56 protein-coding genes and 1 pseudogene are annotated in these 81,614 nt (G+C 71.4%); 18 read left to right on the top strand and 39 right to left on the bottom strand.

From position 1 onward, the window contains the following. Positions 1–266: 266 nt before the first annotated feature. The 3 genes from BKI49_RS27915 to thyX all read right to left on the bottom strand — a co-directional run bounded on the left by BKI49_RS27915 (position 267) and on the right by thyX (position 3,941). Complete coding sequence (locus BKI49_RS27915) at positions 267–1,952, bottom strand: ribonuclease J (protein ID WP_095937027.1); 1,686 nt, start codon at positions 1,950–1,952, stop codon at positions 267–269. 137 nt (positions 1,953–2,089) lie between these two features. Continuing rightward, a complete protein-coding gene (gene dapA / locus BKI49_RS27910) occupies positions 2,090–2,989 on the bottom strand; it encodes a 4-hydroxy-tetrahydrodipicolinate synthase (RefSeq protein ID WP_095937026.1) in 900 nt (299 codons plus the stop codon). Positions 2,990–3,200: 211 nt separating this feature from the next. After that, on the bottom strand, positions 3,201–3,941 hold the full coding sequence (gene thyX, locus BKI49_RS27905; protein ID WP_028802550.1) for an FAD-dependent thymidylate synthase: 741 nt from the start codon (positions 3,939–3,941) through the stop codon (positions 3,201–3,203). 224 nt (positions 3,942–4,165) lie between these two features. On the opposite strand from thyX, the gene BKI49_RS27900 reads away from it, so the two are divergent. Then, complete coding sequence (locus tag BKI49_RS27900; RefSeq protein ID WP_095937025.1) at positions 4,166–4,405, top strand: hypothetical protein; 240 nt, start codon at positions 4,166–4,168, stop codon at positions 4,403–4,405. Between the two features lie 90 nt (positions 4,406–4,495). Then, the gene (locus BKI49_RS27895; RefSeq protein WP_095937024.1) at positions 4,496–5,053 is read left to right on the top strand and encodes a hypothetical protein; all 558 of its coding nucleotides are present in this window, start codon (positions 4,496–4,498) and stop codon (positions 5,051–5,053) included. A gap of 170 nt (positions 5,054–5,223) precedes the next feature. On the opposite strand, the gene BKI49_RS27890 is transcribed toward BKI49_RS27895, so the two are convergent. From BKI49_RS27890 to rpsO, 5 genes are all read right to left on the bottom strand, one after another. Then, positions 5,224–5,676 carry a tetratricopeptide repeat protein gene (locus BKI49_RS27890; protein WP_095937023.1) on the bottom strand — a complete coding sequence of 151 codons (453 nt, stop codon included), beginning with the start codon at positions 5,674–5,676 and terminating at the stop codon, positions 5,224–5,226. 31 nt (positions 5,677–5,707) lie between these two features. Beyond that, positions 5,708–6,460, bottom strand: coding sequence for a 4-hydroxy-tetrahydrodipicolinate reductase (dapB, locus tag BKI49_RS27885; protein ID WP_095937022.1), 753 nt, complete (start codon positions 6,458–6,460; stop codon positions 5,708–5,710). Between the two features lie 26 nt (positions 6,461–6,486). Next, entirely contained in the window at positions 6,487–7,866 is a 1,380-nt protein-coding gene (locus BKI49_RS27880) for a M16 family metallopeptidase (protein ID WP_095937021.1), read from the bottom strand. Then, positions 7,863–10,079 (bottom strand): polyribonucleotide nucleotidyltransferase, encoded by a 2,217-nt coding sequence (locus BKI49_RS27875; RefSeq protein ID WP_095937020.1) that lies wholly within the window; start codon positions 10,077–10,079, stop codon positions 7,863–7,865. The genes BKI49_RS27880 and BKI49_RS27875 overlap by 4 nt, the downstream gene beginning before the upstream one ends. Before the next feature lie 364 nt (positions 10,080–10,443). After that, positions 10,444–10,731 (bottom strand): 30S ribosomal protein S15, encoded by a 288-nt coding sequence (gene rpsO, locus BKI49_RS27870; protein WP_028802543.1) that lies wholly within the window; start codon positions 10,729–10,731, stop codon positions 10,444–10,446. 265 nt (positions 10,732–10,996) lie between these two features. Between rpsO and BKI49_RS27865 the strand changes: the two genes are divergently transcribed. After that, positions 10,997–11,293 carry a DUF397 domain-containing protein gene (locus tag BKI49_RS27865; protein ID WP_095937019.1) on the top strand — a complete coding sequence of 99 codons (297 nt, stop codon included), beginning with the start codon at positions 10,997–10,999 and terminating at the stop codon, positions 11,291–11,293. Positions 11,294–11,492: 199 nt separating this feature from the next. Here the strand turns inward: BKI49_RS27865 and BKI49_RS27860 are convergent, their stop codons facing one another. Continuing rightward, positions 11,493–12,974: an outer membrane protein assembly factor BamB family protein gene (locus tag BKI49_RS27860; RefSeq protein ID WP_095937018.1), complete on the bottom strand. Its 1,482-nt coding sequence runs from the start codon at positions 12,972–12,974 to the stop codon at positions 11,493–11,495. 412 nt (positions 12,975–13,386) lie between these two features. On the opposite strand from BKI49_RS27860, the pseudogene BKI49_RS36425 reads away from it, so the two are divergent. The 7 genes and pseudogenes from BKI49_RS36425 to BKI49_RS27830 all read left to right on the top strand — a co-directional run. After that, positions 13,387–13,515, top strand: a pseudogene (locus tag BKI49_RS36425) (SCO5717 family growth-regulating ATPase); the annotation flags it as partial. A gap of 1,023 nt (positions 13,516–14,538) precedes the next feature. Next, complete coding sequence (locus tag BKI49_RS27855) at positions 14,539–17,184, top strand: MinD/ParA family ATP-binding protein (protein ID WP_441350893.1); 2,646 nt, start codon at positions 14,539–14,541, stop codon at positions 17,182–17,184. A 309-nt stretch (positions 17,185–17,493) separates the two neighbouring features. Next, on the top strand, positions 17,494–19,338 hold the full coding sequence (locus BKI49_RS27850) for an ABC transporter substrate-binding protein (protein WP_095937016.1): 1,845 nt from the start codon (positions 17,494–17,496) through the stop codon (positions 19,336–19,338). Positions 19,339–19,414: 76 nt separating this feature from the next. After that, on the top strand, positions 19,415–20,482 hold the full coding sequence (locus tag BKI49_RS27845) for an ABC transporter permease (RefSeq protein ID WP_179332604.1): 1,068 nt from the start codon (positions 19,415–19,417) through the stop codon (positions 20,480–20,482). Positions 20,483–20,505: 23 nt separating this feature from the next. Then, on the top strand, positions 20,506–21,444 hold the full coding sequence (locus tag BKI49_RS27840; RefSeq protein ID WP_095937094.1) for an ABC transporter permease: 939 nt from the start codon (positions 20,506–20,508) through the stop codon (positions 21,442–21,444). Further along, the gene (locus BKI49_RS27835) at positions 21,441–22,442 is read left to right on the top strand and encodes an ABC transporter ATP-binding protein (protein ID WP_095937015.1); all 1,002 of its coding nucleotides are present in this window, start codon (positions 21,441–21,443) and stop codon (positions 22,440–22,442) included. The genes BKI49_RS27840 and BKI49_RS27835 overlap by 4 nt, the downstream gene beginning before the upstream one ends. After that, entirely contained in the window at positions 22,439–23,443 is a 1,005-nt protein-coding gene (locus BKI49_RS27830) for an ABC transporter ATP-binding protein (RefSeq protein WP_095937014.1), read from the top strand. Before BKI49_RS27835 ends, BKI49_RS27830 begins: the two co-directional genes overlap by 4 nt. Before the next feature lie 73 nt (positions 23,444–23,516). Here the strand turns inward: BKI49_RS27830 and BKI49_RS27825 are convergent, their stop codons facing one another. The 9 genes from BKI49_RS27825 to rimP form a co-directional block, all read right to left on the bottom strand. Continuing rightward, a complete protein-coding gene (locus BKI49_RS27825) occupies positions 23,517–24,485 on the bottom strand; it encodes a bifunctional riboflavin kinase/FAD synthetase (RefSeq protein WP_095937013.1) in 969 nt (322 codons plus the stop codon). A gap of 144 nt (positions 24,486–24,629) precedes the next feature. Next, positions 24,630–28,532 carry a trypsin-like peptidase domain-containing protein gene (locus tag BKI49_RS27820; RefSeq protein ID WP_095937012.1) on the bottom strand — a complete coding sequence of 1,301 codons (3,903 nt, stop codon included), beginning with the start codon at positions 28,530–28,532 and terminating at the stop codon, positions 24,630–24,632. Positions 28,533–28,808: 276 nt separating this feature from the next. Next, on the bottom strand, positions 28,809–29,717 hold the full coding sequence (truB, locus tag BKI49_RS27815) for a tRNA pseudouridine(55) synthase TruB (RefSeq protein ID WP_095937011.1): 909 nt from the start codon (positions 29,715–29,717) through the stop codon (positions 28,809–28,811). Beyond that, entirely contained in the window at positions 29,714–30,160 is a 447-nt protein-coding gene (gene rbfA / locus BKI49_RS27810) for a 30S ribosome-binding factor RbfA (RefSeq protein ID WP_095937010.1), read from the bottom strand. The genes truB and rbfA overlap by 4 nt, the downstream gene beginning before the upstream one ends. A gap of 47 nt (positions 30,161–30,207) precedes the next feature. Next, complete coding sequence (locus BKI49_RS27805) at positions 30,208–30,504, bottom strand: DUF503 domain-containing protein (RefSeq protein ID WP_028802531.1); 297 nt, start codon at positions 30,502–30,504, stop codon at positions 30,208–30,210. A gap of 151 nt (positions 30,505–30,655) precedes the next feature. After that, positions 30,656–33,760, bottom strand: a complete 3,105-nt coding sequence (infB, locus tag BKI49_RS27800; RefSeq protein ID WP_095937009.1) for a translation initiation factor IF-2 — start codon at positions 33,758–33,760, stop codon at positions 30,656–30,658. Between the two features lie 147 nt (positions 33,761–33,907). After that, a complete protein-coding gene (locus tag BKI49_RS27795; protein ID WP_095937008.1) occupies positions 33,908–34,186 on the bottom strand; it encodes a YlxR family protein in 279 nt (92 codons plus the stop codon). 102 nt (positions 34,187–34,288) lie between these two features. Next, the gene (gene nusA, locus BKI49_RS27790) at positions 34,289–35,287 is read right to left on the bottom strand and encodes a transcription termination factor NusA (RefSeq protein WP_095937007.1); all 999 of its coding nucleotides are present in this window, start codon (positions 35,285–35,287) and stop codon (positions 34,289–34,291) included. A 2-nt stretch (positions 35,288–35,289) separates the two neighbouring features. Then, complete coding sequence (gene rimP / locus BKI49_RS27785; RefSeq protein ID WP_095937006.1) at positions 35,290–35,787, bottom strand: ribosome maturation factor RimP; 498 nt, start codon at positions 35,785–35,787, stop codon at positions 35,290–35,292. A 275-nt stretch (positions 35,788–36,062) separates the two neighbouring features. On the opposite strand from rimP, the gene BKI49_RS27780 reads away from it, so the two are divergent. The 3 genes from BKI49_RS27780 to BKI49_RS27770 are packed head-to-tail and all read left to right on the top strand — an operon-like array spanning position 36,063 to position 38,059. Beyond that, complete coding sequence (locus BKI49_RS27780; protein ID WP_095937005.1) at positions 36,063–36,614, top strand: hypothetical protein; 552 nt, start codon at positions 36,063–36,065, stop codon at positions 36,612–36,614. Continuing rightward, positions 36,611–37,111, top strand: a complete 501-nt coding sequence (locus BKI49_RS27775) for a ferritin-like domain-containing protein (protein WP_095937004.1) — start codon at positions 36,611–36,613, stop codon at positions 37,109–37,111. The genes BKI49_RS27780 and BKI49_RS27775 overlap by 4 nt, the downstream gene beginning before the upstream one ends. A 27-nt stretch (positions 37,112–37,138) precedes the next feature. Beyond that, positions 37,139–38,059 carry an aminoglycoside phosphotransferase family protein gene (locus BKI49_RS27770; RefSeq protein ID WP_095937003.1) on the top strand — a complete coding sequence of 307 codons (921 nt, stop codon included), beginning with the start codon at positions 37,139–37,141 and terminating at the stop codon, positions 38,057–38,059. A gap of 342 nt (positions 38,060–38,401) precedes the next feature. On the opposite strand, the gene BKI49_RS27765 is transcribed toward BKI49_RS27770, so the two are convergent. The 9 genes from BKI49_RS27765 to BKI49_RS27725 form a co-directional block, all read right to left on the bottom strand. Further along, positions 38,402–40,093: a proline--tRNA ligase gene (locus BKI49_RS27765; protein WP_095937002.1), complete on the bottom strand. Its 1,692-nt coding sequence runs from the start codon at positions 40,091–40,093 to the stop codon at positions 38,402–38,404. A gap of 71 nt (positions 40,094–40,164) precedes the next feature. Further along, entirely contained in the window at positions 40,165–40,734 is a 570-nt protein-coding gene (locus BKI49_RS27760) for a GNAT family N-acetyltransferase (RefSeq protein ID WP_095937001.1), read from the bottom strand. A 62-nt stretch (positions 40,735–40,796) separates the two neighbouring features. Continuing rightward, on the bottom strand, positions 40,797–41,645 hold the full coding sequence (locus tag BKI49_RS27755; protein ID WP_095937000.1) for a GNAT family N-acetyltransferase: 849 nt from the start codon (positions 41,643–41,645) through the stop codon (positions 40,797–40,799). Between the two features lie 248 nt (positions 41,646–41,893). Further along, positions 41,894–43,051 carry a flavodoxin-dependent (E)-4-hydroxy-3-methylbut-2-enyl-diphosphate synthase gene (gene ispG / locus BKI49_RS27750; protein ID WP_095936999.1) on the bottom strand — a complete coding sequence of 386 codons (1,158 nt, stop codon included), beginning with the start codon at positions 43,049–43,051 and terminating at the stop codon, positions 41,894–41,896. Positions 43,052–43,214: 163 nt separating this feature from the next. After that, entirely contained in the window at positions 43,215–44,519 is a 1,305-nt protein-coding gene (locus BKI49_RS27745) for a M50 family metallopeptidase (RefSeq protein ID WP_095936998.1), read from the bottom strand. Continuing rightward, positions 44,516–45,772, bottom strand: a complete 1,257-nt coding sequence (dxr, locus tag BKI49_RS27740) for a 1-deoxy-D-xylulose-5-phosphate reductoisomerase (protein ID WP_095936997.1) — start codon at positions 45,770–45,772, stop codon at positions 44,516–44,518. Before dxr ends, BKI49_RS27745 begins: the two co-directional genes overlap by 4 nt. Positions 45,773–45,889: 117 nt before the next feature. Next, positions 45,890–48,688: a preprotein translocase subunit SecA gene (secA, locus tag BKI49_RS27735; protein ID WP_095936996.1), complete on the bottom strand. Its 2,799-nt coding sequence runs from the start codon at positions 48,686–48,688 to the stop codon at positions 45,890–45,892. A gap of 16 nt (positions 48,689–48,704) precedes the next feature. Next, on the bottom strand, positions 48,705–49,190 hold the full coding sequence (locus BKI49_RS27730; protein WP_143658535.1) for a hypothetical protein: 486 nt from the start codon (positions 49,188–49,190) through the stop codon (positions 48,705–48,707). Between the two features lie 103 nt (positions 49,191–49,293). After that, positions 49,294–51,225 carry an acyl-CoA dehydrogenase family protein gene (locus tag BKI49_RS27725; protein ID WP_095936994.1) on the bottom strand — a complete coding sequence of 644 codons (1,932 nt, stop codon included), beginning with the start codon at positions 51,223–51,225 and terminating at the stop codon, positions 49,294–49,296. 607 nt (positions 51,226–51,832) lie between these two features. Here BKI49_RS27725 and BKI49_RS27720 point away from each other — a divergent pair. Continuing rightward, a complete protein-coding gene (locus BKI49_RS27720) occupies positions 51,833–52,846 on the top strand; it encodes a LacI family DNA-binding transcriptional regulator (protein ID WP_095936993.1) in 1,014 nt (337 codons plus the stop codon). Between the two features lie 597 nt (positions 52,847–53,443). Next, the gene (locus BKI49_RS27715; RefSeq protein WP_095936992.1) at positions 53,444–55,495 is read left to right on the top strand and encodes a glycoside hydrolase family 31 protein; all 2,052 of its coding nucleotides are present in this window, start codon (positions 53,444–53,446) and stop codon (positions 55,493–55,495) included. Positions 55,496–55,552: 57 nt separating this feature from the next. On the opposite strand, the gene BKI49_RS27710 is transcribed toward BKI49_RS27715, so the two are convergent. From BKI49_RS27710 to BKI49_RS27675, 7 genes are all read right to left on the bottom strand, one after another. Then, positions 55,553–56,269, bottom strand: a complete 717-nt coding sequence (locus BKI49_RS27710; RefSeq protein WP_095936991.1) for a glycoside hydrolase family 12 protein — start codon at positions 56,267–56,269, stop codon at positions 55,553–55,555. A 42-nt stretch (positions 56,270–56,311) separates the two neighbouring features. Then, positions 56,312–58,822 carry a glycoside hydrolase family 95 protein gene (locus BKI49_RS36035; RefSeq protein WP_257004979.1) on the bottom strand — a complete coding sequence of 837 codons (2,511 nt, stop codon included), beginning with the start codon at positions 58,820–58,822 and terminating at the stop codon, positions 56,312–56,314. Next, positions 58,819–60,804, bottom strand: a complete 1,986-nt coding sequence (locus tag BKI49_RS27695) for a beta-galactosidase (RefSeq protein WP_095936990.1) — start codon at positions 60,802–60,804, stop codon at positions 58,819–58,821. Before BKI49_RS27695 ends, BKI49_RS36035 begins: the two co-directional genes overlap by 4 nt. After that, positions 60,804–63,035, bottom strand: coding sequence for a beta propeller repeat protein (locus BKI49_RS27690; protein WP_095936989.1), 2,232 nt, complete (start codon positions 63,033–63,035; stop codon positions 60,804–60,806). Before BKI49_RS27690 ends, BKI49_RS27695 begins: the two co-directional genes overlap by 1 nt. A 197-nt stretch (positions 63,036–63,232) precedes the next feature. Further along, positions 63,233–64,180, bottom strand: coding sequence for a carbohydrate ABC transporter permease (locus BKI49_RS27685; RefSeq protein ID WP_095936988.1), 948 nt, complete (start codon positions 64,178–64,180; stop codon positions 63,233–63,235). Beyond that, positions 64,177–65,241: an ABC transporter permease gene (locus BKI49_RS27680; protein WP_095936987.1), complete on the bottom strand. Its 1,065-nt coding sequence runs from the start codon at positions 65,239–65,241 to the stop codon at positions 64,177–64,179. Before BKI49_RS27680 ends, BKI49_RS27685 begins: the two co-directional genes overlap by 4 nt. A 26-nt stretch (positions 65,242–65,267) precedes the next feature. Further along, the gene (locus BKI49_RS27675; RefSeq protein ID WP_095936986.1) at positions 65,268–66,944 is read right to left on the bottom strand and encodes an extracellular solute-binding protein; all 1,677 of its coding nucleotides are present in this window, start codon (positions 66,942–66,944) and stop codon (positions 65,268–65,270) included. Between the two features lie 361 nt (positions 66,945–67,305). On the opposite strand from BKI49_RS27675, the gene BKI49_RS27665 reads away from it, so the two are divergent. Next, positions 67,306–70,149, top strand: coding sequence for a glycoside hydrolase family 3 C-terminal domain-containing protein (locus BKI49_RS27665; protein ID WP_095936985.1), 2,844 nt, complete (start codon positions 67,306–67,308; stop codon positions 70,147–70,149). Between the two features lie 305 nt (positions 70,150–70,454). Here BKI49_RS27665 and BKI49_RS27660 read toward each other — a convergent pair whose 3' ends face one another. The 4 genes from BKI49_RS27660 to BKI49_RS27645 all read right to left on the bottom strand — a co-directional run bounded on the left by BKI49_RS27660 (position 70,455) and on the right by BKI49_RS27645 (position 76,973). Next, the gene (locus BKI49_RS27660) at positions 70,455–70,901 is read right to left on the bottom strand and encodes an SRPBCC family protein (RefSeq protein WP_095936984.1); all 447 of its coding nucleotides are present in this window, start codon (positions 70,899–70,901) and stop codon (positions 70,455–70,457) included. A gap of 220 nt (positions 70,902–71,121) precedes the next feature. Beyond that, entirely contained in the window at positions 71,122–72,567 is a 1,446-nt protein-coding gene (locus BKI49_RS27655) for an aldehyde dehydrogenase family protein (RefSeq protein WP_095936983.1), read from the bottom strand. Positions 72,568–73,072: 505 nt separating this feature from the next. Then, positions 73,073–74,731: a PucR family transcriptional regulator gene (locus BKI49_RS27650; RefSeq protein WP_095936982.1), complete on the bottom strand. Its 1,659-nt coding sequence runs from the start codon at positions 74,729–74,731 to the stop codon at positions 73,073–73,075. A 115-nt stretch (positions 74,732–74,846) separates the two neighbouring features. After that, positions 74,847–76,973: an ATP-binding protein gene (locus tag BKI49_RS27645; protein WP_095936981.1), complete on the bottom strand. Its 2,127-nt coding sequence runs from the start codon at positions 76,971–76,973 to the stop codon at positions 74,847–74,849. Positions 76,974–77,226: 253 nt separating this feature from the next. Between BKI49_RS27645 and gabT the strand changes: the two genes are divergently transcribed. Together gabT and BKI49_RS27635 are read left to right on the top strand one after the other, a co-directional pair. After that, positions 77,227–78,561, top strand: a complete 1,335-nt coding sequence (gabT, locus tag BKI49_RS27640; protein ID WP_095936980.1) for a 4-aminobutyrate--2-oxoglutarate transaminase — start codon at positions 77,227–77,229, stop codon at positions 78,559–78,561. A gap of 170 nt (positions 78,562–78,731) precedes the next feature. Beyond that, complete coding sequence (locus BKI49_RS27635; protein ID WP_095936979.1) at positions 78,732–79,586, top strand: phosphatase PAP2 family protein; 855 nt, start codon at positions 78,732–78,734, stop codon at positions 79,584–79,586. On the opposite strand, the gene BKI49_RS27630 is transcribed toward BKI49_RS27635, so the two are convergent. Next, positions 79,525–81,345, bottom strand: a complete 1,821-nt coding sequence (locus BKI49_RS27630; RefSeq protein WP_095936978.1) for a chitinase — start codon at positions 81,343–81,345, stop codon at positions 79,525–79,527. The genes BKI49_RS27635 and BKI49_RS27630 overlap by 62 nt on opposite strands. Positions 81,346–81,614: the final 269 nt, after the last annotated feature.

The raw sequence follows: 81,614 nt of genomic DNA, 5'->3' as shown, positions 1-81,614 counted from the left end.
AGTTTCCCTTCGGTCTTGCGTTTCCGACTCTATCAGATCTTTCCGATCCGATTTCCTCGGTGCTTTCCAGGTTCTCGCTTTCGCGTTTCCCTTTCCGGCGGTTCCGACTTTATCAGAGATTCTGAGTCGGAATTTCCGCCCTGCTCGGGTGGTTCCGGGCACGCAGTTGTGCCGGGTTCCCGTTCAGGCGGAGCCGTAAACGTACTGGAGCGGGGCGCCCCGATGCAAATCGAGGCGCCCCGCTCCTGGTTGGCGCGTCTGTGAGGTCAGACCTCGACGACGACCGGGAGGATCATCGGGCGTCGGCGGTAGGTGTCGGAGACCCACTTGCCCAGCGTGCGGCGGATGAGTTGCTGCAGCTGGTGGGGCTCGACCACGCCGTCCTGGGCGGAGCGTTCCAGGACCTCGGTGATCTTCGGGACGACGTCTGCGAAGGCGGAGTCGTCGATACCGGAGCCCCGTGCCTGGACGTGCGGACCACCGGTGATCTTTCCGGTGCTGGAGTCCATCACCACGAAGACCGAGATGATGCCCTCGTCACCGAGGATCTTGCGGTCCTTGAGCGCGGGCTCGCCGACGTCACCGACCGAGAGGCCGTCGACGTACACGTATCCGGCCTGGACCTTGCCGGAGATCTTGGCCTTGCCCTCGACGAGGTCGACCACGACGCCGTCCTCGGCGATCACGATGCGGTCGTGCGGGACGCCGGTGAGAGCGCCGAGTTCGGCGTTGGCGCGCAGGTGACGCCATTCGCCGTGGACGGGCATCAGGTTCCGCGGCTTGCAGATGTTGTAGAAGTACAGCAGCTCACCGGCGGAGGCGTGGCCGGAGACGTGCACCTTGGCGTTGCCCTTGTGGACGACGTTCGCGCCCCAGCGGGAAAGGCCGTTGATGACGCGGTAGACCGCGTTCTCGTTGCCCGGGATCAGGGACGACGCCAGGATGACCGTGTCGCCCTGGACGATGCGGATCTGGTGATCCCGGTTCGCCATCCTCGACAGGGCGGCCATCGGCTCGCCCTGGGAACCCGTGCAGACGAGCACGACCTCGTTGTCCGGCAGGTCGTCCAGTGTCTTGACGTCGACCACCAGGCCCGGCGGGACCTTGAGGTATCCGAGGTCGCGCGCGATGCCCATGTTGCGGACCATCGAGCGGCCGACGAAGGCGACCCGGCGGCCGTACTCGTGGGCGGCGTCGAGGATCTGCTGGATGCGGTGGACGTGGCTGGCGAAGCTCGCGACGATGATCCGCTTGTGGGCGCCGGCGAACACCTGGCGCAGCACGTTGGAGATGTCGCGCTCGGGCGGGACGAATCCCGGGACCTCGGCGTTGGTGGAGTCCGCGAGCAGGAGGTCGATGCCCTCCTCGCTCAGCCGTGCGAACGCGTGCAGGTCCGTGAGACGGCGGTCCAGCGGAAGCTGGTCCATCTTGAAGTCGCCGGTGTGGACGGCCATGCCCGCAGGGGTGCGGATGGCGACCGCGAGGGCGTCCGGGATGGAGTGGTTGACGGCGATGAACTCGCAGTCGAAGGGGCCGATGCGCTCGCGCTGGCCCTCGGCCACTTCGAGCGTGTACGGGCGGATGCGGTGCTCCTGAAGCTTCGCCTCGATGAGGGCGAGGGTCAGCTTGGAGCCGATGAGCGGGATGTCCGGCTTCTCGCGCAGGAGGAAGGGGACACCGCCGATGTGGTCCTCGTGGCCGTGCGTGAGGACGATGCCCTCGATGTCGTCGAGGCGGTCCCTGATGGACGTGAAGTCCGGCAGGATCAGGTCGATTCCGGGCTGCTCCTCCTCGGGGAAGAGCACTCCGCAGTCGACGATCAGCAGGCGGCCTCCGTATTCGAAGACCGTCATGTTCCGGCCGATTTCGCCGAGGCCGCCGAGCGGGGTGACCCTGAGGCCGCCCTCGGGGAGCTTGGGCGGCGGACCGAGTTCAGGATGCGGATGACTCAAAAGACTCTCCTCACCACGCGCGCCACGTACCTGGTAGGGCACGTGGCGCGCGTGACGTTCGTGCAGTAGCAGTTGTCTGTGTGGGGTGCAGGCCGGTGGCCTGCGGGATCATGCGTATTCAGTTGTGAAGTCTGTGATTAGAGCTGTACCCCGCCGGCGGCAAGATCGATCTTGAGCTGAGCGGTCTCCTCGGGCGACAGCTCGACCATGGGGGCGCGCAGCGGCCCGGCGGGCAGACCCTGGAGGGTGAGCGCGGCCTTGGTGGTCATGACGCCCTGGGTGCGGAACATGCCGGTGAAGACCGGGAGCAGCTTCTGGTGGATCTCGGTGGCCTTCTGGACGTCGCCCGAGAGGTAGGCGTCGAGCATGGCGCGCAGGTCCGGGGTGACGACGTGGCCGACGACGGAGACGAAGCCGACCGCGCCCACGGAGAGCAGGGGCAGGTTCAGCATGTCGTCGCCGGAGTACCAGGCGAGGCCGGAGCGGGCGATGGCCCAGCTGGCTCGGCCGAGGTCTCCCTTGGCGTCCTTGTTGGCGACGATGCGCGGGTGCGCGGCGAGGCGCACGATCGTCTCCGTGTTGATCGGCACGCCGCTGCGGCCCGGGATGTCGTAGAGCATCACCGGCAGCTCGGTCGCGTCGGCGATGGCCGAGAAGTGCCGGTAGAGGCCCTCCTGAGGGGGCTTGTTGTAGTACGGCGTGACGGTCAGCAGGCCGTGCGCGCCGACCTTCTCGGCGGCGCGTGCCAGCTCGATGCTGTGGTGGGTGTCGTTCGTGCCGACACCGGCGACGATGTGGGCACGGTCGCCGACCGCCTCCAGCACGACTCGTACGAGGTCCGCTTTCTCCGCGTCGCTGGTGGTCGGGGACTCGCCGGTGGTGCCGTTGATGATCAGGCCGTCGTTGCCTGCGTCCACCAGGTGGGCGGCGAGCCGCTGTGCGCCGTCGAGGTCGAGTGCGCCGTCCGCCGTGAAGGGCGTGACCATGGCGGTGAGGACCCTCCCGAAGGGGGTCTGCGGAGTGGAGGTCGGAGCCATGGGTAACACGCTACTCGCTGCTCAACGCGTGGTCTGCCCTCGGGGGACACGACAAAACATGACAAATGCGGAGCCCGGCACTGCCTGCTCGGGGGTTCAAGCAGTGCCGGGTCCGTTTGATCAGGCTAGATGAACTTCTCGAAATGCCGCAATACGGACACTTCACTCGGCTGATCCGTACATCTGTACCGCGCGGCGCGCGGGGCGCGCGCTACGGCGCCACACGACCGTTCGCATTGAAGGCCGCGTAGGTGAGCGGCATGAGCCCGGCCCACTCCGCCTCCATCCGCTCGCCGACCATCTCGATCTCCCGCTGCGGGAAGGACGGCACCTTCGCCAGCTCGTGCTGGGTGCGCAGGCCGAGGAAGTGCATCAGCGAGCGCGCGTTGCACGTGGCGTACATCGAGGAGAAGAGGCCGACCGGGAGGACCGCGCGAGCCACCTCCCGGGCCACACCGGCGGCGAGCATCTCCTGGTAGGCCTCGTACGCCTGGCGGTACGAGTCCTCCATCACACGGCCCGTGAGCTCCTGCTGCGCCTGCGTGCCCTCGACGAAGACGTACTTGCCGGGGCGGCCCTCCTGGACCAGCTTGCGGGACTCGTCCGGGACGTAGAAGACGGGCTGGAGCTCCCTGTACCGGCCCGATTCCTCGTTGTACGACCAGCCCACGCGGTGCCGCATGAACTCGCGGAACACGAAGATCGGGGCGCTGATGAAGAAGGTCATCGAATTGTGCTCGAAGGGGCTGCCGTGACGGTCCCGCATGAGGTAGTTGATCAGGCCCTTCGAGCGCTCCGGGTCCTTCTGCAGCTCGTCCAGGGACTGCTCCCCCGCGGTGGAGACACGGGCGGCGAACAGCACGTCGGCGTCGGACGCGGTGTGCTTGATCAGCTCGACGGTGACATCACTGCGGAAGCTGGGCTTGAGGTCGTCGGCGGGAGTGTCGGTCACGGTGCGGAGGGTCCTTCCCATCACAGGCTCGGGCGGCGCCCACTCTACGGGCCGCCACTGACAACGGGGCGTTCGGTACCGTGCCGCGACATTCGGCGGCGAACTTCTGCGAATTCGGTGATTCTGGGCACCTCTTGAGACAATCGCTCGTCTGTATGGGTGACGGTGACTGCGTTCGAGTCACCGCCGCCCGCACACCCACGAGTCTCAGAGGAAGCCGCCCCATGTTCCGTCGGCGCGAGCCCGTCCCGTTCGCCTTCATCGCCGAAGCCGACAAGTTCCGCAGCAACGTCACTCCCCCGCCCCGCGAGCGGGCCTCCGCCGGACAGATAGCCGGCCGGTGGCTCATAGGGCTCACCGTGGTCGCCGGACTCGCCGGTTCCCTCATCCTCGGGATGCCCGCTCTCTCGCAGGACCAGTCACCTGCCACGACGCAGCACTCCGAGGCGTCGGACGGCCGCTGACTCTTCCGGACCCCCAAGGGTGGTGAGCGGGCATGGGGCTCGATAGCCTCACCGGGCACAGCCCATGCGTGGATCGAGTGAGGATCAGTCGTGCCCCTGCCCTTCCTGACGGCGGACCGTGCCTTTGACGAGGCGGCGGACGACCTCGCGCTGCCCTTCGACGACCTCGACCGCTGGCGGCGCCCCTACCGGCCCGGACCATGGCGGGTGGGCGCGGCCGCGCTCGTCCTGCTGCTCGCTTCGTACGTGCTCGTCGCCGCGGTGATCATCGCCGTGGCCGGGACCCTCGCCGCGGCGGTGGCCTGTCTGGCCGGCGCCCTGGTAGCGATACTGGCCGCGCTCCGGCTGCTGCGCATGGGCGTCTGGGTCAGTGCGCGCGGGCTGCGCAGAGTGGGCTTCTTCGTCACGAGCACGGCGCCGTGGCAGCAGGTCGTCGCGGTGCGGACCGTGCAGCAGCCGGTGCGCTGGCTGGGTCTGCCGCGCACCGTCCAGGGTCAGGCCCTGGTCCTCGTACGCCGGGATCGCTCCCCCGAGGACCTGCCGCCGCTGCTGACCACGCACAACGCCGACTTCCTGGCGCGTTCGGAGGCCTTCGAGCGGGCCGCGGACACCATCGAGGTGTGGGCGGACGAGTACCGGCCCGGCTGACAGGCACGCCTGCGCGGCGCGACGACGGCTACGCCGCACATGCCTCACGACATGACGAAAGGGCCGGTCCGCGGTGGCGGACCGGCCCTTTCGCGTCGCTCGATCCAGGAACGCGGCGGCCCCGGAGCACTCGCGCCTCCCGCGCGACAGCGGTCGGGCCGGTCCTGGGGCTACGCCTCCAGGGTTCTGCCCTCGCGCAGGGCGATGGCACGTTGCATCGCCTTGCGGGCGCGCGGGGTGTCGCGGGCGTCGTGGTAGGCGACGGCCAGACGGAACCAGCTGCGCCAGTCGTCCGGGGCGTCCTCGGTCTCGGCCTTGCGCTTGGCGAACACCTCGTCGGCCGAGTCGCGGTCGATGCGGCCGCCCGCGGTGCGCTTCAGCTCGTCGACGGGCAGTCCGCCCTCGGCGTCGAGCTCGGCGGCCAGCCGGTTGGCCTTACGGACGAACTGGGTGTTCTTCCACAGGAACCAGATACCGATGACCGGCAGGATCAGCACCGCGACACCGAAGGTGACGGTGATCAGGGTGCCGTTCTGGATGAGCAGCACGCCCCGGCTGCCGACCAGGACGAAGTAGACGACCAGGACGGCGGCCGTGACGGCATAGGTGATCTTCGCGCGCATGTCTGCCAGCTATCTGTGTCCGTCCCCCGGCTCAGCCGAGGTCCAGGAAGTTTTCCAGGCCGAAGGTGAGGCCGGGCGTGGTCACCACGCGGCGGACACCGAGCAGGATGCCCGGCATGAAGCTGCTGTGGTGCAGGGAGTCGTGGCGGATCGTGAGCGTCTCGCCCTCCCCGCCGAGCAGGACCTCCTGGTGGGCCAGCAGGCCGCGCAGGCGGACCGCGTGCACCGGGACGCCGTCGACGTCCGCGCCGCGGGCGCCGTCCAGGGCGGTGACCGTGGCGTCGGGCTGCGGGGCGCTGCCGGCGCGCTCGCGAGCGGCGGCGATGAGCTGAGCGGTGCGCGTGGCGGTGCCGCTGGGAGCGTCCACCTTGTTCGGGTGGTGCAGCTCGACGACCTCGACGGACTCGAAGTACGGCGCGGCGACCTCGGCGAACTTCATGGTCAGGACTGCGCCGATGGAGAAGTTGGGCGCGATGAGCACGCCCGTCTCCGGGGACGCGGCCAGCGAGGTGTTGAGCTGCGCGAGACGCTCGTCGGTCCAGCCGGTCGTACCGACCACGGCGTGGATGCCGTGCCGGACGCAGAAGTCGAGGTTGCCCATCACCGAGCCCGGCGTGGTCAGCTCGACCACGACCTCCGCGCCCGCCTCGACCAGCGACTCCAGCTTGTCGCCGCGGCCCAGCGCGCCCACCAGCTCCATGTCGTCGGCGGCCTCGACGGCTCGTACCGCCTCGGATCCGATCCGGCCCTTGGCACCGAGGACCGCCACGCGCAGCTTGCTCATTGCTTCGTTCCTTACAGAGACGGGATTTACGCGACCGCTTCGTGCAGACGGGATGCCTGCTTGTCCTTGAGCGGGCCGATGACCGACAGCGAGGGACGCTGGCCCAGGATGTCGCGGGCGACCGACCGGACCTCGTCCGGGGTGACCGCCGCTATCCGGGCCAGCATGTCGTCGACGGACATCTGCTCGCCCCAGCACAGCTCACTCTTGCCGATACGGTTCATCAGCGCACCGGTGTCCTCCAGACCGAGGACGGTGGAGCCCTGGAGCTGGCCGACGGCGCGGCCGATCTCGTCGTCCGAGAGGCCGTGCTCGGCGACCTGGTCGAGCTCGTCGCGGCAGAGCTTGAGCACGTCGTGGACCTGGCTCGGGCGGCAGCCCGCGTACACGCCGAAGAGGCCGCAGTCGGCGAAGCCCGAGGTGTACGAGTACACGCTGTAGGCCAGGCCGCGCTTCTCACGGACCTCCTGGAAGAGGCGGGAGGACATGCCGCCGCCCAGGGCGGTGTTCAGCACGCCGAGGGCCCAGCGGCGGTCGTCCGTGCGGGCCAGGCCGGGCATGCCGAGGACGACGTGGGCCTGCTCGGTCTTGCGGCCGAGGAGTTCGACGCGGCCCGTGGTGCGGATGGACCGGCGGCCGTCGCGCGGGGCGATGGGGGCCGCGGCGGGGCTCCGGAACGCGCCGGCCTTCTCGAAGGCGGCGCGGACCTGGCGGACGACCTTGTTGTGGTCGACGTTGCCCGCGCAGGCCACGACCAGGTGCGTCGGGTCGTAGTGCTTCTTGTAGAAGCGGCGGATGCGGTCCGCGGTGAGCGCGTTGACGGTGTCGACCGTGCCGAGGACCGGGCGGCCGAGGGGGTTGTCGCCGAACATCGTGTGCGCGAACAGGTCGTGCACGCAGTCGCCCGGGTCGTCCTCGGTCATCGCGATCTCTTCGAGGATGGCGCCGCGCTCCACGTTCACGTCGTCCTCGAGGATGAGTGAGCCGGTGAGCATGTCGCAGACCACGTCGATGGCGAGCGGGAGGTCGGTGTCGAGCACGCGCGCGTAGTAGCACGTGTACTCCTTCGCCGTGAACGCGTTCATCTCGCCGCCGACCGCGTCGAGGGCGGCGGAGATGTCCAGGGCGGACCGGCGGGCGGTTCCCTTGAAGAGCAGGTGCTCCAGGTAGTGCGTGGCGCCGTTCAGCGACGGAGTCTCGTCGCGCGAGCCCACGTGCGCCCAGATGCCGAAGGTGGCGGAGCGGACCGAGGGCAGGGTCTCGGTGACGATGCGCAGGCCACCGGGGAGGGTGGTCTTGCGGACCGTGCCGATGCCGTTCTCGCCCTTGATCAGGGTTTGGGTACGGGCGACGGCCCGCGCCTCCGAGGAGGTGCGGGCCGTCGTCGTGGAGCTACTCGACGTCACTTGTCGGTGTCGTCCTTCTTCTCATCGTCGCCTTCGCCCTCGATCACGGGGATCAGGGAGAGCTTGCCGCGGGAGTCGATCTCGGCGATCTCGACCTGGACCTTCTGGCCCACACCGAGGACGTCCTCGACGTTCTCCACGCGCTTGCCGCCGGCGAGCTTGCGGATCTGCGAGATGTGCAGCAGACCGTCCTTGCCCGGGAGCAGCGACACGAACGCACCGAAGGTCGTCGTCTTCACGACGGTGCCCAGGTAGCGCTCGCCGACCTCCGGCATGGTCGGGTTGGCGATGCCGTTGATCGTGGCGCGGGCGGCCTCGGCGGCCGGGCCGTCGGCGGCACCGATGTAGATGGTGCCGTCGTCCTCGATCGTGATCTCGGCGCCGGTGTCCTCCTGGATCTGGTTGATCATCTTGCCCTTGGGGCCGATGACCTCACCGATCTTGTCCACGGGGATCTTGACGGTGATGATCCGCGGGGCGTTCGGGGACATCTCGTCCGGCGTGTCGATCGCTTCCATCATCACGTCGAGGATGTGGAGGCGGGCGTCGCGGGCCTGCTTGAGCGCGGCGGCCAGGACCGACGCGGGGATGCCGTCGAGCTTCGTGTCCAGCTGGAGGGCCGTGACGAAGTCCTTCGTGCCGGCGACCTTGAAGTCCATGTCACCGAACGCGTCCTCGGCACCGAGGATGTCGGTGAGGGCGACGTAGTGCGTCTGGCCGTCGATCTCCTGGGAGATCAGACCCATGGCGATACCGGCGACGGGGGCCTTGAGGGGCACACCGGCGTTCAGCAGCGACATGGTGGAGGCGCAGACCGAGCCCATGGACGTCGAGCCGTTGGAGCCGAGGGCCTCGGACACCTGACGGATCGCGTAGGGGAACTCCTCGCGGGTCGGCAGGACCGGCACGAGCGCCCGCTCGGCGAGCGCGCCGTGGCCGATCTCGCGACGCTTCGGGGAGCCCACGCGGCCCGTCTCACCGACGGAGTAGGGCGGGAAGTTGTAGTTGTGCATGTAGCGCTTGCGGGTCACCGGGGAAAGGGTGTCCAGCTGCTGCTCCATGCGGAGCATGTTGAGGGTGGTGACGCCCAGGATCTGGGTCTCGCCACGCTCGAACAGCGCCGAACCGTGCACCCGCGGGATGGCCTCGACCTCGGCGGCGAGCGTACGGATGTCCGTGACGCCGCGGCCGTCGATGCGGATCTTGTCCTTGATGACGCGCTCGCGGACCAGCTTCTTGGTCAGCGCGCGGTACGCGGCGGAGATCTCCTTCTCGCGGCCCTCGAACTGCGGGAGCAGCTTCTCGGCGGCGATCTCCTTGACGCGGTCCAGCTCGGCCTCGCGGTCCTGCTTGCCGGCGATGGTGAGCGCCTGGGCGAGCTCGCTCTTGACCGCGGCGGTCAGGGCCTCGAGGACGTCGTCCTCGTAGTCCAGGAAGATCGGGAACTCGGCGGTCGGCTTGGCGGCCTTCGCGGCGAGGTCCGACTGCGCCTTGCACAGGACCTTGATGAAGGGCTTCGCGGCGTCGAGGCCGGCGGCCACGACCTCCTCGGTCGGCGCCTCGGCGCCACCCTTGACCAGCTGGATCGTCTTGTCGGTGGCCTCGGCCTCGACCATCATGATCGCGACGTCGCCGTCCTCCAGGACGCGACCGGCGACGACCATGTCGAAGACGGCGTCCTCGAGCTCGGTGTGCGTCGGGAACGCGACCCACTGGCCGTTGATCAGCGCGACGCGGACGCCGCCGACCGGGCCGGAGAAGGGCAGACCGGCCAGCTGCGTGGACGCGGAGGCGGCGTTGATCGCCACGACGTCGTACAGGTGGTCGGGGTTGAGCGCCATGATCGTGGCGACGACCTGGATCTCGTTGCGAAGGCCCTTCTTGAAGGACGGACGCAGCGGACGGTCGATGAGACGGCAGGTGAGGACCGCGTCCTCGGAGGGACGGCCCTCACGGCGGAAGAAGCTGCCGGGGATCTTGCCGGCGGCGTACATCCGCTCCTCGACGTCCACCGTGAGGGGGAAGAAGTCGAGCTGGTCCTTGGGCCTCTTGGAAGCGCTGGTGGCCGACAGCACCATGGTGTCGTCGTCCAGGTACGCGACGGCGGAGCCGGCGGCCTGCTTGGCCAGGCGGCCCGTCTCGAAGCGGATGGTGCGGGTGCCGAAGGAGCCGTTGTCGATGACGGCCTCGGCGTAGTGGGTCTCGTTCTCCACTAGCGTTTTCTCCTCGTCTTCGTCCTGTCCTGCCCGTGTGGCAGGGGGACGGTGGCGGAGAGACGCGCCTTCTGGTGCGGGCCGGTCTTCGATCGAAGCACCCGGGGCTCGCTTCCCCCCGGGGGCCACTACCGAGGACCGGCGGCGGCGAGGTGCGCTTCTCCTCGTTCGTGTCGTGACGGGCCCTACCCGGCGGGCACGGCCCCATCACGCTGTGTCGTACGTGCTGTGTCCTGCGTATTGCGTTGTGCTACCACACTACAAAGCGTCAGTGACACTCCGCACGTACAGAGACGTACAGCAGCACGTACAGCAAAAGGAGCGGTCCCCAAAAAGATGTGGGAACCGCTCCCTTCACGGCGTCTTACTTGGCGCCCGCCGCACCGCGGCGGATGCCCAGGCGGTCGACCAGCGTACGGAAGCGCTGGATGTCCTTCTTGGCCAGGTACTGCAGCAGGCGGCGACGCTGACCGACCAGGATCAGCAGACCACGGCGGGAGTGGTGGTCGTGCTTGTGGGTCTTGAGGTGCTCGGTCAGGTCCGAGATGCGGCGCGAGAGCATGGCGACCTGGACCTCGGGGGAGCCGGTGTCGCCCTCCTTCTGACCGAACTCGCTGATGATCTGCTTCTTCGTAGCGGCGTCGAGCGACACGCGTACTCCTCGTAGTCTCTGAGTGGCCACCGAGTGCCCCTGGTCCACTTCTCAGGGGAGCTTCCGTTACTCGGGAGGCGGGGATCCGCTGGGCGCGGCCTCCAGAGCGCGAGGCTCCGGGGGTGCGTACACAAACGGCCGTCACACAGGGTACCAGCCCGGCGGGACCCGTCCGTCCGCCTCCCCGAACCCGGCCGACCGCGCGGACCTGGCCACTACTGTGACGGCACAGGGCATTCGCACGTGGGGAAGGGGCCGCCGGAACATGGCCGAGGAAGCGGACAAGGACGTGAAGGCGCGCAAGGAGCGGGAGAAGAACGAGCTCTACGCCCTCGACATCTCGGGCGTCGAATGGCACAGCGCGCCGGGTACGGAGGAGCACGAGGAGCGGGTCGAGATCGCGTATCTGCCCGAGGGCGCGGTGGCCATGCGGTCCTCCCTCGACCCGGACACGGTCCTTCGGTACACGGAGGCGGAGTGGCGGGCCTTCGTGCTCGGCGCCCGGGACGGGGAGTTCGACCTGGAACCCGCGCCGCACAACGGCGGTCCTGCGACGCTCTAGCGGTCCGGAGGCACCGCGGGTGCGCGGGGCCGCCGTGGACGAGCGAGGGCCGGCGCGGGACGGAGTCTCCGCGCCGGCCCTCGTCCGTGTGACGGGTCGACCTCCTGCGTCGTGACGGGTTGACCTGCGTCGTGACGGGTCGGCCTTCGCCGTGACGGGTCAGCCTTCGCCGTGACGGGTCAGCGCACGTCGTGGCGGATCAGCGCACGTTTCCTATGCCGACCGCGGCCGCCACCGGGTCGTCGGGGTGCGCGGCGGACGCCGAGAGCTGGCGGGGCGAGAAGAACGCCCTGCCGTGCTCGAAGAGGATGTCGGACCACTCGGGGGTCTCCATGCGAGTGGTGCCCTCCGGCAGGTTGAAGAAGAGGAACGGCGTCTGCTTCCCGGTGGCGGGATCGATGCTCACGATGGCCGCCGGTCCGACGGTGTCGGCACTCGGCCGGTAGGCCAGGAGCTGGTCCCCGTTCGCCTTCACGGGCCACAGCGGCTGGAGCGGCCGCCCGTCGAACTTCCGCAGGCTCTTGCCCGTGTGCACGTCGTAGGCCACGATCCAGTTCGCCGGCTGGTCGATCTCGCCGTCGTCCTTGCTCGCGACGAACAACGCGTCCTTGCCCACGACCAGCGCGTAGCAGTTCTCCATGGCTCCGAAGTACTGCGTCCCGTCGAAGGAGCTGCCGCACATCGGGTCGAAACGGCCGCCCTTCATGGAGATGGTGGCGCTGTGGCGGCCCTGTTCGTCCAGGGTGATCAGGTCGGTCACCGTGTAGTCGCCCGCGCCGACCGCGATGACCGGTGGATCGGAGGACGGGAGGTAGACCTCCGAGATGTTCTTCGTCATCTTGTAGGTCCACTGCGGCTTCCCGGTGCGCGGGTCGATCTTCTGCACCCGGTACGCGTGCTCGGACTCGTCTCCGCAGCGCAGCAGGACCAGCAGGCTGCGGCCGCCCGCGAACCCCTTGTCCTCGCACGTGGTGACACCGGTGCTCTTCCACAGCTGCTTGCCGTCGGCCATGCCGAAGGCGACGGAGCCGTTGCCCCACGCCACCGCGACCGTGCCGCGCGCCATGGTGAGGTTGGTGTTGGTGACGTACGCGCTCTTCGCGTCGGGCATCGTCGCCGTCCACAGCTTCTTGCCGGTGTCGAGGTCGACGAAGACGACCTCGTCGCAGACACCGGCGTCCTTGGTGCCCTTGCGCTTGGCCGGCTGGACGACGACGGCGGTACGCCCGTCCGCGGTGACGTGCTTCGTCGTCGCGCAGATGTGCCCGTCCAGCTCGATGGTCCAGGCCTTCTTGTCCCACTCGCCGAACTTGAAGCCCATGAGCTGGTTCTTGATGCCCTTGGCGAAGATCTTGTCGGTCGCCCAGGTGCCGGGGGCGTACCGCGTCTCGTCGTCCTTGAACTTCTCCTCGTCGTAGTCGACGACGAGTTCACCCTCCGGCGTGCGCGGGACCCGCTCGACCGTCTCCCTGATCTCGTCGGGGGCCTGCGGGACGGCCACCGCCTTGTTCGACGGACCGTCGTCACCGTTCGCGTGCATGAGGAGCCAGCCGCCCGCGCACAGCGCCACGACGAGTACGGCGGCCACGATGCCGAACAGCCTTGTGCGGCGCCGTCTTCGCTCGTTGTCCGCCGTCAACGCGGACTGGGTGTACGGGGAGGGAGGCGGGCCGAAGCTCACGCGGAGAAGTCCTTTCGGAGGGAACCGTTCGGTGGCGGGGGAACCCCCTACTATGCATGCCGCTTGATCGTGTACATACAGCGGGCAGCGGGTCTGCCGCGATGGCTTCGTTTGTCCGCATTGAAGGTCAATAGTGAGCGTGCGCAAGCCACTTCTGGGCAGGGTGTGACGTAGCGGGCGGTCGCGGTGGGGTGGACGGGCCTGCCCTTGTGACAGTCATGGTGATTAGGCTGGGACAGGGCGCGACGCCAGAACCCGTGGAGGGGCCGCTCGCGTCTCAGGGGGAGCCGGGTCAATTCGGACGACCTCGTACGACTTCGGACGACCAAAAGCGTCAACGGACGCCGGCGGACGACAAGAAATCGGTCGCCCCGGCACGGCTTGAGGGTGCTCGACCACACCAGGAGGAATTGTGAACAGCGATCGGGACGGGATCCGCGGGGGCTGGGCCACACCCGGCGATGACCAGTCCGACGCGGAGTCCGCCGTCGAGACGACGGGCGAGTTCACCATCGACTACGCGCCGCCCGCCTGGTACACGCAGAACGCGTCGGGGACTCCGGCCAACTCCGGCGGTACGGAGGAGGAAGCGGAGGCGGCCCCGGCTCCCTCGACCGCTGCGGACCCCTCGGATCCGTCAACTCCCCCGGTGTCCGGGGCCCCTTCGGGCCCCGCGGCGCCTGAGGCGCTTTCAGCGGCGCCGGAGACGGCGGAGGCACCTGCCTCGCAGGCTCCGGGTGCGGCGCCCGTCGCGGACGCCGGCAGTCCGACGGCGCTGCCGAACATTCCGGTGGGCGGATACCAGAGCCAGTGGGCGCCGCCTCCGGCCGCTCCGGTGGCCCCGGTTCCTCCGGTGGCACCCGTCGCTCCCATGGGCGCCGCCGACGAGATCGAGCCCGGCAATGGGGACCTGGAGAGCGGCACCACCATGCGGATCTCCCCTGTCGCGCTGAAGCGGGAGTTCGCGGAACGTGCCGCCGCCGCGGGCCAGGAGCAGCCCGAGACCGAGAACGCGGGCGAGTCCGGGCCCGGTTCCGAGCCGGACCCGGATGCCCCGGCCGCGGCCGACGTCACGTCCGCACCCGGCTCCGCCGCGTCGGACGCCGACTCCGTCGCGGACGCTTCCGAGGCTCCCGAGGCGGCGGAGGCCCACGTCCGTGACGACGTGCGGCACGTGGCCGACGCGCAGGAGGACGCACCGGAGACGGTGAGCGAGGCGGACGCCGCTGCCGACACCGAGGACGTCGTGGACGGCGGTTCCGACGTGGGTGCCGAGGACGCCGCGGCGGACGAGCCGGCGTCGGAGGCTGCGGGGGCCGTGGACGCCGCGGCCGGCACGGCCGACTCCGTCGACGCCTCCGACTTCGCCGACGCGTCTGATGTCACCGATGCCTCTGATGTCACCGATGCCTCTGACACCTCCGCCGCCTCGGACGGTTCGGAGGCTCCCGGAGAGCCTGATGTCGTCGCGGACGTCGTGGCGCAGGTGTCCGCCGACGCGGGCGACGGAACCGGCGAGGTCGCCGACGCCGTACCGCACGACACGGTCCCCGCCGCCGGCGCCGTGAGCGACGCCGTCCATGACGACGTACGCGACGAGGCCCGTGACGACGTGAGCGACGCGGTGCCGCAGGACAGAGCGGCCGACGCGGAGCCCGAGGACGCCCGGCCGCTGGACGAGCCCCAGGACGCCGTGCCCGTCGACCGACCCGGCGCGCCCGAGGGCGTGCAGGACGCGCCTCCCGCCTGGGCTCCCCCGCCGCTGCCGCAGGGCGGGCTGCCGCCCCTGCCTCCCGCGTATCAGCCCGCCGCTCCCGCTCCCGCGTACCAGTGGCCGGCGTCCGACGAGCCCGCGAAGCCCGAGCCCGCGCAGGCACAGACGCCGCCGCAGATCCAGCCGTCGGCACCCGCCCCGGGCCGGCCGTTCCAGCCGCCCGCCCCGGCTCCCGGGCAGCCCTTCCAGCCGCCCGCGCCCGCCCCGGCTCCCGGCCAGGCCTTCCAGCCGCCCGCGCCCGCTCCGGCTCCCGGCCAGCCGTTCCAGCCGCCGGCCCCGCAGCCCGCGCCTCCCGCGTGGCCCTCCCCCGGCGGGCCCGCGTCGACGCCGCCGGCGCAGGGACCCGTGTCGGTGACGCCGCCCGCCCACGACAACCCCGTTCCGGTTCCGCCGCAGAGTCACGCACCGGCGCCGGGCGCCCCTGCCCCCGAAGCACCCGCCGCGGCCTCCGCTCCGGTCCCGCCGCAGGGCAGCTACGGCTTCCCCCAGCCGAGCACTCCGGCCCCGAGCCCCACCCCGCAGGGCAGCTACGGCTTCCCGCAGCGGGGCGCTCCAGCCCCCGCGCCGACGCCGGCCGCCACCCCTGGACCACCGGCCCCCGCTGCCGCCAACCCGCCCGCTCCGGGCTCCGGTTACGGCTTCCCGCAGCAGAGCGCCCCGGCCCAGGACGCGCCGGTGCCCAACCCGCCCGCCCCGGCGCCCGGTTACGGCTTCCCGCAGCCGACCACGCCCCCGGCGGCACCGCAGGCTCAGGGTGCGCAGCAGGGCTACGGATTCCCGCAGGCCCCCGCCGCCCCGGTCGCGCAGCCCGGCTACGACCTCCCCCGGCCGGCCGCCGCGCCCACGCAGTCGGAGGCGCCCGGCGCGGCACAGCCGCCGCTCCCGTCGGCGCAGGTGGCTCCTCCCCACCCGGCCCAGCCGGGACCGGCGCAGCAGCAGCCACAGCCCGCCGCCCCGCACGTGCCGCAGCAGCCCGCGGGTCCCACGGGCGCCGCTCCCGTCGACCCCCGTACGGGGACGGCCTGGCCGCAGCCCGTGCAGCACGACCAGCGCCAGCCCACCAACCCGGGCGCGGCCCCGCTCGGCTACACCGCCGCGGTGGAGCTCTCCTCCGACCGACTGCTCAACAACAAGAAGCAGAAGCCCAAGAGCGGTCGTCCCGCCGCCGCGTCGTCGCGGTTCAAGCTGGGCGGCAAGAAGGAGGAGGCCGAGCGGCAGCGGAAGCTGGAGCTGATCCGTACGCCGGTGCTGTCGTGCTACCGCATCGCCGTGATCAGCCTCAAGGGCGGTGTCGGCAAGACGACCACGACCACCGCGCTCGGTGCGACGCTCGCCAGCGAGCGTCAGGACAAGATCCTCGCGATCGACGCCAACCCGGACGCCGGTACGCTCGGCCGCCGTGTACGCCGCGAGACCGGCGCCACGATCCGTGACCTCGTCCAGGCGATCCCGTACATCAACTCGTACATGGACATCCGGCGGTTCACCTCCCAGGCCCCCTCCGGGCTGGAGATCATCGCCAATGACGTCGACCCGGCCGTGTCCACGACCTTCAACGACGAGGACTACCGGCGCACGATCGACGTACTGGGCAAGCAGTACCCGATCATCCTGACCGACTCGGGTACCGGTCTGCTGTACAGCGCCATGCGCGGGGTGCTCGACCTCGCCGACCAGCTCATCATCATCTCGACACCGTCCGTCGACGGTGCGAGCAGTGCCAGTACGACGCTGGACTGGCTGTCCGCGCACGGGTACGCGGACCTCGTGTCCCGGTCCATCACGGTGATCTCCGGAGTGCGCGAGACCGGCAAGATGATCAAGGTCGACGACATCGTCAGCCACTTCGAGACGCGCTGCCGCGGTGTCGTGGTCGTGCCGTTCGACGAGCACCTGTCCGCGGGTGCCGAGGTGGACCTCGACATGATGCGGCCCAAGGTGCGGGAGGCCTACTTCAACCTCTCGGCGATGGTGGCCGAGGACTTCGCGCGGCACCAGCAGTCGCACGGGTTGTGGACGAACGACGGCAACCCGCCGCCGGTGGCCGCCCCGCCGATGCCGGGCCAGTACGTGCCCGGGCAGCCGGTTCCCGGACAACCCGTACCGGGTCAGCCGGCTCCGGGGCAGCACAACCCCGGACAGGTTCCGCAGCCGGGCGGTCCACAGCCCGGACAGCCGTACGGCCAGCCCGGCCACCCCTACCCGCAGCCGGGACAGCCCTATCCGCCGCAGCCCGGTCAGGCGTACCCGCAGCCGGGCCCGCCGCCGCAGGCCCCCCAGGGCCAGGCCCCGCAGGGCCAGGCCCCGCAGCCGCAGCCGCAGCCGGGACAGCCTTACGCGCAGCCCGGGCAGCCGTACCAGCCCGCGCAGCCGGCACCGGGGCAGCCGTACCAGGCGAACCAGGGCCAGACGCCGCCCCCGCCGCCTCAGCAGTAACCCGATCGGCCCCTTCCGGGGGGCCGATTCACGCTCGGGCCCGCACCGTCCACGGACGGTGCGGGCCCTTCGTGTGTCCAGGGACGTCTTGAGCCGTCAGGCCGTCACCAGGGCGGCTTCACCGGTCTGAACCAATGAGCGAAAAATCCGCGCCAACTCGTTATTTCCGCAGGCCACATGGGGTTCATGTGCCGTTGACTCGCGTCGACCGCCGCTGATAGACACACACATCAACCCCGCCGGCGCCATCCCGATCAAGTCGTTCAACCAGCCATCTCTGCGCAAGCGATGACGTGAGGTCACCGACCCATGAACACACAGGATCAGCACCACAGAGGGCTCCTGCGTCCGCGGCTCGTCGCCGCCGCAGGTGCCGCAGCGCTCACCCTCACCGCCGGTCTGGCGACCCCGCTCAACCCGGCACCGCATCAGGCCCAGGCCAAGGAGAACAAGAAGGTCCTCACCGTCGCGGTCGCGCAGAGCGTCGACTCGCTGAGTCCGTTCCTGGCGTCACGGCTGGTCAGCACGAGCATCCACCGGCTCATGTACGAGTACCTGACCAACTACGATCCGGCGGACAACCACGCGATCCCCGGCCTCGCCACCAAGTGGGAGCCGTCCGCCGACAAGCTCACCTGGACCTACACGATCCGGTCGAACTCGAAGTGGTCGGACGGTCAGCAGGCCACCGCCGAGGACGCGGCCTGGACGTTCAACAAGATGATGACCGACGAGGGCGCGGCCACCGCGAACGGCAGCTTCGTCGGCAACTTCAAGAAGGTCACGGCCCCCAGCGCCACCAAGCTCGTCATCGAGCTGAAGAAGCCGCAGGCCACGATGGCCGCGCTCGACGTGCCGATCGTGCCCAAGCACGTCTGGGAGAAGGTCGGGGACTTCACGAAGTTCAACAACGACAAGCAGTTCCCGATCGTCGGCAACGGGCCGTTCATCCTGACGGACTACAAGCCGGACAGCTACGTACGCCTGAAGCCCAACAAGAGCTTCTGGCGGGGTGCCCCCAAGTTCGACGAGCTGGTCTTCAAGTACTACAAGGACGGCGACGCGGCCGTCGCCGCCCTCCAGAAGGGCGAGGTGTCCTTCGTCTCCGGCCTCACGCCGGCCCAGTCGACGGCACTCAAGAGCCAGCAGAACATCAAGGTGAACGACGCCCCCGGCCGCCGCTTCTACGCCCTCGCCACCAACCCCGGCGCCCAGGCGAAGAACGGCAAGAAGTTCGGTGACGGCGCCGAGTCCCTGCTCGACCAGAAGGTGCGTCAGGCGCTCTTCCTCGCGATCGACCGGAAGACCCTCATCGACAAGGTCTTCCAGGGCCATGCCGTGGAGGGCGAGGGCTACATCCCGCCGCGCTTCTCGACGTACTTCTGGAAGCCGGAGGCGAGCCAGCAGCTGACGTACGACCCGGCCAGGGCCGCGAAGCTCCTCGACGAGGCGGGCTACAAGAAGAACGGTGACGGCAAGCGCGTCGAGAAGAACGGCAAGCCGATCAACTACCGGGTCCTCTGCCACGCCACCGACCCGAACGACAAGGCGGTCGGACAGTACCTGAAGGAGTGGTACGGCAAGCTGGGCATCGGTGTCACCCTCAACTGCCTGGACAACGTGACCGACCCCTGGCTGGCGGGCACCTACGACCTGGCGTTCGACGGCTGGTCGGTCAACCCCGACCCCGACTTCGTCCTGTCGATCCACACCTGCGGGGCGCTGCCCGCCACCCCCAAGGACACCGGGGCCACGGACAACTTCATCTGCGACAAGAAGTACGACGAGCTGTACGACCAGCAGCTCGCCGAGTACGACACCGCCAAGCGGGCGGACATCGTCAAGCAGATGGAGTCGCGGCTGTACGACACCGGGTACATGAACGTCATGGCGTACCCGAACGCGGTCGAGGCCTACCGCACCGACCAGATCAAGTCGATCGAGACGATGCCGAAGGCTGCGGGCAACATCTACGGCCAGGACGGTTACTGGAGCTGGTGGTCGGCGGTCCCGGCGGGCTCCTCCGGTGAGTCCTCCGACAGTTCGAGCTCGACGGGCGTCATCATCGGCATCGTCGCGGGCGTCCTCGTCCTCGCGGGCATCGGGGCGTTCTTCGCGATGCGGAGGCGCTCGACGGCCGAGGACCGTGAGTAGGACCCGCACCGCCCCCGAGGGAACCCCCGCGAACGCATGCGGGGTCCCCATGAACGCACGAGCGAATGAGTAGTTCATGACCGCTGAGGCAACACCCTCGCTGGTCGAGGCGACCGACGGTCCGGCGCAGGCCGGGCCGTCGGTCCGCGGGCCCAGGGCGCGTACCAGAACCGCGTATCTGCGGTATGTGGCGGGCAAGTTGGGCGGCGCGGCCGTCTCGCTGCTGGCCGTCCTCGTCACCAGCTTCTTCCTGTTCCGGCTCATCCCCGGCGACCCGGTCAAGTACATGACGGGCGGCCGCCAGGTGTCTGCCGAGCAACTGGCCAACTACCGCAAGGAGTTCGGGCTCGACCTGCCGATGTGGGAGCAGTTCACGGACTACTGCGGCAAGGCGCTCACCGGCGATCTCGGCACCTCGTACCAGTTCCGGGCCCCCGTCATCGACAAGATCACGGAGGCGCTGCCGAACACCCTGCTGCTCACCGGCACGGCGTTCGTGCTCTACACCGCGCTCGGCATCTTCATCGGCACGCGCTCCGCGTGGCGCAACGGCGGGCTGAGCGACCGGGTCAACACCGGCCTGGCGCTGACCCTCTACTCCATTCCGTCCTTCTGGCTGGGTCTGCTCCTCATCATCGTGTTCTCGGTGGGCATGGGCCCCATCCCCGGTCTCTTCCCCACCGGGGGCATGGAGTCGGGGGGCAACGAGGGCTTCGCGTACGTCATGGACGTGGCCCACCATCTGATCCTCCCGGTGGTGACGCTGGTCGCGGTCGAGTACGGGCAGACCCTGCTCGTCACGCGGTCGGCCCTGCTGGACGAGATGGGCAGCGACTATCTGACGACCGCCCGGGCGAAGGGGCTGCGGGACGACCTCGTACGCCGTCGGCACGCCGTGCCCAACGCGCTGCTGCCGACCGTGACACTGATCTTCATCAACCTCGGCCGGACGGTCGCGGGAGTGATCCTCGTCGAGACCGTCTTCTCCTGGCCGGGCCTCGGCGGGCTCTTCTACCAGGCGCTGAGCGTGCCGGACCTGCCCTTGGTGCAGGGGCTGTTCTTCGTCTTCGCGGCAGCCGTGATCGTGATGAACACGCTCGCCGACCTGATCTATCCGCTGCTGGACCCACGGGTGGGCCGATGACCACGACCGAGTCGGACGGGCCGATGACGACCGAATCCACGGCGGCTTCGAAAGGCGGCCCTGCGACGGCGAGGAGCCCCCGTGCCCTCGCCTGGCAGCGCCGCCGTCATTCCGCCGCCCGTTTCTGGAAGCAGTACCGCACCCACCACGCCGGCGTCTTCGGACTCGCCGCCCTCGGACTCTGCGCGCTCATCGCGCTGACCGCGCCGCTGACCGTCGGCTCCGACGTGCAGAGCGTGACCGACGCGCCGGGCGATCCCATGGAGAGCCCGAGCACCGAATTCCCCCTGGGAACGGACCAGTTCGGGCGCAATCTGCTCGGGCTCGTGGTGTGGGGCGCCCGGGTCTCGCTGCTCGTGGGACTGCTCGCCGCCGTACTCTCGGTCGCGATCGGCGCGCTCATCGGCATCACCGCCGGACACTTCAAGGGCTGGTACGCGACCGTGATGATGCGGATCACGGACTGGTTCCTGGTGATGCCCACACTGGTCCTCGCGATCGCGCTGGCCACCGTCATGAGCCGGTCGCTCGGCACGATCATCCTGGCGATCGGCGTGACGACCTGGCCGACGACGGCGCGTCTGGTGCGCGCGCAGACCCTCGCGGTGGAGTCGCGGCCGTACATCGAACGGGCCAAGGCGCTCGGCGGCGGACACTGGCACATCATGACCCGGCACGTCCTGCCCAATGTGATGCCGCTGGTACTGGCGCAGACGACCCTGATCATCTCCTCCGCGATCCTCGCCGAGGCGACCCTCGCCTTCCTCGGGCTCGGTGATCCCACGGTGGTGTCCTGGGGCGGGCTGCTCCAGGACGCGCGGGAGGCCGGCGCGGTCAGCGCCGGGAAATGGTGGTACCTGGTACCGCCCGGTGTCGCGATCGCGGTGGTCGCGCTGGCGTTCACGCTGTGCGGGCGCGCCGTCGAGTCCGTCCTCAACCCCAAGCTGGGAGTGGCACGTTGACCCTGCTGGAGGTCAGGAACCTCGAAGTGACCTACGCGGGCGGCGCGGCCGCCGTGCGCGGCGTGGACCTGTCGCTCGACGCGGGGCAGAAGCTCGGTGTCGCGGGCGAGTCCGGCTGCGGCAAGTCCACGCTGGCGCTCGCGCTGCTGCGGCTGCTCCCCGCGGGGACGCGCACGAGCGGGGAGATCCTGCTCGACGGCGAGGACGTCCTGAAGATGAAGTGGGGGCAGGTGCGGGCGGTCCGCTGGGCGGGCGCCTCGATCGTCTTCCAGGGCGCCATGCACTCGCTGAACGCGGTCCACCGCATCGGCGACCAGATCGCCGAGCCGATCCTGCTGCACAAGAAGGCGACGCCCGCGGGGGCCCGGAAGAAGACCGGAGAACTGCTCGAACACGTCGGCCTGCCCGCCGCCCGCGCGAGCGCCTATCCGCACGAGCTGTCCGGCGGTCAGCGCCAGCGCGTCATGATCGCCATGGCGCTGGCCTGCGACCCGCGGCTGGTCATCGCCGACGAACCGACCACGGCGCTCGACGTGATGATCCAGGCGCAGATCCTCCGCCTGATCGAGCAGCTGGTCAGCGAGCAGGACCTGGGCCTCGTCATGATCAGCCACGACCTCGCGGTGCTGGCCGACACCTGCGACCGCCTCGCCGTGATGTACGCGGGCCGAGTCGTCGAGGAGGGCCCGGCCCGGCAGGTGTACGAGGACGCCCGGCACCCGTACGGCAAGGCCCTGTCGGCCGCCTTCCCCCGTATCGGCGACACGGCGTCGCGGTTCGCGCCGCGCGGCCTGCCGGGCGATCCGCCGGACCCGTCCGCGCTGCCGTCCGGATGCACGTTCCACCCGCGGTGCCCGGTGGCCCTGGACTCCTGCATCACCGAGGACCAGGAGCTCCGCGACGCGGGCACAGCGAGGTGGGCGGCCTGTGTGCACGCGGGCGCGTCGGTCCCCCAGCCGGGCAGCCCGGCCGAAGAAGCCAGGAGCAGCACGCCATGACCACTGACACCGCCGCGCCGGCCGCTCCGCTGCTGCGCGCAGAGGACCTGCACGTCTCGTTCGCCGGACGCAACGGCGCCGCCCGCGCGCGGGCGGTCGACGGCGTCGACCTCGACATCCGGCGCGGCGAGATCGTCGCCCTGGTCGGCGAGTCGGGCTGCGGCAAGACGACACTCGCGCGCTCGCTCCTCGGTCTCGTCCCGCCGACCGGCGGGCACGTCACCTTCGACGGCAAGCCGCTCGACTACTCCTCGCGCGCCCTGAAGGCGTATCGCAAGCGCGTCCAGCTCGTCCTCCAGGACCCGAGCGGCTCGCTCAACCCCCGGCACACCGTGTACGACGCGGTGGCGGAGGGGCTGCGCATCCACAGGTACGGCGGGGACGAGCAGGCGGCCGTCGCGGAGGCCCTCTCCCGGGCCGGACTGCGCCCGCCGGAACGCTTCTTCCTCCGGTACCCGCACGAGCTGTCCGGCGGTCAGCGCCAGCGCGTGGTGATCGCCGGAGCTCTCGTCCTGGAGCCCGAACTCATCGTCGCGGACGAGCCGGTTGCCTCGCTGGACGCGTCGGTGCGCGGCGAGATCCTCGCCCTGCTGCTGCGTCTGCGCACCGAACTCGGCCTGTCCGCCCTGGTGGTGACGCACGACCTGGGTCTGGCGTGGAACATCGCCGACCGGGTCGCGGTGATGTACCTCGGCCGCATCGTCGAGACGGGCGAGGTCGAGCAGGTCCTGACGGCACCCCGGCACCCCTACACCCAGGCACTGCTCTCCGTGCTGCCGGAGGCCCCGGGCGATCCGGTCGTGCTGACGGGCGAGCCCCCGGACCCGTCCCGCATCCCGGCGGGCTGCCGCTTCCACGCCCGCTGCCAGATCCTCGCGAGCGGCGAGGCCGAGCGGGCCGGTGTGGCGGACGCCTGCCGCGGCCGGGACCTGGAGGTGCTCGACGGTGCCGGCGGGACGCAGGTGGCCTGCCACTGGGCCCGGGCGACGGTCGCCGGCTGACCGCGACGACGGGGGCGGCCGGTGCTTCGGAGCACCGGCCGCCCCCGTCGTCGTACCGAAGAGGACTGGGCGACTACGCCGGAGGGGCGGAGTCGGCCTCGTAGGCCTCGATGAGCTCGCGCGACCGCTTCACGTCGTCCCCGATGGCTTCCAGCAGCGCCTCGATCGAGTCGAACCTGGCCTGGCCGCGGACGTAGGCGAGGAAGTCGACGGCGACGTGGAGGCCGTAGAGGTCGAGGCCGACGCGGTCGATGGCGTAGGCCTCGACCGTGCGCTCGGTGCCGTCGAACTGCGGGTTCGTGCCGACGGAGATCGCTGCGGGCATCGCCTCGTCCGCGACGTGCAGCCAGCCGGCGTACACGCCGTCCGCGGGGATGGCCGTGTGCGGGAGGGTCTCGACATTGGCCGTCGGGAAGCCGAGCTCCCGGCCGCGCTGGGCGCCGCGGACGACGACGCCCTCGACGCGGTGCGGGCGGCCGAGGATCTCGCGGGCGCCCTCGACGTCGCCCTCGGCGACGAGCCGCCGGGTCAAGGTCGAGGAGAACGGCTCTCCGCCGCCCGCCTCACCCGTGACGTACAGGTCGACGACCTCGACCTCGAAGTCGTACGTCTCGCCCTGCTCGCGCAGGAAGTCGACGTTGCCCGCGGCCTTGTGGCCGAAGCGGAAGTTCGGGCCCTCGACGACGGCCTTCGCGTGGAGCTTGTCGACCAGGACCTTCACGACGAAGTCGGCGGGCGACAACTTCGAGAACTCGCTGGTGAAGGGGAGGATGAGCAGGGCGTCCACGCCCAGCTCGGCCATCAGCTCCGCGCGACGGTGGTGCGGGGCCAGCAGCGGGGGGTGGCTGCCGGGGCGCACGACCTCGCTCGGGTGCGGGTCGAACGTCACGACGACGGACGGCACGCCCAGCTCTCGGGCGCGGTCCACGGCATGCTTGATGATCAGCTGGTGCCCGCGGTGGACTCCGTCGTAGGAGCCGATGGTGACGACGCTGCGCCCCCAGTCCTGGGGGATGTCCTCCAAGCCACGCCAGCGCTGCACTGTGACCGCTCCTTGTCGAACCCGTGTCCGTGATTGCCTCATTCGCAGCTCTAAGGGTGCCATGCCGTGTGCGCTCGGCTTGCATCGGCATCGAGCTGTGACGAGGAGCACGGACACGGAGCGGGCGGTCGGCGGGGCTCGGGGTCACGCGGGAACCCGGACTCCGGCCAGGTTCTCGATCATGCGGCGGGTGCTCGGTCCCACGACCGCGGCCCATTCCTCGGGGGAACCGGTCAGCCAGCGGGCCAGCAGGACGGCGAATCCCGGGACGTGCCGGGCCAGGTCGACGAGGCCGCGGTCGAAGCCGGTGGCTCCGGCCGGGGTGCGCACGAGGAGGAGGCCCGCCCGGTGCACCAGCTCCCTGGTGGGCTCCTCGCCCCGTCGGTCCGCTCCCTCCGCGGCGGCCTTGAGCAGGCTGCCGAGGACGGCCGGGTCGTGTTCCCGCGCGAGGAGCAGGTCCAGCAGCTCGCGGCGCAGGGGGCGCGACGTGCGGCTGCCGGGCGCCGCGAGGACCTCGGCGAGCGCCGCGCGCACCGGGGTGGGGCAGCCGTCCAGCAGACCGCCGACCAGCGGCAGCAGCACGGCGCGTACCGCAGGCCCCTGTTCCAGCCGCCGGTCCACGTACGCGGCGACGTGGGCGGCGGCGTCGGGGCGCAGCTCCACGGCTTCCCGCACCAGTGCGGCGACGCGGCGGGCGAGGGCGGGCGTGGTGACGTCGGCGAGGGCGCGCAGTGTCTCGCCGGTGCCGGGGCCCGGGCCGCGCAGCCGGTTCCGGATCGCGTCGAGCACGGGGTCCGGGTGGGTGGTGAGCGCCGCGACCAGCGCGCCCGGGGGGAGGCCCGGGTCGCCGGCGGTGAAGCGGTCCAGTGCCTGCGGGAGGTACCGGGCGCGGGTGCGCGGGTCCCGGACGAGGAGGCCGAGCGCGCCGCCGTGCAGGGTGCAGTCAGCAGGACGGGACAGCAGGGCGAGCGCCGCGTAGCGCAGGAGTTCGCGGTCGGCCACGGTCCGCACGAAGGGCGCGGCCCGCAGCCCGTACGTCACCGCCGCCACGCGCCGTGCGGGCCGCTCGTCGTGCGCCCAGCGGTCCACGGCCCGGCACACGGCCGACGGCTCCTCCTCCGCCAGCACGGCGAGCAGTTCGTCGCCTCGTCGGTGCGCGCTGTCGACCAGCGCCTCGGCCAGGTCGTCCAGTGCCCGTCCCCGGTGCGCGTACAGCAGGGCCTGTGCGGCGGTCGCCACGGTCGCGTGCGGGGCCGCGGGGAGGGGCCGCTCGTCGTCGAACCAGCCCGTCAGGTGTCGCTGTACGGCGGTGGGGTCGGCGGCGAGCAGTCGGGCGACGGCGTCCAGGCAGCGCGGGGCCGTCGAGGCGGCGCGGAACCCGCTCTCGCGCGCGCCGCGCGTGGGAGCGTCACCGACATCGCCGGTGCCCCCGAGATCCGTGGTGCTCCCGACGCCCCTGGTGCCCTCGGCGTCCGTGATCCCCGGGAAGCCGTCCTGCGGTGCCGTCGGACGCGCAGTCGGCCGGGCTGTCTCGTCGAGGTCTCCGGAGGCCCCGGGGTGGCGTGGTTCCTCCGTGCCCCCGGCAGCTCCCGGACGGCGCACCTCGTCCGCGACCACCAGTCGCCTCAGCAGGTCGAACCGCTCGGTGTCGGGGACGGGCAGCGCCTCCCAGAAGCCGGGCCCGAACTCCGCGGGTACGCCCCGCCCGGTCTCCCGCCAGGTCACGATCCGCTCGGCGAGCCGTCGCAGGACGCCGATGTACGGCATCGCGTCGGGCACCCTCAGCAGGACCTCGGCGCAGAGACGGGTCGCCCACCAGGCGGGGTCGCCGAGCGGTCCGGGGGTCTTCGGCAGCAGGTCGTCCACGGCGTCGGCCAGGTCGTCCAGCCGGCGGGCCAGTTCGGCGGCCCCCTGCTGCCGGGCCAGGAGGAGCAGTGTCTCCACGACGGGGCCGATGCGGTGACGGGGTACGGGGACCGTGCGGGCGTCGGCGGTCCTGGAGGACCTGGGGCGGCGCGAGGGTGCCGTTCGCTGGGCGGGCACCTGCGGCGACGCCGGTGGGCGCCTGCGGTGCACGAGGGCGTGCAGAGCTGCCCCCAGGTCGAGGTGGGTGCCCTGGATCCAGTCGGCGAGCTCCTCGTCGGCGAACCGGTAGCCGTCGCCCGCGGGGACGAGGAGGCCCTCGGTGAGGACGGCGGAGGCCCAGCCGCAGGTCTCGGCGAGGCGTCCTCCGGGAACCGGCCCCCAAGGGAAGACGGTCTCGAAGGACGCACGGTCCAGCTCGCCCTGCCCCGGGCCCAGACAGCGCCGCGCGGCCTCGTGGACCTGGCCGGAGACGAGGGCGGCGAGCCTGCGCACCGCGGTGCCGCGCAGGCCGTTCGCCGCCGCGAGGCGCACCGCGACGCGCAGGCACATCAGGTCGAGGTAGGCGGAGAACACCTCGTCCCGGTCGGGACGCCCGGCCGGATGGCCGGGCAGCGCGGCCCGCACCTCGGAGAACAGCCGCAGGACGAGCGGGTGGCGTGCGTCGGCGCCTGCGAGCGCGCCTTCGGCGATGCCGGCGCGGGCCCGGGCGAGCCGTGCCTCGTCCTCGGTCAGATCCCCCAGGCGTACGCAGGCGGGCAGCCGCCCTTCCGGGGAAGCGGTCCCCGGGGCCGCGCCGTGCAGCAGGTCGTCGGGGAAGCCGGCGCCCGCCTGCTCCCAGTACTCGGCCCGGCATCCGACGACGAGCCGTGCCCCGGTCTCGCGCAGCCAGTCGGCGGTCCCGGCGGTCCACTCGGGCAGCCGGTGGGCGAGGTCGGGGGGCATCTCCTCGGGGCCGTCGAGGAGGAGCAGCAGGGGCCGCCCCGTCTCGCGCGCCAGCCGGGCCAGCCGCTCGGGCCCGATGTCGCCCAGTTCTCCCTCGTACCTGCCGGGGGGCAGGAGACCGGCATCGGGCGGGATCCCTTGGACCGTCGCCGGATCAGCGGCCGGCTGGTCGTCGGCCAGGTCTCGCAGGGACGGTCCCCCGGCGGCTTCTCGTTCCTCCCCCGGCGCCGCCACGATGCGGCCCGCCCTCTCCAGGGCCCGCGTCGCCGCGTCGGCCACCGAGGTGTCGGTGCCGAGCAGGTCGGCGCCGCGCAGCCACAGCGTGGGGGCCGGTTCGGCGCCCGAGGTGCGGCGTGCGGCGAGGGCCGCCAGTTCCGTCGTACGGCCGCTGCCGGGCCGCCCGACGAGCCCGAGGACGGCGGCCGGGCCGTCCTCGAAAGCGGTGAACTCCCTGACGACGTCGGCCCGTTCGACAGGACCGCGTCCGGTGCCGGCGGAGCCGAGGGTGGTCGCCGCGCCCGGCCCGTCCGAACCCACCGAGGTCACGGTGAGTTCCAGGGCGCCCGCCAGATTCAGGTCCGCGCCGTAGGCCGGTACGGAGGCCGCGTTCCGGGCGAGCAGCGCGGCCAGGCCCGGCACGCCGCGCAGCGGGACCGCGAAGCCGGCGGCCCGGCGCCCGGTGTGCAGGGCGGTACCGAGCACCGCGACGACCGCGCCGGTCGTGGCGTCGAGGACCGGTCCCCCGGCCGCTCCCCCGCCCAGCCGGAGCGCGTCCGCGCCCGCCGTGCCGATGGCCAGCTCCTGGACGTCGCCGAGGAGGTGGAAACGGTCCGTGGCCGTGTACGTGGCGGGGGAGGTGCCGAGCAGGCGCGCCTCGCGCCAGCCGCCGGCGGCGATCCGGACGTACGTACCGGTCGCGATCCTGTCCCGCACGGTGACGGGGAGCGGGTCGAGGCCGAGACCTTCGGTGCGTACGAGTGCCAGATCGGCGTCGGGGAGCGGGGTCACGGCGTCGGAGGTGACGACGCAGGTGCGGTCGCCGGGGGCGTGCAGGACGAGGCGGGCCAGCCCGTCGACGGCCTCGTGGCTGGTGATCACCGTGCCGTGGTGGTCGGCGGCGAAACCCGTGCCGCGGGGGCGGCCCGCCAGGTCGCAGATGCGCACCAGGGCCGTGTCCCGTGCATCGCCGCGGTCGTCCGCCGGTTGCCGGCCCACGGTCCGCGGGCCCCGTCCCGCCATGCTCGAACCTCCCCGCCGTGCTCCTTCTTCCGAAGGTAGGCGCGAGGTGATCAGCGGGACAGATCGCGCGGCGAACGCGCCCCCTTCCACACCCTCGGTTCACTCCGAGCGCCCGCCCGAAGGGGTGAACAGGCGGGGGTGGGTGGATACACCCTTGGGTGGGGGAACCGAGGGGGGACCGTGGAGCGGCGGACACGAGACCCCGTGACCGCCGCTCCTCGGGCAGCACTCCCCCGCACCACGCCCCCGACCGGTTCCCGCCCGGCGCCGGACGAGTCAGGCGCCGAACACCGCCAGACTCTTCGCCTTGCCCCGCTGTTCCTCGACGAGGGCCAGGAAGACTCCGTCGCGGTCGAAGACCGCCACGGCGCCCTTGCCCGCGTACTCCTCGGGCATCTCCAGCCGCACACCGTTCAGCAGCAGCCGCGCCCGCTTGGCGTCCACGTCCCAGCGCGGGAACGCGGCCGCGGCGGCCTCGGCGATCGGCATCACGCTCAGCTCCTCCTGGAGCTGGTCGAGCGTGCGCGCCGAGTCGAGCTTGTACGGGCCGACGCGGGTGCGGCGCAGGGCGGTCAGGTGACCGCCGACGCCGAGATCCGCGCCCAGGTCGCGGGCGAGCGCCCGGATGTAGGTGCCGGACGAGCAGACGACCGAGACGACCAGGTCGAGCACGGGCGTGCCGTCCTCGGCGACGGCGTCACGGACGTCGTACACGGCGAACGACGAGATCGTCACCGGCCGGGCCGGGATCTCGAATTCCTCGCCCTCGCGTGCCCGCTTGTACGAGCGCACGCCGTCGATCTTGATGGCGCTGACCTTGGACGGCACCTGCATGATGTCGCCGGTCAGCTTGGCGATCCCGGCGTCGACGGCGTCACGCTTCACGCCGGAGGCGTCGGTGGACGACGTGATCTCGCCCTCCGCGTCGTCCGTCAGCGTGTTCTGGCCGAGCCTGATCGTGCCGAGGTACTCCTTCTCGGTCAGCGCGAGGTGCCCGAGGAGCTTGGTCGCCTTCTCGACGCCGAGGACGAGCACGCCCGTCGCCATGGGGTCGAGGGTTCCGGCGTGTCCGACGCGGCGGGTCCTGGCGATCCCGCGCATCTTGGCGACCACGTCGTGCGAAGTGAAGCCCGACGGCTTGTCCACGATGACAAGCCCGTCGGGCGTCCGGTGCTTCTGGGTCATTCGGCGGCGTCGTCCTCGTCCTCGCCCGGCTTCTTGTACGGGTCGGCGTCACCGGCGAAGGTGGCGCCCGCCGACACCTCGCGCACCTTCGCGTCCGAGGCGCGCGCCTTGTCCAGCAGGTCCTCGATGGTCCGGGCGGTGTCGGGCAGGGCGTCCGCGACGAACGTCAGGGTCGGCGTGAACTTCACGCCGGCCGCGGCACCGACCGCGGAGCGGAGGACGCCCTTGGCGCTCTCCAGACCCGCGGCGGCCGCCGCGCGCTCCTCGTCGTCCCCGTACACCGTGTAGAAGACGGTCGCCTCCCGGAGGTCCCCGGTGACCCGGGTGTCCGTGATGGTGACGTGCGTACCGAGCCGCGGGTCCTTGATCCCGCGCTGCAGCTTCTGGGCCACCACCTCTCGGATGAGGTCCGCCAGCCTCTTAGCCCGCGCGTTGTCGGCCACTGGTCCGTCTCCCTCGTTCTTCCTGTTCTGCGTTTCAAGCTTGTGTGTCACTCGTCGTCGTCGCCGTGGAAGCGCCGCCTCACGGACAGCAGTTCCACCTCGGGACGTCCGGCGACCAGTCGTTCGCACCGGTCCAGCACGTCGGTCAGATGGCCGGCGTCCCCGGACACCACCGCGAGGCCGATGCCGGCCCTGCGATGCAGGTCCATGTGGTCGACCTCCGCCGCACTCACCGCGTACTTGCGCTGGAGCTCGGCCACGATCGGACGGACGACGGAGCGCTTCTCCTTCAGCGACCGTACGTCGCCGAGCAGGAGGTCGAAGGACAGAGTCCCCACGTACATATGTGTATCCGGATGTCCCGCCGGTACGGGGTAGATGGCCCGGCCAGATGCTTGCCCGGGACATCAAGAACCGTACAACGAACGGCCGGGGCCGATCGACGGCATTTACTGCCGCCGACCGGCCCCGGGTCGCACCAAGAGGTACCTGCTGCTACGAGCGCGGCTTCTCCCGCATCTCGTACGTCGCGATGACGTCGTCGACCTTGATGTCGTTGAAGTTTCCGAGGTTGATACCACCCTCGAAGCCTTCGCGGATCTCGGTGACGTCGTCCTTGAAGCGACGCAGACCGGAGATGGTGAGGTTCTCCGCGATGACCTTGCCGTCGCGGACGAGGCGCGCCTTCGTGTTGCGCTTGACCTCGCCCGAGCGGACCAGGACACCGGCGATGTTGCCCAGCTTGGACGACTTGAAGACCTCGCGGATCTCCGCCGTGCCGAGCTCGACCTCCTCGTACTCCGGCTTGAGCATGCCCTTGAGGGCCGCCTCGATCTCCTCGATGGCCTGGTAGATCACCGAGTAGTACCGGACGTCGACGCCCTCGCGCTCCGCCATCTGCGCCGCGCGGCCCGCAGCGCGGACGTTGAAGCCGATGACGATGGCGTCGGAGCCGGTCGCCAGGTCGATGTCCGACTCGGTGACCGCACCCACACCGCGGTGCAGGACGCGGATGTCGACCTCTTCGCCGACGTCGAGCTGGAGCAGCGAGGACTCGAGAGCCTCCACCGAACCGGACGCGTCGCCCTTGATGATGAGGTTGAGTTCCTGCACCAGACCGGCCTTGAGGGCCTCGTCCAGGTTCTCCAGGGAGAACCGGACACCCCGGCGGGCGAAGTTGGCGTTGCGCTCACGCGCCGCGCGCTTCTCGGCGATCTGACGTGCCGTGCGGTCCTCGTCGACAACCAGGAAGTTGTCGCCGGCACCCGGGACGTTGGTGAGACCGAGGACGAGGACGGGGGTCGAGGGACCCGCTTCCTCGACGTTGTTGCCGTTGTCGTCGAGCATCGCGCGGACACGGCCGTACGCGTCGCCGACGACCATCGTGTCACCGATGCGCAGCGTGCCGCGCTGGACGAGGACGGTCGACACGGCACCGCGGCCACGGTCGAGGTGCGACTCGATCGCGATGCCCTGCGCGTCCTGCTCCGGGTTGGCCCGCAGGTCGAGCGAGGCGTCCGCGGTCAGGACCACGGCCTCGAGCAGCTGGTCGATGTTCAGACCCTGCTTGGCGGAGATGTCGACGAACATCGTGTCGCCGCCGTACTCCTCGGCCACCAGACCGAACTCGGTGAGCTGACCGCGCACCTTCGTCGGGTCGGCGCCCTCGACGTCGATCTTGTTGACCGCGACCACGATCGGCACGTCGGCCGCCTTGGCGTGGTTCAGCGCCTCGATCGTCTGGGGCATCACACCGTCGTTGGCCGCCACCACGAGGATCGCGATGTCGGTCGACTTCGCACCACGGGCACGCATGGCGGTGAACGCCTCGTGACCCGGGGTGTCGATGAAGGTGATCCTGCGCTCTTCGTCGTTGACCTCGGTGGCGACCTGGTACGCACCGATGTGCTGCGTGATACCGCCGGCCTCGCCCGCGACGACGTTCGTCTTGCGGATGGTGTCCAGCAGTCGGGTCTTACCGTGGTCGACGTGACCCATGACGGTCACGACCGGCGGACGCGGCATGAGGAATTCCTCGCCGCCCTCGTCCTCGCCGAACTCGATGTCGAAGGACTCGAGCAGCTCGCGGTCCTCCTCCTCCGGGCTGACGATCTCGACGACGTAGTTCATCTCGCCGGCGAGCAGCTGGAGGGTCTCGTCGGAGACGGACTGCGTGGCAGTGACCATCTCGCCGAGGTTCATCATCACGGCGACGAGCGACGCCGGGTTGGCGTTGATCTTCTCCGCGAAGTCGGTGAGGGACGCACCGCGCGACAGGCGGACGGTCTGTCCGTTGCCGCGAGGCAGCATCACGCCGCCGACGGACGGGGCCTGCATGGCCTCGTACTCCTGGCGCCTCTGCCTCTTCGACTTGCGGCCACGACGCGCCGGACCGCCGGGACGGCCGAAGGCACCCTGCGTGCCACCACGGCCACCGGGACCACCCGGACGACCGCCGAAGCCGGGACGGCCACCGCCGCCACCGGGACCACCGGGACGACCGGCGAAGCCACCGCCACCGCCACCGGGACCACCGGGACGACCGGCGAAGCCGCCGCCACCGCCGCCACCGGGACGACCGGCGAAGCCGCCGCCGCCCGGACGACCGCCGCCACCGGCACCGGGACGACCGCCGCCGCCGGGACCGCGGCCACCGGGGCCGCCACCGGGACGCGGGCCGGCAGCCGGACGCTGCGGCATCATGCCGGGGTTCGGACGGTTGCCGCCGGGGCCGCCGCCGGGACGCGGGGCCTGCGGACGGGGCATGCCGCCCGGGGTCGGACGGGCGCCGCCCGGACCGCCCTGCGGACGCGGAGCGCCGCCGGGACCGCCCTGCGGACGGGGACCACCCTGACCGGCGCCCTGCGGACGCGGGCCACCCGGGGCGCCTGCGCCACCGGGACCGCCGGGACCGGGACGCCCGCCACCCGGACGGGGCGCCTGCGGGCGCGCCATGCCGGTGGAGCCGCCGGAGGTGAAGGGGTTGTTGCCCGGACGCGGGCCGGCCGGACGAGCACCGGGACGCGGGGCCTGGCCGCCGGGACGCGGGGCGCCCTGACGGTCGCCGCGCTCGGGACGGTCACCGCGGGACTGGCCGCCCTGGCCGGGACCGGCCGGACGGGCGCCGGGCTTCGGCCCACCGGGGCGGGCACCCGGACGGGGGCCTGCGGCCGGAGCCGGGGAGGCCGCCGGGGGCGCGGTGAACTCGGGCGCCGCCGGAGCCGGGGTCGCCGGAGCGGGCCGCGGCGCGGGCTTGGGGCCCGGCGTCGGGCGCGGACCCGGGGCCGCCGGCGTGACCGGGGCAGCCGCGGGGCGCTCGGCCGTGGGCGGCTTGGGAGCCGGCGGGCGCGGGGCAGCCGGACGGGCCGCCTGCGCGGGAGAGGGGGCTGCCGGCTTGGCCGGGGCAGCCTTGCGGGCGGGGGCGGGCTTGCCGCCTCCGCTGCCCTGCTGGAGGGCGTCAGTCAGTTTGCGGACAACGGGCGCCTCGATCGTCGAGGACGCCGAACGGACGAATTCACCGAGCTCTTGGAGCTTGGCCATGACGACCTTGCTCTCAACCCCGAACTCCTTGGCGAGTTCGTATACCCGGACCTTAGCCACTTCGCTCCTTTTAGGTCCGGGTTGCGTCCGGACCGTCGCTACTTCATGGGCGTACTCATCGCGTGCTCATCGAGTGCTCATCGCAATCTCGACCTACTTCCAACTCGCGGGGTACCAGGGCCGCACGGGGGTTCCGTACGACACGTCTTACGGTGTTGCCTGCTCGACGGAGAGGCGCAACGCCGCGGTGTCGAGCGGTCCCGGGACGCGCAGCGCCCGCGGGAACGCCCGGCGGCGGACCGCCAGGTCGAGACAGACCAGGGCGGGGTGCACATATGCACCCCGGCCGGGCAGCGTACCGCGATGATCGGGGACACATTCGCCCTCGATCGCCACGATGCGCAGCAAGTCCTTCTTGGCCGCTCGCTCCCGGCACCCCACACAGGTGCGCTCAGGGCATGCGCGGGCTCGCGTCCGGCCAGACACTCTTAAGTCTACCTCCCCGTAGCGACCTCACCCCTTTGGGGCAAGAATCGAACAGTTGCATCGACGGGAACTGTCGTGATCTGAGCCACCCGCGGCTTGGATCTATTCCCCGTCCTGCTCGGGCTGCTGTTCGGTGTCCGGACGGATGTCGATCCGCCAGCCGGTGAGCCGGGCGGCGAGCCGGGCGTTCTGCCCTTCCTTGCCGATGGCCAGCGACAGCTGGTAGTCGGGGACGGTCACGCGTGCGGAGCGGGCGGCGAGGTCGACGACCTCGACCTTCGAGACGCGGGCCGGGGAGAGGGCGTTCGCCACCATCTCGGCCGGGTCGTCCGACCAGTCGACGATGTCGATCTTCTCGCCGTTCAGTTCCGCCATGACGTTGCGCACGCGGCCGCCCATGGGGCCGATGCAGGCGCCCTTGGCGTTCAGGCCGCTGCGGGTGGACCGGACGGCGATCTTCGTACGGTGGCCGGCCTCACGGGCGATGTGGGCGATCTCGACGGAGCCGTCGGCGATCTCCGGCACCTCGAGCGCGAAGAGCTTCTTCACCAGATTGGGGTGCGTGCGCGAAAGGGTGACGGACGGACCGCGCACACCCTTCGCCACCCGGACGACGTACGAGCGCAGGCGCAGGCCGTGCTCGTAGTTCTCGCCGGGGACCTGCTCCTGCACCGGCAGGATGGCCTCCAGCTTGCCGATGTCGACGAGCACGTTCTTCGGGTCGCGGCCCTGCTGGACCACACCGGTGACGATGTCGCCCTCGCGTCCGGCGTACTCGCCGAGCGTCGCGTCGTCCTCGGCGTCCCGCAGGCGCTGCAGGATGACCTGCTTGGCGGTGGTCGCCGCGATCCGCCCGAACCCCGACGGGGTGTCGTCGAACTCGCGCGCCTCCTGCCCCTCCTCCAGGTCCTCGGCGTCCTCCTTCGCCCACACGGTCACATGGCCGGTTTCCCGGTTCAGCTCCACGCGCGCGTGGCGGCGGCTTCCCTCGGTGCGGTGGTAGGCGATGAGGAGGGCCGACTCGATCGCCTCGACCAGCAGGTCGAAGGAGATCTCCTTCTCCCGTACCAAGCCCCGCAGGGCACTCATGTCGATGTCCACGGCTACGCCTCCTCTTCGTTCTTGTTCTTGCGGTTGAACTCGACCTGGACACGCGCCTTGGCGACGTCCTCGAAGGCGAGGTGCCGGGCGGTGGGCTTGCGGCCCTTCACACCCGGGACTTCGACGTCGAGGCCGTCGTCGTCGATCTTCAGGATCCGGGCGACCAGCTCGCCGCCCTCCGTCAGCTGGAACTTCACCAGGCGGTCGGTCGCGCGCACGTAATGACGGTGCTCCGTGAGCTCACGCTCGGCACCGGGGGTTCCGACCTCGAGGGTGTACTCGCCCTCGCCCATCGCGTCCGTCTCGTCGAGCTTCGCCGAGAGCGCGCGGCTCACATCGGCGATCTGGTCCAGGTCGGCACCGGAGTCCGAGTCGACGACGACACGCAGCACACGCTTGCGGCCTACCGAGTCCACTGCGATCTCTTCGAGATCGAGTCCCTGAGAGCCTACGAGCGGTTCCAGAAGTTCTCGCAGCCTCTCGCTCTGGGTGGTGCTCATCCGGGTGACTCCTCGGCCGCGTGTGCTGTTGTGGTTAGGTCGTGTGTCAGGTCAAAGGGTATCCGGTCGCGGGGGGTGTTGCCGTCCACCGGGACCCGGCCGGGTGCGGCCCTGGGCCGCCCGGCGCCTACCCGGTGCCCTGCGCGGAAGGGCGGAAACCACCCGCCGGGACCGGCTCGGGAGAGCCGCTGGCACGGGTTCGGCCGGGGCGCGGGTACCGTGATCACGGGCGCCTCGCCCTCTCCTTCCGTACGAGCCCTCCAAGGACGACTGCCGTGCCGTTCACCCTGCCGTCGCGCGCCCCGTCGGGTCCGCGCCGAAGGACCCTGCTCGCCTCGGCCGCGGGCGCCTTCGCGCTCGCGGGCTGTTCCGCTTCCGAACCGTCCACCGACACGGCCGGCGGCAGCCCCTCGGCCGCGGACCGGGCCCGCGCGCGTGCCGCGCGCGACAGCGAGGAGCTCGCCGACCACTACGCCGCCGTGATCGCCGCGCACCCGGCGCTGGCGAAGCGACTGACCCCGCTGCGGGCCGAGGTCGTCCGGCACGCGAAGGCCTTCGGGGACGGGGCGCACGCCACCGCCTCGCCCTCCGCGACCGTCTCCGCCACGGCGGCCGGCGCGCCGGCGTCCGCGTCCGCGAGCGCCTCCCCCACCGTGCCGGCCGAGCCGAAGGACGCGGTCGGCGAACTCGCCGCGGCCGAACGCACCCTGGCGGACGCACGCACTAAGGCCCTGGTCGAGATGCCGGGTGAACTGGCCAGGCTGCTGGCCTCGGTGGCGGCGGCCGGCGCCGCCCACGCGTACCTGCTGTCGGAAGGGGCGAAGTGAGCGACACCTCCCGCACCACGGGCTCGGGCCGTACCGAACGGGCCGAGAAGGCCGAACTCGGCGCCCTGCAGGCCGCGTTGGGCGCCGAACACGCCGCTGTCTACGGATACGGCGTCGTCGGCGGCAAGATCGACAAGGGGCGGCGCGACGAGGCGCGGGCCGCCTACGACGCGCACCGGGCGCGACGGGACGAGTTGGCGCGGGCCGTACGGGACCTGGACGGCACACCCCAGGCCGCCTCCGCCGCGTACGCGCTGCCGTTCGCGGTCAAGGACTCGGCCGCGGCGGTCCGGCTCGCCGCGGAGCTGGAGGAGCGTGTGGCGGGCGTCTACTCGGACCTCGTGCGGGCCGCCACCGGCGACCGGCGACGGGCCGCCGCCGAGGCGCTGCGCGAGGCGGCGGTGCGGGCGGTGCGCTGGAGCGGCGAGAGCGTAGCCTTCCCTGGGCTCGCGGAGCGGGCGGCCACCGCCTCCGCGTCCGCGTCCCCGCAGACGTGACGCGACCTGGAAGGGAACAACTCGGGCATGGCTTTCGAACCGCCGCAGCGTCTCGTCCGGGCGCTCGGCGAGATCCAGCGGGGCGGCGCCGAGGGCGCCGACGGGACCGATGAATGGCTCGCCAAGCTGCCCGAGCTGGTGCAACAGACCGCAGACGTACGCGAGTTGACCGTGGAGCGGGTGCAGGCGCCGGGCGGCAGGAGCAGCCTGGTCCTGCTGGTACGGCAGGCCGACGGAACGCCCGCCGTGCTGAAGCTCGCGCCCCAGCGGGCCCGCCCGGAGAGCGAGCGCGCCGCCCTGGCCCACTGGGACGGACGCGGCGCGGTGCGGCTCCTCAACCCCGGCGACACCCATGGCGTGCTGCTGCTGGAGCGGCTGCACCCGGAGATGTCGGTACGGTCGCTGCCCGAGGCGAAGGCTCTGCTGGAGGCGGCGGGCACGCTGCGGCGGCTGTGGGTCGAGCCGCCCGCGGCGCACGTCTTCGAGACGGTCGCCGAGCGGACGGGCCGGCAGGCGGAGGCGATGCGGGCGTCCGCGTCCGCCGACGAGGAGGTCGCGCCGCTGGTCGACGCGGCGCTCACGGCCCGCGAGGAACTGCTCGCCGCGCCGCCGGAGGAACGGCTGCTGCACGGCACGTTCCGGCAGAGCAAGGTTCTCGCCGGGGAGCGCATGCCGTGGCTGGCCGTGGGCCCCGACCCGGTGGTCGGCGAGTGCGCCTTCGATCTGGCCCGGCTGGTCCGCGACCGCGTCGAGGACCTGATCGCCTCCCCGTCGGGGTCGTCGATCACCCGGCGCCGGGTGAAGCGGCTCGCCGAGTCCCTCGACGTGGACCAGGAACGGCTGCGCGGCTGGACCCTGTTCCGAGCGGTCGAGTCGGGCGTCCGAGCCCGCCGCGTCGGCCGCCCCCAGGACGCAGAACTCCTCCTCGAATTCGCCGGCTGGCTCTGACACCAACACCGGACAACGCCCAGAAGGGGCGCGAGGAACTGCGCGCCCAGCCACGACCCAGCCGCAGAGACACAGACCAGCAGCCCCGGGCAACCAAACAACGCCGCGCACCCAAGCGCCCCACAAGGGGCGCGAGAAACGGCGCGCCCAGCCACAGCGCACCCGCAGAGACACACAGACCGGCAGCCCCGGGCTACCGAACAACACCGCGCACCCAAGCGCCCCACAAGGGACGCGAGGAACGGCGCGCCCAACCACGACGCACCGGCGGAGGACCGCAGACCGAAAGCCGCCAAGGGCCCGCGCGGCAGCTCACCGCCGCACGGGCCCACGGGACACCGACTAGGCCGTGAGACGGGCGATCGCCTCGTCCACGGTCAGCTCCTCGCGCTCACCGGTCCGCCGGTCCTTGAGCTCGACGACACCCTCGGCGGAGCGACGGCCGGCGACCAGGATCTTCGGCACGCCGATGAGCTCCGCGTCGGTGAACTTCACACCCGGCGAGACCCCGGCGCGGTCGTCCACCAGGACACGCACCCCCGCGGCGTTCAGCTTCTCGGACACGTCGAGCGCCAGCTCGGTCTGCAGGGCCTTGCCCGCCGCGACCACGTGGACGTCGGCGGGAGCGATCTCCTCGGGCCAGCACAGACCCTGGTCGTCCGCCGACTGCTCGGCCAGCGCGGCCACCGCACGGGAGACACCGATGCCGTACGAGCCCATGGTCACGCGCACGGGCTTGCCCTGCTGCCCGAGGACGTCGAGCTGGAAGGTGTCGGCGTACTTGCGGCCGAGCTGGAAGATGTGGCCGATCTCGATGGCGCGGTCCAGCTTCAGGCCGGTGCCGCACGCGGGGCACGGGTCGCCCTCCTCGACCACGACGACGTCGAGGTAGTCGTCGACCTCGAAGTCACGGCCCGCGACGACGTTCTTCGCGTGCGTGTCGGCCTTGTTGGCGCCGGTGATCCAGGCGGTGCCGGGCGCCACCCGCGGGTCGGCGATGTAGCGGACCTTCTCCAGGCCCTGCGGGCCCACGTAGCCACGGACGAGGTCGCCGCGGCCCTCGAAGTCCTCGGCGGTGACGAGCTCGACGACGGCCGGGGCGAGGTGCTCGCCCAGCTTGCCGAGGTCGACCTCGCGGTCGCCCGGGACGCCCACCGCGACGATCTCGCCGTCGACCTTGACCAGGAGGTTCTTCAGGGTCGCGGAGGCGGGGACGCCGAGGTGCTCGGCGAGCGACTCGATGGTCGGGGTGTCGGGGGTGTCCAGCTCCTCGACCGGGCCGTGCTCCTCGGACACCGGCGTGAGCTTGAAGGTCACCGCCTCGGTGTTGGCCGCGTAGTCGCAGGACGGGCAGTCCACGAACGTGTCCTCGCCGGCCGCGGCCGGGGCGAGGAACTCCTCCGAGGCCGAGCCGCCCATCGCGCCGGAGACGGCCGAGACGATGCGGTAGTCGAGACCGAGACGCGCGAAGATCTTCTGGTACGCCTCGCGGTGCAGCCGGTAGGACTCGGCGAGCCCCTCGTCGGTCGTGTCGAAGGAGTACGAGTCCTTCATCTGGAACTCGCGGCCGCGCAGCACGCCGGACCGCGGGCGGGCCTCGTCCCGGTACTTCGTCTGGATCTGGTACAGCATGACCGGCAGGTCCTTGTACGAGGCCACCTGGTCCTTCACCACCAGGGTGAAGATCTCCTCGTGGGTCGGACCGAGCAGGTACTCCGCGCCCTTGCGGTCCTTGAGGCGGAACAGCAGGTCGCCGTACTCCTCCCAGCGCGCCGACGCCTCGTACGGCTCCTTGGGGAGCAGCGCGGGAAGCAGGACTTCCTGGGCACCGATCGCGTCCATCTCCTCGCGGACCACGCGAGAGATGTTGTCGAGGACCTTCTTGCCCAGGGGCAGCCAGGTCCAGATGCCCGCGGAGTTGCGGCGCACGTAACCGGCGCGGACGAGCAGCTTGTGGCTGAGCGTCTCGGCATCCGCCGGGTCGTCACGCAGTGTCTTGACCATCAAACGGGACATGCGCTGGACCTGGGCCATGATTCTCGACTCCTGCTGCGTAAGGGTGATGGCAGGAGGTTAGCCGGGCGGGACGTGACGGTGGAAATCGGTTAACGCCTGCGCAGCGGCAGAAGGGCGCCCATCACGGCGTACGGCTTGGGTGCGCTGGGGAACAGGACCTGGCGCGCGAGGTCCTCGTAGCCCAGTGAGTGGTAGAGGCCCCGGGCCGGACTGTCCGTGTCGATCGCGGACAGGATCGAGCGGGGTTCGGCGGCGGTGTCCGTGATCCGGGTGATCAGAGAGCGGCCGATGCCTCGGCCCTGGTAGCGCGGGTGCACATGCAGTTCGGTGATCACGAAGGAGTCGTCGAGCCAGCCGTCGCGGCCCTGGGCGCGCAGATACGGTTCGACGACGGTGGACCACCAGTGCGCGCGGTCGTTGGGCATGCCGTAGACGAAGCCGACGAGGCGTCCGTCGGCGGTGGTGGCACCCAGCGCGCGGGCTCCCGGACAGGTGAGGTGGCGCAGCACGATCTGGCGGCGTACGGCGACCTCGTCGGCGCCGAGTCCGAAGGCGAGGGCCTGCACGGCGAGCGCCTCGTCCACACGCGCGGCGAGATCCAGCGGGCCGATGACCACGTCGTCGGGGTTGCGGAAGCCCTGACCGGGAATGCGCAGCATGCCGGGGAGACTACCTGGCGAAGGGTGGGGCGTGTGAGGTGCCGTAAGGCCCCTGCGGGGCGTCAGAACAGGACACTCATGAACGCGCCGACCTCCTGGAAGCCCACGCGACGGTAGGTGGCGCGGGCCGCCGTGTTGAAGTCGTTCACGTAGAGACTGACGACGGGAGCCACGTCCGCGAGGGCGTAGCGCAGGACGGCCGCCATGCCGGGGGCGGCGATGCCCTGGCCGCGGTACTCGGGGGCGACCCAGACGCCCTGGATCTGGCAGGCCTGGGTGGTCGCGGCGCCGATCTCGGCCTTGAAGACGACCTTGCCGTGCTGGTCGAGGCGGGCGAACGACCTTCCGGAACCGACGAGTTCGGCCACCCGTGCCTGGTAGAGCAGGCCACCGTCCCCGGCGAGCGGCGAGACGCCGACCTCCTCGGTGAACATCGCCACGCACGCCGGCATGATCGTCTCCATCTCGTCCTTGCGGATGCGGCGGACGTACGGATCGGGTGCGACGGTGTCGGGGAGCCGGTCGGTGACCATCAGCGGCTGGTGGGCGCGGAGCTCCCGGGCGGGGCCCCAGCTCGGTTCGAGCAGCCGCCACAGCTGGGCGGTGGGCTCGGCGGGGCCGACGATCGAGGAGCAGCGGCGGCCGGCTCGGCGGGCCCGGTCGGCGAAGCCGCGCACGGCCCTCGGGGTGGCGCAGATCGGGACCAGGTTGGCGCCCGCGTAGCACAGGGACCGCAGCATGCCGTCCTCGTACCAGCCCCACATCTCGCCGCCGAGACGCCATGGGTCGAGGCCGGCGATCTGTACCCGGGAGGCGACGAACGCGTTCGCGACCGGCTCGCGGTCGAGGACGGCGAGCGCGGCGTCCAGGTCGCTCGGTTCGAGGACCCTGGTGGTGGTCTGGGTCAACAACGAGGCGGCTCCATCACTCCTTGCGGGCAACGACAGCGCGTCGCGCACACTGTTCGCGTCGCCGTGTGCTCACTCGTGAGCACCGGTCGGGGCTGGCCGTCGCATCACTGCGAGAAGCCCCCCTCAGGGCGGAGTCACACGGTCTGCTGATCTCCGTACTTTAACCGGATATGCCGAGCAGCACCGCACGCACGGGACCCGGGCGCCACCTCCGGAGGGGCACCCGGGTCCCTTGCGCCACAAGGCGGTCAGCCGGCGACCGACACGGAAGGCTCGCCGGAGGCGATTCCGTCGGCCTCCATCTGCTCGGCGATCTTCATGGCCTCCTCGATGAGGGTCTCCACGATCTTCGACTCGGGAACGGTCTTGATGACCTCGCCCTTGACGAAGATCTGGCCCTTGCCGTTGCCGGAGGCGACGCCGAGGTCGGCCTCGCGGGCCTCGCCGGGGCCGTTCACGACGCAGCCCATCACGGCGACGCGGAGCGGGACCTCCATCCCCTCCAGACCGGCCGTGACCTCCTCGGCCAGCTTGTACACGTCGACCTGGGCGCGGCCGCAGGACGGGCAGGAGACGATCTCCAGGCCGCGCTGCTTGAGGTTGAGGGACTCCAGGATCTGGAGGCCGACCTTGACCTCCTCCGCCGGCGGGGCGGAGAGGGAGACGCGGATGGTGTCGCCGATGCCCTCGGACAGGAGGGCGCCGAAGGCCACGGCCGACTTGATGGTGCCCTGGAAGGCGGGGCCGGCCTCGGTCACGCCGAGGTGGAGGGGGTAGTCGCACGCGGCGGCGAGCTGCCGGTAGGCGTTGACCATGACCACCGGGTCGTTGTGCTTCACGGAGATCTTGATGTCGCGGAAGTCGTGCTCCTCGAAGAGGGATGCCTCCCACAGCGCCGACTCGACGAGCGCCTCGGGGGTGGCCTTGCCGTACTTCTGGAGCAGTCGCTTGTCGAGGGAGCCGGCGTTGACGCCGATGCGGATCGGGGTGCCGGTGTCCTTGGCGGCCCGCGCGATCTCCTTGACCTGGTCGTCGAACTGCTTGATGTTGCCGGGGTTGACGCGGACGGCGGCGCAGCCCGCGTTGATCGCGGCGAAGACGTACTTCGGCTGGAAATGGATGTCCGCGATGACCGGGATCTGCGACTTGCGTGCGATCGTCGCGAGCGCGTCCGCGTCGTCCTGGGTGGGGCACGCCACGCGCACGATCTGGCAGCCGGACGCGGTCAGTTCGGCGATCTGCTGGAGCGTGGCACCGATGTCCGACGTACGCGTCGTCGTCATCGACTGCACCGACACCGGTGCGTCTCCGCCCACGGCGACCGTTCCGACCTGGATCTGCCGGCTCTTGCGGCGCTCGGCCAGCTTGGTCGGAACGGACGGCATGCCGAGAGAAATCGCAGTCATCTGCTGTGCAACCCCAAGTTGTGGATCAAGGTCCCGGAATCGTGGGCTCCAGGCTTCGAGATTACGGCACCGGCGCGCGGCCGAGCACATCACGCCCCCAAACCCACTCAATGGAAGGTGGCCGGACACGACGTGTGTCCGGCCACCCGAAATTCGCGTGCCGCTAGGAGATTCTCACCGGGTTGACGACGTCCGCGATGAGCACCAGGAGCGTGAAGCAGACGAAGATCCCGGCCACCACGTAGGCGACGGGCATGAGCTTCGCGACGTCGAACGGACCCGGGTCGGGGCGCCGGAGCACCTTCGCCGTGTTCCGCCGCAGCGACTCCCAGACGGCGCCCGCGATGTGCCCACCGTCGAGCGGGAGCAGCGGGAGCATGTTGAAGAGGAACAGGGAGAGGTTGAAGCCGGCGACCAGCAGCAGCATCATCGCGACCTGCTGCGAGGCGGGGATGTCCAGGGTGAAGACGTCGCCGCCGATGCGGGCCGCGCCGACCACGCCCATCGGGGAGTCCGCCTTGCGCGGTCCGTCACCGAAGGCGGCGTCCCACAGGTCGGGGACCTTTCCGGGGAGCGCGACCAGCGACTCGACGCCGTTCTGCATCATGTCGCCCATGCGGTCCACGGACTGCGAGAAGGACTGCTGGACGATGCCGGAGGCCGGTGTGAAGCCGAGGAACCCGGCGTACACGTACTTGCCCTCGACGTAGCCGCCGTTGCCGTCGGTCTTGCTCACCTGGTTCTTGATCAGGTGGGCGGTCAGGTCGACCTTCTCGCCCTTGCGCTCGACGGTGATCGTGACGTCCTTGCCGGGGTTGGCGCGGATGTCGGACTGGAGGACGGACCAGTCCTCGACGGCCTTGCCGTCGAACGCGACGATCTTGTCGCCGCCCTTCAGCCCGGCGGCCTTGGCGGGCGCCGCCTGGTCCCCGGACTCGCACTTCGAGCGGTTCTCGCTCTGCTGGATGACGCAGTCCGAGACCTTGCCGACCGTGGTGGTCTGGGTCTGGATGCCGAACGTCATCATCACGCCGAGGAAGATCACGACGGCGAGGATCAGGTTCATGAAGGGGCCCGCGAACATCACGATCACGCGCTTCCACGGCTTGCGCGTGTAGAAGAGGCGGGTGTCGTCGCCGGGCTTGAGCTCCTCGAAGGCCGCCGACCTGGCGTCCTCGATCATGCCGCGGAACGGTGACGTCGAACGGGCCTCGATACGGCCGTCCGGGCCGGGCGGGAACATCCCGATCATGCGGATGTAGCCGCCGAGCGGAACCGCCTTGATCCCGTACTCCGTCTCGCCCTTCTTGCGCGACCAGATGGTCGGACCGAAGCCGACCATGTACTGCGGCACGCGGATGCCGAAGAGCTTGGCCGTCGACAGATGCCCCAGCTCGTGCCACGCGATCGAGATGAGCAGGCCGACCACGAAGACGACTATGCCGAGGATCATCATCAGGGTCGTCATGCACGAGCCTCCGCGATTGTCGTCCGGGCGGTCAGTTCCCGGGCCCGGGCGCGCGCCCAGGTCTCCGCTTCGAGGACGTCCGCGACGGTCAGGGAAGTTCCCGTGGCCGGGGTGCCGTGTTCCTCGACCACCCGTGTGACGGTCTCCATGATCCCGTTGAACGGCAGTGTGCCGTTCAGGAACGCGTCGACGCACTCCTCGTTGGCGGCATTGAACACCGCCGGGGCCGTGCCCGCGAGCTGCCCCACGTGCCGGGCGAGCCCGACGGACGGGAACGCGTCGTTGTCGAGCGGGAAGAACTCCCAGCTCGACGCCTTTGTCCAGTCGAAGGCCGGCGCGGCGTCCGGGACGCGTTCGGGCCAGCCGAGGCCGATGGCGATCGGCCCCCGCATGTCGGGGGGCGTCGCCTGGGCGATCGTCGATCCGTCCGTGAATTCCACCATCGAGTGGACATACGACTGCGGATGCACGACGACCTCAATACGGTCGAAGGGAATGTCGTAGAGGAGGTGTGCCTCGATGACTTCCAGCCCCTTGTTGACCAGGGTCGCGGAGTTGACCGTGATGACCGGTCCCATGGCCCAGGTGGGGTGCGCGAGGGCGTCGGTGGGGGTGACGTCGGCCAGCTCCGCCTTCGTACGGCCGCGGAAGGGGCCGCCGGAGGCGGTCACGACCAGCTTGCGCACGTCGGCGCGGGTGCCGGAGGCCAGCGCCTGGAACAGCGCCGCGTGCTCGGAGTCGACGGGGATGATCTGTCCCGGCTTGGCCAGCGCCTTCACCAGCGGGCCGCCGACGATGAGCGATTCCTTGTTGGCGAGCGCGAGGGTGCGGCCCGCCTCCAGGGCGGCGAGGGTGGGCGCGAGGCCGATCGAACCGGTGATGCCGTTGAGCACGGTGTGGCAGTCGGAGGAGGCGAGCCGGGTGGCGGCGTCCGGCCCGGCGAGGATCTCGGGAAGGGCCTCTCCGGGGGCGTACTGCGCCGCGAGGGCCTCGCGCAGCGCGGGGACGACGTCCTCGCGGGCGACGGCGACCGCCCGGACCCGGAGCCGGTGGGCCTGCTCGGCCAGCAGTCCGACCCTGCCGCCGGCGGCGGACAGCGCGGTGACCCGGAACCGGTCGGGGTTGCGCAGCACGAGGTCGATGGCCTGGGTGCCGATCGAGCCGGTGGAGCCGAGGATCACGACATCCCTGACTCCGTCCACGGGGTCGAAGACAAGGTGCGGATCAGCGAGGGGGGCTGGACTGTCGCTCATCCCCCCATTGTGGCCGCAACGCGTCCCCGGCAGGACAGGGCTCCCCCACTTCGCGCCGTGCTGCCGCCCCTGGGGTCCGGACGGGGCGGCATCGTCCCTCGTGGTCGTGGACGTCCCCTAGCGCCTGCGCCTGCGCTGCTTGCGGTTCCCGGTGCGGGCGCGGGACCGCGGGGAGGCCTCGCGCGACGCCGGGCCGGGGTCGTCGGGTGCGGGCGCCGTCCCGGGCGCGTCGGCGGGGGCCGCGCCTGCCGGCGCGGCGTCGGCGGGGGCGAAGGCGCCCTCGACCACGCCGTCCGCCGTGTCGAGCGTCGGCGCGGTGAAGTGCAGGCCGTCGGTTCGGTCCCGGCGGTCGAGGGTCTCGGCGCCGGGGCCCGCCGCGTCGAGGTTGAAGACGTAGCCGACGGACTCCTCCTTGATGGCGTCGGTCATGGCTATGTACATGTCGAAGCCCTCGCGCTCGTACTCGACGATCGGTTCGCGGCCGAGCGTCCAGCGCAGTCCGATGCCGTCGCGGAGGTAATCCATCTCATAGAGGTGCTCGCGCCATTTGCGGTCCAGGACGGAGAGCACGACCAGGCGTTCCAGGTCGCGCAGGGCCGCGGCGCCGAGCTCGGCCTCGCGCTCCTCGTACCGCGCGTGGACGTCCTCGGTGATCGTGTCGGTCACCCCCTCGGTGGTGAGGGCGTCGCGGCCGCCCGCGGCGTCCTCCAGTTCCTCGACGGAGACGCCCACCGGGTACAGCTGCCTCAGCGCGCTCCACAGCCGTTCCAGGTCCCATTCCTCCGGGAAGCCCTCGCCGGTCTCGACCTCGACGTACGCGCGGACGGTGTCGTCCATGAAGTGGACGATCTGCTCGCGCAGGTCCTCGCCCGCCAGGACGCGGCGGCGTTCGGCGTAGATGAGGGTGCGCTGGCGGTTGAGGACCTCGTCGAACTTCAGGACGTCCTTGCGGGACTCGAAGTGCTGCTGCTCCAGCTGTGCCTGTGCGGAGGCGATGGCGCGGGTGACCATCTTGTTCTCGATGGGGATGTCGTCGGGCACGTTCGCCATGGCCATGACCCGGTCGACCACATTGGCGCGGAACAGCCGCATCAGGTCGTCCTGGAGCGAGAGGTAGAACCGGGAGGCGCCGGGGTCGCCCTGGCGGCCGGAGCGGCCGCGCAGCTGGTTGTCGATGCGCCGGGACTCGTGGCGTTCGGTGCCGAGGACGTAGAGGCCGCCCAGTTCCTTGACCTCGTCGTGTTCGGCCGCGACCGCGGCGGTGATCCGGTCGAGGACCTGCCGCCGCTCCTCGGGGTCCGCTTCGTCCCCGGTCTCCGCGAGTGCCATCGCCTCGGGGTTGCCGCCGAGCATGATGTCGGTGCCGCGTCCCGCCATGTTCGTGGCCACGGTCACGGCGCCCTTGCGTCCGGCCTGGGCGACGATCTGTGCCTCGCGCTGGTGGTTCTTGGCGTTGAGCACCTCGTGCCGGATGCCCTGCTTCCTCAGCCGCGCCGACAGCACCTCGGACTTCTCCACGGAGGTGGTGCCCACCAGGATCGGCTGGCCCTGTTCGTGCTTCTCGGCGATGTCCGCGAGGATCGCGGCGTACTTCGCCTCCTCGGTGCGGTAGATCTGGTCGGGGTCGTCGCGGCGGACCATGGGCCGGTTGGTCGGGATCGGGACGACGTGCAGCTTGTAGATCTGGTGGAACTCGGCGGCCTCGGTCATGGCGGTGCCGGTCATCCCGGCGAGCTTCGTGTACAGGCGGAAGAAGTTCTGCAGGGTGATCGTGGCGAGCGTCTGGTTCTCGTCCTTGATCGTCACGCCTTCCTTGGCCTCGATCGCCTGGTGCAGGCCCTCGTTGTAGCGGCGTCCGGCGAGAATGCGGCCGGTGTGCTCGTCGACGATGAGGACCTCGCCGTCGACCACCACGTAGTCCTTGTCGCGCTTGAAGTGCTCCTTGGCCTTGAGGGCGTTGTTCAGGTGGCCGATGAGCGGGGTGTGGTCGGACTCGTAGAGGCTGTCGATGCCGAGCTGGTCCTGGAGGTACTCGACGCCCCGGTCCAGGATCGCCACGGTGCGCTTCTTCGGGTCGTACTCGTAGTCGTACCGGGTGCGCAGTTCGGCGAGGCGGTCCTTGTCCGTCTGGGTGGTGTACTGCTCCTCCTGGACCTGTACGCCCTTCATCCGCTGCGCGAAGCCGGCGAAGGCCTCGTACCAGTGGGTGGGCTGGTCGGCGGGGCCGGAGATGATCAGCGGGGTGCGTGCCTCGTCGATGAGGATCGAGTCGGCCTCGTCGACGATCGCGAAGTGGTGGCCGCGCTGGACCAGTTCGTCCTGCGACCACGCCATGTTGTCGCGCAGGTAGTCGAAGCCGAACTCCGTGTTGGTTCCGTACGTGATGTCGCAGGCGTACTGCGCGCGCCGCTCCGCAGGGGTCGACCCGGTCTTGATCACGCCGACGGTCAGCCCCATGAACCGGTAGGCCCGGCCCATCCAGTCGGCGTCCCGCTCGGCCAGGTAGTCGTTGACCGTGACCAGGTGTACTCCCTTGCCGGTCAGGGCGTTCAGGTAGACGGGCAGTGTGCCGACGAGCGTCTTGCCCTCTCCCGTGTGCATCTCGGCGATGTTGCCGAGGTGGAGCGCCGCGCCGCCCATGACCTGCACGTCGAAGTGGCGCATGCCGAGGGTGCGCCGGGCCGCCTCGCGCATCGCGGCGAAGGCCTCGGGCAGCAGGTCGTCCAGGCTCTCGCCGTCGGCGTGCCGCGTCTTGAACTCCGGTGTGAGCGCCTGGAGTTCCTCGTCGGTGAGGGCCTTGAACTCCTCCTCCAGTGAACCCACCTGGGCGGCTGTGCGCTCCAGCCGCCGCAGCATCCTGCCCTCACCCGCCCGCATGATTTTTCCGGTCAGGGCGTCGAGACCTTTACCTGACATGGGAATTCCCCCGCAACTAAACGGCGTCCGCGAGCATCCGGATCCAGCGATTGGCACGCTGGAGAATATGGACGCCCTGTTGATTCGCGGTGATCACTTCGCGCAGCACGGGGTCGTCGACGACGTCGAGTGCGGCGCGGAAGAGCTGCTGGATCACGGGCCGTTCGCCCGGCCGTCCGGCGTCGAGCAGAGCGTCGACGTCACGGAGGTCGATCCTCCGGATGCGCACCGCGTCGAAGGAGGCCACGGGCGGCCGTGGCTCCACGTCGACCACGGCCAGCGCGCAGTCGTTGAGCAGGACCGCGAGCGCGTCGCGGTGTGCCTCGAAGGTCTCCGGCGCTCCTTCGCGCAGTTTCTGCGCCAGCGGCTGCACTTCGTCGCGCACCGTCCGCAGCGCCCGTACGAGATCCATCTCGTCGAGCTGACGCCACGCCTCCCCGCGGGCGCGCGTCAGCTGTACGGAAATACCGTGGCTGTATTCTTCCCCGACTCCTTGGCGCATCTGCCGTCCCCGTTCGCCATTCCGTTCATTGTCGGCGCACACGTTCGGTGCGGCAAGCAGCGGAATGGCGAACGGGACCCCAGTGAATTCCTGGGGAAAATGGTCAGCGAATGGGCCGGCGGACGTTTTCCTTCCGGGACGGTCCGGGTGTGGCATCGGCGATCCAGGGGCCCTCGCCGGACGGGTCGACGACGCCCTCCTCCAGCCAGGTGTAGGTGCCGGACAGGACTCCCTCGACCACCTTGCGGTCGAGGTCGTCGGTGTTGGACCACAGGCGGCCGAAGAGTTCCTCGACGCGGATGCGGGACTGACGGCAGAACGCGTCGGCGAGCTGGTAGGCCTCGCGGCCGTGCTCGCCCGTGGCGCGCAGGTGCTCGGCGCGGACGCAGGCCGCGCTCATCGCGAAGAGCTCGGCGCCGATGTCGACGATCCGGCCCAGGAAGCCCTGCTTGGTCTCCATGCGGCCCTGCCAGCGGGACATGGCGTAGAAGGTGGAGCGGGCGAGCTTGCGCGCGCTGCGCTCGACATACCGCAGATGCGGCGACAGGTCCACCTGCTGGTTGAACTCGTGGTACGACCGCGGGAGTTGACCCGGTCCCGCCACCAGCTTCGGCAGCCACTTGGCGTAGAAGACGCCGGCGTTCGCGCCCGCCTTCGCCTTGTCCGAGAGGGACTTGTCGGGGTCGATGAGGTCGCCGGCCACCGAGAGGTGGGCGTCCACGGCCTCGCGGGCGATCAGCAGGTGCATGATCTCCGTCGAGCCCTCGAAGATCCGGTTGATGCGCAGGTCGCGCAGGATCTGCTCGGCGGGCACGGCGCGTTCGCCGCGGGCGGCGAGCGAGGCGGCCGTCTCGAAGCCGCGGCCACCGCGGATCTGGACGAGCTCGTCCGCCATCAGGCAGCCCATCTCGGAGCCGTACAGCTTGGCGAGGGCCGCCTCGATCCGGATGTCGTTGCGGTCCTCGTCGGCCATCTGCGAGGACAGGTCGACGACGGCCTCCAGCGCGAAGGTGGTCGCCGCGATGAAGGAGATCTTGGCACCGACGGCCTCGTGGAGGGCGACCGGCTTGCCCCACTGTTCGCGGGCCGCCGACCATTCGCGGGCGATCTTCAGGCACCACTTGCCCGCGCCGACGCACATCGCGGGCAGGGAGAGCCGGCCGGTGTTGAGGGTGGTCAGGGCGATCTTGAGGCCGGCGCCCTCGGCGCCGATCCGGTTCGCGGCGGGCACCCGGACCTGATGGAAGCGGGTGACGCCGTTCTCCAGGCCGCGCAGGCCCATGAAGGCGTTGCGGTTCTCGACGGTGATGCCCTCGGAGCCCGCCTCGACCACGAAGGCCGTGATGCCGCCCTTGTGGCCCTCGGACTTCGGCACCCGCGCCATGACGACGAGCAGATCGGCGACGACGCCGTTGGTCGTCCACAGCTTCACGCCGTCGAGGACGTAGTCGTCGCCGTCCGGCACGGCGGCCGTGGCGAGCCGCGCCGGGTCGGAGCCCACGTCGGGCTCGGTCAGCAGGAACGCCGAGATGTCGGTGCGGGCGCAGCGCGGCAGGAAGACGTCCTTCTGCTCCTGGGTGCCGAAGATCTTCAGCGGCTGCGGGACGCCGATCGACTGGTGCGCGGAGAGCAGCGCGCCGATCGCCGGGTTCGCCGAACCGACCAGGGCCAGCGCCTTGTTGTAGTACACCTGCGTCAGCCCGAGGCCGCCGTACTTGGTGTCGATCTTCATACCGAGGGCGCCGAGCTCCTTGAGCCCGTCGATCGTCTCGTCCGGGATTTGCGCCTCACGCTCGATGCGGGCGGAGTCGATCTTCGTCTCGCAGAAGTCGCGCAGTTTGGCGAGGAACTCCTCGCCGCGCTGCGAGGCCTCGTCGGACGGCATCGGGTGCGGATGGATCAGGTCGAGCCGGAAGCGCCCGAGGAACAGCTCCTTGGCGAAGCTCGGCTTGCGCCAGTCCTGTTCACGCGCGGCCTCGGCGACCTGTCGGGCCTCACGCTCCGTGACCGTGGGCTTGTGGGGTGTTGCGGACATGAGGCTCACCTCGCCGCGAATAGGGATCTTGGGGCCGTTCATCGCTGATCAGCATCGATCATTACCGACCGGTGCTACTCGATCGTATGTACCCGATCCGGGGTGACCCCACCAGTCCTCGCGCGGCGTTCGGCCGGTACGCGCCCCCGGGTTCGGGGCCGGTGCGCCCTGTGCGGGACGCCCTGGACGGGTGCTGTCCGCGATGTTGCGTCAGGGGGCCATTCGGGGGAACGTCTGCACAGGCCACCGAGCGGCCGCCGGATCCTTCCCTGGGCACCGGGGAGCCTCCCGGGACTCCTTGGCGAAGGCCGCCGGAGAGCTCGCGGGACGGCAGGCCTCCGGACCGCCGGGAGCGTTCGGGAACGCGCCCCGCCGGCCGCCGGGTAGCGTCCGGGATAGCGCCCCGCGAGGAGTCGGGGAGCGCCCGGGTACGCGTCCCGCGGCTTGCCGGGGAGCACCGGGGATTCCCGTCGTCGGAATTTCGCTGTCGAAGCGCTTCGACAACCTATGGACACACCATCTCCACCGGGCTACTGTCGAGCCACCCTCACTCCCCTGTCCGCAACACGCGCACTGTCGAAGCGCTTCACAAAGCTTGGAGAGCTGGATGGTCACCCTCGCCGAGGTCGCCCAGCACGCCGGAGTCTCGGCGAGCACGGTGAGCTATGTCCTCAGCGGCAAGCGGTCCATCTCCGCGAACACCCGGCAGCGGGTCGAGCAGAGCATCCAGGAGCTCGGCTACCACCCGAACGCCGGCGCCCGTGCCCTGGCGAGCAGCCGGTCCAACATCATCGCGCTGATGGTTCCGCTCCGCACCGACATGTACGTACCCGTGATGATGGAGATCGCCATCGCGGTGGCGACCACCGCCCGCATCCACGGGTACGACGTCCTGCTGCTCACCGGTGAGGAGGGCCCCGACGCGGTCCGCCGGGTCACCGGCAGCGGGCTCGCCGACGCGATGATCCTGATGGACGTCGAACTCGACGACGAGCGGCTGCCGCTGCTGCGCGAGACCGACCAGCCGTCCGTACTCATCGGTCTGCCCGCCGACACCTCGGGGCTGACCTGCGTCGATCTCGACTTCGGTGCCACCGGCGCGCTGTGCGCCGAGCATCTGGCGATGCTGGGGCACCGTGACATCGCTGTCATCGGCGAGGCGCCCGCCGTCTACGAACGGCACACCGGCTTCGCCGAACGCACCCTCGACGGGCTCCGGTCCCGGTCGCGGGAGCTGGGCCTGCGCGTGCTGCACCGCCCCTGCGAGGGCGGGTACGACGCGATGGCCGTGACACTCGCCCGGATCCTCGACGAGCGCCCGGCCACCACGGGATTCGTCGTGCAGAACGAGTCCGCGGTGGAACCGCTGCTCGCCCTGCTGCGCCAGCAGGGCCGGGCCGTGCCCGAGGACGTGTCGGTGATCGCGATCTGCCCGGACCAGGTCGCGACGCAGGCCTCGGTGCGGCTGACCTCGGTCGCCATCCCCGCACAGGAGATGGGCCGGCACGCCGTCGAGCAGCTGATCGCCAAGCTCGACGGACACGGTGAGGACGAAGTCGTCCTGATCGCACCGGAGTTGACGGTACGGGCGAGTACGGGTCCGGCGCCGTCCACTTCCTGACCCCGCCCGGGACGGCATCCGGGCATCTGCGGGGGCTCCCCGGCACGGGGTCCCCTCCCCCGCACAAGGGGGCCCGGCGTTGGACCCCGGACGGTTCCCCGGCTCGGGCGCAGCACCGGGCCGCTCCCCGGCCGAGGGAGTGGCGCCGAACGACTCCCGCACTCGGGCCCGGGATCCGGTCCGGGACCGGGCTCCCGGACCGAGACCGAGACCCGGAAGCCCCCGCCCCGGGCCGGGCCAGTCGCCGGCTCCCGTCACGGAGCGTGTCCGTCCGTCCCCCGGAGACGGACGGACAGGCACCGGCGGCGCGGCCGGAGCGGCCGCGTGGGCAACCGGCCCGCGCCTGACCGGCGGGCCCGAGGCGCCACGCACCGACCACGCCCGTCAGGGCACGGGACCGGCTCCGGCCGCGTCCCCGAAGAACGGGACCGGCAGCAGCCGGTTCCCGAAGGCACCGGACGGCTCCGGCCGCTCCCCGAGTCCACGTACCGCGCAACCGCCCTGGTCCGTATGGGCGTTGCGGTAGCCCCGTCTGCCCCGGCGGCCGTCACGGCCGCGCCGGGTCCGCTGTCACTCCTTCCTTCAGGAGCACTCTCCGTGAATCAGCCTGCCGAAAACCAGACCCAGTCGAGCTCGGTCAGCCTCGCGCAGTCCTCCCCGACCGTCGGCACGTTCCGCGAGCGGGACGGCGCGCTGGAGTGGAGCGGACGCCAGGAGACCGTCCGCATCGAACCATGGGGGCCGGACGCGGTCCGGGTCCGTGCGCGCCTCGGCGGACCGCTCCTCGAAGACCTCCCCGGCGCGCTGCTCGACGAGCCGCCGGCCACCGAGAGCACCGTGAAGATCCTCGACGGCGAGGGCCGGCTGACGGTGGGCGCGCTGACCGTCGAGGTCGACGCCGAGGGCCTGATCCGCTTCGTGCGCACCGCGGACGGGGGCGAGCTGCTCGCCGAGGAACGCGCCCACTTCTGGTGGCCCGGCTCCCGCCTGTACACCCCGACCGGGAACGGCCACCACCGCCTGGAGCAGCGGTTCGCCGCGTACGAGGGCGAGAAGCTGTACGGCCTCGGACAGCACCAGCACGGGCTGCTGGACCAGAAGGGCGCGGTCCTGGACCTCGTCCAGCGCAACGCCGAGGTCACGATCCCCGTGCTCACCTCCAGCCGCGGCTACACCCTGCTGTGGAACAGTCCGGCGATCGGCCGTGTGGAGCTCGCGGGCAACGGCACCCGATGGGTGGCCGACTCGGCCCGTCAGATCGACTACTGGATCACGGCGGGCGCCCCGGCCGACGCCCAGCGCCGCTACAGCGCCGCCACCGGCCGCACACCGATGCTGCCCGAGTGGGCGGCCGGGTTCTGGCAGTGCAAGCTGCGCTATCGCACACAGGACGAACTCCTCGCCGTGGCACGGGAGTACAAGCGTCGCGGGCTGCCCCTGGACGTCATCGTGTGCGACTTCTTCCACTGGACGCACCTCGGCGAGTGGAAGTTCGACCCGGCCGAGTGGCCGGATCCGGCCGCCATGCAGCGGGAGCTGTCCGAGCTGGGTGTCGAGCTGGTGGTCAGCGTCTGGCCCTCGGTCTCGCCGCTCTCCGAGAACCACCAGCTCATGGAGCAGCGGGGCCATCTCATCGGCACCCAGTACGGACCGATGGCGCACGCGGACTGGCCGGACAAGGGGGTCGCGTCCACCGTCCAGGTGGCGTTCTACGACGCGACGAACCCCGACGCGCGGGACTTCCTCTGGTCGCGGGTGAAGGACAACTACCTGGCCCCGTACGGGATCAAGGCCTTCTGGCTGGACGCCTGCGAGCCGGAGCTGAAGCCCGGCTTCCAGGAGAACCTGCGCTATCACGCGGGGCCCGGCCTGGAGGTCGGCAACCTCTATCCGCGGGAGAACTCCCGCACCTTCTTCGAGGGCCTGCTCGCCGCCGGCCGGACGGACATCGTCACCCTCAACCGCTCGGCGTGGGCGGGCAGCCAGCGCTACGGGGCGGCCCTCTGGTCGGGCGACATCGGCACGGACTTCCCGACCCTGCGCCGTCAGATCGCGGCGGGTCTCAACACCGCGCTGTCCGGCATCCCGTGGTGGAACACCGACATCGGCGGCTTCCACGGCGGGGATCCGGACGACCCCGCGTACCGCGAGGTCATGATCCGCTGGTTCCAGTTCGGCGCGCTGTCCCCGCTGATGCGTCTGCACGGCTTCCGCGACCCGGGCATGCCGCTGGGCCCGGACATGACCGGCGGCCCGAACGAGGTCTGGTCGTACGGCGAGGAGGCCGGCGCGATCATGGAGAAGTACCTGCTGCTGCGGGAGCGCCTGAAGCCGTACGTGCTGGACGTCATGCGGCAGGCGCACGAGGAGGGGCTGCCGGTGATGCGCCCGCTGTTCCTGGAGTTCCCCGACGACCACGCCGCCTGGTCGGTGGACGACGCGTACCTCTTCGGCCCCGATCTGCTGGTCGCGCCGGTGCTCACGTCGGGGGCGACCGCCCGTACGGCGTACCTCCCGGCGGGGGCCCGTTGGACGGACGCGTGGACGGGCGAGACGTACGAAGGCGGCGCGGCCGTGACGGTCGACGCGCCGCTGGACCGCATCCCGCTGTTCCTGCGGGACGGGGCGCGGCTGCCCGTGGCCGGGTAGTCCGGCAGCCGAGTGCGGCCGGTCCCCGGGAGGACCGGCCGCACTCCGCTGGGCGGGTCAGCTGCTGCTGACCGTCAGGTTGTTGGCGGCGAAGTCCAGGCCGCCCGAGGACGAGGTGATCTCGAAGCCGAACTGCACGTCGCCGATGGTCTCGCTGCTCGACATCCAGCCCTTGGTGTTCGCGATCCACTTCAGGATCGGGAGGATGTCGATGGTGCCGGAGGTGGAGTCCGAGCTGCGCAGGAACGAGAAGACGTCGTTCGAGCCGTTGTTGCCCTTGTAGACGGTCCAGGTGTTGCCGCCGAGGGTGAGCGTGCCCTGGGAGGTGCCGAGTGCGCCGACGGCGCCGTTGTAGTTGACCCAGAGCATGGTCTCGTAGTCGTAGTCGGTGTCCCAGATGTCGTACGACGTGTTGTACGCGCCGGAGGACGGGACGGTGACGTTGTAGGTGCTGGTGAGGGAGGACAGCCCCGAGATCGTCCTGCCGACGTACTTCTTGGAGTTGGGGTAGGACTTGATGCCACCGGTGTCGGGATGGTTGGCCCATACACCCCAGCTGGTACCGGAGTTGGCCCAGACGCACTGGCTGCCGGCGCCGGAGCCCCAGATGTTGTTGTAGAGCGTGTAGCCGTTCAGCGTGGTGTTGCCCCACTGGTCGCAGGAGGACCAGACGGCGGCCTGTGCGGGGGCGGAGGCGAGGCCGACCGTGGCGCCGAGGGCGAGCGCGGGGGCGACGAGGGCTTTGGTGATCCTCTTCAGTGTGCGAGGTGCCATGGTGTCCCTTCCATGGGTGGGGGGAACTGCGGATTCACTCGGTCACTGCGGCCCCAGGGTGAGGACGCAGTCTTCGCCGGCGCTCAGGGAGAGCGGTCGCGCGCCGGTGGAAGTCCTGAGGTCGACGCGGCAGGTACGGCCCGGTCTCACCACCGCCGTCGCGCCCTCGGGGCTCCAGGCGAGGTCGACCTCGGCGCCGAACCTCGTGCGGATGCCGCGGAGTTCACCCGTGGGGAGCGTGGCGGGGAGCGCGGGCAACAGGACGAGCCGCTGCGGGGTGGACTGGATCAGTGCCTCGATGAGCACGGCCGGGAGGGTGTGCGCGGCGTCGGCGTTGTAGACGTGCCGCTTCGGGTAGTGCCCGCTCATCAGGGAGACGTGGAAGAAGTCCCCGGCGAGGATCTCGTGCAGGGCCCGGGTCACTCGGCCCGCGTCCCCGAGGCGGGCGGCCACCAGGGCGTGGTGGAGGTGACCGTGCGCGGAGTCGTTCTCGGAGCCGCGCAGTTCGAGCGCCCGGCGGGCCGCCGCGGCGAGTCCGGGGGTGTCGTACGGGGTGATCTCGTCGAGCGGCCAGACGCCGTAGAGGTGGCTGAGGTGCCGGTGGTCGTAGGAGTCGTCGAGGCCGGGCCGGGCCCATTCGGCCAGCGCGCCGTCGGGGCTGACGCGGTGCGGCGGCAGCCGGTCGGCCAGCGCGCGCCAGCGTTCGGCGGCGGGTCCGGGGTGGTAGTCGGCGGCGGTGCGCAGTGCGTGGCGGGCCGCCGAGAGGTCCATGGCGGAGTTGACGGTGATCCAGCCGGCGTTCGCGGGCCGGTTCTCCGGGGAGTACGACGGGACGATCACGAGCCCGCCGTCGTCCTCGGTGCGGGTGAGGAAGTCCTCGTAGAAGAGGGCCACTTCGGCGAGTGCGGCGGCCAGGCGGGGGTCGCGGGCGCCGCGTGTCTCGTCGTGGTCGACGAGCGGCTTGAGGAGCCAGTCGGCGCCGGCGGTCCACACGTGCAGCGGGTACTCGCGGCTGAGGTGGTAGAGGTGGCCGGACTCGCCGTCGGTGTGTGCGGGGGCGACGACGCCCCGGGTGCCGTAGACGGCGCGCGCGTTGTCGCGCCACTGGGGGATCTGGGAGTGGATCAGTGCGGCATGCGCCTCGGTGACCTCCGGGAGCGCCGCCGCTGCCGCCGACGCCGTCTGGAGGTTGAGGTTGGCGTCCGTGGTGAACGCCCCGGACCAGGCGGTGTCCCAGTCGCCCGTCCACAGCCCGGTCAGCCGTGGCGGCAGCGTGCCGGCCGCGGACAGCAGGTGGTGGCGGCCGGCCGCGAAGAGCCGCTCCAGGAGAGCGGGGCTCTCGGGGCGGCGGATCAGCTCCGAGCCCGGCAGGGCGCGTTCGGCGGGGTCGGCGCACAGGTCCAGCGTGACCCGCCGGTAGGCGGGGCGGTGCAGCGCGGTGTGGCGGGCGAGCAGCCGGGCGTACGCGTCACCGCCGTCCGGCGCGGCGTCTTCCGTCCGGTGCCGGTCCTGGTCACGGTCCCCGTGGCGGACATGGTGCCGGTCCCGGTCCTCGTCCCCGTGGTGGACCTGGTCCCGGCGCCCGGCCCGGTCCCGGTCCCGGTCGTCGAACTGGTCCGGATCGCCGAGCCCGTCCCGATCGCCGGGCCGCTCCGCATCGTCGTCGCTCTCGTCCGGGAGCAGCAGGTCGCGGAGTGCGCGGGCCTCGGCCATCGTGTCCAGTTCACCCGTGTGCCGCCGCACCCGCGTCAGCAGGAGGACCGAACGGGCGCCCTCGATCCGGATGCCGGGCAGCGCGGTCCGGGTCCGGCCGCCGGAGACGACGACGAGCGTCACCCCGGTGTACGCACGGTCGCTGTCGGGGTAGCGGGCCCGCAGGGTGAGTACGGCGCCCTCGCGGGTCAGGACCGTGCCGTGCCCCACCGCGAGGCCGGCGGGGGCTCCGGGCAGCCGGTGGTCCAGGGTCACGTCGACGGTGAGGTCCGCGTCGGTGACGTACTGGACGACGACGTCGTCGGCGCGGGAGACGAAGACGTCGCTGCGCCAGCCGCCGCACACGGCACTGACGACGCCGGTGGTGAAGTCGGCCTCACGCCGGTAGGCCCGCCACCGCGCGGCCGGGCGGCGCAGCCGCACCTGGAAGGCGGGGTGGAAGGGCTGCACCCACAGCAGCGGGCGCCCGTCGGTGAAGTCCTCCCCGGCCGTGACGTCTCCGGCCAGCAAGCGGTCCTGAAGCTCCGTGAGACGGTCGGCGAGCGCGGGGGGCCGGGCGTCCGCGCTGCCGTTGGGCCGGACCAGGCGGTGATGGTTGACGATGATCCGGTCACCGTTCGGATCTCCGAACACCATGGCGCCGTGTGTGCCGTTCCCGCTCAGGAAGGCGTCCTCCCAGCGGGCGGCGGGCAGCGGCTCCCAGGTGCCGTGGACGGGCCCGGTGCGGTCGCTCGTCCCGGGCACGGAGGGGGACGGGCCGTCGCCATGCCCGCTCCTCCGGCGGGCACCGTCGTCCGCGCCGCGCGCGGACCCGCTCCTGTCGCGGGTGGGGCCGGTCATGGCTGGAGCACCACCGCTCCGTGGCGCTCCAGCCGCACCGGACCGGTCACACGGTCGCCGGTGAGCAGGTCGCGGTGGCGGCCCGGCACCTCGACCGTGACGGCATCGGGCCGGTGGTTGAGCAGGAAGAGCAGTGCGCCGCGCCGGACGGCCTCGACGCCGTCCGGAAGGCCGTCGAGCACCGGGCTGAGGCCGGCACGCTCCGCGACGCCGGCCAGCAGGGCGCGCAGCGCGTCCGGTTCGGGCAGGGTGGAGAAGTACCAGGCCGTGCCCCTGCGCAGCACCGCGGGCAGCCCGTCCAGTTCTCCGCCCTTGTACGCGGCCTCGACGACCGCGTCCTCCGCGGCCTCCAGCTCCTCGGACCACAGCGTCCCGCGAAAGCCGTCGCACTCGGCGGTCTCCCCCACGTCCAGCGGCCACCACTCGTGCAGCGTGCGGATGCCGAAGAGCTCTCGGAGCCGGGCGTCCATGCCGCCGGGCCGGACCCGGTCGTCCTCGTCGGCGACACCGGTGAGGAAGCCGCAGACGAGGGTGCCGCCGTCGCGTACGTGGGCGAGGAGGTTGTCGATCGCGGCGTCCGTGAGCAGGTAGGGCTGCGGGGCGACGACGAGCCGGTACGCGGACAGGTCGTGCTCGGGGTGCGCGAAGTCCGTGGTGAGGTGCGCCTCCCACAGGGCGCGGTGCCAGGCCCGCAGGACCCGGGGGTGGTCGACCTCCTGGGAGAGGCGGCCGTCGTGCTCCCCCGCCCACCAGGAGTTCCAGTCGTGCAGCACGGCGACGTCGGCGGTGATGCGGGTGCCCGCCACCTCGGGGCCGATCACGGCGAGTTCGGCGCCGAGCTGCTTGACCTCCTGGAAGGTGCGTCCCCGCTCCCCCGCGTGGCCGACCATCCCCGAGTGGAACTTCTCCGCGCCCTGCCGGGACTGGCGCCACTGGAAGTAGCAGACGGCGTCGGCGCCGCGCGCCACGGCCTGGAGGGACCACAGCCGGTTGAGGCCGCGCGGCTTGGGGTGGTTGACGCCGCGCCAGTTGACCGCTCCGGCCGCCTGCTCCATGAGCATCCAGGGTCCGCCCGCCGCCTGGGAGCGCGTCATGTCCTGCACGAGCGCCCCGTGCTGGGCGCCGAGGGGGTCGCGCGGGTCGGGATAGAGGTCGACCGAGACGACGTCCTCCTCCCGCGCCCACCGCCACGCGTCCTGTCCCGCCCACAGGGGCATGAAGTTGCTGGTGACCGGGATGTGCGGGGTGTGCCGGCGGACGATGTCCCGTTCTGCGACGAAGCACTCCAGGAGCATGTCGGAGGTGAAGCGCCGGAAGTCGAGCACCTGCGTCGGGTTCTTCATGTAGTGGGCGTGGCGGGGCGGGAGGATCTCGCTCCAGCGGTCGTAGCCCTGGCCCCAGAAGGCCGTGCCCCAGGCGTGGTTGAGGGCGTCGAGGGTCTGGTACCTGTCCTGGAGCCAGCGGCGGAAGGCGGCGGCCGCTTCGTCGCCGTAGTCGTAGGTGCAGTACTCGTTGTTGATGTGCCACATCGTGAGGGCCGGGTGGCCCGCGTACCGGGCGGCCAGGTCCTCCGTGATGGCGGCGGCGTACCTGCGGTAGACGGCGCTGGAGTGCGAGAAGTGCTGGCGGGAGCCCCACCATTCGGTGCGGCCCTCCGCGTCGCGGGGCAGGGTCTCGGGGTGCAGGCGGCCCATCCACGGCGGGGGCGAGGAGGTGGGGGTGGCGAGGACGACGCCGACGCCGTGATCGTGCATCAGGTCCATCAGCCGGTCGAGCCATCCGAACTCGCGTGCTCCGGGACGTGGTTCGAGCTTCGCCCAGGAGAAGACGCCGAGGGTGACGGAGTTGACGGCGGCCTCCTTCATGAGGCGGACGTCCTCGTGCCAGGTCTCCTCGGGCCACTGCTCGGGGTTGTGGTCGCCGCCGAAGAGGATGCGGCCGCGGGTCGCGTCGGCGAGGCTCGGCCGCTGGTGTGCGTGCATCAGACCGGGTCTCCGTACTGGATGCCCCGGCCGTTGGTGCCGAGGTACACGCGGCCGTGGATACGGGGGTCGCCGGTGATGACCTCACCGGTCCAGCCCCACTGGTGGGCGTCGTCGTTGATCCGGATCCAGGTCCGGGCGGTGTCGTCGGAGCGGAGGACCACGGTGCCCGGCCCGGTCGAGCCGACCTGGTAGATGCCGGGGTAGTCCGCGCCGTCGGCGGCCTTTCCGAAGCCGAGGGTGTACGAGGCCCAGCAGCTGGTCACCTTGTCGAAGCCGGTGCCGCCGTCGGTGGACCGGTACAGCCCGTTCCACTTCAGGCTCAGCCACAGGTCGCCGCTGCGCCCCGGTGCCGCGGCCATCCTGAACTGGTCGTCCCCGGACGGCAGTCCGCCGGCGCGGGCGTCGAAGGAGCCGCCGCCGTCCGTGCTCGCGTACAGCGTTCCCGTGTCCGTGTCGTACGCGTAGAACACGGTCGGGTCCACCGGGTCGGCGACCGGTGTGGCGCCCTTCGGGAAGGAGGGGATCTCGGCCCAGGTGACGCCGCCGTCCGTCGAGCGGTGCGCCGCGTACTTGGTGCCGTCCCAGTGGACGAAGGACCAGAGCAGGACGCTGCCGTCGGCGTTGACGGCGATCGGCCCCGGCGCGTCCTTGCCCAGGGCGGGCTGCGCCGGGAAGGGCGTCCAGGTCCGCCCTCCGTCGTGGGAGTGTGCGCCGTTTCCGTTGTCGCCCCAGCCCGTGCGGACGACGTACGACGGCTCGGCCGCGGCCTGTGCGAGTCCCGTCGCCGTGCCGGACACGGGGTTCGTGGCCATCCCGCGCGAGGGGGACGCCGTGAGCCGCTCGTGGTGCAGGACCCCGATGTCCCCGACTCCGCTGATCAGATGCGCCGCGCCGGACGGGGGCGAGATCAGCCGGCGCACGGCCGACTCCTCAAGGCCCCGGATCTGCGGCGCCCAGTGCCTGAGGTCGCGGGTGGCGTAGAGGGTCGCTCCGGTGCCGTACACGACGTGCCCGGAGTCGTACGGGTCGACGGCCATCGCCTGGATCCACCAGCCGAACTTGGGCCGGTCACCGCCCCACTTGAGGTACGGGGTCTCGGACACGTCGAGGACGGCGGTGTCCTTCAGGGAGGTCCAGGTACGGCCGCCGTCGGTGGTCCGGAACACGGTGTCGCCGTCCGCCCAGCGGTTGTTGGTGGACACGACGACCGTGCCCGCCCTGCGGACGTCGGCCGCGACCCCGCCGTAGGCGAAGGTGTCCGCCGAGCCGTCCGCGGTGGTGCCGCCGGGCCGGACCGGGGTCACCTCGGTCCATCTTCCGGTGGCGGTGCGCAGCTTGTGCACGCTGCCGTCGGTCTGGCCGTTGGGGCCGGGCGCGTCGCCGTACGTCACGTACAGCTCTCGTGCGTGCGGGTCGTACGCGGCGCGGAGCGGGATCCTGGCGGAGCCGCCCGCGGGCTGACCGGGGACGGCCTCCCAGCGGCTGCCGTCGGCGGTGCGGTAGAGGTTCGGCGTGCCCGGGGTGCCGTCGCCGTCGCCCCAGCCGGCGTAGACGGTGCGCCCGGCCGCGGCGAGGAACGTGACGCCCTGTCCGGTGGGGCTCGCCTTCGCCGGGAAACCGGTCGCGGCGGACCAGGTGGCCCCCCGGTCGGTGGACCTGAGCAGCCCGTCGTGCCGGGTGCCCAGCCACAGGACGGCGCTGTCGCGAGGGTCGACGAGGAGGCGTTCTCCCGTGCCGCGCCCGTCCTCGTTGGCGCCGAGTTTCACGGACAGGTCGGTGCGCGCCCAGGTGGTGCCGCGGTCCTCGGAGCGCAGGACGGCGCCGTTGCCCGCCCAGGACTGCGCGTAGGTGCCGACGGCGAGGTACAGGCGGTCCGGGTGGGCGGGGTCGACGGCCAGTGCCTCCACTCCGAGCAGATTCCAGTCGTCCCAGCCGAGGTGGTCGGTCAGCGGTGTCCAGCGGGCCGCCCGGTCGTCCCAGCGGTAGGCGCCGCCGATGTCGGTGCGGGCGTAGGCGAGACCGCGTACGGCGGGGTGGAAGAGGACACCGGTGACGAAGCCGGTGCCGCCGACGACGACGTTGCGCCAGCGGTACGGCGCCGGGTCCACGTCGGCTCCGTCCGTCGGGCCGGCCGGTGTCGCCGTGGCGACGCCGGGGGTGGCGGCGAGCACGGCCGCGGCGGCGCTTCCGGCGAGCACGGCTCTTCTGCCCGGTCGGGGCGTGCGCATGACATACCTCGTTCGTGAAGGAGGGAAGGGATCAGGGACAGCACTGATCAGAAGCGGTCCGGGCAGCACCGACCAGGGGCGCGGGGAACTGCGCGACCAGCCACGACGGACCCGCGGCCGAAGAACGGCAGGAGCACCCGACACTCCGCACCGGCCGACCGGAACAACGAGGCGAAGCAGAGCGGGCGGACCCCAGGTCAGCCCTTCACGGCCCCGGTGAGCATCCCCTTCTTGAAGTGCCGCTGGACGAAGGGCGAGAGGACGGCGACGGGCAGCAGCGCCAGAACCATGACGGCCATCTGGATGGCGAGTGGCGACAGTTGCCCGGTGTTCACCTGGGTCGCGAGACCGACCGGACGCTCCTGCTTCTGCACCAGCTGGATCATGACGTTCTGCAAGGGCATCATGTCCTGGTCGGTGAGGTAGATGGAGGCGTTGAACCAGGCGCTCCAGTACCCGACCGCGTAGAAGAGGGAGATCACCGCGAGCACGGCCCGCGACAGCGGCATCACGATCTTCCAGAGAATGCGCCAGTCGCCCGCGCCGTCGATGCGTGCGCTGTCGACCAGTTCCGGCGAGATGCCCATGAAGAACGCGCGCAGCACCAGGATGTTGAAGACGCTGACCGCGCTCGGAAGGATCAGCGCGAGATAGGTGTCGGTGAGGCCGAGCGCCTGCACCAGCAGATAGGTCGGGATGAGTCCCGCGCCGAAGAACATCGTCGCGAGCAGCAGCATCAGCAGCCAGCGGTGGCCGAGCGAGCCGATGCGGGAGAGTCCGTACGCGCACAGGACCGAGACGGCCATGCTGAAGAGGGTGCCGACCAGCGTCACCCCGAGGCTGACCAGGGCGGCGCGTTGCACCTGGCCGCCGCCGAGCAGTTCCTGGTAGGCGATGAAGGTGACGCCCTTGGGGATCACCACCAGGCCTCCGGCGGCGTCGATGGTCTTCTTCGACTGCAGGCTCGTGACGATGACGATCCACAGCGGGAAGAGGATCGCGAGGGCGGCGAGCGTGAGGGCGAGCCCCTTGCCCGCGATCCCGGCCCTGCTCGGCTCCTCCTCCCAGGGCGGCCGGGGCGGCGCCGCCCACCGGCCCGGCGGGCGGGCCGGCCCGACGGCGGGTTTGTCGACGACAGCGGTCATTTCTTGTACACCCCCTGCTCACCCATGAGATGGGCGACCTTGTTGGCGGTCAGCACGAGTCCGAGGCCCACGACCCCCTTGACGAGGCCGGCGGCAGCGGCGTACCCGAAGTCCTGGTTGCGGATGCCGTTCCACCACACGTAGGTGTCGAGGACCTCGGAGGCCCCGGGGCCCACGGAGTCGCGCTGGAGCAGCAGTTGCTCGAACCCGACCGTCAGCGCGTCACCGACGCGGAGCACCAGCAGCAGGGCGATCACCGGGCGCAGGGCGGGCAGCGTGACGTGCCACATCCGCCGCCATCGTCCGGCGCCGTCCATCGCGGCGGCCTCGTACAGGTCGTTCGACACGGACGAGAGGGCGGCGAGGAAGACGATGATGCCCCAGCCCGCGTCCTTCCAGACGCCCTCGGCCGTCACCAGGAACTTGAAGATCCCCGGGTCGGTCATCAGGTCGATGCCCTTGTGCCCGTGCTGGCGCAGGGTCTGCGCGATGATGCCCGCGCCGCCGAAGATCTGCTGGAAGACGGTGACGACGAGGACCCACGAGAAGAAGTGCGGGAGATACATGATCGCCTGGGCGACCGCCCGGACCCGGGGCCTGACCACGCTGTTGATGAGCAGCGCGAGCAGGATCGGGATCGGGAAGTAGAGCACCAGCTGGAGGAAGAACAGCACGAAGGTGTTCTGCACCGCGTGCCAGAACGCCGAGTCCTCGAAGATCCGCTGGAAGTTCTCGAAGCCGACCCAGGGGCTCTGGAGCATGGCGACGAAGCCGTTGTCGCTCAGATACGGGTCGTAGTCCTGGAAGGCGACGACGTTGCCGAGCACCGGTATGTAGGTGAAGACGAGGATCAGCGCGACCGCCGGCAGCGTCATCAGGATCAGGGTGCGGTCGCGTCTGAACCGCAGTCGCAGGTCCAGCCGGCCGGTGCGCCGCCCCGCCCGCCTCGCCGCGCGTCTCGCGGCCGCCTTCCCGGCGCTCCCGCCGGGCGCGTCCGCGCCCGGCGTCCGCCCGCCCGTCTTCGCCTCGGCCCTGCTCCGGGGCACCGTGCTGTGCGACACGGCCTCCTCCTTGCCTCAGCCCTGGGTCACTTGGCCGCGGAGCCGTTGTCGTCGAGCAGCTTCTTGTACCAGGCGCGCAGGCCGTCGCCGCCCTTCTGCTTCCAGTCGGAGACCGCCTGCTGCATGTCGGCGATCTTCTTGCGGCCGCGCACGATGTCGTCCTCGAGCTGCTCGAAGTCGTTGGCGAGGTTGGTCCACCGGTTGGGCTCGGTGACGGTCAGGCCGTAGAAGGACGACTTCTTGGTGAAGGCGCCCATGCGCTGCTGCCACTCGACCTGGAGCCTGGCGATCTCGGGCAGGTCGGGGTGGGCGAGGTAGGCGGCCGGGTCGCCGGTGTAGTCGTAGGCGCCGTTGACCTCGTTGGTGCCCTGCGTGGTCTTGGTGGGCAGCCCCTTCTTGAGCTCGAAGTCGGCGCCCTCGACCCCGTAGTCGGTGAGCATGCGCTCCTTGGTGCCGAACGGGGCGGCACAGAAGTTGGCCAGCGCGAGGAAGTCCTTGATCTGCTGCTCGGACGCCTTCTTGTTGACGAAGGTGAAGATGTTGGCGGGCTGGACGGCCCACAGGGCGGGGTCGCCGCCGTCGTGGCCGAAGATGTCGAACGCGGCCATCTCGAAGTCGGCGTTCTGGGTGCGCTGTTCGGCGGTCTTGCCGTACCAGTAGGACAGGTCGCCGTTGAAGACGAGCACCTGTCCGGCGCCGAACCGGTTGGACGCGTCGCCCTTGACGGCCTTGGCGTCGGGGTGGACCACGCCGGCCGCGTAGAGCTTGCGGGTCCACTCCAGGGCTTCGAGGTACTCGTCGGTCTCGATGCGGTTGATCAGCTTGCCGCCGTCGAGGTTCCACCACAGCGCCTTGTCGCTGCCGGACAGCACGCCGAACATGTTGAAGGCGGTCCACTTCAGGTCGTCGCAGGCCCACACCTTCGCCTTGGCGCTCGTCGCGTCCTTGGCCCAGGAGAGGAACTCGTCCGCGCTCTTGGGGAGTTGGTACCCCTTCTTGGCGAAGAGGTCCTTGCGGTAGAAGGGCGCGATGTTGTTGACGTACGAGGCGGGCATCGGGATCGCGCGCAGCTTCCCGCCGAAGATGGCGCGCTGCCAGGCGTCGGTGGGCACGGCCGCGAGGTTCGGGTAGTCCTTGACCTTGTCGCCCGACAGGTACGGGCCGAGGTCGGCGAACTTGGCGTTGACGGCGCTGGGGATCTTGCCCATCAGGTTCCAGCCCGGTACGACCACCACGTCCGGGATGTCGCTGGAGGCGAGGACCGCGCCCAGCTTCTCGTCGTAGGTGTTGCCGTCCTGGTTCTGCCAGGTCACGTCGACGCCGACGGCCTCGTTCATGGCCTTGTAGTAGGCGTTGCCGTTGGACGGCGGGGTGCCCCACAGGGGCGCCATGACCTTCAACTTGCCGCCGCTGCCGAGCTTCTTCGGCACCGACGACTTCAGCCCGTCCAGGGCGATCGCCTGGGTGAACCCCGCCGCCGAACCGTTCTTCGCCGGAATGTCGGGCGTCACGACGCTCGACGCCACGAAGGCCGGAAGGATCTTCTGGGCGTCCTTGCCGGAGGTCGTGCCCTCCTTGTTGCCGTCCTGCCCGCCGCAGGCGGTGAGCAGCGGCATGCCGCCGGCCACGGCGGCCGCGGCGACCGCCGTGGAGGCGAGGAAGCTTCTCCGACTGGGAGCGGAGGTGGCGGAGTTCGGCGTCATTGCGTCAACCCTTCGTGGCGCACAGCAGGACACCCGGCGGTGGAGCCGTCGGCTGCGGTGTCTTGAGTGGAACTGGCTGAGCTGAAGCGGTCCTCGGAGATGCGGACTCCTGAGCGGCAGTCCCGCCAGTCGAAGCGCTTCGATGTTGCTGCGAGGTTAAGTGAACACCTGGGGGCGCACAAGAGTCGTTTCCAAGATTCCTCGGAGGTGTGGACCAATCCGCGCCCCCCTTCTGGCACTTGACATCACACCGAGGAAACGGAGTTGTTGCACCGGGGTGTCTTGACACCTGCCCCTCGACCGAATCAGCATCGAAGCGCTTCGAAAGCTCCTCGTCGCTCCGTCGCAAAGGGATCACCAAGTGACCGCACAGACGCCTCCTACGCCGCCTTTCCGTGATCCGCGACTGCCGTTCGCGAAGCGCATCGACGACCTGTTGGCGCGGCTCACCCTCGACGAACGCATCGCGTTCCTGCACCAGTTGACGCCCGCCGTGGAACGGCTCGGCATCGCCGCCTTCCGGACCGGGCAGGAGGCCCTGCACGGAGTGGCCTGGATGGGCCCCGCGACCGTGTTCCCGCAGGCCGTGGGGCTCGGCGCGACCTGGAACGACGACCTCGTGCGCCGGGTCGGCGAAGCGGTCTCGACGGAGGCCCGCGCCATGCGTGCCCACGACGACCGCGTCGGCCTCAACGTCTGGTCCCCCACCGTCAATCTGCTGCGCCACCCGCTGTGGGGACGCAACGAGGAGGGCTACTCGGAGGACCCGCGGCTCACCTCCGCCATCGCCACGGCGTACACACGGGGCCTGCGCGGCGACCACCCGCTGTACTGGCGCACGGCGCCCGTCCTCAAGCACTGGCTCGCGCACAACAACGAGACGCGACGCGACACCACGTCGTCCTCGGTGCGCCCGCGCGTGCTGCACGAGTACGACCTGCCCGCGTTCCGCGCGACCGTCGAGGCGGGCGCGGTGGCCGGGGTGATGCCGGCGTACAACCTGGTCAACGGCCGCCCCAACCACGTCTCGCCGTACCTGCGTGAGCAGTTGCGCACCTGGACCGACCAGGAGCTGCTGGTCTGCTCGGACGCGGGCGCCCCCTCCAACCTGGTCGAGTCCGAGCACTACTTCGACACCCACGAGGAGGCGACCGCCGCCGCCGTCCTGGCCGGCGTCGACAGCTTCACGGACCACGGCACGGACAGCTCGCAGATCGTCGGCCGTGTCCAGGGTGCCCTCGTCCAGGGGCTGTTGAGCGAGGCCGACATCGACACCGCGGTCCGCCGCCAGCTGGACGTCCGCTTCCGGCTGGGCGAGTTCGACCCCGAGTCCGACCCGTACGCCGGCACCGAGGACTTCGACACCCCGGCCCACCGCGCGCTCGCCCAGGAGGCCGCCGAACAGGCGATCGTCCTGCTCAAGAACGACGGGCTGCTGCCGCTCGGCCCGGACGTCCGCGTCGCCGTCGTCGGGCTCCTCGCCGACGAGTGCAAGCTCGACTGGTACAGCGGCACGCTCATCCACCGCTCGACGCCGCTGGAGGGGCTGTACGAGCGGTTCGGAGCCGACCGCGTGGACTTCGCCGAAGGCGTGGACCGGGTCCGCCTGCGGACCACACAGGGCACGCATCTGTCGGTGCCCGCCACCGACAGCGCCGCGGACGAGGTACGCGGCGCCGTCGGCGCCCTGGACCCGGCCCTGCTGTCCGGTCGCACCGACCTGCCCCCGCTCACCGCCGACGGGCCCGGCACCGAGTTCGCGCTGATCGACTGGGGCGAGGGCGTACTGACCCTGCGCGCCCCGGACGGCCGCTACCTGTCGGTCGCCGAGGACGGCTTCGTGCGCGCCTCCGCCGACCGGCCCGGCGGCTGGGTCGTCCAGGAGACCTTCCGCCTGGAACCCTCTCAGTCCCACGAGAACGGCCACCTCCTGAAGCACCTGGGGACGGGCAGGTACGTCACGGTCGCCGCCGACGGCGTGAAGGTTGCCGCGGACAACCCGGCGGTCCTCTTCCTCGACTTCACCGAGCGGGGCGCGGACGCCGTGGCGCGCGCGGCGGCCTCCGCGGACGTCGTCCTCGTCGTCGCGGGCAACGACCCGCACATCAACGGCCGCGAGACGGAGGACCGCACGACCCTGCGGCTGCCCGCGCACCAGGAGCGGCTGCTGCGCGCCACGCGCGCCGCCAACCCGGCCACGGCCCTCGTCCTGGTGTCCGCGTACCCGTACGCGGTCGACGTCGCCGGGCTGCCGGCCGTCCTGTGGACCGCGCACGGCGGACAGGCCGCGGGCACGGCCCTGGCCCGTACCCTCGCCGGGGACGTCTCGCCCGCGGGCCGTCTCCCGCAGACCTGGTACGCCTTCGACGACGACCTGCCCGACCTCCTCGACTACGACGTGATCGGCGGCCGCCAGACCTACCTGTACTTCGAGGGCACGCCGCTGTTCCCCTTCGGACACGGCCTGTCGTACGCGTCGTTCGCCTACGCGGATCTCCGGGTCCGCAGACACCCGGGCGGGCTGACGGTCTCGTTCAGCGTCACCAACACCGGCGGGACCACCGCCGACGAGGTGGCCCAGCTCTACGTGCGCGCCGTCGCCCCTTCGGTGCCGCGTCCCCGACGCGAACTGGCGGCGCACCGCCGCTTCCGCCTCGCACCCGGCGCCTCGGCGGAACTCTCCTTCGAAGTCCCTCGCTCCGCCTTCGAGTTCTGGGACGTGGCACTCAGCCGGCCACGCCTGGAACCGGGCGGGTACGAACTGCTCGCCGGTGCGTCCAGCGAGGACGTGCGGCTCCGTACGACGGTCGAGCTCGACGGTGAACCGGCCGCGCCCCGCCGCGTCCTGGAACACGGCCTGGACGCGGCCGACTTCGACGAACAACGGGGGGCCGTCCTGGTCGACCGTACGCGGACGGAGGGGGACGCGGTGTCACCGGTGGACGGCAGAACGGCCGAACTCGTCTTCACCGCATGCGACTTCGGCACCGGGGTCACGGACGTGTCCGTCGAGGCGGCGGGCGAGGGCGTCGTGGAACTGTCGCTGGACGGCGGCCGGTCGTACGTCGCGCTGACCGTCACCGCGACGAAGGGGCCGTACGACTACGCGAGGCTCGGCGCCGCCGTCACGGCCGACGGCGTGCGCGACGTCCACCTCAGGCTGCGCGGGCCGCTGCGGCTCGCGCACGTCGGCTTCTCCGGTTGAGGGTCCGCGGAAGCCGACGGAGGGCCCGGCACCGGGACACGGGTGCCGGGCCCTTTTCGGAGCAGGGGCGGGGCCGGTCCGGCACGGGTGAGGCATCGGGAGCGGGCCCTTTCCGCGTACGGGGCGGGGCGCGTCCGCGCGAGCGAGGCACCGGGAGCGTGCACTGTCCGCGTACGGCACGGAGTGCGGCACGCGGAAGCACCGCCGGTGCCGGGCCTTCGGGCTACGGGACGCACGCGCGCACCCGGCCGTCGTCGGCCGGGGCACCGGGGGCTGGGGCGGCTGCCGGCGGGGCCGGGCCCGCCTCAGGAGGCCTCCACCGCCGCCTTGATGCGCCGGCCGAAGGCGTCCGCGTCCTTGCGCGCCGCGCTCAGCGCGAACCCGACCAGGAGCTTGCCGATGCCATGGCCTTCGAGGACGTTGAAGATCCTGACGCGCGTCGTGCCCTCACCGGTGGACTCCAGGTCGTAGCCGCCCTCGTCGGCCGTCACGACGTTCTTCGAGACCTCCGCCCAGCGGATCCGGTGGGGCGCCTCGAACTCGGTGATCCGGAACTGCCGGCCCGTCTTCATGCCGGCGTCCTTGACCGTGCTGGTGAAGACCGTGCCCACGGCCGTGGGGCCCTCCGGATTCTTCGTGATCTTCTGCACCCGGGGGCTGAACCGGGGGTCGTTCGTGCCCGCGGCGAGAAACGCGAAGACCTCGTCGATGGGGCGGTCGACCTCGGTTGTCGCCTCGAACTGACCGGCCACGGTTCCTCCTGTGATGCGATCGGTTGATCTCCGTCCGAGGGCACGCGACCGTGCCAGGCGCCCTCAGCCTACGAGCCGGACCGCGCCACCGCGCCCTGTTGCCGATTCCCCCCGCCGCGGCACCCGGGGCCGGCCGTCTCCACGTCACGACGTGCGGGCATACGCCGACGGCCGGAGCCCCCGCACAGCGGGCTCCGGCCGTCGGCTCGGGACGTGTGGGTCAGAGGGCGAGGCCCGTCAGAACCATCACGCGCTCGTAGGTGTAGTCGTCCATCGCGAAGCGCACACCCTCGCGGCCCACGCCGGACTGCTTCACACCGCCGTACGGCATCTGGTCGGCGCGGTAGGACGGCACGTCACCGACGATGACGCCGCCCACCTCCAGCGCACGGTGGGCGCGGAAGGCCGTCTGCAGGTCGTGCGTGAACACACCCGCCTGGAGACCGTACTTGGAGTCGTTGACCGCGGCGAAGGCAGCGGCCTCGCCGTCCACCTTGCGCACGGTGAGGACGGGGCCGAAGACCTCCTCGCAGGAGATCGTGGTGTCCGCCGGCACGTCGGCGAGCACGGTCGGCGCGTAGGAGGCACCGTCCCGCTTGCCGCCGGTCAGCACACGGGCGCCGGCCGCGGCGGCCTCGTCCACCCACGCCTCGACACGCTTGGCCGCGTCCTCGCTGACCAGCGGGCCGACGTCGGTCTTGTCGTCGGAGGGGTCACCGGTGACCTGGCCTTCGACGGCGGCGACGATGCGGGGCAGGAGCCGGTCGTACACCGACGCGTCGGCGATCACGCGCTGCACGGAGATGCAGGACTGGCCGCCCTGGTAGTTCGAGAAGGTCGCGATGCGGGTCGCGGCCCAGTCGAGGTCCTCGTCGCTCGCGAAGTCGGCCAGGACGACGGCCGCGCCGTTGCCACCGAGCTCCAGGGTGCAGTGCTTGCGCGGCACCGAGTCCATGATCGCGTAACCGACCTTCTCGGAGCCGGTGAACGAGATGACGGGCAGGCGCTCGTCCTGGACCAGCGCGGGCATCCGCTCGTTCGACACCGGCAGGATGCTCCAGGAACCGGCCGGGAGCTCCGTCTCGGCGAGCAGGTCACCGATGATCAGGCCGGACAGCGGGGTCGCGGGCGCCGGCTTCAGGATGATCGGCGCGCCGGCGGCGATGGCCGGGGCGATCTTGTGGGCGCACAGGTTCAGGGGGAAGTTGAACGGCGCGATGCCGAGGACGACGCCCTTGGGGAAGCGACGGGTGAGGGCGAGGCGCCCCTGGCCACCGAGGTCGGTGTCGAGGCGCTGGGCCTCGCCGCCGTTGAAGCGGCGGGCCTCCTCGGCCGCGAACCGGAACACCGACACCGCACGGCCGACCTCGCCGCGCGCCCACTTGATCGGCTTGCCGTTCTCGGCGGAGATGAGCTGCGCGATCTCCTCGGTGCGCTCGACCAGGCGCTTGCTGACGTGGTCGAGGGCGGCGGCGCGCACGTGGGCCGGGGTGGCGGCGAACTCGTCCCGCACGGCGTACGCGGCGGCGACCGCCTCCTCGACCTGTGCCTCGGTCGGCACGCTGACCTGTCCGACGACTCGGCCGTCCCACGGCGAGGTGACGTCGAACGTGGTCTCACCGGTGGCCTGGCGGCCGGCGAGCCAGAAGGCGTGGGTGGAAGTCATTGTCGAGTCCCGGCCCTTCCGTGTTGGGGGTGTCGCTGGATGGTCCTGCGCTTTCACGATCCACGGTAGGGCCGGGGCGCGGGACGGTCGCTTGTCCGAGTCGTAGCAGTCAGCGGGTGGGATGCTCCGCTTTGGCACGGTGGGTGGCGTGTGCCTGTTCCCCAGGGGCTCCGCCCCGGGGCCTCCTGATCGGCCTGGAGCACACCTCCGGCAGTACGTGCCCGGCGCAGCCCCCAGACCCCGGATCGGCCTGGAAGGCCTCGTCCTCAAACGCCGGACGGGCTACCGCCTCTCCGCCCCCAGACCAGCCAGAGCGACCCGACCACCAGGCCGACCAGAACTCACCTCCCGCAGCACACGCCCAGCACAGCCCCCAAACCCCGAATCGACCTGCACGGCCTCGTCCTCAAACGCCGGACGGGCTAATGCCTCCCTGCCGCCGGGCCACAGCCTCGCCTCCGCCGGGCGGGCCGGAGCGACACGCTCGTCGGTGGGTCGGGGAGGGCTACTCCCCTGCTGCCGACGTCGCCTTCAGGGCCAGCCAGAGTTCCATGCGTACGTCGGGGTCGTCCAGGGAGCGGCCGAGGATCTCCTCGACGCGGCGCATGCGGTAGCGGAGGGTGTGCCGGTGCACTCCGAGGTCGGCGGCCGCGGCGTCCCACTGGCCGTGACGGGACAGCCAGGCCCGGAGTGAGGCCACCAGGTCGCCCCGGCCGGTCGCGTCGTGCTCGTGCAGCGCGCGCAGCAGGCCGTCCGCGAAGGCCCGCACCGCGTCGTCCGCGAGCAGCGGCAGGACCGAGCCGGCCGCCAGCTCCTCGTGCTCGACGAGGAACCGGCCGCGTCGCCGCGCCACCGACAGTGCCTGCTCGGCCTGCTTGTAGGCGGCCGCCGCGGCGATCGGGCCGGCGGGCGCCGACAGCCCGACCACCAGTTCGTCCTCGTCCACGGCGGGCTGTTCCCGCACGGCGGCGCGCGAGGCCTCCAGCGCCGCGGCGTAATCCCCGCACGCGGCGACCGCCGCGCCCCCGTCCACGGCGAGCACGACGAGCCGCTCGCCGTCGGGCACGACGAGCACGGACTCCCCGGAGCGCGCGGCGGCGGACTCGACGACTTCGGCGAGCCCGTCGAGCGGGTCGCCGTTGGTGTCGGGCACGGTGACGGCGGTCTGCGCGGGCGCCGCCGCGCTCACGCGCGCGTGTCCGTCGGCGTGCGCCCGCGCGGCCGACGCGGACGCCGATTCGGCGAGGATCAGCCGGAACGGGGCGTCCAGCAGCTCCCCGTACAGGTCCCCGGCGACGGTGCGGGCGTGGTCGGGCTCCCCGGCGAGCAGCATGCGCAGCACGGAGGCGCCGATCCGCTGTTCGGCCGCGTGCAGCGACCGCGACCGCTCCGTGGTCAGCGTGAGCAGGGCGATCGCCGAGTGCACGGCGTAGCGCTCCGCCGTGCCGAGGGCGGCCGCGGTGCCCACGGCGAGCGCGGCGCGCGGCCGACGCCCGGTGCCGAGGGAGTGGAGCTCGACCCGGTCGTCGCCGCCGACGACGGAGCTGGCGGGTGCGGGCCGCTCCCGCAGCCGCTCCACGTCCGGGGTGAGCCGTGCGGCCCGGCGGCCCGCCCATTCGGGTGCGGTGGCGACGACGGCTCCGGAGGCGTCGTAGAGCGCCGCCCATCCGTCGACCTGTCCGGCGAGCGCGGCGAGGAGCCCCTCGGGTCCGTCGTTCAAGGCCTGCTTGGTGAGCTCGCGCTGCGCCGCGAACCCGGCGGTGACGGCCCGGTACTGGTCGGCGGCGATCGCGGCGGAGACGGCCTTGCTGATGGCGAGGAAGGGCGTGCGCCGGGGCACTTCGAGGAGCGGCAGCCCCTCCTCCTCGGCGGCGTCGACGAGTGCCTTCGGGATCTCCTCGTAGTTGACGCCGACGGCGAAGCCGAGTCCGACGACCCCCGCCCCCACCAGACGCTTCACATAGCGCCGCATGGCCTCCGGGTCCTCCGCGTCCAGCTTGAGCGCGGTGATCAGGAGCAGCTCCCCGCCCTCCATGTACGGCACGGGGTCGGCGAGCTCGCTGACGTGCGCCCAGCGGACGGGCACGTCCAGGCGGTCCTCGCCCGCGCGCACGGTCAGCTTGAGCGCGGAATGGTGGACGAGCGAGGCGAGCGTGGGGGGCATGGGGCCTTCAGGTCTGTGTGATCTCTGTGATCTTTTGGCCGCGGCGTATGAACGACCTGTGTCGATTCTGCCTCACCGTACGGTCGCCGTGTGACCCGATGCCCCTTCGTCCTGCTCAGCCGCGTAGATCCACCAGGAGGGGCGGCGCGTGCTCCCCCTTCACATTGGTCAGCGACAGCACCGCGTGCCCCGCTGGCACCGCGTGGGCCAGTTCGGACGCGGACCAGCGCTCCCGCTCGACCTGGCGCACGGTGACGGCGCGGGCGGTGGGCGCGTGCCCCGTGATCACCCTGCGCACCATGTGCAGGGCCTTGCCCGCCGGGGTCTCGGCGATGATCTGGCGGTCGGTGACGTCGCGGGCCTCGATCCACTCCTTGCCCCAGACCTCGGCGAAGTCCTGCCCGTCCCAGGGGGTGAGCCCCGACAGCGCCATACGGCAGCCGATGGCGCCGAGCAGGGGGCCGCGCAGCGGCCGGGCGACATCGTCGAGGGTGCGGAGCGTCAGGACGGCCCCGGCGTTGCCGGACCGCAGCCGCTGGACGCCTCGTACGGCTTCCGGGGTCACGACGCCGGTGGCGTCGTCGAGCACCAGACAGGCGAACAGCGACCGGTCCTCCCGGATCGCCACGCTCGCCGTGAACTGGGCGAGCACCAGCCGCGCGAGGATCCGCGAGGCGTCGGCGTGGCCGCGCGCGGGCAGGTCGATCCGCACCCGTACGGGGTGGTCGAGAGCGCGCAGCGAGAAGGGCCGCGACTGCCCGGAGGTGTCGAAGAACCCGGCGAAGGCGGGCCGGTCGAGCAGGGCGACCCGGTCCGCGAGGACGACCCCCACGTCGCCGGGGTGTCCGAGCTGACGCTCCCGTGCGTCCAGCTCCCGCAGCAGGGACTCCTGCCCGCTGTCCTGGAGCCCCTTGCGCAGGGCGGCGAGGGGGCCGGGGGTGCCGTCGAGGAGCTGACGCAGTTCCGGCACGGACGGGAAGCGGCCGTGGACGGCCTGGAAGGGCCCGAGCAGCTGGGCGAGCACGGTGGTCGACCGGCGGCCGTCGCTCCCGGGGTGCGGGTCGGCGAGGTCGCCGACGAGCGCCTCGGCGAGGACGGCGGCGGCCTCGTCGGGGTCGGTGGTGCCGCCGTACAGGTCGAGGTCGTACACGGACTCGGGTTTCCCGATCCGTACGACGACGTCGTAGGCGTCGGCGGGTCCGAGCCCGGCGCCCGCGGCACCGACGACGACGACCGCCGCCCGCCCGGCGAGCGCGTGCAGGCACAGCGACTCGGCGAGCGGCCAGACGACGTCACCGGTCTTGCCGGATCCGGCGGGCCCGACGGCGAGCAGCGAGGTGCCGAGCAGCTCGGGGCCGAGGCCGAGTCCGGTGCCCCGGTAGGCGTACGGGTTGCGCGGATCGTCGGCGGTCGTGCCGAGCCGCACCTGTCCGGTGACGAGGTCGTGCCGGGCGAGCCGTCCGGGCAGGTCACGCTCCCCGGAAGGGTGCAGGCAGGCGGCGGCGCCGTCCTTGAGGACCGCGCCGGTGAAGGTGGCGAGGCTGTGCCGTCCGCTGCGTACGCCCTGCCAGGCCCGGGCGATCCGGGCGTGGTCGACGTCGCGCATCAGCCCGGCGCCGGCCTCGGTGGCGAGCCGGTCGGCAGCCTCGCCGGCCCCGGCCGCGCGCAGTTGGTTCCACTGGGCGGGGTCCTCCTCGGGGGCCGGCGGGCGCTCGCTCACGGGTGCGGCGCGCTGCCAGGCCGGCAGTCCGTAGCGCCGCCACACCTCACCCCATCGGCCCAGCCGACCCACGGCGATCATGATGACGAGGGCGATCAGCGTGTAGTAGCCGTACCAGAGGAAGGCGTTGCCGACGCGGTCGTCGCTGTGCCGCCAGGAGTCGGGGGTGAACAGTTCCAGCGGCAGGACCCACCAGCCGCCCAGGTAGCCGTTCCACAGCAGCGACCAGACCAGCCATCCGACCAGGAAGGCGATCACGGCGCCGCTCAGCAGCTGACGGGCCGGGATCTGCTCGGGCTCCTGCTCCGGCCGCGGACGGTGTCCGAAGCGCCACACTCCCGGTGCGGCCTCCGGGCGCGGCGCCCGCAGCCAGGTCAGGAAGGCGGATCCGTCCGGCGGTGGCGGCATGCCGGGTGCCCGGGCGGGCCGGGGCGGCATCGCGGGCACCTCGGGCGGCCGTGCCGGACGCGGCACGGAATCGGCATGCGTGCCCCGCGCGTCCTGCGTCCCGTCGCTGTTCATCGCCCTTGCCCCCTGACCAGCCGTTCCGTCCACCGTCCGCGAGTCAATCTAACGCCCCCGCAAGGGGAGTTCACCGCATACGCGGCCGGGCTCGCGGGGATGCACGGTTGCTCCGCTATGTCCACCGCGGACAAGCGTCCTCCCGGACAACGCCCACATGGAGCATGCCCAGTCCTCACCTACCGTCCTAGCCTGCGAGAAAAGAAGGCAAGCGTCCGAAACACCCCCACGCAAGATCATCAGGGAGCCCCTCATGACCGCACTTCCGCAGGAGCGCCGCGTCGTCACCGCCATCCCCGGCCCGAAGTCGCAGGAGCTTCAGGCCCGCCGTACCGCCGCGGTCGCGGCCGGTGTGGGCTCCGTGCTCCCCGTGTTCACCACGCGCGCGGGCGGCGGCATCATCGAGGACGTCGACGGCAACCGGCTGATCGACTTCGGCTCCGGCATCGCCGTGACCAGCGTCGGCGCCAGCGCGGAGGCCGTCGTACGCCGGGCTTCCGCCCAGCTCCAGGACTTCACCCACACCTGTTTCATGGTCACGCCGTACGAGGGTTATGTGGCCGTCGCCGAGGCGCTGGCCGAGCTGACCCCCGGTGACCACGCGAAGAAGAGCGCCCTGTTCAACTCCGGCGCCGAGGCCGTCGAGAACGCCGTCAAGATCGCCCGCGCGTACACCAAGCGCCAGGCCGTCGTCGTCTTCGACCACGGCTACCACGGCCGCACCAACCTCACGATGGCGCTGACCGCGAAGAACATGCCGTACAAGCACGGCTTCGGTCCCTTCGCGCCCGAGGTCTACCGCGTTCCGGTGGCGTACGGCTACCGCTGGCTGACCGGCCCGGAGAACGCCGGCGCCGAGGCGTCCGCCCAGGCCATCGACATGATCACCAAGCAGATCGGGGCCGAGAACGTCGCCGCGATCATCATCGAGCCGGTCCTCGGCGAGGGCGGCTTCATCGAGCCCGCCAAGGGCTTCCTCCCGGCCATCAGCAAGTTCGCCAAGGACAACGGCATCGTCTTCGTCGCGGACGAGATCCAGTCCGGCTTCTGCCGCACCGGCCAGTGGTTCGCCTGCGAGGACGAGGGCATCGTCCCGGACCTGATCACCACCGCCAAGGGCATCGCGGGCGGCCTGCCGCTCGCCGCCGTCACCGGCCGCGCCGAGATCATGGACGCCGCGCACTCGGGTGGCCTCGGCGGCACCTACGGCGGCAACCCGGTGGCCTGCGCGGGTGCGCTCGGCGCGATCGAGACGATGAAGGAGCTCGACCTCAACGCCAAGGCGAAGGCGATCGAGGCGACGATGAAGTCGCGCCTGTCCGCCATGCAGGAGAAGTTCGACATCATCGGCGACATCCGTGGCCGTGGCGCCATGATCGCCATCGAGCTGGTCAAGGACCCGGCGACCAAGGAGCCGAACCCCGAGGCGACCGCCGCGCTGGCCAAGGCCTGCCACCAGGAGGGCCTGCTGGTCCTGACCTGTGGCACCTATGGCAACGTCCTCCGCTTCCTGCCCCCGCTGGTCATCGGCGAGGACCTCCTGAACGAGGGCCTCGACATCATCGAGCAGGCCTTCGCCCGCATCTGACGCCCCACCCGCCCGGGCACCGGAACACGGTCCACCGGCCCCGCCGGGTTCCGGTCGGTGCCGGTGCCGGGGCACTCGGCGTGAGGGCGTGTGAAGAACGTGTGCGAGGTGCATGACGGGACGCGATTCCGTCTGTCGGAGCCGCACCCCCTGTCGTAGGTTCTACCCAGATGAGAGATACACCCCGCCCACAGGGGACTGTGGGTGACACCGGGTCGGGGCCTCCCCAGCTTCCGCCTGGTCGTGCCCTCGCGCACACACCCGGGGCTTCCGGCTCCGGATCTCCTCACCGATCGGACAGTCGCCCGCCCCAAACCCCCCGGGGCGCGCGGCAATCCGATCAGGACGGCCGCCCCGGAACCACCCCCCCTGTTCCGGGGCGGCCGACCTTCCTCCTCGGCCTTCCGGCTCTCCTCTTCGCGCTGATCACCTGGCAGGTGGCCGCCCATGGCGCGCTCGCCCGGGCGGACGAGCGCCTCAGCGGCCGGCTGGTCCGCCCGGACCGCACCGCCGAGATCCTCGCCGACCTCGGCAACATCGCCGTCGCCGTCCCGGTCCTGGCCGTCGTCCTCGTCGGTGTGGCCGTCCACGCCCGCCGTGCCGGCGCGGCCCGCTGGTGGCTCGCACCCACCGCCGCGGCGGTGCTGATGGCGGCCGTACCGGCACTGATCGTCCCGCTGAAGGAGCTCGTCGCCCGTCCGGGCCCCCCGGTCATGGGTCCCGGCACGGGCTTCTTCCCCTCCGGCCACACGGCCACGGCCGCCATCGCCTACGGCACCGCCACGCTGCTCCTCCTCCCCCGTCTGCGCAGCCCGGGCGCCCGTCGCGCCCTGGTCGCCGCCTGTCTCGTCCTCAACGCCCTGGTCGCCTGCGGCCTGGTCCGCCGCGGCTACCACTGGCCGCTGGACGTGGTGGCGAGCTGGTGCCTGTGCACGGCGCTGCTGACGGGACTGTGGATGTTCCTCAGCCGAAGTAGCGGCCGAAGTTCGTCGAGAACTCCCAGCTCCCGAACCGGTCCCAGTTGACCGACCAGGTCATCAGGCCGCGCAGCCCCGGCCAGGTGCCGTGCGTGGCGTACGAGCCGCAGTTCGTCTTCTTGGTGAGGCAGTCGAGGGCCTTGGTCACCTCCGCCGGGGCGACGTAGCCGTTGCCCGCGTTGGTGGAGGCGGGCATGCCGATGGCGATCTGGTCGGGGCGCAGCGGCGGGAAGACGTTGTTCGCGTCGCCCGCGACCGGGAAGCCGGTGAGGAGCATGTCGGTCATGGCGATGTGGAAGTCCGCGCCGCCCATGGAGTGGTACTGGTTGTCGAGGCCCATGATCGGGCCGGAGTTGTAGTCCTGGACGTGCAGCAGGGTCAGGTCGTCGCGCAGCGCGTGGATGACCGGGAGGTAGGCGCCGGCGCGCGGGTCCTGGCCGCCCCACTTGCCCGTGCCGTAGTACTGGTAGCCGAGCTGCACGAAGAAGGTCTCGGGGGCCATGCTCAGGACGAATTTCGAGCCGTACTTGGCCTTCAGGGTCTTCAGCGCCGAGATGAGGTTGACGACCACCGGTGTGGTCGGGTGCTTGAAGTCGGTGTCGCTCGCGTCGAGGGAGAGCGAGTGGCCCTCGAAGTCGATGTCGAGGCCGTCCAGGCCGTAGGTGTCGATGATCTTCGAGACCGAGGAGACGAAGGTGTCGCGGGCGGCCGTGGTGGTGAGCTGGACCTGGCCGTTCTGACCGCCGATCGAGATCAGCACCTTCTTGCCCGCGGCCTGCTTCGCCTTGATCGCCGCCTTGAAGTCGGCGTCGCTCTCGACGGTGGGGCACTCGGTGGCCGGGCAGCGGTTGAAGCGGATGTCTCCGGAGGTGACGGAGGTCGGTTCGCCGAAGGCGAGGTCGATGACGTCCCAGCTGTCGGGCACATCGGCCATGCGGGTGTAGCCGGCGCCGTTGGCGAAGCTGGCGTGCAGGTAGCCGACGAGGGCGTGCGGGGGGAGGTCCGAGGAGCCGCCGCCGGAGCCCGCCGAGGTGGTGGCGGTGACCGTCGAGGACTTCGCGGACTCGCCGGCGTCGTTCGTCGCGGCGACCTGGAAGGAGTACGCGGTGGACGGCGTCAGTCCGCTCACGGTGGCCGAGGTGCCGGTGACGGTCTGGACCTTGGCTCCGTCGCGGTAGACGGCGTACCCGGTCGCGCCGGCCACCGCGGACCAGGACAGGGCGACGGACGAGGAGCTGACGGTGCCGACGGTCAGGCCGGTGGGCGCGGCGGGCGGCTGCCCCGCGTCGACGCCGGGGCCGACCAGGGAGACGTCGTCGGCGTAGTAGGTGCCGGTGCCGTACCAGCCGTGCGTGTAGATCGTGACCTTGGTGGTGGAGGGGCCGGTGCGGAAGGTCGTGGCCAGCTTCTGCCAGTCGGCGGCCGACTGGGTCCAGGTGGAGACGTCGGTGGTGCCGGTGCCGGTGGCGCCGAGATAGACGTAACTGCCCCGGACGTAGCCGGAGAGGGTGTACTGCGCGTCGGGTTTGACGGTCACGGTCTGCGAGCACTGCGCGTAGTCGCTGCCGGCCGGGGTCGCCTTCAGCGCCGAACTGCCGCTCCTGACGGGTGAGGTGACGGTGCTGCCCGCCGTGCAGGTCCAGCCGTCCAGGCCCGACTCGAACCCGCCGTTGCGAGCGAGGTCCGCGTCGGCCGCACGGGCGGTCGACGAGAGCGCGGCAAGGCCGGGCACGGCCAGGGCGGTCGCCGTGCACACGGCGATGAGTCTGCGACGCGAGAACGGTCCGGTGCGTCCGGTGCGATCCACAACTGCCTCCGGGCATGGGGGAAATGGGAGGGTGGAGCGCGCCCAACTTGGTCCAGACCAATTCGGTTGTCAAGACCTCTGACAGGCGCCGGACCCGCCCGCGTGCCCCTGGGGGCATTTGGATCAGGTCGGATCGGGCCGCGGCGTCCGGTGCGGTGCATCGCAAGGCGGAGGATCATCCGCGTACTGGGCGTACTCGGGTGGTCCGACAACACGGCGAGGTGCCGTGCCGGGCGCCGCGGACCCGGGCTGATCCCAACGCAACCCCC

The organism is Streptomyces sp. Tue6028 (genome assembly GCF_002300165.1).
In the GTDB taxonomy this organism is placed as follows: Bacteria; Actinomycetota; Actinomycetes; order Streptomycetales; family Streptomycetaceae; genus Streptomyces; species Streptomyces siamensis.
Note: the sequence above shows the minus strand (reverse complement) of the source record. Positions and strands in the feature narration are given on the sequence as shown.

Bases quoted from the DNA above. Each gene is read 5' to 3' on its own strand.
- truB (WP_095937011.1), bottom strand. From the start codon at position 29,717: ATGACCCAGAAGCACCGGACGCCCGACGGGCTTGTCATCGTGGACAAG.
- BKI49_RS27690 (WP_095936989.1), bottom strand. From the start codon at position 63,035: ATGCGCACGCCCCGACCGGGCAGAAGAGCCGTGCTCGCCGGAAGCGCC.
- BKI49_RS27745 (WP_095936998.1), bottom strand. From the start codon at position 44,519: ATGACGACCCTGATGATGATCCTCGGCATAGTCGTCTTCGTGGTCGGC.
- BKI49_RS27635 (WP_095936979.1), top strand. From the start codon at position 78,732: ATGAGAGATACACCCCGCCCACAGGGGACTGTGGGTGACACCGGGTCG.
- BKI49_RS27655 (WP_095936983.1), bottom strand. From the start codon at position 72,567: ATGACTTCCACCCACGCCTTCTGGCTCGCCGGCCGCCAGGCCACCGGT.
- BKI49_RS27900 (WP_095937025.1), top strand. From the start codon at position 4,166: ATGTTCCGTCGGCGCGAGCCCGTCCCGTTCGCCTTCATCGCCGAAGCC.
- BKI49_RS27760 (WP_095937001.1), bottom strand. From the start codon at position 40,734: ATGCTGCGCATTCCCGGTCAGGGCTTCCGCAACCCCGACGACGTGGTC.
- BKI49_RS27650 (WP_095936982.1), bottom strand. From the start codon at position 74,731: ATGCCCCCCACGCTCGCCTCGCTCGTCCACCATTCCGCGCTCAAGCTG.
- BKI49_RS27865 (WP_095937019.1), top strand. From the start codon at position 10,997: ATGGCCGAGGAAGCGGACAAGGACGTGAAGGCGCGCAAGGAGCGGGAG.
- BKI49_RS27765 (WP_095937002.1), bottom strand. From the start codon at position 40,093: ATGGCCCAGGTCCAGCGCATGTCCCGTTTGATGGTCAAGACACTGCGT.
- BKI49_RS27840 (WP_095937094.1), top strand. From the start codon at position 20,506: ATGACGACCGAATCCACGGCGGCTTCGAAAGGCGGCCCTGCGACGGCG.
- BKI49_RS27725 (WP_095936994.1), bottom strand. From the start codon at position 51,225: ATGTCCGCAACACCCCACAAGCCCACGGTCACGGAGCGTGAGGCCCGA.
- BKI49_RS27685 (WP_095936988.1), bottom strand. From the start codon at position 64,180: ATGACCGCTGTCGTCGACAAACCCGCCGTCGGGCCGGCCCGCCCGCCG.
- BKI49_RS27805 (WP_028802531.1), bottom strand. From the start codon at position 30,504: ATGTACGTGGGGACTCTGTCCTTCGACCTCCTGCTCGGCGACGTACGG.
- BKI49_RS27710 (WP_095936991.1), bottom strand. From the start codon at position 56,269: ATGGCACCTCGCACACTGAAGAGGATCACCAAAGCCCTCGTCGCCCCC.
- ispG (WP_095936999.1), bottom strand. From the start codon at position 43,051: ATGACTGCGATTTCTCTCGGCATGCCGTCCGTTCCGACCAAGCTGGCC.
- secA (WP_095936996.1), bottom strand. From the start codon at position 48,688: ATGTCAGGTAAAGGTCTCGACGCCCTGACCGGAAAAATCATGCGGGCG.
- BKI49_RS27695 (WP_095936990.1), bottom strand. From the start codon at position 60,804: ATGCACGCACACCAGCGGCCGAGCCTCGCCGACGCGACCCGCGGCCGC.
- BKI49_RS27645 (WP_095936981.1), bottom strand. From the start codon at position 76,973: ATGAACAGCGACGGGACGCAGGACGCGCGGGGCACGCATGCCGATTCC.
- BKI49_RS36035 (WP_257004979.1), bottom strand. From the start codon at position 58,822: ATGACCGGCCCCACCCGCGACAGGAGCGGGTCCGCGCGCGGCGCGGAC.
- BKI49_RS27730 (WP_143658535.1), bottom strand. From the start codon at position 49,190: ATGCGCCAAGGAGTCGGGGAAGAATACAGCCACGGTATTTCCGTACAG.
- BKI49_RS27830 (WP_095937014.1), top strand. From the start codon at position 22,439: ATGACCACTGACACCGCCGCGCCGGCCGCTCCGCTGCTGCGCGCAGAG.
- BKI49_RS27720 (WP_095936993.1), top strand. From the start codon at position 51,833: ATGGTCACCCTCGCCGAGGTCGCCCAGCACGCCGGAGTCTCGGCGAGC.
- rimP (WP_095937006.1), bottom strand. From the start codon at position 35,787: ATGAGCACCACCCAGAGCGAGAGGCTGCGAGAACTTCTGGAACCGCTC.
- dapA (WP_095937026.1), bottom strand. From the start codon at position 2,989: ATGGCTCCGACCTCCACTCCGCAGACCCCCTTCGGGAGGGTCCTCACC.
- BKI49_RS27890 (WP_095937023.1), bottom strand. From the start codon at position 5,676: ATGCGCGCGAAGATCACCTATGCCGTCACGGCCGCCGTCCTGGTCGTC.
- BKI49_RS27850 (WP_095937016.1), top strand. From the start codon at position 17,494: ATGAACACACAGGATCAGCACCACAGAGGGCTCCTGCGTCCGCGGCTC.
- BKI49_RS27675 (WP_095936986.1), bottom strand. From the start codon at position 66,944: ATGACGCCGAACTCCGCCACCTCCGCTCCCAGTCGGAGAAGCTTCCTC.
- BKI49_RS27820 (WP_095937012.1), bottom strand. From the start codon at position 28,532: ATGGCGGGACGGGGCCCGCGGACCGTGGGCCGGCAACCGGCGGACGAC.
- dxr (WP_095936997.1), bottom strand. From the start codon at position 45,772: ATGAGCGACAGTCCAGCCCCCCTCGCTGATCCGCACCTTGTCTTCGAC.
- BKI49_RS27770 (WP_095937003.1), top strand. From the start codon at position 37,139: ATGGCTTTCGAACCGCCGCAGCGTCTCGTCCGGGCGCTCGGCGAGATC.
- gabT (WP_095936980.1), top strand. From the start codon at position 77,227: ATGACCGCACTTCCGCAGGAGCGCCGCGTCGTCACCGCCATCCCCGGC.
- BKI49_RS27845 (WP_179332604.1), top strand. From the start codon at position 19,415: ATGACCGCTGAGGCAACACCCTCGCTGGTCGAGGCGACCGACGGTCCG.
- dapB (WP_095937022.1), bottom strand. From the start codon at position 6,460: ATGAGCAAGCTGCGCGTGGCGGTCCTCGGTGCCAAGGGCCGGATCGGA.